The organism is Larsenimonas rhizosphaerae (assembly GCF_026240105.1).
Classification (GTDB): domain Bacteria; phylum Pseudomonadota; class Gammaproteobacteria; order Pseudomonadales; family Halomonadaceae; genus Larsenimonas; species Larsenimonas rhizosphaerae.
In genome coordinates, this window is the sequence record NZ_JAPIVE010000001.1 from 1,263,555 (window position 1) to 1,378,897 (window position 115,343).

The following is a 115,343-nucleotide window of genomic DNA, read 5'->3' on the forward strand; positions in this document are numbered from 1 at the left end:
GCGCAGGGGCAAATGCCGGGGCAACTGGTCGCCGCGCGCCTTGTCACGCATGAAGCGCTTGACGATCCGGTCTTCCAGCGAGTGAAAGCTGATCACCACCAGACGTCCGCCCACGGCCAGCGCCTCAAGCGCGCTGTCGAGCGCACGCTCAAGTTCCCCCAGCTCATCATTGATATAAATGCGAAAGGCCTGAAAGGCTCGCGTGGCAGGATGCTTGTGCTTTTCCCAGGCGGGGTGCGCATCCTTCAGAAGGCGCGCGAGGTGATGGGTGGTCTCGATCGGCCGTTCAAGCCGTTCGGTGGCAATTGCACGCGCCAGCCGCTTTGCATAGCGCTCTTCACCGTAGGTTTTCATCACCCAGGCCATGTCCTGCTCGGAGGCCGTCGCCAGCCAGGTGGCCACACTTTGACCGCTGTCCGGATCCATCCGCATGTCCAGCGGGCCATCACGCATGAAGCTGAAACCGCGCTCACCATCATCAAGTTGAGGCGAGGACACGCCAATATCCAGCAAAATGCCATCGAGACTGCCATGCAGGCCCTGCTCATGAGCCAGATCGCCCAGTGTCGAGAAGGTACCGCGGGTAATTGAAAAGCGGGGATCGGTGATTTCGGCTGCCGCCGCCAGCGCGTCAGGGTCACGGTCCATGGCCAGCAGCCGGCCGGCATCGTCCAACAGCCCCAGGATGGCGCGGGAATGGCCGCCTCGCCCGAAGGTGCCGTCGATATACGTACCGGAAGGGACCTGCACCAGCCGGTCCACCGCCCCGTCGAGCAGGACGCTTTTATGAATGAAGTCCTGAGACGGTGCGGGGCCTGATGACATTGAGGGGTACTCGAAGCTATAAATTGGCTTGCGGAAAGGAAATGGGAGGGAGTCGGCCTGTAAGCCGGGTTCTGTCGAGGACAGTCATTCCTCTAGGAGACGCGTCACCACGTCCCTCAAGCAACCTACCCGAACCCAGTGCGGGCCACACCTCAGGGTTCCTATTTGGTCTTGCTCCGAGTGGGGTTTACCATGCCACGAGCTGTTGCCAGTCGCGCGGTGCGCTCTTACCGCACCCTTTCACCCTTACCGGCAGTCAGACTGCTTTGGCGGTCTACTCTCTGCTGCACTTTCCGTCGGCTCGCGCCGCCCAGGCGTTACCTGGCACTCTGCCCTGTGGAGCCCGGACTTTCCTCCCCCGAAGACATGCTTCAGCGGCGACTGTCCGGCCGACTCCCAGGCGGAGAAGAATACCAGTGCCCCTGCCCCCCCTCAACTGCTGTTTTTGATCAGTGACATCTGGATGCACTTTTTCTACACGCCGTTACCTTTATCCAGAAGTCGTTGATACCACTGCTTTTTGCGTCCACCCAGCAACCTGGCCGCAATGGCCGCCGATTGTTTGACCCCCACACCCTCGGCTTGCAGGGCCTCGAGCAGCGCCTCGGCTTCAATATCAACATGCTCCTGCTGGCCTTCCAGCGCCGGCGCTCCTTCCACCAGCACCACAAACTCGCCCCGCGCCTGATTGGGATCTTCCTCGATGCGAGCCAGCAGTTCAGGCGGCGTGCCATCCAGAAAGGTTTCGAAGGTCTTGGTCAGTTCACGCGCCAGGACGACACGACGCTCGGGCACGAGCGATTCAAGCGCCTCGAGAAAGGCACGAATCCGATGGGGAGATTCATAAAAGATCTGGGTTCCCACGCTTCGCACGCTGCGCTCAAGCTCTTCCAGGCGAGCCTGCGCCTTCGCCGAAACAAACCCGCGGAAGGTGAATGGCTGCGAAGGCAGTCCGGCTGCACTCAACGCCGTGACCAGGGCGCAGGGACCGGGGACCGGCACCACGCGACTGCCACGTTCACGGAGTGCCTGCACCAGACGATACCCCGGGTCGGAAATAAGCGGCGTACCGGCATCGCTGATCAGTGCAATGTTCTGCCCCTGCTCGATACGCGCGACCATCGTATCGATCCGCGACGCTTCATTGTGCTCATGGAGTGACATCAAAGGCCCGCGAATACCGAAATGATCCAGCAGCCGCGCACTGTGACGGGTATCTTCCGCAGCAATCAGGTCAGCCTCGCCCAATAGCCGCAGGGCACGCGCGGAAATGTCTTCGAGGTTACCAATCGGTGTGGCAACCACGTACAATGCCCCTTCGTGATTTTGAGTCATTCGCTGTCCACATTCTGTACAGATCACTGTCTCAGTACCGCCTCCAGGCGGACACATGGAGAAGGCGCCAGACGCCCCGATCAAGGTTGATTAAAGAGGCAAGACTACATGCGTACCTCATGGCGATCCGCCGCTGCCATAGCGGCCATCACCCTTACACTGGGCGGGTGTGCGGGCTCATCGATTTCTCGCCCCTTTGGTGGTGGCGAGCCATCGGCTCAGGCACTGATTACCCAGGCACGGCAGCAACAGGGCGCTGAAGCGGCCACTACCCGGCTTCAGGCCGCCGGTATCCTAGCACGGCAGGACAGGACGGCGCAGGCGCTGGATCTGCTGAAAAACATGAACGACACCCTGCTACCGGCCGATGGTCGTGTGCAGTGGGCACTGCTGACCAGCCAGACGGCCATTACCCAGCACGATGGAAAATCAGCCCTGACGGCCATCGAGTCGGTAGAATCCATCCCCACCTCCGACAGCAATCGTCAGACACTGGCACAGCGCAAGGGCGAAGCACTTGGCCTGCTGAATCAGCCCCTCAAGGCCGCCATCACGCTGATTACACTGCAGAATGAAACCGATGATACCAGCCTGAATGATGCCATCTGGCGTCAGGTAGCACGGCTGGATGAAACGCAACTGAACACCCTTTCCGACACTGGCGGCTGGTCTGCAGGCTGGATCAGCCTGGCCCAGGTCGCCAGAGACCAGGGCGGCGACCTGCAGCAATTGTTCGATGCAGTATCACGCTGGCAACAGTCACGCCCATCGCACCCTGCATCCAGACGCCTGCCCAGTGACCTGGCCGCGCTGGGTGATGCCAAAGGCCGTCAGATCAGCCGCATCGCTGTATTCCTGCCGGAATCCGGCCCGCTCAAGACCATTGCAGACTCGATTCGCGAAGGCATCAGGACACGTAACTCAACGGCCGCGTCTGCCGGCGAACAGATGCCTCAGATCACCTTTCATGATTCCAGTGGCCAGGACATCAAACGCCTTTACGCACAGGCCATGATGGAGGGTGCCCAGCTGGTTATCGGGCCCCTGGACAAGGACAAGGTCACCTCGCTTGAGAAGATGGGCAATGTACCCGTTACCACCCTGGCCCTGAATTACGGCACCAGTGACACCAACAAGGCCGACAATCTTTACGAATACGGCCTGTCTGCCGAGGATGAAGCGCGTGAAGCCGCACATCGCGCCTGGGTGGACGGTCACCGCAACCCGGCTGTCATGGTCCCTGACAATGACTGGGGGCAGCGTGTCATGGAGGCCTTCCAGCAGCGGTGGCAGCAGGAAGGGGGCCAGCTGGCCAGCAGCGTAAGCTATGACCCGAAAGGATCTGTTGCCTCCGCCGTCAGCAAGGCCCTGCGCAGCGGAAGAACTCCCGACGCCCTCTTTCTGCTGGCACTGCCAGGCTATGCTCGTCAGATTCCGCCCACATTGAACTATTACTACGCCAACAATCTGCCGGTCTACGGCACATCCCACCTCTACCAGGGCACCCCACAACCTCACCTCGACCATGACATGAATGGCGTGCTGTTCTGTGATATTCCCTGGCAGATCCCCGACCCTGCAGCAGGCGGCAAGGAGGCATTGCCCTTTGCCGATGACTACCGCCAACTGGCGCAGGGCGATTCGCCATCGCTGCTCAAACTCAAGGCCATGGGCGTTGATGCACTGGAACTTGGCCGACGCCTGCCGCTGATTCAGCAGGTACCTGCCAGCGAAATGCGGGGCGCAACCGGTACACTGCACCTGGGCCCACAGCATCGCTTTCAGCGCATACTGCCCTGGGCGCAGTTCAAGAACGGCATTCCTTCGCTGCCTACCCTGACCTCATCGAGCAGCGTCAATGTGGACGAAAGCCTCTAACACCCGTGCTCGTGGCGGCCGAATGGAAACCCTGGCCGCGCGCTGGCTGCAGGCCCGGGGCCTGCAGCTTGTTGCACGCAACCTGACCTTTCCCGGTGGGGAACTGGACCTGATCATGCGCGAGGATGATACCCTCGTGTTTGTCGAGGTGCGGTACCGCAAGTCAAGCGCCCACGGATCAGCGCTTGAAAGCATCACGCCGGCAAAGCAACAGCGCCTTATCCGGGCCGCCACTCGCTACCTGCAGAAATTCCCGCAACCGGCATCGCGCTTTGATGTCGTGGCTCTGGACGGTGATGAAGCCGCGCCCGACATCCAGTGGATACGCCACGCCTTTGACGCCTTTTGAGCCACACTGGCATCGCCAGGGCTGGACTGGCATCATCGCCGCAATACCCTTGTTATCAGACCCGGTTTTTACACCCCTGTCACCCGAAAGCGACCGAGACCGCCATGGACCTTCAATCCCGCATTCTTGACCACTTCAATGCCAGCATTGACGCCAAAACCTATGCCAGCGAAGTACTTCCACCCTTTATTGAAGCTGCCAGCGCCATGATGGTTCAGACGCTGATCAATGATGGCAAGATTCTGGCCTGTGGCAACGGCGGCAGTGCCGGCGACAGTCAGCACTTCTCGTCCGAGTTGCTGAATCGCTTTGAGCGCGAGCGTCCCAGCCTTCCAGCACTGGCCTTGACGACCGACACCTCAACACTTACTTCGATTGCCAACGATTACAGCTACAACGAGGTATTCTCCAAGCAGATTCGCGCGCTGGGCCAGCCCGGCGACATCCTGCTGGCAATCTCGACCAGCGGTAATTCAGCCAACATCATACAGGCCATCCAAGCTGCACATGATCGTGAAATGAATGTCGTCGCCCTGACCGGACGGGATGGTGGCAACATGGCCTCCCTGCTCGGCCATGAAGACTGCGAAATTCGCGTACCTGCCACCTCCACGGCACGCATCCAGGAAGTGCATTTGCTTGCCATCCACTGCCTGTGCGACCTTATCGATCACCAGCTTTTTGGCAGCAACGAGTAACAACGCCATGAAAAAAACCGGATACCTTACCGCCGCTCTTCTGGTCGCCTCTCTGGGGCTGACCGGCTGCAGCGTATTCAGCACCAACGCCAATCCCAATGACTACACCACACGCACTCAGACCGAGATTCAGGGCGACAAGCAATTGCAGCATGCCCTGCTGAACCTCTACCTGCAGGGCGACAGCCGCTATGGTGAAAGCCATGTGAATGTGGATGCCTATAACGGCTATGTACTACTGACAGGACAGGTTCCCTCTCAGGACCTGAAGGATCTGGCAGGCGAGGCCGCCAAACGCCATCGTGGCGTCAGCGGCGTACGCAATGAACTTACCGTGGGCGAAAACACGTCACGAACGCAGCGCATCAAGGACAGCTGGATTACCACGCGCATCACCTCAAAGCTGTGGACGAATAACCGCATCAACGGTGACAGCGTGCATGTTATTACCGAGAACGGCAGCGTTTATCTAATGGGACATGTCAGCCATCGCCAGGCAGACACCATTACCGCAACGGCTACTCCGATCGATGGCGTGAAACGCGTTGTCAAGGTCTTCCACTACATCGACTGATGTACGTTCGACGACGTCTTGAAAGGCCATAAAAAAAGGCAAGCCCGAGGGCTTGCCTTTTTAGTGCGACACATGCAGTGGATCACATGTGCTATTTGATCACTCGCAGCGAAGGTCGCTTCGATGAAGGGCGTGACGCCTTGTCATCATCTCCGCCAGCACCATCTTCGGAGCCCGCATCAGATGCTGATTCCTCGGACGCTTCAACGCTACGCAGGGACGGTCCGGCCGAAGAAGATGCCTTGTCGTCACCCTCATCCTCCTCGCCCTCGGGAATCACGGGCTCGTGACCAAAGACCATACCTACGCCGTTTTCACGTGCGTACAGGGCCACCAGCGCTTCAATCGGAATCTCGATGCGCATCGGCTGACCACCGAATCGGGCACTGAAGGCAATCATGGCATTTTCCATTACCAGATCACGCACGGCACCAGGCGCGGCATTAAGAACAATTTGTCCATTCTGGACAAACTGACGCGGCACAATGACACCGTACATCTCGGCATCCACCACCATATACGGCGTCAATTCGTTATCAAGCAGCCACTCATAGAGCGCGCGTGCCAGATAAGGACGACTACTGGAAGACATGTTTTCCTCCTGCAACAGGGAAGCAGCCACGCCTCCCTTCCATTTAGACCCTGATTTCGCGCTCGGCTTCAAGCAGGGAAGCCTTGAAGGACTCCCTCGCAAAGAGCCGCTCCATGTAGTCCATCAACGGCTTGACCTGACGCTCGGGCAACTCGATACCAAGACTTGGCAGACGCCAGAGAATCGGCGCAATGCAGCAATCTGCCAGCGAGAATTCCTCGCTCATGAAATACGGCAGATCTTCAAAGATCGGGCTGACACCGACGAGGCTTTCACGAAGCTCCTTGCGCGCGGCTTCCTGCTCCTTCTTGGTACCTTCACCGGAAAGCAGCAGCTTCACCTTCGGGCACCATTCACGCTCGATCCGGTGCATCCAGAGACGCGTTTGCGCCCGCGCAACCGGATATACCGGTAACAGCGGCGGATGCGGGAAACGCTCATCCAGATACTCCATCATGACCTGCGATTCATAAAGCACCAGATCACGGTCCAGTAGCGTTGGTACGCTGTTGTACGGATTCAGATCTGCAAGCTCTGCCGGCGGGTTGGTCTCGGATACTTCCAGGATATCAACGGACACCCCTTTTTCGGCCAACACAATACGCACACGATGGCTGTAATGATCATCATGGCCGGTATAAAACGTCATCGACGAGCGCTTGGCTACGACACCCATGTAACAATCCTCGCTTCAATTCAAGCCCAATGATACCACGAGCGATGCCCTGCGTGGGCGAGTTGAACCGATGCCCGCCCCGATTGCATCGGCAAGACACAAAAACGCCCAGGCCATTGGCCCAGGCGCTTTCCGTACAACAGTACTGCTTAACGCTTGGAGAACTGAGGACGACGACGCGCCTTGCGCAGACCGACCTTCTTACGTTCAACCTTACGTGCATCACGCGTAACATAACCCGCGTCACGAAGCGCCTTGCGGAATTCTTCGTTGTAATCAAGCAGTGCACGGGTAATACCGTGACGAATGGCGCCGGCCTGTGAGGAACCACCACCACCCTGAACAGTGACATTGATGTCGAACTGGCCATTGGTTTCAGTCAGCTCGAGCGGCTGACGAACAACCATCTGCGCCGTAACACGACCGAAGTATTCGTTCAGTTCACGGTTGTTGACCGTGATCTTGCCTGTACCAGGCTTGACGAAGACGCGGGCGGTAGATGTCTTGCGGCGACCTGTACCGTAATATTGTTGAGACATATCAGACCTTCCTTCAGATGTTCAGAGCTTGGGGCTGCTGCGCAGCATGCGGATGCTCGGCACCAGCATAAACCTTGAGCTTGGAGTGCATCACGCGGCCAAGCGGACCCTTGGGCAGCATGCCCTTGACGGCGAACTCGATAACACGCTGAGGCGCATGATCGATCATCTGTTCGAAGGTCATGGAGCGCAGACCACCGGGATAACCGGTGTGGCGGTAATAATTCTTGTCGGTTGCCTTGTTGCCCGTAACACGGACCTTTTCGGCATTGATGACGACAATGTAGTCACCAGTATCGACATGAGGAGTATATTCCGGCTTGTGCTTGCCTCGCAGACGACGTGCGATTTCTGTGGCAAGACGGCCCAGAGTCTTGTCCGTAGCGTCGACGACATACCAGTCGCGCTGGACGGACTGCGGTTTAGCGCTGAACGTCTTCATGAAAAATTACCTCTTTCGGGTCAGGCCGCAAGGCGTTGACCAATCCCTATTTTTCTTGGTTACCCTCACATTCTGCCGGGGTAACTATGAGCGAGCGCGCATTATACATACCTCAATGCGCGCTGATAAGCCCTATATACCAAATCAGGGCTTGTGGGGAAGCGCCAGATAGTCTCTGGACTGCATTTCCTGAAGCCGGGACAGGGTACGGTCAAATTCAAAGGCCAGTGCACCACCTTCATAAAGCCTTTCGGGTACAGCTTCGGCACTCATCAACAGCTTCACCCCCCGGTCGTAGAACTCATCGACAAGATTGATGAACCGTCGCATCTGATTGTCCGACCCGCGATCCATGACCGGTACATGAGACAGGAAGACCGTGTGATACTCGCGTGACAGTTCGATATAGTCGTTCTGGCTACGCGGCCCATCACACAACTCGGCAAACGTGAACCACACTGTACCTTCATGAAGACGTTCCGCCGTCAGCGTACGATGGTTGATGTCGATGGCCTGGTTGCGTCTTGCCTCGCCCCCGGCGATTCGGGAAAAGCTATCCTCAAGCGCCTTCTGTGCAGCACTGTCATCCGGCGAGTGAAAAATCTGCACCTGCTCGAGTGTTCGCAAACGGTAATCAACGCCTGAATCGACGTTGACGACCTCACAGTGGCGATTAAGCAGATCAATGGCCGGGATGAAACGAGCACGTTGCAAGCCGTCCTTGTAGAGATCATTCGGCACAATGTTCGACGTCGCCACCAGCACGACCCCCTGTGCAAACAAGGCCTCCAGCAGATTGGCCAGAATCATGGCATCGGTAATGTCCTTGACAAAGAACTCGTCGAAACAGATAACCCGCGCTTCGCTGGCAAAGGTGGCAGCAATTTGGGTCAGAGGGTTTTTTTCGCCCTTGTGCTGCTCGAGCTCTCGATGAACGCGCTGCATGAAGCGGTGGAAATGGGTCCGCATCTTGCGCTCGAACGGCAGGCTGTCGTGAAAGGTATCCACAAGATACGTCTTTCCACGACCCACCCCTCCCCAGAAGTAAAGCCCCTTGATACCGGGCACCTCGGGGGCCTGAGGCACGGCGGCCTTGCGCCCGAACAGCCCGGCCATCCTTCCCTTGAGGCCACTTCCTTCGGATTCCGTGGTACGCGGTGTCGGCGCAGGCGTAGCGATCAGCTCATCATAGAGACGCTGAAGGTGCTTGACCGCACGCTCCTGGGCCTCATCGTACTGAAAGTCGTCGCGCTCCAGGTCCTGCTTGTACTTCTGCAATGGGGTCGGTTTTGAACTCATGAAGGGGTATCAATCAACGTTGGGAGTGAATAAAGGCCACTCAGTATAGCCAAACCGATCGTCAGGGTGGCATCCCCGTTTGACTGGATTGTGCTTAAGCTCTTTAATGGCTCGATAAAGTGGTGCGCTTTACAGCAGTGTACCAATGTTCGGCAGCAAGGAGAGATGGTGTGAACGAAGGCAACATCGACTGGATTCTGGGACTGGCCTGCCTGTTGGTCGGCATGGGGATCGGGGCACTCGGATATCATCTGATGAATGCCAATGCACGGCGTAATCGGCAGGCACAGCAGAAGCTGAAGGATACCGAACGCGAACTGAATCAGGTTCGTGAGACGCTCAACGGCCACTTCAGCCAGACTGCTGACCTGGTGGCTCAGCTTCAACGTACCGGCCAGGAGCTTCAACAGCAGTTTGCTGCAGATGCCGAACGCCTGTGCAGCGATGAGCAGGTCAAGCGTCGGCTGCGCCCACAGGACGAAACAGCGGAACGTGAAGAGGAATCCTCGCTTCACATCCCCCGGGATTATGCTGAAAGCGCACGCGGCACCCTGTCGGAAAATTACGGCATCCGCCGCGGGCCGGCTGAGGAAGACCCCCAGCCTCCACGCTACTGAAGCGGGCTGCAGTACACGTCAGCGCCACCTGGCGCTGACCCTGCCTGTCATACCGGGTTATCGATATCGGCAAATCGAAACGCGATACCCGCATTTTCTGCCAGCCAGCTCCCCAATGCCTGAACGCCACCTCGCTCGGTCGCGTGATGCCCCGCCGCGAAGTAACTGATGCCCTCTTCACGAGCAATGTGCGTTGTGCGCTCGGACACTTCTCCGGAGACAAAGGCATCCACACCAGCAGCGAGCGCCTCCTGAATCATGTCCTGCGCCCCGCCGGTACACCAGGCAATACGAGAAATCGGTCGGTCATGGCCGGCAAGTACCAGCGGCGCCCGCCCGAGTTCCCGTGTCATTGCATCCGCCAGTGCCTCATGAGTCATCGGTACTGCAGTACGCCCCGCGTATAAAAGCCCCTGCCCCACAGGCCCATCCAGCACCCGATCCATGGTCCATCCCAGCTGATGAGCCAGCTGGATGTTATTGCCGAGCTCGGGATGTGCGTCGAGAGGCAGGTGATAAGCCAGCACATTGATATCGTGCGCCAGCAGTTTGGCCAGACGCCGCCTCTTCATGCCAGTGACCTGAGCGGGCTCGTTTTTCCAGAAATACCCATGATGCACCAGCAGCGTGTCAGCCTGCCAGGCAATGGCTTCATCGATCAGTGCCTCACTGGCCGTCACTCCCCCCATGACACGCGCAATGTGCTCGGCGCCTTCCACCTGAAGCCCGTTGATGGTGTAGTCCCGAAAACGCCAGGGTTCCAGCACGCCATCGAGCATTTCAAGCACCTGTTGACGCTCGGCCATGATCCCTCCTGATAATCAAAGATGTTACACTCGCTGCATTGTAGCGGGCCGACGAATGCCCGACGAGCCTGCGACACAAGGAACACTATTTAAATGCGTCAGTACCTTGCCGCACTGTTCTGGCCAATTATCAGTGGCATCCTGCTTGCGCTGGTAATTCTGAACTATATGCCCGGAAGCACTTCCTCCCCTGCACCCAGAACAACCGTATCGCCATCAACCGTGCCCGAGCCCGACCCGGACGTCCCACCGCCTTCCGAGCGGGCTGCGCCGGACACCCAGACCGGCACGCCCCTGGAACGTACCAGCGGACACAGTGGCTATTCCACGGCCGTCGAACGCGCCGCGCCCTCGGTCGTCAATATCTACTCGTCACGCATTGTTGAAAAATCAGATGCCAGTGCCATGGATACACCGATCATCGAGCGATTTTTCAGCAAGGGCACGCCAGCGCGCCAGCGCATGCTTTCAAGTCTGGGCTCAGGCGTTATTGTCAGCGACCAGGGGTATGTACTGACCAACAATCATGTCATTCAGGGTGCGGATGAAATTCAGGTCGCGCTGCGCGACGGCCGTGAAACCATCGCGCACCTGATCGGAGCCGACCCGGATACGGATCTGGCCGTACTCAAGATCGACATGAATGACCTGCCGGTTGCCACTCTGGCGGTCGCTCATGATACACGCGTCGGAGACATCGCTCTTGCCATCGGTAATCCCTATGGCGTTGGCCAGACAGTGACCATGGGCATTGTCAGCGCACTGGGGCGCAACCACCTGGGCCTGAATGCCTACGAGGACTTCATTCAGACCGATGCAGCCATCAATCCGGGGAATTCAGGCGGCGCCTTGATCAATACAGATGGCGCAGTCATCGGCATCAATACAGCCATCTTTTCCCGCACCGGCGGCTCGCAGGGCATCGGCTTTGCCATTCCGATCAACGCGGCGCAGCGCATTCTGGATGACCTGGTCACTCAGGGTCGTGTCATACGGGGCTGGCTGGGTATCGAAGCACAGGAAATATCCCCGGCACTGGCCAACTCGTTCAATCTGCATGCCCCGCGTGCCATTATCGTGTCACGCCTGATCGCAGGCGGCCCCGCAGACAAGGCTGGCGTCAGGCAGGGGGATATCCTGCTGTCGATAGATGGCAAGGCGCTGCTGGATGCCCAGGCAGCCCTTGTGGATATCGCCAACGTCGACCCGGGCCGCAGAATCCCCCTGACCCTCTATCGTGATGGCAAGGAAATGAAAGTATCAATCAAGGTAGCAGAACGCCCCGTCAACCAGCCCGCGATTCAAAAGACAGAGCTGCCAAAAGGCAAGAGCAGCTCCTGAATCGATAACAGGCAATAAAAAAGCGACCCGAAGGTCGCTTTTTTATTGCGGTAATATCACGGCTGAATTACCGGTCACCATCCGGGTTCAAACGATTTTCCGCAGCCCGGGCATGAGCTGTCAGGGATTCGCCACGCGCAAGCACCGAAGCGATCCGGCCCAGCCGATCGGCCCCCTCGGCGGAGCAGTGAATCAGGGAAGACCGTTTCTGGAAGTCATATACGCCCAGCGGCGACGAAAACCGTGCGGTACCCGAGGTAGGCAGGACATGGTTCGGCCCGGCACAATAATCTCCCAGCACCTCGGCCGTGTAGGACCCCATGAAGATGGCACCAGCATGCCGCACCTGATCAACCCACGATTCCGGAGAGGCAACCGACAACTCCAGGTGCTCCGGCGCAATGCGATTGATCAATTCAACGGCCTGCTCCGGACCATCAACCCGAACCAGAGCTCCCCGACCTGCCAGTGAGGCGCGAATGATGGATTCTCGCTCCATGGTCGGCAACAGACGCTCGATGCTGGCCTGAACCTCATCCAGATGAGCGGCGTCCCAGCTGACCAGAATGGCCTGGGCATCTTCATCATGCTCTGCCTGGGAAAACAGATCCATGGCAAGCCAGTCCGCAGGGGTACTGCCATCGGATACAACCAGTATTTCGGAAGGCCCGGCAATCATGTCAATGCCGACCTGACCAAATACTGCGCGTTTGGCTGTCGCTACATAAATATTGCCCGGCCCGACAATCTTGTCGACCCGCGGAACCGTTTCTGTACCGTAGGCCAGTGCAGCTACCGCCTGAGCCCCCCCGATGGTAAACACCTGCTGCACGCCGGCCACGAAGGCGGCCGCCAGCACCAGCTCATTGATAACACCATCCGGAGTCGGCACCACCATAATGATATCGGCCACTCCAGCCACATGGGCAGGCACTACATTCATCAATACCGAGGAGGGATAGGCCGCCTTGCCACCCGGGACATATACCCCGACGCGGTCAAGCGGCGTTACCTTCTGACCGAGCATGGTGCCGTCGGCCTCCTCGTACTGCCACGATGATGGCTTCTGCCGCTCGTGATAGCTACGGATGCGCTCTGCCGCCTGATCCAGCGCATTACGCTGCGCCGGATCAATCGCCTCATAGGCCTGAGCCAGGCGCGCCTGATCAAGGGTCAATGACGTCATGTCCGCCACATCTACCCGGTCAAAGCGGTTGGTCAGCTCGACCAGCGCTGCATCACCCTGACGCCGCACGGCCTGGATGATGTCACTGACGCGGGTCTGAACCTCCGCATCGGAAACGCCTTCCCAGTCAAGCAGCGCATCAAGTGCTATTGAAAAATCATCATCCCGGGCATCAAGGCGGGCCAGAACGGCAGCCTGTGTCGTACTCATGACTCCACCTCCTGCAACCGGGCTTCACTACGAGCCTGAACGGCGTCACGCAACCGGTCGATCAAGGGCTTCAAGCGTTCGTGCTGCATGGTCATTGAAGCCTTGTTGACTACCAGACGCGTACTGATGTCGGCAATCAATTCACGAGGCGCCATGCCATTGGCACGCAGCGTATTGCCGGTATCCACGATATCGACGATTTCATCGGCCAGATTCATCAATGGCGCCAGCTCCATCGCGCCATACAGTTTGATGACTTCCGCCTGGATTCCTTGAGAGGCGTAGTAACGACGCGCCACATTGACAAACTTGGTCGCGACGCGCCGGCGCGCCCGGCTGGGCGTATTGCCGACAACACCCGCCGTCATCAGCCGACAGCGTGCAATATCCAGATCGAGAGGCTCGTACAGACCGTCACCACCATGCTCCATAAGCACATCCCTGCCTGCCACACCCAGATCCGCCGCGCCCAGCTGGACGTAGGTCGGCACATCTGTCGCGCGAATCACCACCAGACGCACATCCGGGTGATGAGTTTCAAACAGAAGCTTTCGGCTCCGACTGATATCCTCGACCGGCTCGATACCTGCACTGGCCAGCAGTGGCAGGGTTTCTTCCAGAATGCGCCCCTTGGAGAGCGCGATCGTCAACGGTGTGCTCATAACCTCACTATCGCGATATCACTTCATCGCCCATCAGTCGTGTCAGCGAGGCACACGTCGAATACGTGCACCCAGTAATTGCAGTTTTTCTTCAATGCATTCGTAACCGCGATCAATATGATAGATCCGGTCAACCACGGTTTCGCCTTCGGCCAGCATGGCTGCAATCACCAGACTGGCAGAAGCCCGGAGATCCGTCGCCATGACCGGCGCCCCGGAGAGAGACTCTACCCCGGTGACAATCGCGGTATTGCCTTCCAGCGCAATATCCGCCCCCATGCGAACCAGTTCCTGCACGTGCATGAACCGATTTTCAAAAATGGTTTCAGTCACATGCCCGACCCCTTCGGCCACCGCATTCAGGGCCACGAACTGAGCCTGCATGTCGGTCGGAAAGGCAGGATACGGCGCCGTGCGAATATTCACTGCCTTTGGCCGACGTCCCTGCATGTCCAGGGTAATCCAGCCTTCGCCGGTCTCGATTACTGCCCCGGCCTCTTCAAGCTTGGCCAGTACGGATTCGAGGATATCTGCCCGAGTATCACGTACCTTGACCCGGCCGCGTGACGCCGCCGCCGCGACCAGAAAGGTGCCGGTCTCGATACGGTCTGGCATGACGTCATAATGACAGCCATGCAGTGCCGGCTGACCTTCAATCGTGATGGTACTGGTACCATGACCGGAGATTCGGGCTCCCATGGCAATCAGGCACTCGGCCAGATCCACCACTTCCGGCTCTCGGGCAGCATTTTCGAGCACGGTTTGCCCATCTGCCAGTGACGCCGCCATCAAAAGGTTTTCCGTTCCGGTCACCGTCACGGTATCCATGATGATATGGGCACCTTTCAACCGGCCATCGGTACGGGCACGAATATAGCCCTTCTCGACCCGAATATCTGCGCCCATGGCCTGCAGGCCACGGATATGAAGGTCAACCGGCCGAGAACCAATGGCACAGCCACCAGGCAGTGATACGTCAGCTTCACCGTAATGAGCCAGCAAGGGACCGAGCACCAGAATGGAAGCGCGCATCTTCTTGACCAGATCATAGGGCGCGTGACAGTCGCGGACACGACCACCCAGCTGGATGGACATCTTTTCGCCCATGACAGGCTCAATGCCCATTCGCCCGAGGAGCTCAAGCGTCGTGGTAATATCCTGCAGATGTGGCAGGTTACCGATGGTTATATGTTCTGCGGTCAACAGTGTGGCGGCAAGAATCGGCAAGGCCGAGTTCTTGGCTCCGGAGGTCCACACTTCGCCCTCCAGCGGCACGCCACCATTGATAATCAATTTATCCATGCGTAAAAAACGCCCTTGTTTCGTCAGGGTTCAGGCCTTGCCGGCCTCTTCCCACTGCTGAGGGGTATAGGTTCGAATCGTAATGGCATGGAGAGCGCCACTGGCGATTTCATCAGCCAGTGCGGCGTAAATCAGCTGCTGACTCTTGAGGCGTGACAATCCTTCAAAGGGAGCACCAACGGCTTCTACCTGAAAATTGCACCCTTCGCCCTGAATATGAAAGTCACAGTCATCGATCCGTGATTCCAACAGCGCCTTGACTTCCTGTGGCTGCATGATTGCTCCCGTACTGGTTTAATGAATGGGCATATCATAAATGAAAAGATGGCCCGAGTGCGATGCACCCGGGCCATCTGATGAAACAATGATCAGTACGTATGAGTTATACGCTGTCAAAGACCTCATCCAGCGCTGTAACGGTTGCCAGCCCTCGCAGGGTGGGCGACAGCATTACTCCCGCCACTTCCAGTGACGCGGCATTGGCCGTTCGCAGCCACTCAAGCAGCACTGAAAGGGTCGCACTGCTGGCATTGGTCACGCCTTCGGCGTCCAGCGTCAACCGACTACCCTGTTCGAGCGTCTTCAGATATTCGACACCCTCATTGCGCAGGTCAGCGGCATGATCAAAATCTGGCGCGCCGGCAATACACAGCCGGCCATCACCGGCTGTCAGCTCGATGCCATCCCTTGAAAAGAGCGACTCAGCCATTGGCCTTCTGATCTCCCTTCTCGAGATCCACTTCCGGGGCCCAGCCGGCAATAACCGCATCGATATCCCGGTTGTTGTCACGCATGGCCTGATCGAACTGATTGCGGAAAGTCAGCCCCAGATTGATGCCGTTTACAACCACGTTGACGACCCGCCATTCGCCGCTACGCTGCTTGAGCGTATAGGACACCGGATAGACTTCGCCACTTTCGGCCACGACTTTCATGTCGACGTTGGCCTGGTTTTCATAACGCTGGGTATCCTGATTTTCCGGCACCTCAAGCGTCTTGTAATTGAACGTCACCAGCCCCTTGGCATAGGTATCAAGCAGGGTCTTCTTGAAGACACCGGCAAACTTCGAGCGCTGCTCCGGGGTGGCTGCGCGGAAGTACTTGCCCATCACGCTTGCACCGACATAGTTGAAATCAACGATCGGGCTGACGGTACTGTCAACCAGTTGCTTCAACTCATCCTCGTGCTGGCGATAATACTGCTGACGTCCTTCAAGCTTGCTCATCAATGCCTTGGCATTGTCGCGGATCAGGGTTTCAGGGCTATCCTGTGCGGCCTGTGCATTCATGGCCATCAATGCCGTCATGCACACCACACACCACGTCATGATCCGAGTCAGTATTGTCCGTTGCATCTATCTGATCTCCTTGTCGTCCGGCACATGCCGAAAATACGTTTTACACGTCAACTCTTGCTGAAGTTCGACACCAGTTGCTGGATAAGTTCTTCCAGCACCAGCGCCTGCTGGGTATCCTTGATCGTTCCACCATCCTGCAGCATGTCCGGCGAACCGCCCATTGTCAGACCGATGTACTGCTCGCCAAGAAGCCCGGAAGTCAGAATGGCCGCCGTTGTATCCTCGGACAGCTTGTCCTTCAGATCATCATCCACCGCCAGAGTCACGCGGGCGTCATACCACTTGGGGTCAAGCGAGATATCGGTGACATGGCCTACCGTAACGCCCGCCATGGTCACGCGAGAGCGCTCCTTCAAACCGCCGATATTGCTGAAGTTTGCATACAGGGTGTAGGTATCATTGGCCCGCGACAGGGACAGCCCGCTGACCTGCAGCCCCAGAAATACCAGCCCCAGAAAGCCCGCCACGACAAACACACCCACACCACATTCAAGCCATTTACTGCGCTTCATTAAATATCTCCAAACATCAAGGCAGTAAGGATAAAGTCCAGACCCAGCACTGCAAGAGAACCATAGACCACGGTGCGCGTTGTGGCCCGCGATATGCCTTCGGACGTCGGCTCGAGGTCATAGCCCTGAAAGACCGCAATCCAGGTAACCACCAGAGCAAACACCACACTTTTCAACATGCCGTTGAGAATATCGTCCGTGAACATGACACTGCTTTGCATGGTGCTCCAGAACGAACCGGAATACACACCCAGCCAGTCCACACCCACCAGGTAGCCGCCAAGGATGCCGACCACACTGAAAAACACCGTCAATACCGGCAGCGATATGAACCCGGCCCAGAGCCTGGGAGCAATAACGCGTTTCAGCGGATCCACACCAATCATTTCCATGCTGGTCAACTGCTCGGTCGCCTTCATCAGGCCAATCTCGGCCGTGAGCGCCGAACCGGCACGCCCGGCAAACAACAGCGCTGTCACGACAGGGGCCAGTTCACGCAGAAGCGACATTGCCACCATCTGCCCCAGTGCCTCCTCGGCACTGAACCCGACCAGCACCACATACCCCTGCAGTGCCAGCACCATGCCGATAAAGGTACCGGACACAACAACAATCGGGAGGGACAGCACGCCGATGAAATGGATCTGCGCCAACAGCAGCTTCAACCCGCCACGCACGGGAAGACGTAACCCCATCACCAGGAAAATAACCGAACGACCCAGCGATTCCAGCGTTTTAAGCGTCACTCCGCCAAGTCGTGATAATTGATGCATCATGACCTGCCCCTTTTACCGGTATCACTGCCCTTGAGCATGTCATTGCGAAAGCTGGTGTGGGTCGGATAATGAAACGGCACCGGCCCGTCAGGTTCACCATGAACAAACTGGCTGACTCGCGGGTCTTGCTCGGTGGCAAGCTCGTCTGGTGTGCCCTTGGCCATCACACGACCATCGGAAATAACGTACACATAGTCCGCAATGGTCAGTGTTTCCTTGATGTCATGAGAAACCACCACCGCTGTCATGTCGAACGCCTGATTCAACTGACGAATCAGCTTGACCAGCACTCCCATGGAAATTGGATCCTGGCCGACAAACGGCTCGTCATACATGATCAAATCCGGATCCAGCGCGATGGCACGCGCCAGTGCAACCCGTCGCGTCATCCCGCCGGAAAGCTCCGACGGCATCAGATGATTGGCACCCCGCAACCCTACTGCCTGCAGCTTGATCAGGGTCAGGTCGCGGATCATGGATTCAGGAAGATCGGTATGCACACGCAGGGGAAAGGCCACGTTTTCAAAGACGGACAGATCAGAGAAAAGCGCGCCGCTTTGAAACAGCATTCCCATGCGTCGGCGCATGCGAAAAAGCTCCGGGCGAGACAATCGGTGCACATTGCGCTCGGCAATATGTACCGTACCTGCGTCCGGCGTCAGCTGTCCGCCCATCAGCTTCAGCAGCGTGGTCTTGCCCGTACCGCTTGGGCCCATGATGGCGGTGATCTTCCCACGCGGGATCGACAAATTGACCCCGGAAAAGATTTGGCGACCGCTTCGCGAAAAGCTCAGGTCAGCCACCTCTACCAGATTCGAGTCGTTCATGGACTCCCACTATTACAAAGGATAATTATCGAACATCGTATCCTAACCCTGCACTACAGGGCCAGCCCCTACGACACACCGAGCATTACGGTAGCTTATGCCTGCCCTGGTCCAGGCAGGTAGGCACCGGCTGGAACGCTCGCGGTCATTGCGGATATGCGCGCCATCATCATCCGGTGGCCTGCCGAATGAAAAGGCTCATTGTCTGCTTCACATGGGCATACATTTCCGGACAGTTACCTGCACCCGGACCAGCCACATTCAATACTTCCACATTGAAGTCATTGATGAAATCGATCAACAGCGCTGCAGCCTGATCAGGCATGATCAAATGTATATCGATCAGTTTGTATGGCCTGCCCTGACGAATGCAGAATAAAACCGTTGCTTCCGTGCCACCACGTACGTACGAGGCATAGAAAACAACAGTTCCATCTGCATCGATGACATTGTGCTTCGTGCGCTGTCGGTAGCCTCCGCCTATCTCAGTCAGGGGGTATATGTCGGCAAGCGGCCCGTCCTCTGCCACTCGCCCTACCGGGCAACTCCCTCCGATCGGGAACCCTGCATCAAGACCGGCATCGAGCGCCGCTCGATCGGCCCCTGTCTGCCCACCGCTTATTACCTTTGAAAGCATGTCAGCACCTGATGAAAAAGGTGTCCACGGTCATCATCTCCAGGGCGTGTCATCCCGCTGACTGGTCAGTGACAGTGGGTCCTTGAACGTAAGCGTTCGGTACGGGAACGGAATCTCGACGCCCGCCTCGTCCAGCGCATACTTGATAGCCGTCACTACCCTGTCTCTGCTTTTATGCATATGAATCGGCTCTGACTCCGCCCACCACCGCACGGTAAAATCAAGCGATGATGAATTGAACTCACGCGCATAAACTTCGATACCGCGCTGCTGATCGATGCCCTCGACCTTTTCAAGGGCGCTGGCAATTACCTGACGCGCCCTGTCGACATCTTCACTGTAGGCCACACCCACTACCAGATCGAAACGGCGAACAGCCAGATCCGTCACGACATAGACAGGATTCTTGAAAAGAAAGCTGTTGGGGAGCAGCACCAGCTGACCATCGGTTTTACGAAGATAGGTTTCCCGCACCGTAATCTGCTCAACACGTCCGCTAACGCCTTCGCATTCCACGAAGTCATTAATGCGCATCGGCTTGCGCAGCATGATAAGAACACCGGCAAAAAAGTTTTCAAAGATATCCTTGAAGGCGAGCCCCACTGCAACCGACCCCAGCCCGAGAGCAGTCAGCATCTTGCCCGGTGTAAGGCTTGGAAAGATTATGGTTACCGCCACCAGCGACCCTATTATCCATACCGTCACCTTGCTCAGGCTGATAAACAGGTCACGTAGTGAGCGACGAATTCTGGCATTCTTCAAGGACCCTCGGATAACAACAGTCAGAATGGCTGACACGCACCAGGTAATCAAAAGGGCAACCAGCGCGACCACCAGCAGGGGAAGCATATCAATGAAACCAAGCCACATGCTTCGAGCCTGCTGATAAAGTGGTTCAACAAATCTCATTTTCATACTCCCCAAGTCATACCGGCCGGTTCCCGTACACGCCCTGGCACAACGATGAAATACGCTGCCCCCTGTCACGGTCTTCACCTCTTCACCGAGAGTGCATCCGTTGCAACATCCAATAGCCTGCGATGGCTGCCAGCCTGAAGACATCATCAAGGCCTGCACCGCGTAAAAGACAAAGGATAGTAGCAACCCGGGAAGAGAAAGCAGTCACCTCCATCCCGCAGGCACATACGGCATCAGTACCAGACGGGCTCGGCAACATGATACATCAACGATACCTGATTAAACCGGGATTGCGCGGCGACGCAAGAAGGCCGAAAGCGGGTCGGACTGACAGCCTGACAGTGCACCAGCCACGCACACACTGTTGACCTCATATGCTAAAAACGTGCAATGGTTGCACAACGGGGGCCGCACCCGTTTAATAAGTGCCCTGGTTTACTCGGCCTGATGAGGCCACTTCTCGTACCATGCCGCTGGATTTTTCATGTCAGATACCGATGCTTTACCCTTTATAGACAGTGGCCGGCGCACGCTGGCTACTGAACGGGACGCCATCAACGGACTCATCGACACCCTGGATCATCACTTTGCTTCAGCCTGTGCGCTGATGCTTGAGTGCAAGGGCCGAATCGTCGTCACCGGCATGGGCAAGTCAGGTCATGTCGCGCACAAGATTGCAGCCACACTTGCCAGTACCGGCACGCCGGCCTTTTTCATGCACCCGGGTGAAGCCAGCCATGGCGATCTGGGAATGCTGACCGCCAGCGATCTGCTACTGGCACTATCCAATTCAGGCGAAACGGCCGAAGTAACGGCGTTGCTGCCGGTACTGAAGCGACGGGGCCTGACCATGATCGCCATGACAGGCAGAAACGATTCCTCGCTGGCCCGCCACGCAGATATCCACCTGACCATCAGCATCGAAAAGGAAGCGTGTCCGCTCAATCTGGCGCCCACCTCATCAACCACTGCCGCACTGGCGATGGGAGATGCGTTGGCCATTGCACTGCTGGAGGCTCGGGGATTCAGTGTCGAGGATTTCGCCCTCTCCCACCCGGGTGGCAGTCTGGGCAAGCGGCTGCTGCTCAAGGTCAGCGACGTCATGCATCAGGGAGAACGGCTTCCAAGCGTCACGCTGGGTGCCAGCCTGAGTGATGCGCTGGAAGAGATTTCCAGAAAGGGGCTGGGATTTACCTGTGTCGTGGATGAACATGGCACATTGTGCGGGGTCTATACTGATGGCGACCTGCGACGCACCATTGATCATCATGACAACCTTCGTGCCCTGAGCATCGACGATGTCATGACCCGGGGAGGACACACGACCTCGCCTGATCTGCTGGCCGCGCGGGCACTCAATCTGATGGAAACCTGCCGCATCACCGCGTTGGCCGTTGTGGATGAGGCTCATCGTCCCGTGGGCGTATTGCATATGCACGACCTCCTGACCCATGGTGTTGTCTAGAAGGAAGGACGCCGCGCGCTTATTTCACGCTGTGCCCATCGGGCACGGCACGGTATACGGAATTGATATGTCACATTGGCTCGATACACCCGCCTGCAGCAAGGCGGCCAGGCTTCGTCTTCTGGCACTGGATGTGGATGGTGTACTCAGCGACGGCAGGCTCCTCTATACAAGTGATCACCAGGAAATCAAGGCGTTTCACGTTCATGACGGCGTGGGGATCAAGGCCCTGCAGCGACTCGGTATTCAGGTGGCCATCATTACCGGCCGTCGCTCGCCCATGGTTGAGCGGCGCTGCAACGAGCTGGGCATCGATCATCTGATCATGGGCCGGGACGACAAGTGGGCTGCCCTGCAGGAGTTGACTCGCCAATTGGGCATCGACATTACAGAGACAGGGTACTGCGGTGATGACCTGCCGGACCTGGAAGCCATCCATCGTGCAGGCCTGGGCGCAAGCGTGCCCAATGCACCGGACTACATCCAGCAGGCAGCGGATATGGTAACCACCCGACGCGGTGGCCAGGGAGCTGTCAGGGAGCTCTGCGAATTCATCATCAACGCCCAGGGACGCTGGAACGAGGTACTGACCCATTATCACGTGGAGGACGCCGCCTCAATACCACCCGGCACGACCTCCAGCCAGTACATGGGGGAATAATCATGCGCTCCCTGCTCTCACGGATCTCCCCACGGCTCTGGTTTATCCTGATCCTGCTGATTGCCGGCGGCGTCATGGCCTGGATCGAACAGCGCGACCGGGCAAACGACACCGACACCTCGCTCGGCAGCCAGCAGGAAGCCCCCGACTACTATGCAGAAGGGGCTACCTATACTCGCTATAATGATCAGGGGGAAATCTACCAGACCCTGGCCTCGCCACGGATAACTCACACGCCGAATGATGACATGACGCATGCAGAAACGCCGGAACTGACCTGGACAGCCTCCGGTGGCGACGTCTGGCACGGCCGCGGTGATACCGGCCAGGTGGAAGGAAACGGTGAGCACATCACCCTCTCCGGTCATGCACGCCTGCGACAGCCTGACAATGACTGGACGCTTTCCACCGACACCCTGCACTACACACAGCAGGACCAGCACGCCTGGAGCGATGTAACCTCAACGTTTACCCAGGAAAACCAGACCACGACATCGAACCGGTTTGACGCCTGGATTGATCAGGACAGGGCCGTACTGGAAGGCGACGTCAAGGGCAATTACCCGCCCTCCCGGTAACAGCATTACTGACAAGGACTATTCATGATATTGCGCACTCCCCTTCGGCTGGCCGGTGGCCTGACCCTGGCGCTACTGGCTCACCAGGCGCTGGCTCTCCCCTCTGACGCCAGCAAGCCCATCCACATCAGTGCCGACAAGCTGAACCTTGACGACAAGGCCGGCACGGCGGTGTATACCGGCAACGTCGACATGACGCAGGGTACCATGCTGCTCAAGGCCAACCGCGTTGACATACAGCGTGGCAACAATGGCAATGTCTCCCGGGTTACCGCCATCGGTCAGGGTGAGCGCGCCTACCTGGAACAGAAACCCAATCCGCAGGACAGCAAGGTGCAGGGATGGGGTGACAAGGTCATTTATCACGCCGACACCCGTCGCGTGGAATTGATAGGCAATGCCAAACTGATCCAGAGTCCGGACACCTTCAATGGCGCCTACGTCGAGTACTTCCTCGATCGCCGTCAGGTCAATGCGCGAGGCGGCAAGCCAAGCAGTTCGGACAGCAGCGACCAGCGCGTGGAAATGACACTGAACCCGCAAAACAGTCAGAGCCAGTAATTCGCCATGAAAACACTGTCAGTGGCCCACCTGGCCAAAAGCTTCAAGGGCCGTCGTGTCGTCCATGACATCAGCCTCACGATTCGTCAGGGCGAGATTGTCGGCCTGCTTGGTCCAAACGGTGCCGGCAAGACCACCTCGTTTTACATGATTGTAGGGCTGGTGCAGGCAGATGCCGGCACGATCATCATTGATGACCGTGACCTGTCCCGCCTGCCCATGCACCAGCGGGCCCGCGAAGGCATTGGTTACCTCCCGCAGGAAGCCTCCATCTTTCGCAAGCTGAGTGTTGCCGACAATATCATGGCGATTCTCGAAACCCGACGCGATCTTGACAAGGCAGGCCGGCGGGCAAGGCTTGAAGAACTCCTGCAGGAATTCAATGTCACGCACATCAGGGATAACCAGGGCATGGCACTATCGGGCGGAGAACGTCGACGCGTCGAAATTGCCCGCGCGCTGGCCACCGAGCCGGATTTCATCCTGCTGGATGAACCCTTTGCCGGCGTGGACCCGATCTCGGTCGGTGACATCAAAAGCATCATTCGCCAGCTGAAGGCGCGCGGCATTGGGGTGCTGATCACCGATCATAACGTACGCGAAACGCTGGATATCTGTGACAACGCCTACATCGTGGGCAGCGGTCAGATCATCGCAGAAGGCGATACGCCATCCATCCTGGCCAACCAGCATGTCCGCGACGTCTACCTTGGGCATGAATTCAGATTGTGATGTCAGTCAGGCCAAGGATCTCATACCCTGGCATGAAAATTGCTTCAAATAGTGTTTTTTGACTTGCACGTCCCGCCAGGTCTCGATAGCGTAATCACGGACTTGTGACGACCGGGATCGTATAACGATGAAACCATCCTTGCAGCTCAGGGTCGGCGCTCACCTCACCATGACGCCGCAACTGCAGCAGGCCATTCACCTGCTGCAACTCTCGACGCTGGACTTGCGTCAGGAAATACAGCAGGCACTGGACAGCAACCCCATGCTTGAGCAGGAAGACCTGTTCGATGAGTGCGCCAGCCCAGCCGACAATGATGATGACTGGCAGGAAAGCATTCCCGACGAACTGTCTCAGGACAGCAGCTGGGAAGACAGTTTTCAGGATGCTTCCCTTGGCAGTCTGAGCAGCAGCGTCGCGCCTGCCGGCGAGTCCGATATCGAGCGCAACACCTCGGAGGATACCCTTCAGCAGCATGTTGAATGGCAGGTCATGATGCTGGACCTGGATGACCAGCAACGCGCCATTGCCGAACGATTGATTGATGCACTGGACCCCAATGGCCTGATTGCCCAGCCTCTCGAGGACATCACGGAGGGCCTGCGCGCCCAGGGGTTCGAGTCCCTGAGCGTTGCCGACGTGGAACGTACTGCCATCATGCTCCAACAGTGTGAACCGGCCGGTCTGTTTGCCAGAGACCTGCGCGAGTGCCTGTTGCTTCAGCTTGATCAACTTCCTCAGGACACTCCCCTGCTGGCTCAGGCACGCCGGTTGATTCGCCAGTTCCTTGAAGCCCTGGGCAACGGTGATACAAGGCTTCTGAAACGCCGGCTGGGCATCGATGATGAGAGTCTTGAACGAATCACATGCCTGATCAAGGCACTGGATCCACATCCCGGCCGTCAGTTCGACAGTACCAGCCACCAGTACGTTATTCCTGATCTGACTCTGCGCCACAGCACACGCCATGGCTGGCAGGTCGAGCTCAATGAAGATGCGCTACCGCGTCTTCGGCTGAATCCGGACTACAGCAGCCTGGTACGCCGTGCCGATAAAAGTGATGACAATACCTTTTTCAAGCAGCACCTCCAGGAAGCGCGCTGGTTCATCAAGAGCATCGCCAGTCGCAATGACACCCTTCTTCGAGTGGGTCGCGAGATCATGGCCCGCCAGCATCGGTATATCGACATGGGGGAAGAAGGCCTGAAACCGCTGACCCTGTCCGACATTGCAGGCGCTGTCGACATGCACGAATCCACCATCTCGCGGGTGACGACACAAAAATTCATCCATACTCCCCGCGGAGTGGTCGAACTCAAGCTATTCTTTTCAAGTCAGGTAGGGGGAAGTGGGGAAGGAGACGCCCACTCCGGCGCCGCCATTCGCGCCAGGATTCGCAAATACGTCAGTGAAGAGCCCACAAGGCGCCCCCTGTCCGATGCCCGGCTGGTTGAATTGCTCGATGACCAGGGCATCAAGGTGGCACGTCGCACTGTCGCCAAGTACCGTGAAGCGCTGGGTATACCATCTTCCAGCGAACGTCGGAAAATGGCCTGAATGACGCCGGAAAGACAAGGCTTTGCCTGACAGTAAAAAAGGTTACAATCCAGTATTCATCCGTGGGAAAAGGAGTACGCCATGCAGGTCAATATCACTGGTCATCACGTCGAACTGACAGACGCACTCAGAGAATACATCAACCAGAAACTTTCTCGACTGGAACGCCATTACGACAACATCACCAATGTCCAGGTGACCCTTTCCGTCGAAAAGGAACGCAAGCTTGCTGCCTGCACCCTGCACGCCAGCGGCGCCGACCTGCACGGCGACGCTTCCCACGAAGACATGTATGCCGCCATTGATGCGCTGGCCGACAAGCTGGACCGCCAGCTGGTCAAGCACAAGGAAAAGGCACAGGCACGCGCCCAGGGCGCTCGTTGAGATCCTGGTACTATGAAGCTTGATCAACTCCTTCCGCCCGAACGCACGCTGTTTGATGTTCAGGGCGGAAGCAAAAAAAGGGTGCTGGAATTTTTCAGCACCTTTATCGCTCAGAATATTCCCAGTCTGGATGATCAGGAGGTCTTTTCACGCCTGATCGGTCGCGAGCGGCTGGGCAGTACCGGTGTGGGCAACGGGGTAGCCATACCCCATGCCCGCAACCCGCACTGCAAGTCGCCACTGGCCAGTTTTATCCGGCTGGCAGACCCCATCGACTTTGATGCCATCGACAACGAGCCCGTGGACCTGGTGTTTGTGCTGCTCGTGCCTGAAGAAGCCGAGGATACGCACCTGACGCTTCTGGGCCAGATTGCCGAGCTGCTCAACGACAGCGAAAACCGCAGTCGTCTTCGCCATGCAACCAGTCAACGCGAACTCCATGACACCCTGACCGATCTCATACAGCAACAACACCAATAGGGTACTCATCATGCAGCTGGTCATTATCAGTGGACGTTCCGGCTCAGGAAAGTCCATTGCCCTGCAAGCGCTCGAGGACCTGGGCTTTTATGCCATCGACAACCTGCCGGCCACCCTGCTGGCACCGTTGATCGATGAGCTGGATGCAGGCAGCGTTGGACAGCGACGCATTGCCGTCAGCATTGATGCACGCAACCTTCCGGAAGCGCTGGAGCGCTTCCCCGCGCTTCTGGCGGATCTGTCCAAACGAGTAGACAGCCAGGTGGTTTACCTGACCACGGACACAAAGGCCCTGCTGGAGCGCTATGCTGCCACCCGCCGTCGACACCCGCTGACCCGCGGCAGCCAGATGACACTGGCCGAGGCCATCGAATCCGAACAGACCTATCTTGCTGCCATTCGCAACGCCGCCGACCTGATTATCGACACGACCAGTCAGTCAGTGCACGAACTGCGTAGCCAGATTGCCACGCAGGTAGCAGACCACACCAGCCGCCAGATGACGCTGACCATCGAGTCCTTCGGATTCAAGCACGGGGTACCTCTGGATGCCGATACGGTATTTGACGTGCGCTGCCTGCCTAATCCCTACTGGATACCCGCCCTGCGCAGCCATACCGGTCAGGAAAAGGAGGTTGCTGCGTTTCTCGAAGACTATGGCGATGTTACCGACATGTATAACGACATCGTCAAATGGCTGGAACGCTGGCTTCCCTCCTACACGGCAAGCAATCGAAGTTATTTTACCGTTGCCATTGGCTGCACAGGCGGCCAGCACCGCTCAGTCTACCTGGCAGAGCGTCTGGCCAGTCAGTTTGCCGGTCAGTATCCCTCCCTCAGGCTCCGCCATCGGGAGTTAAGCGTCCAGAAAGTTTTGAACGAGACTCCGAATGCTTCGCCGTGAACTGACGCTGACGAACAAGCGTGGCCTGCACGCCCGCGCAGCAACCCGCCTTGTTCAGTGCTGCCAGCCCTATCAGAGTTCCATTATCGTGTACCGTGGCCAGCACAGCGCCACGGCCAATAACGTGATGGCTCTCCTGATGCTAGCCGCCCCCTGTGGTACCCCGCTGACCATTGAAGTGGACGGCGATGATGAACAGGCGGCGCTCGACGCGATTGTGGCCCTGTTTGATGCCCGCTTTGACGAAGATGCCTGAACATCTCGTCCATGAATGACAAGGATCTGTCATGAGCAATGACCCGGTCGATACTGAAGACCACATGGACAGGCTGCACCGCGCCATTGACCGTCAGGCGACGGACCAGATATGGCGCCTGCTGAACAACACCATGGTTCCGGCCGAAGTGGCACATGCGCTGGAATCCAGCCCGCCACGTGAGCGCGAGGAACTCTGGACACAGGTGGGCCCGGAAACCCAGGGCGAGGTACTGCTGTATCTTAGCGAGGAAGTCCAGGACGAGTTTCTCGATAGGATGGACGCCGCCGAGCTGCTGACGGCGACGGAAAACCTGGACACTGATGACCTGGCCGATCTACTGCAGCGCCTGCCCACGTCGTCCATCCAGCAGGTGCTGGATTCGATGGAGGCCCAGGAGCGTGAACGGGTCGAGACCGTCCTGTCCTATCCGGAGGACACGGCGGGCGGGTTGATGGATACCGATACCATCACCATCCGCCCCAACATCACGCTCGACGTGGTACTGCGCTACATTCGTCGCCACGAAGAACTCCCCCAGTCTACCGATGTGCTGTGGGTCGTAACCCGTCGTGACGAACTGATCGGACGCCTGTCCATCAACAAGCTGCTGGTATGCGACCCATCCATGTCCGTGCGTGAAATCATGGATACGGACTTCATTCGACTGGATGCCCTGGCCTCACAAAATGACGTCGCCCAGCTCTTCGAGCGCCATGACCTGATTTCAGCTCCGGTACTGAATGAACGTGGCCAGCTGGTCGGTCGAATTACCATCGACGACGTGGTCGATGTCATCCGAGACAGCGCCGAACACACCGTCATGAGCATGGCCGGCCTTGACGAGGAAGACGATACCTTCGCGCCGGCCCTGCGCACCACGCGCCGGCGGGCCATATGGCTCGGCATCAATCTGCTGACGGCCTTTCTTGCCTCCTCGGTCATCGGCATGTTCGAGGGCACCATCCAGAAGATTACAGCACTGGCTGTTTTGATGCCGATCGTGGCCAGCATGGGTGGCATCGCCGGGTCTCAGACACTGACAGTCCTCATCCGTGGTATCGCACTGGGTCATGTAAAGACCAACAATGTACGCTGGCTGCTGGGGCGCGAGATGATCGCCGGTATGCTCAACGGCGTGCTGTGGGCAGCGGTGGTGGCCGCGCTGGCCATTGTCTGGTTTGATGACTGGATGCTGGGAGGTGTTATTGCACTGGCCATCGTGATCAACCTGGTCGTGGCTTCTTTGACCGGCACTCTCCTGCCGGTGCTGCTCAAGCGCTTGTCGATTGACCCGGCGTTGTCTGGCAGTGTGATTCTGACCACGGTCACCGATGTTGTCGGCTTTCTCTCCTTCCTTGGGCTGGCCAGCGTCATCTATCTATAGTCGTGCCTCCCACTGCAAGAGGGCCTGCGAATGCAGGCCCTCTTGCGTCATGGCACGTATCTCACCCTTCAGCCTGCGACGGTCATTCCATCGATCAGCCAACTGCCGGTATGAATGCTGCCACGGGTATCGACATCATCTCCAAGAGCCGTCAGCGCACTGAACATGCCACGCAGGTTACCTGCAATGGTGAACTCCTCGATCGGGCCTGTAATCTGCCCGTTCTCGACCAGAAACCCGGATGCCCCCCGAGAGTAATCACCGGTCACCGTATTGATGCCCTGCCCCATCAGTTCAGTCACGATTACGCCTTTATCGATGCCACTGATCAGTGATGAATATGCAGTCAGCGGCGCATCGATGCGTACATTGCGAGCGCCGCCGGCATTGCCAGTCGTGACCATATTCAGTCGGCGTGCACTGTAGGCAGACAGCATGTAGCTTGCCAGGTGGCCATCCCTGATGAAGTCATTATCCCGTGTAAACACACCATCGCCATCAAAGGCAGCGCTTGACGACTCACCCGGTAACTGCGGTCGCTCTCCGAGGCTGAACCAGTCCGGAAACAGGCGATCGCCAAGTGCATCACACAAAAAGGACGCCTCACGATAGAGTGCCCCTCCGGCAATACTGTTCAAAAAATGCCCGACCAGACCGCTGGCAACCTCGGGAGCAAACACAACCGGGAAAGTACCGGACGGGGCGCGTTTGGCACCAAGCCGGCTCAGCACACGTTCCGCTGCCCGATGGCCAATATCTTCCGGAGCACGCAACAGAAACGGGTGCCGACTGGAGCTGAAATCGTAATCACGCTGCATGCCATTGTCGTCACGTGCAATCAGCACGCAGGACAGGCTGTGCCGACTCCCCCGCTGCACCCCGAGAAACCCGTGACTGTTGGCATACAGGCTGACACCCTCGCCGGTGGCGAGGCTGGCCCCTTCCGAGTTGGAGATGCCTTCGACATCAAGCCCGGCCTGCTCGCAACGTGTCGCCATGTCGATGGCTTCCTCCACGCTCAATGCCCAGGGGTGGTGTACGTCCAGATTCGGCAGGGAGGTGGCCATCAGATCAGGGTCTGCCAGCCCGGCCATGGAGTCCTCGCCGGTAAAGCGAGCAATATCCACCGCCTTCTCAACCGTTTCTCTAATCGAGCGCTCGCTGGCATCGCTGGTAGAGGCATTCCCCTTGCGCTGCCCGACATAGACGGTAATGCCAAATCCCTGATCACGTGCCAGTTCCAGCGTATCCACCTGCCCCATGCGCACATTGATATCCGTGCCCTGGCTGATGGCGGCACTCAGTTCGCAGGCCGTGGCGCCACACTGTCTGGCGTGCGCCAGGGCAAGCTCCGCCTGGCGGGTAATTGCGTCCTGCTGCGCGGCGATATCGAATGCCTGACTCATGAACGAACTCCTGATACCTGGTGCATATCGCCTGTTATACTGGCGGCACCCTGATTGACTGGATGCATCATGTCGAGCAAATTTTCTCCCGATCACGACGAATATCAAAGCAAGACCCAACGCAAGCATGCCATGGAGGCCATGCAGGCTCTGGGTCAGCGTATTCTTGACCTGCCCCGGGACCAGCAGCGGCTGGTTCCCCTGTCCGATGACATGCTGGCCGCCATTGAAGAAATGGACCGCATCTCGTCGCGCGAAGCACGACGGCGCCACATGCAGTACATCGGCAAGGTCATGCGCAACGAGGACCTGCCTGCCATCGAAGCCTGTTTTGCTGAATTCGACCGCCAGCGGCTGGCACGTGACCGGGGCTTTCACCGGCTGGAAGAATGGCGGGACCGGCTGATAGCAGAAGGCGCACCGGCCATTACTGTCTTTATCGAGCAGCACCCGAACATTGATGTGCAGCAGTTGCGACAGCTGACCCGCAATGCGCAGCGCGAGAAGGAAGCCGGCCGATCAACGGCCAGTGCCCGTAAACTGTTTCGCCTGCTGCGCGATGCCGAACTGAACTGATTGCCCCGAGCCTAACCGGCCTGGGTGCCGCCCACGGTGATCTCATCGAGCTTCAACGTGGGCTGGCCCACACCAACCGGCAGTGACTGCCCTTCCTTCCCGCAGACACCTACACCGGTATCCAGCGCCATGTCGTTGCCAATCATCGAGATGCGGCTCATGCTTTCCGGCCCGTTACCGATAAGCGTCGCCCCCTTGACGGGATAACTCACCTTGCCATCCTCGATCATGTAGGCTTCGCTGGCAGAAAAAACGAACTTGCCCGACGTGATATCAACCTGACCACCGCCGAAACTGACGGCATAAAGACCATGCCTGACGCTTTTGATGATCTCTTCGGGATCATGCTGGCCGTCAAGCATATAGGTATTGGTCATGCGTGGCATCGGCAGGTGCGCGTAGGATTCACGCCGCCCATTACCGGTTGGAGCATGGCCCATCAGGCGAGCATTGAGCTTGTCCTGCATGTAGCCGGTGAGAATGCCATCTTCAATCAAAGGGGTACATGCACCCGGCGTGCCTTCATCGTCCACCGAGAGTGAGCCACGCAAATCACTCAGCGTGGCATCGTCGACGATGGTAACGCCACGGGCAGCCACCTGTTCTCCCATCCGACCGGCAAAGGCAGAACTGCCCTTGCGGTTGAAATCACCTTCCAGTCCGTGCCCTACCGCCTCGTGCAACAGCACGCCAGGCCAGCCATTGCCCAGCACCACTGGTAACTGCCCGGCAGGTGCATCACGGGCATCAAGATTGACCAGCGCCTGACGAACCGCCTCACGGGCGTAACGTTCGGCCACGTTGTTCTGCACGAACCGGTCAAGCCCGTACCGGCCACCACCGCCGGCGCTGCCGCGCTCGCGGCGGCCATCACGGGTAGCGATCACTGAAACGTTGAAGCGAACCAGCGGGCGCAGATCGGCCGCCAGCGTGCCATCACTGGCACGAATCATCACCACATCATATACCGCCGACAGGGACACACTGACCTGTCGAACAGCGCTGTCGAGACTTCGGGCAATGCGGTCTGCCTCACGCAGCAACGCCACCTTGTCCTCGGGAGCCATCCCGTCGAGCGGATTCCCACCGGCGTAGCGGGCAGGAGCCATTGTCCGGGCTTCTGCCTTCACCCCCAGGCTCTGCCCCTGACGAACAATGCTGCTGGCCGTTCGCCCCGTATCCATGAAGGCATCGGTACTGATTTGATCTGAATAGGCAAACCCGGTCTTCTCACCGGCCTGGGCACGAATGCCCATCCCGCCGTCGATATTGAATCCGGCTTCCTTGACCTCCCCATCCTCCAGAGACCAGGACTCACGCCAGCTTCGCTGCAGATAAACATCGGCAAAATCGACCCCGGGCCCCATGGCATGGGAAAGCCCGGCATCCAGCGCCTCCAGTGACAGGCCGTACGGGTCAAGCAACAGTGCGGTAGCCTGTGAAAACGTATCGTGGTTCATTGAGCATTTTCCAGCCGCAGGTGCGGAGCGCCCCAGGGGCCCTTCACACGGTAGTGAATTTGAGAGACGTCATTAAGCCACCCCTCGAAAATTTCGTGGAACAACCATAACACGCCACCGACCTGCGGCGCGCCTACAGCCAGTGCCGCCAGTGGCAGGTTCTGGGAAACAGGCACCGTCACGCTTAATCGGGCATCCAGCATCTGCTGAATGAAGTCCACCTGCCCGTCAATGGCAAACGGGGTTGAGGTACCGTCGATCCTGACCGGGCCATCCGTGACAAGGCGCCCTTCATAAAGACTTGCGGCCCCCTTGATACTCTTGAAGGCCACCCCTTCCTGAGTCAGATCGGAAAAATTGAACATCAGTCGCCGTACCAGATTATCCAGATTGACAGCGCCGACCAGCTTCGCCAGATTCGAATCCACAAACAGCAGCCGACCACTGCCGGTCGAGAAATCAAGATGACCATTGATGCGCTCGAGCGCCACCTGCCACGGGGCACCAGGCCAGGCCAGACGCAGCGCCGAGTCGGCCGACTGGGTGTGAACACTCGGCTTGGGCGTAACAAGTGCCACGGTATCGGCCAGATCACCACTCTTGAGATGACCATTGAGCCGCGTGAGGCTACGCTCACCAGCCTTTTCCCAGATCAGCTCCCCCTTGAACCGGCTGCCCGGCACCGAAAGCGTCAGGGGTGACAACTGCAGTGAACGCGCACTCGACTGCCAGGTGCTGTTCAGCGGCCCCAGCTGGTGACCTTCATAATTGATGCGATCGATGGAGATCTGGCCCGGCGGCAGGCTGCCCATTCCGGACGGAAAAGGGTTAACGTCAAAGGGCATCTGCACCCGTTCACCGGCTGCCAGCAGCGGATATACCACATCGGCGGGCCGCGTGGCCGTTTCCGTCATGGAGGTATCGTTGATTCGTATCAGACGGGACAGATCCAGCCGATCAAGATGAACATCGATGGGCGTGGGAAGGGCCTGAGGCGCCCATCGCAGAAGGCCAGAGGCAAGCGCGGAACGCAAGCGAACCTGCCACTGACCGTCATGGGGTTCAGCATACAATGTCAGCGGCCCCTGACAGTGGCCGGCAATATCCAGACAGCCCGCATTGAGTCCCACACGCGCCAGCAACTGATTGATCGGCCGCACACTGCTGCCAAAGGCGTCTTCTCCCGCCTGGGCAGAAGCGGCTGCACGGGGTGTCAGGGAAAGCTCCGCCAGCGGATCAATCCATTCCCGCGGCGCCAGCCGGTCGGTATCCCAATGCACGTACCAGTGATCGCTGTCAGGCCAGTCCGGAGTGTCCGGCCAGCGCTGAAGCCAGATCTGACCCTGCGCATCACTGTGGCGCCACCGGGCACGCACCCGATCCTCAAAGGTCAGCTCACCGGTTCCCTGCCCAAAGTTCATTTCAAGCGATAACGGTGCCGAGCGATCCACGAGCTTGGCGAAAGGCTCCGGCAGATTGACGGCCAACCCCTTCATGGGCGACTCAAGGGTCAGCACCGGCCCGGAATCCTTCAGATGCAGTGCCGCATGATAGTCAAATGCCCCATGAATGCTGTTGGTCAACCCATCGATACCCAGCCAGCCTGTGACTCCCTGAGCATGTGCCCGACCATCAAAGGTCACCAGATTTCTGGCCAGATCGACGCGCGTTCTGACAACGTCCTCGAAGACGCGACCGGTAAAGTCGCCAGTCAGGTCATCCGTATTCCCATGATGGCGATAATCGAACGTACCGGCGATGTCGGTCGTGGTGATATCGGCCGGCAAAAACAGAGCGCGCCCCTTGTCGATTCGACCACTGGCACGAATATCGGCCTGGCCCTTCTCGGTCATGGGCACGCGAACATTGACCATGCCTGTCAGTGGCCCACTGACACGCCATTGCGCCAGGCTCTGGGACAGTGAGGCATCCAGCGGGGCCTGTTGAAGGAAGGCCAGCGCACGGGAAGCATTGCCACTGACCGGCGCCGAGGCCTCCAGCACGTCGTTTTGATAGCTGACCCGCCCCTCATGGGTCACCATGCCATTCTGGCTGGCATGATCAATACGTGCGTCGAACGTGTCGTCCCGCAGGGAAACATGACCATCGATATCGGTCAGCGCCGGCCAGCCGTCGACGTAGCGCATGGCCCCCTCCTTAACGTCCATGTCCAGCCGCACCCGATCCTTGTCAGGGCCTGGGCCATTGAACACCAGATTCAGGGCCAGCGAGCCGTCGGGAATATGGCCCGAGATAATATTGGTACCAAGCCAGGTACTGATTTCAGGGCTTAATGCGTTGAGCGGCAACCACTCCTTCGGCCTTTTGGCATTGACATTCTTCATCGATAGCCGCACGGCCATCGTCTCGTCCCCGTCGACCGGCAGAACGATGCGAAGGCTACCGGTAGCGCTGGCACCGCGGCGCGTGGCGTCCAGCGTAGAGCTTCCAAATACCCAGCCTGACTCATCATGCGTCCAGTAAAAACCGCCGGTAACGCTGTCCAGATCCCAGGGGGTTGCCAGCACGCGGGGCATTTTCAGAACGGCATCGCGCCCCGTTGCCTTGATCACGCCTTCACGCGAGGTACCATCGACCCAGATATCCAGCGGCCCACCGGCAGGGGCATGCTCCCAGGGCGATGTTTCAATACCCTTGCCGGCCAGCTGAAGCGTCCAGCCATCCTTCCAGCCCAGAGCTGCACCTGTCACCTCTCCACGAGGCGACATGGCAGTCAACGCCTTCGTCATCATGGTGGGCAACGGCAAGGCCGGCCACCACGCCTGAAGTGGGTCCAGAGCCAGCGCGGGAACATGCAGCGTGAAGGCATCCAGTGTGGACGAGGCGGTCAGGCTCAATCGCTCGGGAAGCACCGACGCCTTCTGTCCCGGCGCCAGAGCCGACAGGTTATTCACCAGCCCGACCCAGCCATCCTCACGTCGCTCAAGCCAAAAGCGGGCGCCAATCCCCTTGATGACATGCGCATCCCCAGGCGCCAGATCCAGTTCGGGTACCGAAAGCCGGCCCGATACATCGGTCAACTGACCCTGTTGCCACCTGGCATGTACTGTCGCCTGCCCCTCGTCAGCCGCAGGTGTCACAGCCCCGGGCGGCGCGACTACACTCCAGAGGGAAAGCGCCTGATGTGCAGCCACATCCAGCTGCAGGCGCGCATCAAGGGATGAACCGGTCTGGGGCAGTACGGCAACTATCTGCAACCCGCGAGCATGCCCCTGACCTACATGCCCCCAGGCTTCCAGTTGATAGTCATTGCCATTATCAAACAGCGCTACCCGGGGCAGGCTAATGCGCAGGGTGTCTTGCTGGCCGTGAAGTACAGCCTCGGCATCAGAGATATGAAATCGCTGGCGAGACAACAGCGCCGCCCAGGCATCGAGCCGTTCAAGCGTCATGCCCTGGCGTGAAGAAGAGGAAGAAGACTGATCCCAGGGCCACTGACCCTGGCCATTCTGGTAGAAATGCACGACCGGACGGCTGATATCGAGCCGGCTCATGACAAGGGCGCCGGCACGCAACGATGCCAGCCCGTCAATGCGGGCCGAAAAGCTGTCGATACTGAGCATCGGCCGTGGCGCGCTGCCGGCGGTGCCCTTTCTTTCAGGCATATCAAGGCGGAGGTGATCAAACTTCAGGCGCGGATCAAACCCGACAAAACGCAGCGACACATCGCTGGCCGCCAATCCGGCGTCATCAGGAATTCCCATCATGTTGAGGACCATCGGTTGCACGGACGGCAATGACAGCACCCCCATGCGCAGGGCGCTCAATGCGATGGCCACCACCACCAGAAGTGCTGCCCCGGTCATGACTGCCAGGCGAAGCAATGCACGCACAAGTCTCATCCCTTTACATCAGTACGATGTCGTACTGCTCCTGGGTGTAATGGTGCTCCACCTGAAACCGTATCGGCTTGCCTATAAAGGACTCAAGGTCAGCAACGGCCGTCGATTCCTCATCCAGTAAACGGTCCACTACATTCTGTGCTGCCAGCACCATATAGGTATCCGGCCCGTAGGCCCGCTCTTCCCGCAGGATTTCACGGAAGATTTCATAGCATACCGTTTCCGCCGTTTTCAGAGTGCCTCGGTTATGGCACACGGGGCAGGACTCGCACAGCACCTGCTCGAGGCTTTCCCGGGTACGCTTGCGCGTCAGCTGAACCAGTCCAAGCTCGGTTACGCCGGTCAGCTTGGTCTTGGCACGGTCACGCTCCATCGCCCGTTCAAGCACGCGCATGACCTGGCGGCGATGCTCGGCGTCTTCCATGTCGATGAAATCGATGATGATAATGCCACCGAGGTTGCGCAACCGAAGTTGGCGAGCAATGGCGGTGGCTGCTTCAAGGTTGGTCTTGAAAATGGTTTCTTCAAGATTGCGATGACCGACAAAGGCACCGGTATTGATATCAATGGTGGTCATGGCTTCGGTCTGATCCACCACAAGATAGCCACCGGATTTCAATTGAACCTTGCGCTCAAGCGCTCGCTGAAGCTCATCTTCGACAGAGAACAGATCGAAGATGGGGCGCTCGCCCGGATAATATTCGACCTTGTCGAGCATGTCGGGCATGAACTCCCGGGCAAACTCCATCAACCGGGCATGATTTTCCCGCGAATCGATACGTACCCGCTCGATATCATCACGCATCACATCACGTAAAATGCGCATGAAAAGCGGCAGGTCACCATAGATCAGACTGACGGCAGGCGACGCCGGGCGCGCACGCCGTGCATCAATCTTGTTCCAGAGCCGGTGAAGAAACCGGATATCGTTGCAAAGCTCGTCGCTGGAGGCGCCTTCAGCGGCAGTACGAATGATGAACCCGGGGGGATGGCTGCCCTCATGGCTTGTCTGCGCCTGCTCCTGCTCGACAATGGCCCTGAGCCGCTCCCGCTCTTCGGCATCCTCGATACGCTGAGACACGCCAATGTGTGCCGAGTCCGGCATATACACCAGATAACGCGATGGCACCGACAGATGCGTGGTCAGTCGTGCGCCCTTGGTGCCGATCGGATCCTTGGTGACCTGGACCACCAGAGACCGCCCTTCCTGAAGCAGTTGATTGATGGATAGCTGTTCACTGGCGGGCGTATTGGCCGGCATGACTTCATGGGCATGAATGAAGGCGGCCCGCTCAAGCCCGATATCAATAAAGGCGGCCTGCATGCCCGGCAGCACACGCACCACCTTGCCCTTGTAGATATTGCCGACAATTCCGAGGCGACGGCTGCGCTCGACAAAGGCTTCCTGAAGGACGCCGTTTTCGACTACAGCCACCCGGGTCTCCATCGGGGTCAGATTGATCAGCACCTCGCCACTCATGCAGCCATCTCCTGTTCGTTGGACCGGCCTTCCCGGCGAGCCAGCCACGGGTCAGCGATCGGCATCCGTTGCCGCTGCCTGCCACGCGTTAATTCCCTGCCGAGCCAGCAGAGCAGCACTTTCCGCCAGCGGCAGACCTACCACTGCTGAATAGCTGCCCTCCAGCCGGGTCACGAACACCGCGCCCAACCCCTGAACAGCGTACCCTCCCGCCTTGTCCTGCGGCTCGCCGGTTTCCCAGTAGGCAGCAGGCTCATCAGGGGCCAGGGTACGAAACTGTACCTCGGTCACCACGGTATCGGTCAGCACCCCGGCCGGACCGATGACGCAGACACCGGTCATCACCTGATGCCGCCGGCCCGAAAGCCGTTGCATGGTGGCAATGAAATCATCACGATCAGCGGGCTTGCCCAGAATGGTGTTATCCACCACTACCACGGTATCCGATCCGAGCACGACACGCTCGGGATGGCCGGCATGCCCAGCGCGGGCCTTTTCCTCGGCCAGCCGAGCAACCAGCGCCAAAGGCGCCTCGTCAGGCCGAGGTGTTTCATCAATATCAACACCCTGGCCTTCCGCCATGATGCCGATGGAAGCAAGCAGTTCACGCCGGCGCGGCGACGCCGATGCCAGCCATAGTCGGGTAGAGGTTGTCACACCGCGTCCTTATACCAGTGTCAGTTGGCGTCGAATGACATTTATCAGGGTAAACCACCAGGGCCAGAGCACACCGACCACGATGGCTGAATATACAAATTCGATGTGCAGCACCGAGGCGCCGAACATCAGTCGCAACCACTGATCCAGCAACTGGATCAGGCCGAATATGACAATAAGCAGACCCGCCTGCTGCCACAGGGAATAAATGCGAAGGCGCTGGTAGAGCAATAGAACAAGATAGGCCATCAGCGACAGCAACAAGGCATTATGCCCGAATGTGACCCCTTCCAGCAGATCAAGAAACAATCCGAAGATAAAGCCGTAAAAGACGCCTACGCGCGAAGGCGTCACAATACACCAGTACGCCAGCATCATGCCGAGCCAGTTGGGGCGCCAGATCAACCACGCATCCGGCATCGGCATGACCTGCAGCCCCAGTGCCAGCAGCAAGGTCGCCCAGGTAAAGAGCCTAAGGGGCATCACTGACCTCCTGACGATCCTTCAGGGGCTCGAGCCCCTGAAGGTGACGCGATACCGTAATGGCCTCATCGCTGACATCGGGGATATCCTTCAGGGCCTCGCGGGCAAACAGCATCAAAAAATGCCGGCTTCGCTCCAGTCGGGCTACTGGTGCGGCTTCCACCGTGGCAAAGGGGCCACCGTCGTCAGGTTGTATTCGGGTTACTCGCGCTACGGGATACCCTTCAGGAAAACGACTTGCCAGTCCGGAGGTAACCAGCAAATCCCCTTCCCTGACATCTGCATTGTTGGGCACATGCAGCAGCTCCAGACTCACGTTTTGCCCGTTACCCTGAATAATGAACCGAAGCCCGGTGCGATTATCCTGCACCGGTACGGCACTGTTGGCATCGGTAATCAGCAATACACGGCTTGTAAAGCGGGAAACGGCAATGACCTGACCGGTCAGGCCGGAAGCATCCACAACGGGCTGCCCTTCGTAGATGCCGTCATCATGCCCTCGATCAACGATCATCTGCTGCACAAAGGGGTCGTTGTCCAGCATCATGAGCTCGGAGGCAACCCAGGAAATATGGCCACGTGGCGTGGCATTGAGCAGGTCACGCAACCGGCTGTTTTCTTCTACCAGGCTGGCCATGCGCTGATTGCGCTGGGAGAGAATCAGTAACTGATTGCGCAGCGCCTGATTGTCATCAATCAGGTCGTTTTTGCTGCTGAGAACGGTCGACAACCAGGTCAGGCCCCGGGAGGGCTGACTGACAAACCATTGAACAGGCGCTACCAGCGTCGCTGACTGCTGGCGAACCTGGCTCATCCACTGAAAGCGATGATCGGCGAACATCAGTACCAGTGCCAGGACCGCGCACAACATCATGCGGTACCCTGGCACGGGTCCTTCGAGAAAAAGCGGCTTGATAAGTCCATGCTCCTGCAGGCCGGTGACAGCACAGGGGCACTGTCACAAGACGGGCTCAGTCGGACGCCAGCAGTTCAAAGGCATGCTGATCAATCATTTCCAGTGCCTTGCCACCACCGCGAGCGACACAGGTCAGTGGGTCTTCGGCAATGATGACCGGCAGACCGGTTTCTTCCGCCAGCAGCTTGTCGATATCACGCAACAGGGCACCACCACCGGTGAGGACCAGCCCCCGGTCCGCAATATCCGAGGCCAGTTCCGGAGGTGATTGTTCCAGTGCACTCTTCACGGCCGCAACAATCGACATCAGCGGTTCCTGAAGGGCATCCAGAATTTCGTGCGAATTGAGCGTAAAGCTTCGCGGTACGCCCTCGGCCAGATTACGGCCACGCACGTCGATTTCAAGCAACTCGCCTTCCGGCCAGGCACTGCCGATCTCTTCCTTGATCCGCTCGGCAGTTGCCTCACCGATCAGGCTGCCATAATGGCGGCGCACATAGGAGGTAATCGCTTCATCAAAGCGGTCACCACCCACACGCACGGATTCGGAGTACACCACACCGGACAGGGAAATGATGGCTATCTCGGTTGTGCCACCTCCTATATCGACCACCATCGACCCCTGAGCCTCCTCGACGGGCAGCCCCGCTCCGATCGCTGCCGCCATGGGCTCCTCGATCAGAAAGACTTCCCGAGCACCGGCACCTTCGGCCGATTCCTTGATCGCGCGGCGCTCTACCTGCGTCGACATGCAGGGCACACAGACCAGTACGCGTGGGCTGGGTGTCAGAAAGGTGCTCTGATGGACCTTCCGAATGAAGTGCTGCAGCATTTGTTCGGTCACGGTGAAGTCGGCAATAACGCCATCCTTCATCGGTCGGATTGCCGTAATGTTGCCGGGGGTACGCCCAAGCATTCGCTTGGCGTCCAGCCCGACAGCGGCCACACTGCGCATATTCCCGGACTGGCGAATTGCCACGACCGAGGGCTCGTCGAGCACGATACCGCGACCGCGCACGTAAATCAGTGTATTAGCCGTTCCCAGGTCGATGGAAAGATCGCTGGAAAATAGTCCGCGTAAACGTTTAAACATGTAAGTCTTTCACCTAGTCCAGACCTAAACCCTGTGCAGATGCGAACGGTATCATCGCCACCCTGATGCGGCAAGCAAGCACGCCTGCCTTCCTGATACGAGTTATGATACCTTTTTTAGTCAGCCATTCTTACTGGCAGATACATTTTTTCGCATTATTCTTGCTAACCGCCGGAACCACTTCAGGAGTTTCCATGGCGATTGAACATGCCGATGTCCTTCGTGCCGCGCATCTGGCCCGTCTGGGCATCGATAATACCGATGCCGAACGTTACGTGGGCGACCTCTCTCGTATCCTCGATATGGTAGACGCTCTATCGGGTATTGATACCGATGGCGTCAAGCCGCTGGCTCATCCCCTTGATGCGACCCAGCCGCTCAGGGCCGATGAAGCCATTGAACCCAACCGACGCGATACCTATCAGGAAAGTGCCCCGGCCGTAGCCGACGGTTATTACCTGGTACCCCGCGTGGTCGAATGAGCCTGATTCCTTCAATGCCGGATTATTTGACCCTTTTCATGATCTGCCGAACACGCCAAGGAGTTCGCTCCCCCCATGCATGACCTGACGCTTGCCGATATCGCCAAGGGACTCGCCAGAGGCGACTATTCAAGCCGCGAACTGACACAGCATTACCTGTCGCGCATCGAATCCCTGGACCGCCGGTTGAACAGTTTCATCACTGTGACAGGCGAACACGCCCTTGCCGCCGCCGATGCTGCCGACGCTGCTCGTCAGAGCGGCCAGGCCGGCATCCTGGCCGGCATACCACTGGCCTATAAGGATATCTTCTGCACCGAAGGCGTACGCACCAGCTGCGGATCAAGGATGCTCGACAGCTTCAAGGCACCCTATGACGCCACCGTTGTCGAGAAGCTGAAGCTGGCCGGAACCGTCAGTCTGGGCAAGACCAACATGGACGAATTTGCCATGGGCTCGTCCAATGAAACCAGCTTCTACGGTCCGGTACGCAACCCGTGGAATACGGATCTGGTGCCCGGTGGTTCCTCTGGTGGTTCTGCCGCCGCCGTAGCCGCAGGGCTGACCCCAGCGGCCCTGGGCACTGACACCGGCGGCTCCATTCGCCAGCCTGCTGCCTTTTGCGGCATTACCGGCCTGAAACCGACCTATGGTCGTGTCTCGCGCTATGGCATGGTGGCTTACGCCTCGAGCCTTGATCAGGGCGGCCCCATGGCACGTACGGCTGAAGACTGCGCGCTACTGCTCAATGCCATGGCCGGCCATGACCCTCGCGACTCCACAAGCGTTGCCCGCGCGGTACCGGATTACACCCAGTCGCTGGCCGAACCCCTGAAGGGCCTGAAAATCGGCCTGCCCCGTGAATATTTCGGCGAGGGCCTGGACGGTGGCGTCGAAACCGCCGTGCGTGATGCCATCAAGGTGTATGAAGCCCTCGGCGCACAGGTCATCGATGTCAGCCTGCCACATACCCGTCTGGCCATCCCGACCTATTACGTCATTGCCCCGGCCGAGGCCTCATCGAACCTGTCACGTTATGACGGTGTACGGTTCGGCCATCGTTGCGATGCTCCGACGGATCTGATGGATCTGTACAAGCGGTCGCGGGTTGAAGGGTTTGGTGAAGAGGTCAAGCGCCGCATCCTGATCGGCACTCACACCCTGTCCGAAGGGTTCTTTGATGCCTATTACAAGAAAGCCCAACAGGTACGTCGCCTGATTCGCCAGGACTTTCTGGACGCCTTCGACAAGGTTGATGTCCTGATGGGACCTGCTGCGCCTACCCCGGCCTTCGAGCTTGGCAACCAGGCCGATCCGGTACAGATGTACCTGCAGGACATCTACACCATTGCCATCAACCTGGCCGGCATTCCCGGTATCAGCGTACCCGCAGGCTTTGCCGGTGACCGCCCGGTCGGCCTTCAGATTCTGGCACCGCATTTCAGTGAAGCCCACCTGCTGAACGTGGCCCATGCCTTCCAGATGCAGACAGACTGGCATACCCGCCGCCCTGCGCTGACCGCCGACGAGTGACAAGGAGAAGAAACCGATCATGCAATGGGAAACTGTAATCGGGCTTGAAGTGCACGTTCAGCTGGCCACGCAGTCCAAGATTTTTTCCGGGGCCTCTACCGCCTATGGCGCCGAGCCTAACACCCAGGCCTGTGCCGTGGACCTGGGCATGCCGGGAGTGCTCCCGGTCGTCAACGAAAATGCGGTGGCCATGGCCGTAAGGTTCGGACTGGCCATTGGCGCCGAGATTCCGGAAGTATCGATTTTCGAGCGCAAGAATTATTTTTACCCCGATCTCCCAAAGGGATATCAGACCAGCCAGATGGCCCAGCCGATTGTCGGGCCGGGGACGATTGACATCACGCTTGACGATGGCACCGTCAACGCCGTGCGCATCCACCACGCCCATCTGGAAGAGGATGCCGGCAAATCCATGCATGAGAGCTTTCATGGCATGACCGGCATCGACCTGAATCGGGCCGGTACGCCGCTGCTGGAGATTGTATCCGAGCCGGACATGCGCTCGGCCAGGGAAGCCTCTGCCTATGTGCGTGCCCTGCACGCAATTGTCACCTACATGGGCATTTCCGACGGCAACATGGCGGAAGGCTCCATGCGATGTGATGTTAATGTCTCCGTACGCCCCAAGGGCCAGGAAGCATTCGGCACCCGCGCCGAGATCAAGAACGTCAACTCGTTCAGGTTCATCGAACAGGCCATCGAATGCGAGGTGGAACGTCAGATCGATCTGATCGAGGACGGCGGAAAGGTTGTGCAGGAAACGCGTCTCTTTGACCCGGACCTCAACGAAACCCGCAGTATGCGCACCAAGGAAGAAGCCAACGACTACCGCTACTTCCCCTGCCCTGACCTGTTACCAATGATGCTGGACGACGCCTATATCGAGCATCAGCGGTCCCTGCTGCCCGAACTGCCTTCGGAAAAGCGGCAGCGGTTTGAAACCGCTCTGGGTCTGTCTGCCTATGATGCCAGCGTGCTGGCCAGCTCAAGGGCGATGGCAGACTACTTCGAGCAGGCCATGCAGTCCTGTGGCGATGCCAAGCTGGCTGCCAACTGGGTTCAGGGCGATCTGTCTGCTCGACTGAACAAGGCCGGTCTGGACATCAGCGAAAGCCCGGTCAGTGCGACGCAGCTGGGTGAGCTGCTGGCGCGCATCAAGGACGACACCATCAATGGCAAGGCCGCCAAGCAGGTATTCGCTGACCTCTGGGACTGCAAGGGGGAAACTGCCGACCAGATCATCGAGGCACGCGGTCTGAAGCAGGTTACCGATACGGCAGCGATCGAAGCCATCGTGGACCAGGTCATTACCGACAACCCGGTTCAGGTAACCCAGTATCGGGAAGCCGAACCGGACAAGCGCGGCAAGATGATCGGATTCTTCGTGGGCCAGGCCATGAAGGCCTCTCGCGGCACGGCCAACCCGCAACAGGTCAATGCCCTGATCAAGAGCAAGCTGGACGCCCTGTTGTAGTTCGGCATCCGGGCCCCCCAGGGGCCCGGCATTCTGTTCCGTGACCATCTATACTCTTGCATCGTATTGATAATAAATACCAGGGACGGGAACTCGTTGACATGCCTTCGCCGCAGTCTGCCTATCGGTGTGAAACACCGGAACCATCTTGCTTATCGTCGGACACCCTGCACAACGCGTTGCAAACTGCGCTGCTGGGAGACAACGCAGCCAGTGATGACATCATCACTCGTGCCTGTCGGCATCACCTCAAGACCACTGGCGGATTGCTCCGGGCACGACTGGCCTTCAGCACGGCACGCGCTCTGGAGATCCCCTCAACCACAGCCCTGACCCTTGCACTGATTCCCGAGCTCTTGCATAACGCATCGCTGATCCACGATGACGTGCAGGACCGGGATGAAACCCGTCGTGGTCATCCGAGCCTCTGGAAGGCCTTTTCTTCCGAAGTTGCCCTGTGTGTGGGTGACCTGCATATATCTGCCGCCTACGGCTGCGCAGGAGCGCTGCAGAACTACCCGAATATCCTTGCCGAACTGATCACCTGCACTCATGCAGGCGTAACCCGGACCATACACGGCCAGGCACAGGATCTGGCCGGGTCGGCTGGATGCGAGCTGACAACCTACCTGTCGATGGCACGTGACAAGACGGCCCCGTTGATCGGACTGTCGCTTGAACTTCCCCTGCGTACCGGTGGCCATCATGCCGCCCTGCCATGGGCCGCAAAAGCCGTGGATGCCTTTGCCATTGCCTACCAGATTGCCGACGACATCGATGACATCGAGCGGGATGCCCTACGCCCCGGCAGTGACAACCTGGTCCACCGACTGGCTGCTGATCATCCGGATGATGCCCTCGACAGGGCTGTTCAGATGGCCATGCACTACCTCGATCAGGCCGAAACAATGGCTCGCCAACTGCCTGGCGACAGTGGCCTGCCACTACGCCATGAGACACACCGACTCGGACAGCGTCTGAGTACGTCAAGGGACACCCAATGAGCCACACCATCGTTATCGGCGGCGGTTTCGGCGGCATCGCCGCCGCCCTTCGCGCCCGCAAACTGGGGCACGATGTGACCCTGCTGGAGCGCAACGATTCGCTGGGCGGACGGGCTCAGGTCTTCGAGGACCAGGGTTATCGCTTTGATGCCGGCCCGACCGTTATTACCGCGCCCTTTCTGTTCGAAGAGCTGTTTGGCCTGTTCGGCAAGAAAATGTCGGACTATCTCACCATGCTGCCACTGGACGTGTGGTACCGCTTCCACTTTTCCGATGGACGTAGTTTCGATTACGGCAGTGACATGGACAGGACACTGGCCGACATTGCGCGTTTCAATCCAGAGGATGTCGACGGTTATAAAAAACTGCTGGCTCGTTCGGAAGCGATCTACAAGGTCGGCTTCGAGCAGCTGGCCGACCAGCCGTTTCATCGTGTCTCCACCATGCTCAAGCAGGTTCCAGCGCTGCTCCGACTGGGCAGCTATCGGTCGGTGTGGGGAATGGTCAGCCATTACCTCAAGGACCCTATGCTGAGGCGCGCCTTCTCCATTCCCCCGCTGCTTGTCGGCGGCAACCCCTTTCGAACCACCAGCATCTATGCGCTGATTCCGTGGCTTGAACGCAAATGGGGTGTTCATTTTCCAAAGGGTGGTACCGGCGCCCTGGTACAGGGGCTGACTCGCCTGATGCGCGAAGAAGGCATTCAGATCCGTACCCAGTGCACCGTGGATCACATTACCTGCGAAGGCCGTCGCGCCACCGGCGTCCGGCTGGCCAGCGGTGAAACCCTGACTGCGGATCGAGTCATTGCCAACGCAGATGCCGCCTACCTGTATCGTCACATGGTACGCGAACTGCCCAGGGCAGCCCGTTTCAAGCTCGATCATGCAAGATACTCGATGGGGCTGTTTGTTCTTTACCTGGGCGTCAACCGCACCTATGACGATGTAGCCCACCACACCATCTGGCTGGGAGAACAGTACAGGGAACTGCTGGAAGACATCTTCGAACACAAGGTCATGAAGGATGACTTCTCGCTTTACGTGCATCGACCCACCGCCACGGACGACAGCTTTGCTCCGCCAGGCTGTGACTCCTTCTATATTCTGGCACCTGTTCCCAATCTGCAGGGCGATATCGACTGGTCAGAGCGTGCCGGCACGCTGGGTGATGCGATCATCAAGGCCCTGTCGGCCACCATATTGCCTGACGTCGAAAAGCACATTGACACGCGGTTTCACATGACACCGGAAGATTTCAAAAATCGCTATCTCAGCGAGCACGGCACCGGCTTTTCAATCGCGCCCCTGTTTCAACAGTCCGCCTGGTTCCGGTTTCACAACAAAAGTGAGGTGCTCGACCGATTGTATCTGGTAGGAGCTGGCACTCATCCGGGAGCCGGACTGCCTGGCGTGGTATCCAGTGCCAAGGTTGTCGAGCGACTTTTGAAAGAAGAAACCCCATGAATGAAGCACGTGCCCTGCTTGCCCGACACGGCAAGTCATTCTGGTTTGCCAGCCGGTTCATGGAAAAAGGCGATGCCGATGATGCCGCACAGCTCTACGCTGCCTGCCGTATTCTGGATGATCTTGCCGATGAAGACATGCCCAGCGCCGAAGAAAATGTACGGGCACGGCAGCGCCTTCAATGCATTCGCGAAGAACTTTTTACCCCGGCCGCCGCCGGTGATGACCCTGTCACGAAAGCACTCAAGGACCTGCATGTACGCCGTGGGGTTAACCTTGACGCTGCTGCTGCACTGATTACGGCATTGACCCGCGACGCCGACACCAGCCTCCAGCTTGATAACCAGGCCGAACTGCTGCGGTACTGCTATGGCGCAGCCGGCACCGTGGGTGTCATGATGGCGCCACTGATCGGTGCACCCTCCGATGCCTGGCCCCACGCCATCGATCTGGGCATCGCCATGCAATTGACCAACATTGCCCGGGATATTCAGGAAGATGCGCGATTGGGCCGACGTTATGTGCCTGGCGACTGGGTCGACCAGGCCCCGCCAGCGGCGCTCGATAATCCGGCTGGCTCGCTGGCCGTCAAGGCAGCCGCGGCCAACCTTGCCCTGCTGGAACTGGCCGACACCTACTATCAAAGCGGTGCCGATGGCTTTCAACGTATCCCGATCAAAAATCGACGCGCGATCGCCGTCGCAGCAGAAGTCTATCGCGGTATCGGCCTTCAACTTCGTACGCGTCAGGGGCGCTACTGGGAAGGCCGTGCCATGGTGTCACTGCCAGGTAAAGTGAGGCTCGCCGCCAGACGACTGACAGGACATGGGCATATCAGGCCCGCCGGTCGCCCTGGGCATGACAGCACCCTGCATGCGGCGCTGGCCGGGCTCCCCGGCACCCATCCGCCCTCATCATGAGCGCCCGCTGTGATATCGCGATTCTGGGAGGTGGCTGCGCCGGCCTGAGTCTGGCATGGCACCTCTGTCAGCAGCCATCAACGCAGCGCATCATCATCATAGAACCTCGCAGGGAGTATGAGGAGGACCGCACCTGGTGCGGCTGGCCGCTCGCGCCTCACCCCTTTGATCACTGCGTTGTCGCGCGCTGGCATCAGTGGACACTGACCACGACACAGGGCCACACCCGAGTCAGGTCGCCCCTGGGCTACGAAATGATCAGCGCGCAACTATTTTACGACACGACTCGGGCCGCCATTGACGCCGCACCGCACGTCACGCTGTGGACCGGTGTCCGGGCCGGCCCGCTCGAAGAGCGCGATGATGAGGTGATAATCACGCTGGATAATGGCCAGACCCTTGCTGCACGGCAGGTTATCGACACCCGCCCCAGAGCAACCAGGCTGGCACCCCCCTGGCGCTGGCAGGATTTTGCCGGGCGCCTCATCGAATCCCCCCAGCTTGGGGAGGATGCCACGGCGGAGTTGATGAATTTCGCTGCAGCGCCCCCGCCGGACGGGGAAGCGCTGGATTTCGTGTACCTGCTGCCGACGGGAGATCACACGGCACTGGTAGAGTGGACCCGGTTTGGACGTGCCCCCACTCCACCCGGCGAACTTGATGCCCGGCTGATGCAGTACATAGACCAACGCTTTGGCAAGGTTCACTGCCTGCGTCAGGAAGCCGGGACACTGCCCATGGCACCGGCTGACGGCCATCACCAGGGTCGCATTCTCCATGCAGGCACCGCCGGAGGCGCCATGCGGCCGGCAACCGGCTACGCCTTTCACGCCATTCAGCGCTGGGCACTCGACTGTAGCACCGCGATGATCGCAGGCAAGGCTCCGACAGCGCACACTACACCATGCTGGCTGCTGGAACTTGACCGCATCTACATGACCGCCCTGTCGCGCTATCCGGACCAGGCTCCTGAATTCTATCGTCAGCTGTTTGCACGATTACCGGCCGAGCGTGTGATCCGGTTTCTGGCAGGGCAGCCAACGTTCACGGATGTATGGCGCGTCATGTCAGCCCTTCCTCCCCGCCCGTTTCTATCAAGTGCGGCGCACCTTTATCTTCCCCTTCAGAGCAAATGATCCTTCGTACCATGAAGTGCTAACACAAAGTATTATTTCGCCAGACGCACCTCCGTTCTAATCTACGTGAGCACGACGTAACAATATGTAATAAGACACGTCTTCTTACGCACTACAGGGAGTACTGCTCATGGCACTTAACGCCTCCAGGTCACTGGCACTGGCTGCGGGTCTCGCCGCGCTTCTCGGGATCACGCAGGCCCAGGCCGAGCAAATCGTGATCAAGTTTTCACACGTAGTGGCTGACTCGACCCCCAAGGGTCAGGGCGCCCTCATGTTTCAGAAACTGGTCAAGGAAAGGCTGGGGGACAAGGTGAGGGTTGAGGTCTATCCCAACTCCTCCCTGTATGGCGATGGCAAGGAAATGGAAGCGCTGCTGCTGGGCGATGTACAGATGCTGGCCCCTTCGCTGGCCAAGTTCGACAAGTACAACAAGCAGCTGCAGATTTATGACCTGCCATTCCTGTTCAAGGATATTAATGCCGTTGACCGCTTTCAGCACAGCCCGGAAGGCAAGCAGCTGCTGACCTCCATGCAGGACAAGGGCGTTCTGGGGCTGGGCTACTGGCATAACGGAATGAAACAGCTGTCAGCCAACAAGAAACTGCAGGATCCACGCGATGCCCGTGGCCTGAAGTTCCGTGTCCAGTCGTCCAATGTGCTTGAGGAACAGTTCAAGGCTGTCAGGGCCATCCCACGCAAGATGAGTTTCTCGGAAGTATACCAGGGCCTCCAGACCGGCGTGGTCAACGGGGCAGAAAACCCTTGGTCCAATATCTACAGCCAGAAGTTCTATGAGGTACAGGATTACATCACCGAATCCAATCATGGTCTCCTGGACTACATGCTGATTACCAATGCCAAGTTCTGGAACGGCCTGCCGGACGATGTACGGTCCGAACTTGATGACATCGTTGAAGAAGTCACCACGGCAGTAAACGAAGAGGCCAAGCAGATCAATGACAGCGATCGTCAGAAGATCATTGATGCCGGCACCACGACGGTCATCCAGCTGACACCAGAGCAGCGCAATGAATGGCGCGAAGCCATGAAGCCGGTCTGGAAGGAGTTTGAAGGTGATATCGGCAAGGATCTGATCGATGCCGCTGACAAGTCCAACCAAAGCTGAAATTACCGGGCTACGGCCCGGTTTTTTTGATACCAAGGAGTAAGCCGATGCGCGGACTTGTCCGACTCTGGAACAATCTGGAGGAAGGTCTGGTGGCTTTCCTTCTGGCGGCCATGACGCTGGTCACGTTCACCTATGTCATGGCCAATAACCTCTATGCGGTCTTTTATGCCGCAGCAGATGCCATGCCCTCCATGGAGGATTTCTGGTTCGCCATTGGTGACTACCTGCTGGAAATGGCACAGGAAATGACCTGGAGTTCGGCGCTCACCAAGGCCATGTTTGGCTGGCTTATCTTCCTGGGTATTTCCTATGGCGTACGTGTCGGGGCCCATATCGGCGTCGACCTGCTGACTCGAACCTTTCCGATGCCGCTTCGTAAACTGTGCGGCATTCTCGTTATTCTGATCGCCATGGGGTACGCATTGCTGTTCATGATATCCAGCTACGACTGGGTCATGGCACTGTTCAATGCACAGCTCGGTGCCGAGGATCTGGATGAATTTCATGTCATGCAATGGCATATCGCCCTGATTGTTCCCGTGGGCTTTGGACTGGTGCTGCTTCGCCTGGTGGAAGCCCTGATCAATGTGGCCCGCGGACGCCAGATCGGGCTCGAGATGGGAGACGAGGCCGCCGATGCCATGAAACTGATGAACAAGGATGATGCCGCCGAGGAGAATCGCCCATGACAATCGCCTTCTTGTTCGTGGCGCTGTTTGCCCTGCTGTTTCTGGGCATGCCCATCGCCATCTCCCTCGGGCTGTCCGGCGCCCTGACCATCCTGCTGTTCAGTGAGGACTCCGTTCGCTCTCTGGCCATCAAGCTGTTTGAAACCTCGGAACACTATACACTGCTGGCCATTCCCTTCTTTCTGCTGTCCGGCGCCTTCATGACCAGTGGTGGCGTGGCCAAGCGTCTGATTGACTTTGCCAATGCCTGTGTTGGCCACTTCCGGGGGGGCCTGCCGATTGCCTCCGTCATGGCCTGCGTGCTGTTTGCAGCGCTGTCCGGCTCGTCACCGGCCACAGTGGCCGCCGTGGGATCCGTGGTTATTGCCGGGATGGTGCGTTCGGGCTACACCAAGACCTTTGCTACCGGCATTGTCTGCAACGCCGGTACGCTGGGCATTCTGATTCCGCCCTCCATCGTCATGGTGGTGTATGGCGCGGCGACGGAAACCTCGGTAGGCAAACTGTTCATGGCAGGGGTGGTACCGGGCCTGATGCTCGGTCTGCTGTTGATGGTGGCCATCTATGTCATTGCTCGCATCAAGAACATGCCAGCCATGCCCAGGGTTCCTTTCCGGGAAGCATTGCGGCTGGGACGCAAGTCCTTCTGGGGGCTGATGCTGATCGTCATCATTCTGGGCGGCATCTATTCCGGGATGTTCACCCCAACCGAAGCAGCAGCGGTAGCGGCCGTATATGCGGCGTTCATTGCACTGGTTGTCTATCGCGATATCAGCTGGCGTGAATGCCCGCGGGTGATCCTTGACGCCGCGAAACTGACCATTGTGCTGATGTTCATCATTGCCAATGCCATGCTGTTTGCGCACGTACTGACCACCGAGCAGATTCCGCAGGCCATCACTGCCTGGGTTGTCGCACAGGGCTTCTCGCCGGTGACCTTCCTGCTGGTTGTGAACGTTATCCTGCTGGTAGCCGGCAGCTTCATGGAGCCCTCGGCGATCATCCTGATTCTGGCTCCGATCCTGTTCCCGATTGCCATGCAACTCGGCATTGACCCGGTTCATCTGGGGGTCATCATGGTTGTGAACATGGAAATCGGTATGTTGACGCCCCCCACCGGTCTCAACCTCTTCGTGGCCTCTGCCGTCACCGGGCAACCGCTGACTCAGGTCATTCGGGCTTCCAGCCCCTGGTTGATTCTGCTGATCGGCTTCCTGTTGCTGATTACGTATGTCCCCTTCATTTCGCTCGGATTACCCAATTTAATGGGCATGCCCTAGCGGGGAATCGTAATGAAAAACGCCGGGCATCTGCCCGGCGTTTTTCATTCACACTGATCCGTTTATCAACGAGACCGCAACTCCGTCCACAGCTGCTGCACGAATTGAAGTTGCTGGCCGTCCAGTGACGGTGTGTAGGCCAGTCGTTTGCGTTGCTGCTCGTCTGGAGTGGCCACCGAATCACGCAACGCAGGCTTTAACAGCGGCACGGCATCAGCCACCGGTGTACTGTAGAAATTGGCATTACTGACGCGAGCGGCCACTTCCGGGGTCAGCAAGTAATTCATGAAGGCCGCGGCCAGCTCGGGATGCGGTGCATGTGCCGGTATCACCATGGCATCTACCCAGCGCTGACTCCCCTCACGCGGGATAAAGAACCGAATATTTCTGAAACTTTCCGGATCTTCGACCTGTTTGCGTGCAAAATCCCCGTTGTAAACCACACCGACATCGATAACCCCCCGCGCCAGTTGATCCAGTGCGGCAGTCGCACCGACAAAGCCCACATAGTTGGCGCGCTTCAGGGTCGGCCCAACGACCTTGGCTGCGGCCAGCCAGTCTTCACGGCCGATACAGTCATATCCCTTGTTCAGATAGGCACAGGCGGTAGAGAGGGTAAACTGACCATCGCCCTTGAGCAGCGCAAAGGGATGTGTCGGGTTGGCTTTCGGATCGAACAATGCATGCCAGTCCGGCGGCAGGTCCGGCAAGGCGTCGGCATTATAGGCAATACCTGTCGCCCCCCACTGATAGGGCACGCTGTAGGATTCGTCCGGGTCGTAGGAAGGATTTCTGAAATCAGCCAGCAGATGAGACCGGTTGGTCAGCCTTGCTCCATCCAGAGGCTGTACCAGCCCGGCCTTGATCAGCCGCGGAACGAAGTAATCCGACGGGAACGCCAGGTCGTACTGGTGATCACCACCCGACTGAAGCTTGGCCAGCATTTCCGCATTGGAGTTGTAGTAGTTCTGCACTACCCGAACGTGATGTTTTGCCTCGAACTCATCCACTACATCCTGAGGCAGATAATCTGCCCAGTTGAAAATGGTGAGGGTAGGCTCATCTGCGGCGGCAACCGACATGCTGCCCAGCGCCGAGCCCATGACGGCCATGCCGAACATGGCCGCAATCATTGGTCGTGTCATTACTGTTTCCCTGCCTGTTTATTGTGGCAATCCTGGTCTCGATCCTAGACCCTGAGTAACAAGTGTTCACGTTCCCAGGAGCTGATCACCCGGAAATACGCCTGATGTTCAGCCCGCTTGACTGCCAGGTAGTTCTTGACGAACCGGTCACCCAGCACTTCCGACAGCACATCGCATGCTTCCAGCATTTCAAGCGCCGGACCAATGTCGTTGGGCAGGCCGACCGAGCTGCTGCCCCAGCCGGAGCCACTCAGCGGCGGACGCGGGTCCAGCTGGGTCATCATCCCCAGATACCCACAGGCCAGTGATGCCGCCATGGCCAGGTAGGGGTTGGCATCGGCACCGGGCAGCCGGTTCTCCACCCGCATGCTGCTTGGCCCCCCCACGGGAACACGCAACCCGGCTGTACGATTATCGAGGCCCCACTCCACATTGGTTGGCGCAGAGCCGCTGGTTGCGCCAGGCGTGAAGCGCCGATAGGAATTGATGTTGGGTGCCAGCAGGGCAAGCCCATGTGGCAGGTACTGCTGCAGGCCGCCGATGTGGTTCAAAAACAGCTTGCTGGGCTCGCCATGCTCATCCGAAAACAGGTTTCTGCGCCCTTCCAGATCCCACAGGCTCTGATGCAGGTGCATCGCACTACCAGGCTCATTGGCCATCGGCTTGGCCATGAAGGTGGCATACATGCCGTGCCGCAGCGCCGTTTCGCGCAGGGTGCGCTTGAAGATGACCACCTGGTCGGCCAGTTTCAGCGGGTCACCATGCTGAAAGTTGACCTCCATCTGGCCGGCCCCTTCCTCATGGATCAGCGTGTCGATATCCAGCCCTTCCGCTTCGCAGAAGTCGTACATGTCCTCAAACAGCGGATCGAATTCATTGACGGCGTCAATGCTGTAGGACTGCCGTCCGGTTTCCTGGCGACCGGATCGACCGACAGGCGGTTCAAGCGGGTAATCGGAATCCGTATTGGTCTTGACCAGATAAAACTCGACCTCCGGTGCCACGACAGGTTTCCAGCCCCGGGCCCGATACAGTGACAGCACGCGCTTCAGCACATGACGCGGCGCAATCTCGACAGGCTCACCGTTCAGGTAATAGCAGTCATGAATGATCTGGGCGGTAGGGTCGCTGGCCCACGGGACCAGAAAGACAGCCCCGGGATCGGCAATCAACTGCATATCCAGCTCGGCCGCGTTCCAGTACCTCAACTCGTCATCATCGGGGTACCCCCCGGTTACCGTCTGAATGAAGATGGAGTCAGGCAGCCGGGGCAACCCGCCATTGAGGTACTTGCCTGCCGGCATGATCTTGCCCTTGAGCACACCGGTCATGTCACTGACCAGACACTCCACCTCCGTAATGCCATGCCGGGCAAACCATTCGCTCAAGTCTGTCTTGTGTTGTTCTGTTGACATACCGTTTCTGCCTTGCCTTCAAGGCGGGGCCTGAAGGCCCCGCAGGAACCGTTACCGGGATTTAACATCACTCCAGATCTGCTGGAACATCTGCAGCTCCTGTCCATCCAGACTGGGCGTGAAGAAAAGGTGTTTCATCTGCTCGTCGGTCGGCAGGGCCGGCGGTTGCTGCAATTCGGGCTCAAGGTACTGCACTGCAGCCTGATTGGGAGTGGAGTAAAAGTTATAATTGGACAGCTGTGCCCCGATTTTGGCATCCAGAATGAAGTTGATGAACTGGTGTGCCAGTTTCGGATGAGGTGCCTTGCTCGGAATCATCATGGTGTCCACCCAAAGCTCCGAGCCCTCTTTCGGCAGCATGAAGTTCAGATGCTTGTAGCCTTCCGGGTTTTCGGACTTGTCGAGCAGGTAATCGCCGTTATAGGTCAACCCGAGCTGAGTGACCCCCCTGGCGACCTGCGGCAGTACCGGCGTACCGTCGACAAAGCCTGTAAAATTACTGCGATGCTTGGTCTTCAGCACCAGTTTGGCTGCATCAACCCACGCGTCCTGCCCCTTGCAGCCATACCCCTTGCCCTGGTAGGCGCAGGCAGCGCCGAACATGACCTGACCATCGGTCATCATCGAAAAGGGCTGTCCCTTGTTGACCTCGGGATCAAACAGCAGAGACCAGCTTTCAGCAGCGTTGGGAAACACCTTTTCATTATAGATAATACCGGTCGTGCCCCACTGATAAGGCACGGTGTACTTCTCTCCCGGGTCGTAGGCGGTGTTTCTGAACTTTTCCATGACATTGGGCAGGTTCGGCAACTGTGACTTGTCCAGCGGCTGTACCAGACCGGCATGGATCAGGCGAGGCACGTAGTAGTTGCTTGGTACTACCACATCGTACTGGGAGGTGCCTCCGGCCTGCAGCTTGGCGTACATCTCATCGAGTGAGCCAAAATAGCTCTCGACCACATCGACGTTGAACTGCTTTTCAAATGCCGTAATGATCGCCGGGTCCATGTACTCGGTCCAGTTGAACAGATAAAGCTTCTGTTCGGCACCATAAGCCGTCTGGGACAGTAGCAGTGCACCGGCAGCGGCGGCCAGCAACCCCTTTTTCTGTTTTTTGGTCATTATATGGTTTCCCTGATCATTAAAGCCCCGGATCCTTGATTCAGCGTCCTTCCGGGGGAGTTTGAGGCCGGCGACGCGTCACCAGCAGACTGATGATGGCTGCGACAATAACAGCGGCAATCATCAGGGTAGCGATAGCATTGATTTCCGGTGTTACCCCTTTTCGAATGGCACCCCAGATGTAGATCGGCAGCGTGGAACTCTCCGGTCCCGAAGTAAAAAAGCTGATCACGAAATCATCGATCGAGAGAGTGAACGACAGGAAAAAGGCCGAGATCAACGCAGGCTTGATGGCAGGCACAATAAAGTGCCATGCCCGTTTTACCGGTGAGGCATAAAGATCCTTGGCGGCATCGAACAGGGTGGGATCAAGGCCTACAAAACGGGAATAGACGATCAGGGCCACAAAGGGAATTTCAAAGGTCACATGCGACAGGATCATCGGACCAAGGCCCGGCGCCAGCCAGCCGGTCAATGCGTTGATGCGTACAAAGAACGTCATGTCAGCGATGCCGAATACGATGTCGGGCATCACGATCGGCAGATAGATCAGGACAATCAACCAGCCCAGCCCGCGGCGACGATGCCGATAAAGGCCATAGCCGATAAGGGTACCCAGCAGCACCGCGATCACCGAGGAACTCATGGCCAGCACGATACTGTGCCACAGCGCGCTCATGATCTGGTCATTGGCCAGAAGCCGGTAATACCAGCGCAGCGAAAAGGACTCGAAAATGGCCGCGCTATTGATCGAGTTGAAGGAAAACAGAACGACAACCGCCAGCGGCAGGTACAGGAAAAACAGCAGTACCCACCAGTAGATGCCCAGCGCCCGCTTCAAGGCTCCACGTTTCATATGACGACCTCCTCTCCGCCACCGGCACGCTTGCCGAGCCGCCGCAACAGAAAGATGCCGATCAGCGTAGCCGCCAGCATCAGCAACGCCGCCGCCGCGCCATAAGGCCAGTTGGACGCGCCGGTAAACTGTCCGGCCACCAGGTTGCCGATCATCATGGACCGCCCGCCACCCAGCAATTCCGGCACCACATACATCCCGAAGGCAGGCACCGCCACCAGCACCACACCCGCCAGAAGACCTGGCAGGGTCTGCGGGAATACGGCGGCCCAGAAGGCACGCATCGGCGACGCATAAAGATCGATCGCCGCCTCGATCAGGGTGGTATCGAGCTTTTCAAAGGCAGCGTACAGCGGTAGCACCATAAAGGGCAGAAAGTTGTAGACAAGCCCCAGGGTCACGGCAAAACTCGAGGGAAAAAGTCCCATGTGCTCGGGAATCAGGCCAAGAAACTGCGCCGCATCCGACAGGGGAGTTTCCGGAGCCAGCAGATTCATCCAGCCAAAGGTACGAATCACCTGGTTCGTCCATGAAGGCACCACCACAGCCAGCAGCATGATCGGCCTCAGGGAGGCGCGACAGGTAGTGATGTAATAGGCAATCGGATAGGACAACACCACCACCAGCCCGGTGGCGACGATCGTCTGCCATATCGAACGAAGCAACGTATACAGATTGCCCGGGCTCCAGCCCAGAAACCCGAAACCGGCCAGCTGACGGAAGGCATCCAGGCTCAGGGGCATTCCCGGCTGGCCATAGGGGCCATTGGTCATGAAGGCCATGCTGACCAGATAAAGACTGGGTAATACCAGAAAAATGACGATCCACAGTGCGCCCGGGGCGGTCGTCAGCAGAAGATGGCGCGTTTCACGCCATTTCAGGCTGCGCCGGGAAACTTCAAAGGATGGCGGCATGATGATTATTCCCCGTCGGTCACGGTGACAATGTCTTCGGGGCAGATGCTGATAGGCACACGTTCGCCGTTCTTGTGCAGCTTCTGCCCCTGATTGCTGCTGAGCGCCCTCAGGGATACCTCCCCGACATCAAGGCGGTATTCGATATAGCTGCCTCGATAAAAGCTCTCACGTACCACCGCCGTAAAGTAATTGGCATCCGTTTCGGCATCCTCACCCAGCTCAATGGTTTCAGGCCGAATCAACACCTTGTCACCGTGGGTCCGGGTGTCCACCGTCAGACGGCCCAGCGGCGTATCAAGAAGGTCACCCTCCCGAGAAGTAATATCAAACAGGTTGTCATGCCCCATGAAGCGAGCCACAAAGGTGTTTGCCGGACGCTCGAAGATTTCACGCGGCGTGCCCAGATGCTGAATCTTGCCGTTATTGAGAACAGCGATGCGATCGGACATGACCATGGCTTCCTGCTGATCGTGCGTCACGAACACAAACGTCATGCCCAGACGACGCTGAATTCGCTGCAATTCGACCTGCAACTGACCACGAAGGCCGGCGTCCAGCGCCGACAGGGGCTCATCAAGCAGCAGCACATTGGGTTCACATACCAGAGCCCGTGCCAGCGCGATACGCTGACGCTGCCCACCGGAAAGCTGATCGATGCGCCGGCCCAGCAGGGGCGTAAGCTTGATGAATTCTGCCATCTCACGTACGCGCCGCTGACGGTCATCCTTTTCCACGCCCTGCATCTTGAGGCCGAAGGCAATGTTGTCTTCGACGTTCAGATGAGGAAACAGCGCATAGGACTGAAATACGGTATTGACGCTGCGCTTGTGAGGCGGAACTTCAGTGACATCATGGCCACCAATCCGAACAACCCCCTTGTTGGCGGTATCCAGACCAGCCAGAATCCGCAGCAGCGTGGTTTTCCCGCACCCGGAAGGGCCGAGCAGTGTAAAGAATTCACCGGCACGGATGGTGAGATCCACGCCATCCAGCGCTATCACATCCCGGCTGAAGGATTTCTCTAGCCCTTCCAGAGTGATGGAAGGCGCCGGTCGGCCGGCGTCGTCGGTTGCCAATGCATTTGTCATCAATTTGCCTACAGAAAAAGTGTCACAACATCCGGCCGAATGCTCGCTTCGACCGCTGCCCCTACAGCCGATCCTTCAACTTGAAAAACGAGGTCGCCAGCACCAGCAGAGGGGTTCGTAACCGCTGACCACCAGGAAAGCTCCGGTGTTTCAATGCGGCAAAGTGATCAAACCGCCGTGGTTTGCCGGCAATGGCTTCACACAGGAGCTTGCCGGCCAGACCGGCCAGCGCCAGACCATGGCCCGAATACCCGTCGGCATAATAAAGGTGCTCTCCATGACGCCCCAGATGAGGCGCCCGGTTGCGTGTAATGGCCACGTCACCTCCCCAGCGGTAATCGATCGAGATACCTTCCAGTACCGGAAACAGCCAGGTCATCTTGTCCTGCATTCGCTGCAGCAGCCCGGGCGGCTCACGCCCGTTATAGCTGACCTGACCGCCATACAGCAGGCGCTGATCGCCGGAAAGCCGATAATAATCCAGCACGAAGTTGGCATCCGAGACGGCCTCATTGAACGGCAGTACCCGGGCGACCTGTTCATCGCTGAGCGGTTCGGTAGCAATAATGTAATTGGCTACCGGCATCAGCTTTGATGCCAGTGGCGGCACCAGCCCCTGATGATAGGCGTTGGTTGTCAATACGACCTTTTGGGCGCGGATAGTGCCTGATGGGGTTGTCACTCGGCAAGGCTCACCCTGCGTTATTGCGGTAGCAGGTGAATGTTCGAAGATATCGACCCCGGCGTCACTGGCTGCCCTCGCCAGCCCCAGGGTGTAATTAAGCGGATGAAGATGGCCGGCCCCCGGCTCGGAAAGCCCACCGAGGTAGGCATCCGTAACAACCCGCTCCCTCAGTGCGGAGGCATCCAGCCACTCAAGGCCTTCATAGCCATAACGGGAGGCCATCGTAGCCTGCCAGCCTTTCAATTCTTCCACGTGACGCGCCTTGAGCGCCACATGCAGGTAACCGGATCGGAAATCACAGGGGATGGAATATTGCCGGATCAGTGACTGCACCAGCTCGACGGCCTCAAGGCTCATGGTCCAGATCGCACGTGCAGCGTCCAGCCCCAGCTGACGCTCTATCACGGCAAGATCAGTGCCAAGTCCGGGCAGGATCTGCCCGCCACTCCGCCCTGATGCACCATAACCAATGGTTTTACCTTCCAGCAGCGCAACACGATACCCTTCGTGGGCAAGATGCAACGCCGCCGAGCAGCCACTGATGCCGCCACCAATGACACAGACATCCACCTCCCGGTCTTCGGAAAGCGAGGGGCACGGTACCCAGGGTACCGTCACACTGTCTTCGTAGTACGAATTGACCGCGACCGACATAAGGGCTCCAGACCATGAAGACGAGCATTTCATCTCGCGTTGTTATTGATATCTCAAGGTCGCTCTTTTTCCAACGCCCCGGTAAAGGCTGTCAATGATAATTCAACTCACGGCTTCAACGCCGCTGTCATGAACCAGACGACAGCATCAATGAAACCATACCGCTCATTTCATGCCGAGTCATTGCTCATGACCTGGGCGAGAGTTGCCATGAAGCCTTCACGCAGCCGATGGGGGCGCTGCTCGCGGCGATAGATGGCCAGCATCGCGGTGCTGAACTGCCAGGTCGGCAGGGCGACGGACACGAGCCGCCCCTGGGCCACCCAGGGCGTCGCCATGTGTACGGGCAGGAATCCGACATAGCGTCCGGTCAGAATCAAAAACGCCATGCCTTCCCGATTGGAGGCTGTCGCGGTACTGCGCAACTGCCGCTGCAGTGCATGGCCGGCAGGAGGAAGGGCATACTCGGGCGATACGGCCTCACAATCAGGCAACGCCTCCTCCAACCCGGCCTGCGGCATGATGGCCAACGGGTGGTCCGGCGTGACATACAAGGCCGAGGTCTCTTCGTAAAGCGACTGGTATATCAAACCCTCCAGCCGATGACGTGCCGGCACAACTCCGACCTGAAGCTGACCGTCCAGCACCCCCTGCTCGACCTGTTCCGGTGTCAGCATGTGCAAATGAACATGCACCGCCGGAAAGTCCGCGCTGAACCGGGCCAGTGCATGCGTGATCGACATCTCCGGCAGAGACACCAGCGCATCCGCCAGCCCCAGCGCCAGACTGCCGCGCGGTGTCTGATGGACGCTATCGATGTCATCGAGAAATCCATCGACGGCCCTGAACAGTCGCGTGGCAGCCTCGAAGACCTGCTCACCTTCCGAGGTCATCTGAAAGCCGGCCCGCCCGCGATGGCACAGCCGAAGGCCCAGGCGTGTTTCAAGATCCGCCATGTACGTGCTGATGGAAGACCGTCCCACACCCAGCACCGGCTCAGCAGCACTGAACCCGCCACTGTTCACCACGGCCATGAAAACACGCAACAATCTGAGATCGACATCACTGACCTGCCCCAGCGCCCGACCTCGTCCCACGAAGGGCAGATCCATGCTCGACAATGCCTGATGATTATCCATGCCGCCCTGCCCTCGAAACACTATCCCTATAGTCAACACTAATCAGGCGCCTGCTTGAATAGCGATGGATTGCTAATCGCCAACGTAAACGTCTTGATCCTTCTATTGCTTCCAGGGACCTCCTTTGGACATCATTGGCTGATCAACGCTCGCCTGCCTGGAGAACACTCATGTCCCATACCGATGTTTCCGACTCGGCATACTGGCTGCCCTTTTCCGGCAACCGCGCCTTTCATGATACTCCACGCATCATTACACGCGCTGAAGGCCGTTATCTGTTTGATGACAGGGACGCACGCAAGTTTGACTCGCTCTCCGGATTATGGTGCTGCGGGGCCGGCCACAATCGCCGCGAGATTCAACAGGCCGTGGCCCGGCAGCTGGAAACGCTGGACTATTCACCCGCCTTTCAGTATGCCCACCCCCAGGCCTTCACACTGGCAAAACGCCTTGCCAGCATGGCACCGGAAGGCCTTGATCATGTCTTCTTTACCAATAGCGGCTCGGATGCAGCAGATACGGCCATCAAGATGGCCAGAGCCTACTGGCGTCTGCGGGGGCGTCCGGAAAAGATACGGCTGATCGGCCGTGCCAAGGGCTATCATGGCGTCAATGTCGGTGGTACCAGTGTCGGTGGCATCGGCCCCAACCGCATGGCCTATGGCCCGCTGCTGGAAACCAGCCACCTGCCTCACACCCTGCAGCCGGAGCTGTCATTTACCCGCGGTCAGGCAGACACCGGCGCCGAGCTGGCTGATGCCCTGCTGGATCATATCGCCCTGCAGGGCGCGGACAACATCGCTGCCGTTATCGTGGAGCCCATGTCCGGCTCCGCAGGAGTCATCGTGCCGCCAAGGGGGTATCTGGAACGCCTTCGTGCCCTGTGCACCGAGCACGAGATCCTGCTGATATTCGATGAAGTCATTACAGGATTTGGACGTGTAGGCGCCGCCTTCGGGGCCCAGGCATTTGGCGTCACGCCGGATATCCTGACTCTTGCCAAACAGGTCACCAACGGCGCTATCCCGATGGGCGCTGTCATTGCTGACCGCACCATTCACGACGCCTTCATGAACCAGAGCAGCGCCCGACATGCCATCGAGTTTACGCACGGGTATACCTATTCGGCGCACCCGGTAGCCTGTGCCGCCGCGCTGGCCGCACTGGATTTATATGAGCAGGAGGATTTTCCGGGTCAGACACGACGGCTTGCACCGCATTTCGAAGAAGGGCTGCACTCACTCAAGGGGGTGCCGGGCATAACCGACCTGCGCAATTACGGCCTTGCTGGCGCAATTCAGCTCGCACCGCGAGACGCGGACCCGACCCTGCAGCCCACGAACATCGCCAAAACCCTGTGGGAGCAGGGCTTTTATGTTCGTCACGGCGGCGATACCCTGCAGTTTGCTCCCCCCTTCTCGACCACTCCCGAGGAACTGAGCGCGCTGTTCAATGCGGTGGGCGAAGCGATAGAGCATCACGGGCAGGGCTAACCGCCCGCCCGGTCTCGGCAGGTCGAACAGGCAGGGTCACGCGGCACATCAAACTGCCGCCACTCTCCTGACAGACCATCCAGCGTCGACAGGCCGCCTGCCCGCGCCCCCGCCCCACTCAGCAGCTTCACCGCCTCAAGGGCCTGGAAGGCGCCAATGATGCCCACCAGCGGTGCGACTACACCGCTTTCGGCGCAGGTCAGCTCATCGTCTTCAGTGGAATCACCGTACAGACAGGCGTAACAGGGAGAGGCCTCATCGCGCGGATCGAATACCGCCAACTGCCCGGAAAAACGAATGGCGGCACCGGAAACCAGCGGCGTGCCCGCAGCCATGCAGGCACGATTGATCTGATAGCGGCTTGTGAAACGATCCGTGCAGTCCAGTACCACATCGGCCTCCACCGCCAGCGCACGCATATGCGTCTCATCCGGACGAGACGTCAACGCATCGATATGACAGGAGGGGTTGAGTGCCAGCGCCTGGCGTCGGGCAGACTCTGCCTTTGACTGGCCAAGTGATGAAGTGGTGTGCGAGATCTGACGCTGGAGGTTGGTGACGTCCACTACATCGTCATCCACCAGCGTCAGATGACCAATGCCGCTGGCCGCCAGATACAGGGCCGCAGGAGACCCAAGACCACCGACGCCCATGATGACAACGTGAGCGGCCAGCAGGCGCTCCTGACCGACGATATCCATCTGGGGAAGCATGATGTGCCGGCTGTAACGCAGCAGGGCCGAGTCATCCATTTCGAAATCCTTTTGGGGTTACGTCAGACGTGCAAGGGTCACGCGATCACGTCGCCCGATATCCTGCACGGTATCAATATGGCCGAACCCGGCCTGGTGCATGGCACATCGAACCGCCTCGCCCTGCCCGTGCCCATGCTCCAGCAGCAGCCAGCCGCCGGGGAACAGCCATGTACGGGCTTCATTCACCAGATGAGCAAGATCATCGAGCCCCTCACCGGTGGCAACCAGCGCAGAGCGCGGCTCGAAGCGCACATCGCCCTGATCCAGGTGCTCATCATGGTCGGCAATATAGGGCGGGTTCGAGACAATCACATCAAAGTGCATCGGAGGCAGGCCATCGAACCAGTTGCCTTGCCGGCAACGGATATCAAGGTTCAGACGCTGCGCGTTGCGCCGGGCAAGCGCCACCGCCTCATCAAACAGGTCGACCGCCGTAACGTCCCAGCCGGGGCGCTCGCTTTTAAGAGCCAGTGCGATGGCACCGGTGCCTGTTCCAAGGTCCAGCAGCTGCCCCGTTTTACCCGGCATGCGCATCAGTGCCTGTTCAACCAGACACTCGGTATCAGGGCGGGGAATCAGCGTGGCCGGCGAGGTGTAAAGAGGCAGCCCCCAGAACTCCCGCTCGCCGACAAGATAAGCCACGGGCTCACCCTCGGCTCGGCGGCTGACAAGTGCCTGATAAGCCGCCAGATCAGACGAATCCACGAGCCGATCATTCCACGTATAAAGCCAGGTGCGGGACCGCTCAAGGACATGCGCCAGCAGAACATCAGCATCGAGTCGCGCCGTGTCCGATATATTGCCGAGCTGTTCCGCAGCCTCCGCCAGAACAGCATCAATACGCGCCGCTGACATCAGGAGGCCTGCATGGCTGACAACTGATCTGCCTGATGTTCCTGCACCAGGCTATCGATGATGTCGCCCAGCTCATTGCCAAGAATGATTTCGTTCAGCTTGTAAAGCGTCAGATTGATACGGTGATCGGTAACCCGCCCCTGAGGAAAGTTATAGGTGCGAATGCGCTCACTGCGATCGCCCGATCCAACCAGCGAACGACGCTCATCAGCCTGCTGCTGCTGAAGCGAACTTTCCGCAGCCTGCTTGATTCTTGCCGCCAGCAGTGACATCGCCTTGGCACGGTTCTTGTGCTGTGAACGTTCATCCTGACACTCGACGACCGTACCGGTTGGCAGGTGGGTGATACGGATGGCCGAATCCGTGGTATTGACGTGCTGACCGCCTGCGCCACTGGCACGGAAGGTATCCACGCGCAGATCCGAGGCGCTGAGCTCGACGTCATCCACGCTGTCTGCTTCCGGCATGATGGCCACGGTACAGGCCGAGGTATGGATGCGGCCCTGGGATTCCGTCGCCGGCACCCGTTGCACCCGGTGCGCACCGGATTCGAACTTGAGTCGGCCATACACTCCCTGACCGGACAGACGCGCGATGACTTCCTTGTAGCCGCCGTGTTCGCCCGGACTCTGGCTGATGATCTCTGTCCGCCAGCCCTGCAGCTCACCGTACCGGGAATACATGCGAAACAGATCCCCGGCAAAGATGGCGGCTTCATCTCCGCCTGTGCCGGCACGAACCTCAAGAAAGACGCTGCGTTCGTCATTCGGGTCCTTTGGCACCAGCAGTTTCTTGAGCTGACCTTCCTGTACCTCGAGCTGATCGGTCAGCAAATACCACTCCTGCTCACCCATGTCGCGCATGTCAGCGTCGTCATCTTCTCGAAGGGTCGCCGCTTCCTCGCGGTCGGCTTCCAGACGGCGATAACTCGCCCATGCCTCGACCAGAGGTTCGAGATCGGCATATTCACGGGAATAGTCACGGAAACGACGCTGATCCCCGATGACCTCGGGGTCGGACAAGAGAGCGGCCAGTTCCTCGAAGCGTTCGGAAAAACCATCGAGACGTTGACGCAGTGATGCTTTCATGAAGGGTCCTGTTCTGCCTCTGAAGGGTCCAGCAATAATTCTTCGGCGGCCTGCAGCAGGTCAAGCCGCTCGGCGCCCGAGGCTTCGCGCAGGCGCCGGGTGGTGCCATGCAACAGCCGGTTGTTGAGTTGATGGGTCAGCCGGCGAATGACCTCCTCCGCCGATTGCCCCTGGGCGAGCTGGGCAAGCGCCTGGGCCTCCGCATCGCGACGCAGTCGTTCGGCCTGCTGGCGATACTGACGGATGACCTGGCCGCCCCCTCTGATCCGGCGCTCGTGCTGCCAGGCATCGATACCCGCCGTAATGATCAGTTCGGCCTGATCGGCCGCGGCCTGGCGCTGACGACGGTTTTCTTCGATCACATCGTGAAGGTCATCGACGGTATAGAGAAAAACGTCGTCCAGCTCACCGACCTGGGTTTCAATATCCCGGGGTACCGCGATATCCACCATGAACATGGGACGAAATCGCCGCGTCTTGAGCGCCGCCTCCACCATGCCCTTGCCCAGGATCGGCAGCGGACTAGCGGTGGATGAAATAACGATATCGGCACAGGTCAGTGCAGACGGAATTTCTTCAAGCCCGATTGCCGCCCCGCCTACTTCATCAGCCAGCGTCTGAGCACGCTCCTGAGTGCGGTTGGCCACGATAATACCCTGAATACCGGCTTCCCGGAGATGACGCGCCACCAGTTCGATGGTTTCTCCGGCACCGATCAGCAGCGCCCGCGAGCGAGAAAAGTCATCGAAGATGCGGCTGGCCAGGTTTACGGCAGCAAAGGCCACGGAGACCGGGTTTTCACCGATTCCCGTATCGGTACGTACCTGCTTGGCAACCGAAAAGGTATGCTGAAAGAGCCGATCCAGCTCGCCCTTTACCGTTTTCTGATATTGCGCCTTTTGATAGGCATCCTTGAGCTGCCCCAGGATCTGGGGCTCGCCCAGCACCATGGAATCCAGACCACAGGCTACGCGCATCAGATGGCGTGCGGCCTCGGGGCCGGTGTGGCAGTAGCTGCACGCCCTGATTTCCTCGATAGACACGCCATGATAACGGCTGAACCACTCCACCACGGCCTGCTCGTCACCCGCCGTTTCAAGTGCGCAATACAGCTCGGTACGGTTGCAGGTAGACAGCACGACCGATCCTCTGACGCCCGGGATGGCCGTCATGTCGATCAGCGCATCATTGAGCTCGACCGGCGAGAACGCGATTTTTTCGCGCACATCGACAGCAGCGGTGCGGTGATTGATACCCAGTGCGAGAAGCGTCATATTACGGTGTCGTTCAGAGAGCTTGGCGGCGCAGACCTCACTGGCGTCCTCCGGCGCAGCGCTCTCCTTGCCAGGCGAACGATACGTCTCGGGTTCCATGGTCCTCGTCAGGTTTATCATCGTCGGTAGATCAGAGAGACTGATAGCCCCCTGCTCCTTGATAAACGGGCATTCTACCATAGCGTTGGCGTCCTTGGGATGGCGTGAATACGCAGGAATGCACTCATCGCCTGCACTGAACAAACACCTAATATACGAGGGCTGGATGGGCATTCGCACATTGTTCTTTCCTATAGTTGCCATTGGTCTGGGCACCTTGAACGGCTGCGCCGCACCGGCCACGCCCTCCGCCTTTTCCGATCGTCAGCTCATGTATACGCCGAATGATTCCGACCGAAGCGCTGATCTGGAAAGGCTGTTGACCGCCGAACTGGCGGCCTCCCGCGGCCAGTTTGAAACGGCCACCAGGGAGTACCTGAGCCATGGCGAGCGCATGACTACACCCGCCATGGCGGAGCGGGCCACGCGACTGGCCGGGCAGACCAATGATGAGCTGCTGCTGCGCCAGACCGCCAGCCTGTGGGCTGAAGTCGCCCCTGCCAACCCTCTTCCACGACATATACTGGCGGAGCTGGCAGGAAGTAACAGGGACTGGCCAGAAGCACTGACGCTGTTGCTGACATTACCCCCGGATGAGCGCCCTACCCTGGCTGGTTTCATTGATAACGCCATTCATCATGGGGCCGATGCCAAAGGCTTCATACCGCCTCTCCAGCGACACATCGCCGCACACCCGACGGATCAGGAAGCTCGTCTGGCGCTGATTCTGGCCGACATTCATGCTGACAGACTGGACGTGGCCCGACAGCGTTATCAGCAAGAGCGTCCGGAGAGCATCCGGTCAACAGGCGTCAACTACTGGCTGGTAGGGCAGCAACTCTGGCTCGCCGACCGGCAGCCGGATCGGGCCATTGCCTCGGCCCGCGCGGGCCTTGCGGTGCATCCGAATGATTACCGACTGACAGTGGCACTGATTCAGGCACGTCTCGCCGCCGGAGAGCCTGAACGCACCCGCCCACTGACGGCGCAACTGCTGGCCCGAACAGATGACGATACAAGCCTGCGCCTGTCACTGGCCCGGCTTCACCTGGGATACAAGGCCCCCGAACAGGCCATGGCACTGCTATCCCCCCTGCTGGACACGGATCAACCGGAGGGCCTGCTGCTGGCCGCCTCGGCAGCCACCCAGCAGAACAATCCTTCACAGGCACTGGTCTATTATGAGCGCATCCCTGAAGGTAGTGCATTCATGGCAGCCCAACGGCAGGCCGTAGCCCTGTTGCTGGACATCAATCAGCCTGATGACGCCGTGGCATGGCTGCAGGCGCAACGGGATCGTCATCCACACTACCTTGCCGAACTGGCAGCCAGCCAGGTAGCCCTGCTGGATCGCCTCGACGCACCCGGGCAGGGCGATCAGCTGCTGAACGACCTGATAGACAATCACCCCGATCACAATGACGACCTTCTTTACCTTCGCGCCATGCGTCGCCTGAACCAGCAAAAAACAGGTCCGGCCCTTGACGATCTTCGTCTTCTGGTCGAGCGCCACCCCGACCAGCCTCACCTTCTCAACGCCTACGGATACACTCTGGCCGACCTTACTGACCGGTCCAGGGAGGCCATCGCACTCCTTGAAAAGGCACACCGGCTCGCCCCGGATGACCCGGCCATTCAGGACAGCCTGGGCTGGGCTTATACCCGTGCGGGTCGTTATCGAGAGGGAATCCTGTTGCTCAAACAGGCCTACAACGACATGCCGGACGAAGAACTTGCCGCCCATCTGGCCGAAGCCCTGTGGCTGGACAGGCATCGCCCGCAGGCACTTGCCGTCATCAACGATGCCCTTGAGCGTTTTGAAGAACACCCTACACTGGACGACCTGTTGTCACGTCACCCGAGCCTGAGGCCGGAACAGGGCACATCCTCCACCCAGATACACGAGTAGCTGCATGACACGTTCATTACCGCTGATAACCCTTGTTGCCCTGCTGGCCGGCTGCGCCACTCAGGCTCCTGGCCCCAACGGCACGCGCCATGTCGGGGACTGGAAAAACCAGCAGACCACGCTGGATGAGCTGGATACGTGGAAGCTCGCAGGCAAGGTAGGCCTGCGTGCGCCTGACACCCATCAGAGTGCCAACCTGGACTGGACACAACAGGCCAGCCATTATCGCCTGCTGCTGACCGGCCCCTTCGGCGCGGGTCGCACCGTGCTGGATGGCCAGCCCGGCCAGGTCACGCTGACCAATGGCGATGGAGAGTTCAGCGCCCCGACGCCGGAAGCCCTGATGCAGGAGCGTCTTGGCTGGTCGCTACCGGTCTCATCGCTGGATCACTGGATCAAGGCGCGCCCCGCCCCGGGCAGCGAATCGCATATCGAAAGAGATGATCTGGGCTTTCCGGCCACATTGAGTCAGGCCGGATGGGTCATTACCTACAAGCGCTGGACTCTGGTTGACGGCCTGTGGCTACCGGGCCGAATCACCATGACCCAGGGCGACATCCGTGCCGTACTGGTCGTAACCAACTGGCAGCCGGGAGCCTCGCCGTGAGCACGTTGTCCCTGCCCTGCCCGGCGAAACTGAACCTGATGCTAAATATCACCGGGCGGCGCTCCGATGGATACCACCTGCTGCAGACCCTTTTTCAGCTGCTTGATTACGGTGACACGCTGCACTTTCGCGACTCGGCCACCCCCGGCATACAGCTCGCCTCATCGATCGAGGGCGTAGCCCATGAGGACAATCTGATCGTTAGAGCGGCCAATGCCCTGATCGACTACACGGGAACCTCCCGGGGCGCCCTGCTTGATCTGGAAAAGCATCTGCCCATGGGCGGTGGGCTCGGCGGCGGCAGCTCCGATGCAGCAACCACTCTGGTCGGGCTTAACCAGCTCTGGTCACTGGGGCTTTCCCTCGACGTGCTGGCCCGACTTGCAGAGCCTCTGGGCGCGGATGTACCGGTATTTGTTCGCGGGTACAGCGCCTGGGCAGAGGGCATTGGCGAGCGACTGGAGCCAGTCACCCTGCCAGAGCAATGGTTTGTGGTCCTTCACCCCGGGCCACACGTATCGACTGCCTCCCTGTTTTCAACGCCGGACCTGCCCAGAAATACGCCACCAATCTCGCGCGACCAGGCCCTCACCCTGACCCATAACGACTGCGAGCAAGTCGCCCGACGCCTCTATCCTGAAATCGATGATGCCCTGACGTGGCTTGCGCCCTTCGGGCCTGCCCGACTGACAGGCACAGGCGCCTGTGTATTCTGCCCCTTGACGTCGGAGCAAGAGGCCGCTAACATTCTGCGCCGTATTCAGCAGGAGCGTGACACCCACGATGGTCGCCGGCAATGGCAGGCATTTGTGGCGAAAGGCTGTAATACTTCTCCCCTTCACATTACCGTGGACAGCCCCGGATAATGTGACTGGCAGACGACGTGTTGGGGTATAGCCAAGTGGTAAGGCACCGGTTTCTGGTATCGGCATTCCCAGGTTCGAATCCTGGTACCCCAGCCATTTACTTGATAACGTCTGGCTCAGTCTCGTTCTACCTGTTTCCTTATACGACTCCATTAGCGTCCAAAGGTGGCTGCGCGTGTCTAAATTGATGGTTTTCGCGGGGAACGCCAACCCCGAACTCGCCCGTAAAGTTGCAGAATGTCTCGATAACAGACTCGGCCATGCAACAGTTGGTCAGTTCAGTGATGGGGAAATCGCCGTTGAAATCAATGAAAATGTTCGCGGCAAGGACGTGTTCATTCTTCAATCTACCTGCTCCCCTACCAATGACAACCTGATGGAACTGATCCTGATGGTGGATGCGCTGCGTCGTGCATCGGCCACACGGATCACGGCCGTCGTACCCTACTTCGGGTATGCACGCCAGGACCGGCGCGTACGCTCAGCCCGCGTCCCCATCTCTGCCAAGCTGGTTGCCGACATGATGGTCAAGGCCGGTGTTGACCGTGTCATGACCATGGATCTTCACGCCGATCAGATTCAGGGCTTTTTCGACGTGCCCGTCGACAACGTCTACGGCTCTCCGATCCTTCTGGATGACATCGAACGCCAGAACTATGACGACATCGTCATCGTTTCGCCCGATGTCGGCGGCGTGGTACGTGCCCGAGCAATCGCCAAGCAGCTCAATACCGATCTTGCCATCATCGACAAGCGTCGCCCTCAGGCCAACCAGGCTCAGGTAATGCACATCATCGGCGAGATCAAGGATCGTACCTGTATTCTTGTCGACGACATGGTCGATACTGCCGGCACCCTGTGCAAGGCTGCCGAGGCACTCAAGGCCCACCAGGCTCGTCGTGTGGTGGCCTACGCCACTCACCCGATCCTGTCCGGCCCGGCCGTGGACAACATCAGCCAGTCCAAGCTCGATGAACTGGTCGTTGGTGACACTATTCCACTGTCGGAACATGCCCGCAGAAGCGGCAGAATCCGGCAGCTAAGCATGGCGGGACTGATCGCGGAAGCGATACGTCGCGTCAGCAATGAAGAATCCGTCAGCGCCATGTTCCACTAGGCACTGAGGTACTGGCGCCGCGCCATCGCGGCGCCTTTTTGGCGGAAACGGACAGTCTGGTCGCGGACAGCCGTTTTCGCCTTCATCATTTAAAGTGAGTAAATAAACCATGTCACAGCAATTCATTCTGAACTCTCACGTTCGCAGCGAGCTGGGGAAAGGTGCGAGCCGCCGCCTGCGTCGCAAGAACGATTTCGTTGCCGCTATCGTCTACGGCGGTGAAGCTGCACCGCAGCCGATCGCCATCGACAAGCCCGCCTTCTACAAGGCCATCGAAAGCGAATCCTTCTTCTCCTCCATCATTACGCTGGACATTGAAGGCAAGAAGGAAAGCGTGGTTGTACGCGACCTGCAGCGTCACCCGTACAAGCCGCTGATTACGCATGCCGACTTCCTGCGCGTTGATGCTACTCACGAACTGACCACGACGGTTCCGCTGCACTTCACCAACGACACCACCTGCAAGGGCGTGAAGGACGAAGGCGGTGTACTGCACGTTCTGAACAACGACGTTGAAATCAGCTGCCTGCCGAAGGACCTTCCGGAATATCTGGAAGTGGACGTGGCCGACCTGAGCATGGGCGACACCCTGCACCTGTCCGACATCAAACTGCCTTCCGGCGTATCTCTGGTTGCACTGAGCCACGGCGACGAAGACGCTGACTACGGCATCGTCAGTGTAACGCACGCAAGCCCGGGTACCGAGAGTGACGACGACGGTACCGGCGAAGCTGCCGATAGCGACGCCAGCGAAAGCTGAGTATAAGGACGCCTGCATGACGGACATTCGTGTATTGGTTGGTCTGGGAAACCCCGGCCAGCAGTATGAACTGACCCGACATAACGCAGGCGTCTGGTTTATCGAAGCCCTGGCAGGGCACTGCGGCACATCACTGCGCCCGGAAAAGAAATTTTTCGGCCAGTATGCCAAGGTCTCCTTTCAGGGCATCGAACTTCACCTCCTGGTCCCCACGACCTACATGAATCGCAGCGGTCAGGCCGTTGCCGCCCTTGCCAATTTCTTCAAGCTGCCCCCGGAAGCCTTTCTCGTCGCCCACGATGAGCTGGACATTCCCACGGGCCAGGCCCGCCTCAAGCAGGGTGGTGGCCATGGCGGACACAACGGACTTCGCGACATTATCAGTGCTACGGGCAATAACGCCGGCTTCATGCGCCTCCGCCTTGGCATAGATCACCCCGGCCAGGCAAAACTGGTCACCAATTACGTATTGAGCGCTCCCGGCAAGGCAGAGCGCCAGGCCATCGATGCCGCCATTGACGCTGCCATCGACTCCCTCCCCGCATTATTAAGCGGCGACAAGGCTCGCGCCATGAACCATCTTCATAGCGTAAAGTAACGCCCTGTCCGGTCAGCAGCCTTCCTTTTTACCCGTTTCAACACGACATACAGGATGACAGCATGGGTTTTAACTGCGGCATTGTCGGTCTCCCCAACGTCGGCAAATCGACACTGTTCAATGCATTGACCAAATCAGGCATCGACGCCGAAAACTTTCCCTTCTGCACCATCGAGCCCAACACCGGCATCGTACCGGTACCGGATCCACGCCAGGAAACCCTGGCAGGAATCGTCAAGCCGGAACGCACAATCCCGACCACCATGGAGTTCGTGGATATTGCAGGCCTCGTGGCAGGCGCATCCAAGGGCGAAGGTCTGGGCAACCAGTTTCTGGCCAACATCCGCGAAACCGACGCCATTGCTCACGTGGTGCGCTGCTTCGATAACGATAACGTTATCCATGTAGCCAACCAGGTGGACCCGACGGCCGATATCGAGACAATCAATATCGAGCTGGCTCTGGCAGACCTGGACAGCGTTGAGCGCGCCATTACCCGTCTGGCGCGGGCCGCCAAGGGGGGCGACAAGGATGCTGTTACGACAAAGGCCATTCTTGAACGCATCCAGCCGCACCTCGCCGAAGGCCAGCCACTGAGAAGCTTCGCACTCGACAGCGATGAGCTTTCACAGCTCAAGGGGTTCGGCTTCCTGACCCTCAAGCCGACCATGTACATTGCCAACGTCAATGAAGATGGCTTTGACAACAACCCCTACCTCGATATCGTGCGCGCCATTGCAGAACAGGAAGGCGCAGTAGTAGTTCCGGTCTGCAACAAGCTGGAATCCGAAATTGCCGAGCTGGATGACGAAGAACGTGGCATGTTTCTGGAAGAGCTCGGCATGAGCGAACCCGGGCTTGATCGGGTCATTCGTGCAGGCTATGACCTGTTGGGCCTTCAGACCTACTTCACGGCCGGCGTCAAGGAAGTACGCGCCTGGACCGTCAAGTGTGGCGCCACGGCCCCTCAGGCCGCCGGGGTCATCCACACCGATTTCCAGAAGGGCTTTATCCGCGCCGAAGTAGTTGCCTACGACGATTTCGTGGCAAACAACGGTGAACAGGGGGCGAAGGAAGCCGGAAAATGGCGCCTGGAAGGCAAGGACTACATCGTGAAGGACGGGGACGTCATTCACTTCCGGTTTAACGTCTAAAATCCTTGACTTGGCGGGGGCTGATCCGTATTATCCACCCCCGTTCGACGGCTACGTAGCTCAGCTGGTTAGAGCACATCACTCATAATGATGGGGTCCCCTGTTCGAATCAGGGCGTAGCCACCAGAATTTAAAAACCCGCCTTTTGGCGGGTTTTTTCGTTACTGACTGCTCAGCGATCATTGACGGCAGCAAAAAAGGCCACCAGGGCCCGAATGAGATATTCGGGGTCATGCGCGCCTGCCGTTTCACGAATTGAATGCATGGCCCACTGGGGCAATCCGACATCGATAACCGGGATTCCGAGGGCCGTGGCCGTAATCGGACCGATGGTGCTGCCACACCCCATATCAGCTCGCGTCACAAATTCCTGCACCGGTACCTCGGCCATGGCGCAGGCAGTCCGAAACAGGGCCTGCGTTTGACTGTTGGTCGCATATCGCTGATTGGCATTGACCTTGATTACCGGGCCCCCGTTGATTTTTGGTCCATGATTACCGTCATGCTTCTCCGGGTAATTGGGGTGAAGCGCGTGAGCGTTATCACAGGACACCATGAACGAGCGCTGAATCATGCGCACCCATCCCTCACTTCCCCCTTCGCCAACAGCAGATTCATTGATCCGGGACAGTACGTCACGAAGAAAGCTGCCTTCAGCCCCGCTGGCCGACCCACTGCCCACCTCCTCATGATCGTTTGCTACCAGCAATACGGCCTGATCCGGAGACGCCTCACACAGCGCCTGCGTTGCACAAAAGCACGACAACAGATTATCCAGCCGCGCACTGGCAACAAGCTCACCGTCCCAGCCGATACAAGCTGCAGGCTGAGTATCATAAAGGCACAGCTCATGACCCAACACACACTCTATATCCCCTTCGCCCTGCACCCTCAATAGCTCACGAATCAGATCATCCAGCGTACGGCCTTCACCAACCTGCCACAGCACCGGCGACATCTGGGTCTGTGCATTGAAGGTCCGATTCTTGTTGGCTTCTCGATCCATGTGAATGGCCAACGAAGGTATGACAGCAATTGGCTTCCTGGTATTAATTAATATACCTTCAATTGTCTGATCCGAGCGTCGCACATGCACGCGACCCGCCAGCCCGAGATCACGGTCGAACCAGGGCGCCAGCAAGGCCCCTCCGTACACTTCAACGCCAAGCTGCAACCAGTCATCTGACTGAATCAGAGGATTGGCCTTCAGCCGAAGACAAGGACTGTCGGTATGCGCCCCCATCATGGAAAATCCTTCCAGTGGCTTTTCAGGCAATTGAAATGCAATCAGCGCCGTATCATTGCGGGTAACCATGTATCGGCCCCCCGGTGACAGCGTCCATGCTGACCGCTCATCCAATGCCTGATACCCTGCCTGTGACAATTGATCGGTCATGGTGCTGGTTGCGTGCCACGCCGTCGGAGATGCATCGAGAAACCGACACAAGTGGTCCTGTACCCGGGAAGCTGAAACCATAAAAAAAGCCTCGTGATATGCCTGTTGAATGTTTTGGAAGGCGTCATGAATAAAGCCTGCGCCACGCGCAGACAAGTGCAAGGAATTCAGGAACAAGTGTACATGAAACAGGGAGAGCTTCATTGATGAGCCCACGCGTCGTGGCAAGCCAACTGGCCATTACCCTTCTATGGCTGGCCTTCAGCCTGCCGGCTTCTGCCGCCCCCATCACGTCTACCAGTGAACAACAGCAGGCTTCCAGAGAAGTCAGCGAAGCACTGCGCTATGGCCACTATGACGATGTCACTATGGACCAGGCGTGGTCCAAACGCGCCTTTGAGCGCCTTCTGAAGCTGCTTGACCCTCAACATGTCTACCTGCTGGAAAGCGACATCAATGAATTCAGCGGCCTGGAAGACAGTTTTGGTGATGACATCAAGGAAGGCAACCTGGACCCCATCTACGCCTTTTATGACCGCTTCCAGGACCGCCTTGAAGCCCGACTGAATTACGCCATCAACCAGCTAAGGCAAAAGCCTGTCTTTGACTTTTCAGGCAACGAGCGCATGGTACTGGACCGTGAGGACAGCGACTGGGCAGCCAGCAGCGAGGAACTCGATGCCCTCTGGGACAAGCGCATCAAGAACTCCGCACTGACCATGTCACTGTCAAATACCGCAGATGACGACATCGTCAAACAGCTATTGACCCGCTATGAAAATCAGCTTAACCGTATTCGTCAAACCAAGTCCGAAGACGTGATGAGCGTCATCATGAGCGCCGTTACTGGCTCGATCGACCCTCATACTGAATACCTGTCTCCCAGCCAGGGCGAATCCTTTGATATTCAGATGAAATTGTCACTGGAGGGGATCGGCGCCCTGCTGCAAAGCGAAAACGAATACGTCAAGGTGGCAAGCCTGGTACCCGGCGGCCCGGCCGACAAGGGAGGCGCACTGAAACCCGCCGACCGCATCGTTGCGGTGGGCCAGGGGGAAGACGGCGAAATGACCAATGTGATCGGAATGCGGCTTGATGATGTGGTTGACCTGATTCGAGGCGCAAAAGGCTCTATCGTGCGACTTGAAATCATACCTGCCAAGGCCGTTGATGTGACGCAAACCCACGTCATCAAGATCAAGCGAGATACCGTCAAGCTTGAGGATCAGGCCGCCAAGAGCCAGATTGTCACGCTCGAGCGTGACGGTAGACCGGTCAAGGTAGGCGTTATCACCGTACCCGCCTTCTACGTCGATTTCGAAGCCTGGCAGGCAGGCCGCCAGGACTACCGCAGCACAACCCGTGATGTACGCAAGCTGATCGAGAAGCTCAAGGACCAGGACGTGGAAGGCATTGTGCTCGACTTGCGCAATGATGGCGGTGGCGCCCTTCAGGAAGCCAACTCCATGATCGGCCTGTTCATCGACCGTGGGCCCACGGTACAGGTTCGTGATGCCCGTGGTCGCATCAGCCTCTACGGAGACACCGACCGAGGTGTTGCCTACGACGGGCCACTGGCCGTACTGGTCAACCGACTGTCGGCTTCAGCATCCGAGATTTTTGCAGGCGCCATCCAGGATTACGGACGCGGCATCATCGTAGGCACCCGCACCTTCGGCAAGGGAACCGTTCAGACAATGTCGGATTTGAGCCATGGCGAGCTCAAGATGACACGGGCCAAGTTTTACCGAATCACCGGAAAAAGCACCCAGATGAAAGGCGTCACGCCGGACATCAGCTTCCCGAGCATGCTCGACAGCGAGGAAATCGGTGAAAGCGCACTGGACAACGCCCTGCCCTGGGATACCGTCCGCCCGGTCAACTACCGCCGTTACGGCAATCCGGCACGCTGGATGAGTGAACTTGAAAAACGCCACGAACAGCGCGCATCCAACGATCCCAACTTCCGATACCTCGAGCAGGAAGCACGTCTGGCCAGAAAACTGCGGGAACAGACCAGCTCGGTCAGCCTGAACAAGCGTCAGCGCAAAAACGAAATGGATGCCCAGGAGGCGGAGCAACTCTCGCTCGAGAACCAACGCCGGCGCGCACTGAAATTACCCGAGATAAAGGACTGGACTGACAGCCGTGACGATAAGGACAGCGCCACCCCAATTGACGAGGCTGAACTCAATGAAAGTGCTGCCATCCTTTATGATTACCACCAGCTGATGCAGGACCAGTAATCGATCACTCCATCCTGAAAAAAAGCCGCTGATAGGTATCAGCGGCTTTTTTATTTATTCAATAACATTAGCGGTCCAGCCACACCAGCACGTCCATCATGGTTTGATGATCAATGTCGTACTGAGCCATCAGGGCATCAAGCCGCTTCTTGAACTGCTCATCCACATCGTTGCGAGTATCCAGCCCGCGCAGCAACTCACCCAGTTGCGCATCCAGCGCCCACTTCTCCTTTACGGACAAGACGTTTTCACGAGACATGCGAATCCTTTAACACTACTGTCAGCAATAAAAATCAATACATCAGGGAAACCCGTCAGGAAAGCACAGGCAGTATAAATACCTGCAGGCCCGACCGCGATCTACGCGCCATTGACACGAACGCAGGCCAAACACCAGCGGCCACGGGCAGCTGGTGCTGTTCTTTTAGCAAAGCATACGCTTAAAGGCAAATAAATACAGAAAGGTCAAGCATTATCTACATCAGATAAAACCAGGATCGATGAACGACACTAATAGATATGACAATGAAATTCTTGCAGAACCACAAAAAGGAGATTTACCGGCAGGATTTACAAAATGGCTCCCCGAACAGGACTCGAACCTGTGACCCAATGATTAACAGTCATTTGCTCTACCAACTGAGCTATCGGGGAACATACATATTGTAAATTGTAACTCGGACATCAGGGATAATGGCTCCCCGAACAGGACTCGAACCTGTGACCCAATGATTAACAGTCATTTGCTCTACCAACTGAGCTATCGGGGAATGACGTCCTGAGTACGCGGCGTAGTATAAGGATTTTAAATCGCTCGTCAACACCTGTGGCAATGACGCTCCTTATTTTCTACTACACCCATGGCTTACGCCATTTCAAGTGGTGGCTACGCCCTGATTCGAACAGGGGACCCCATCATTATGAGTGATGTGCTCTAACCAGCTGAGCTACGTAGCCAACAACGGCAAGTATCTTACACCATGGAAATTTACATGCAAGTACTTATTTTTACAGGCCTAACTGTCAAAGCGGGAAAACGCGGAAAACAGGTGCGATCAATGCCCTTTTCTTCTCTGGCGTTTACAGGCCGGCACCGTTCAATGTCTGACCCGATGCGCCGATTTCAGTAAAACAATCCTGCAATGAACACTCGAAACGCCGAACTTCTTTTATTGATTGAACGTTCAATAAAAAATGATACACTGACTGTATTAACGGTAATCCCATTATCGCGATACCCGGGAGCAAGCGCATGCCTAAAGTAGGAATGGAGCCCATCCGCCGCCATCAGTTGATCAAGGCCACCATGGAGGCCATCGATGATGTCGGTCTTGCAGATGCCACCATCGCACGCATTGCATCGCGCGCTGGCGTATCGACCGGCATCATCAGCCATTATTTTGGTGGCAAGGGCGGGCTGCTGGAAGCCACCATGCGCCACATTCTTGCTGATCTGGGCGATGCCGTAAGCCAGCGCCAAAGGATGCTGGGCACCAGTGATCCGCGCGCGCACCTCCGGGCTATCGTTGAAGCCAACTTCGATCGCAGTCAGATCAGCCGCAGCGTCATGAAAACCTGGCTGGCCTTCTGGACCACCAGCATGCACCGGGACGATCTGATGCGGCTGCAGCGCGTCAATGACCGCCGCCTCTACTCCAATCTGTGCTTTCAGTTTCGCAAGAAAATGCCTCGTGACGAGGCCCAGAACGCTGCCCGCGGCCTAGCGGCCCTGATCGACGGATTATGGCTTCGCGGTGCACTGGCACCGGAGGGCCTCAATATCCCCAGGGCGATCTGTATCGCGTTTGATTTCATCGATGAACAATTCAACAAGACAGCCGACCACGCCGGCAACCTGGAACAGGCGTGCCGGTAGTTACCTTTTCAATGACACCTCCATTCAACTCAGGGAGCGATGGTATGAGCGTTTTCGAGACCCAGAAGCTTTACATCAACGGTCAGCACGTAGAAGCGACCTCCGGCGAAACCTTCGACACGATCAACCCGGCAACCGGTGAGGTACTTGCCACTGTGCAGCAGGCATCTCAGGCAGATGTCGACAAGGCTGTCGACGCCGCACGTCAGGGGCAGAAGGTCTGGGCGGCAATGACCGGGATGGAGCGTTCACGTATCCTTCGCCGTGCCGTCACCCTGTTGCGCGAGCGCAATGATGAACTGGCTCGTCTGGAAACCCTTGATACCGGCAAGGCCATGAGCGAAACCACGGCGGTGGATATCGTGACCGGTGCCGATGCCCTTGAATACTACGCAGGCCTGGCTACCGCAGTGGAAGGTCAGCAGATCCCGCTGCGCGAGGATTCCTTCGTATATACCCGCCGCGAGCCGCTCGGTGTCTGTGCCGGCATCGGGGCATGGAACTACCCGATTCAGATTGCCTGCTGGAAGTCTGCTCCGGCTCTGGCAACCGGCAACGCCATGGTATTCAAACCCAGCGAAGTCACGCCGCTGACGGCCATGAAACTGGCTGAAATCCTTACCGAAGCCGGCCTGCCGGACGGTGTATTCAACGTGGTTCACGGCGATGGCCGTGTTGGCGCCATGCTGACCGAGCATATGGGCATCGACAAGATTTCCTTTACCGGTGAAGTCGGTACCGGCAAGAAGGTCATGGCAGCCTCTGCAGCCTCTTCCCTTAAGGAAGTAACCGTGGAACTGGGTGGCAAGTCACCCCTGATCGTCTTTGCCGACGCCGACATTGATCGCGCCGTTGACGGTGCCATGATGGCCAACTTCTACTCTACCGGTCAGGTCTGCACCAACGGCACACGCGTGTTTGTCGAACGCAGCATCAAGGATGACTTTGAAGCACGTCTTCTTGAGCGCCTCAAGAACATCAGGGCCGGTGACCCACTGAAGGAAGACACCAACTTTGGCCCACTGGTCAGCTTCGAGCATATGGAAAAGGTCATCTCCTATCTGGAGCTTGGCCAGCAGGAAGGCGCACGCCTTCTGGCCGGTGGTCACCGCATGACGGAAGGTGAATTTGCAAAGGGTGCCTACGTTGAAGCCACTGTCTTCACCGATTGCACCGATGACATGCGCATCGTCAGGGAAGAAATCTTCGGGCCGGTCATGTCCATACTCGCCTTCGATGACGAAGAAGAAGTCATTCGCCGCGCCAATGATACCGAATACGGCCTGGCCGCCGGGGTCTTCACTGAAAGCCTGAACCGTGCACATCGAGTCATCCACCGGATGGAAGCCGGCATCTGCTGGGTCAACACCTGGGGTGATTCACCTTCTGAAATGCCGGTCGGTGGGTACAAGCAGTCCGGTGTCGGCCGCGAAAACGGAGTGATCACGCTGGGGCACTATACCCGCGTCAAATCAGTGCAGATCGAAATGGGCCCGTTTGAATCCGCCTTCTGAAATCGGCGGGGCCGGCCTGCCGGCCCCCTTCCCTGCGGTGACGCAACCCACGACGACCTGACACGAGGAATACACCATGGCAGATCGCCAGGAATTTGATTACGTCATTATTGGTGCCGGCTCTGCCGGTAATGTACTGGCCACACGTCTGACCGAGGATCGTGATGTAACGGTACTGCTGCTTGAAGCGGGCGGTCCGGACTATCGACTCGACTTCCGGACCCAGATGCCGGCAGCGCTGGCCTTTCCGCTACAGGGAAAAAGGTACAACTGGGCCTTTGAGACCGACCCCGAACCCCATATGGACAACCGCCGGATGGAGTGTGGTCGTGGCAAGGGGCTGGGCGGCTCATCGCTGATCAATGGCATGTGCTATATCCGGGGTAACGCCATGGATCTCGACAGATGGGCCGAACGGCCAGGCCTGTCGGACTGGACCTATGCAGACTGTCTTCCGTATTACCGCAAGGCAGAGAGCCGTGACATCGGCCCCAACGATTACCACGGCGGCACAGGCCCGGTCAGTGTTGCCACACCCAAACAGGATACCAATCCGCTGAATCTCGCCTTCATTCAGGCCGGTGTCGATGCCGGATATCCGCGCACCGATGACCTGAACGGCTATCAGCAGGAAGGCTTCGGCCCGATGGATCGTACGACAACGCCCAACGGACGCCGTGCCTCTACCGCGAGAGGTTATCTTGATACCGCAAGACAGCGCGATAATCTGACCATTGAAGTACACGCCACCACGGACCGCATTCTGTTCGAGGGCAAGCGGGCGGTAGGCGTTACGTATGATCAGAAAGGCACCCGCAAGGAAGTGCACGCTCGCAAGGAAGTACTGCTGTGTGGTGGAGCCATCGCCTCGCCACAGATTCTGCAGCGCTCGGGAGTAGGCGATCCGGAGTGGCTGAGCGAATTGAACATCGATGTGGTTCATGAACTGCCAGGTGTCGGCAAGAACCTGCAGGATCACCTCGAGATGTACATTCAATATGAATGCAAGAAGCCGATTTCGCTCTACCCGTCGCTGAAAATCCATAACCAGCCCAAAATCGGGCTTGAGTGGATGATGTTCGGCAAGGGCATCGGTGCGAGCAATCAGTTCGAGGCAGGCGCCTTTATCCGCTCGGACGACAACGAAGAATGGCCCAACCTGCAGTACCACTTCCTGCCGATTGCCATCAGCTACAACGGCAAGAGTGCAGTCGAAGCACACGGTTTCCAGGCTCACGTCGGATCCATGCGCTCCAACAGCCGTGGCCGCATCAAGCTGCGCTCCACTGACCCGCATGATGCCCCCAGCATTCTATTCAACTACATGGCCGAAGAGCGCGACTGGGAAGAGTTCCGTGCCGGTATCAGGCTCACACGAAACATCATCAATCAGCCGGCCATGGATGAATTCCGGGGCGAGGAAATTGCGCCTGGAGCGCATGTTCAAAGTGATGAAGAGCTTGATGCCTTCGTACGCGAGCATGCCGAAACGGCCTACCACCCCTGCGGCTCCTGCAGAATGGGTGATGATGACATGGCCGTGGTCGATGGCGAAGGACGAGTACACGGCATGGAAGGGCTTCGCGTGATCGATGCGTCACTGATGCCTGTCATTGTTACCGGCAACCTGAATGCCACCACCATCATGATGGCTGAAAAGCTGGCCGACAAGGTACGGGGACGCGCCCCACTGCCGAAATCCGATGCCGACTATTTCAAGGCAGAAGGCCGGCCGGCCCATGAGGCGCCCAAACGCGCCTGATCCCACCGTCGATCAGACCACTGCCTCATGTCATCAAGGCCCGCCACTGGCGGGCCTTTCCGTTTGATATTGACTGAAGAAATCAGCAGCATCTTCTACACCTTTAGCAGGGCTTGGCAGTACAGTGGTTTCTCCTCTACAGTGATTCAAACGACCGTTTAAATATACCGGGAGCCCGCCATGATAACCTTGCTCATCCTAGTGATCACCGCAGGAGCCACCCTGTGGTTACTGGCTCGAGAAGCGGGTGCCAAACCCGTAATGAGCCTTTTCCTCGTGCTGGGAACCGTGGCCCTGTTCCTGCATTCCTGGGTCATAGGAGTGCTCTGGTGGTTGATCGGTATTACCCTGGCCGTCTGCGGCCTTAAAAACGTTCGCCGCCACTGGCTGACGCCCAGACTGTTCAATCTGTTCAAACAGGTGGCCCCCCGGGTTTCGGAAACCGAGCGTATTGCCCTGGAAGCCGGCACGGTATTCTGGGATGGCGAGCTGTTCAGCGGTCGCCCCCAGTGGAACCGGCTGTTCGATCAACGCTGTGACGACTTTACGGAAGAGGAACAGGCTTTCATCGATCATCAGTGCAGCGTGGCTGCCAGCATGTGTAATGCCTGGGAAATTTCAAGAGAGAGAGCCGACCTGCCTGAAGAGCTCTGGGCCTACCTCAAGCGCGAACGTTTCTTCGGCATGATCATTCCGAAACAGTACGGCGGCCTGGGCTTTTCAGCCAGGGCGCAATCTGCCGTACTGCAAAAGCTGTCGATCGATGAAACCCTGATGGTGACGGTCGGCGTGCCCAACTCACTCGGGCCTGGCGAGCTACTGATGAAATACGGCACCGAGGAGCAGAAGAATCACTACCTGCCCCGGCTGGCCGACGGCCGTGAAATTCCCTGTTTCGGGCTGACCGGACCGCGTGCCGGCAGTGATGCGACCTCCATTCCTGATATCGGCCAGGTGTGCCGTCGAATGTTCAGAGGCAAGGAAACCCTGGGCATTGCACTGACCTTTGAAAAGCGCTGGATTACTCTGGCCCCCATCGCCACCGTGGTCGGGCTGGCCTTCCGCCTTTTCGACCCGGAAAAACTGCTGAGTGACATTGAAGATCGGGGCATTACCTGCGCCCTGGTCCCCCGTGACACCGACGGCCTGTCCATCGGCCGCCGCCATCACCCGATCGGCAGCCCGTTCATGAACGGTCCGATTCGCGGCAAGGACGTTTTCATTCCACTGGACTGGGTCATTGGCGGACCGGACATGGTCGGTCAGGGCTGGCGGATGCTGGTCGAGTGCCTGTCCATCGGACGCTGTATCACCCTGCCGTCAGGATCCAGTGGTGAGGGCCGCTATCTGGTGGGACATGCCGGTGGCTACACCCGCATTCGCCGTCAGTTCAACCAACCGGTGGCCGATATGGAAGGTGTACAGGAAGCCCTCGCTCGACTGGCCAGCCGAGCCTACATTGCACAGGCGGCCGTGATGCATACGGCCAACATGATCGACCACGGCATCAAGCCGGCGGTGCCCTCCGTGATCATCAAGACGCATCTGACCGAGATGGCACGCCAGATGATGATTGATGCGATGGATGTCCATGGCGGCAGGGCCGTAACGCTTGGACCGCGTAACTACATCGGTCTGGCCTTTGCAGCCACGCCGGTATTGATCACGGTAGAAGGGGCCAACATCATGGGGCGCAGCCTGATGATCTTCGGTCAGGGCGCCATTCGCTGCCATCCTTACGTGCTCAAGGAGCTGGCGGCCAAGGATCAGGATGACCTGATTGCCTTTGATGGTGCCGTGTTCAGTCACATCGGATTTGTGGCCGGCAACGGGGCTCGAAGCCTGCTGCATGGTCTGGGACTGACCAGACCCGCTTCCAGCATAGACGCTACCCTTGCATCGCATGCGCGGGCCATCGACCGACTGAGCAGTGGCTTTGCCCTGTGTGCCGATGCTGCCATGGGATCACTGGGCAGCCAGCTCAAGCGGCGTGAGATGCTCTCGGCTCGACTCGGTGACACCCTGTCCAACCTTTATCTGGCCTCGATGGTCATCAAGCAGGCCAATGAGCGCGCTCTGGTGGAAGAAGAACACGGCCTATTGAATTTCAGCCTCGACCGGCTGCTCTACAATGCCGAAAAGGGATTGATCGACTTTCTCGCCAACCTGCCCAACCGAGCACTGGCCACAATATTGAAACCGCTGATCTTCCCCCTTGGGCGGCGTCACCAGATCCCCTCGGACCAGGTTGCCCGGCGCATTGCTCAGGCTATTTCGACCGACACACCACTTCGTCATCGCCTGACCGAACTGACCTGGGACACATGGCAGGAAGGCGATCGCGAAAATCCGCTGTATCGTTACAACTGCCTGCTCAGGGATCAGGCTCGGGCAGAACCGCTTTATAAAAAGCTTCAGAAGGCTCAATCCCGGGGTGATATACCGGCCCACAAGCTGCACCCCGAGCAACGGATTGAAGCCGGTATCGCCAGCGGTCTGCTCAGTGCCGAAGAAGGCGAATTCATGATTGCCTTCGAAACCGAGGTACTGGACATGCTGACCGTCGATGACTTCGACTTTGATGCCTTTGCACTGGATAAACATCACAGCAGCGCTCATCACTTCGAGTGATCCCACCGCGGCAGGATGCCTTGTCATCCTGCCGTTTGTTTATGGCATTTCCTTCAGGTTTGTTTTCCTACCTGCCCGCTTTTCTTTATGCTGTAGACACTTCCTTTTCAAATATCAGGTCAATTCAGCACGGTAAGCCTGCCTGCCGACCTGCCCCAGTAGATTTGATTTCAACCGGATGTCACTGATGACCTCACCCAAGGCCCCAGCCCGCCCACTCGTGCGGCGTCCCCTGTTCTGGGTTGTATTGATTGCGGCCCTGCTCTTGATCGCACTGACCGTATCAAGATTCAACCACACCCCTGATGACAAGACAGGCCAGCCAGCGGCCCCGACCACGGCTGTTTCAACACAACAGGCGATCGAGGCCGATTTCCCGGTAGAAGTCACCGCACTGGGTACCGTCAAGTCTCTGAAAGGCATCGAGGTCCGCCCCCGCGTCGAAGGTGAATTACTGTCGGTAGATGTCAGAGAAGGCCAGCAGGTAAAAAAAGGCGATGTCATTGCCCGGATAGATCCCCGCAGCTACCAGGCACAGCTTGATCAGGCCCGAGGGCAACTGGCCCAGGACCAGGCACAGCTGTCCACGGCCCGGGATGATCTGGCACGCTATCAAAAGCTGATCAAAACCAATTCCATCTCGCGACAGGATCTTGAAACCCAGCAGCAGCTGGTCAGGCAATATACCGGCACGGTCGCTTCGGACAAGGCCAGCGTTGAGGATGCAAAAGTACAACTCGATTACACGACACTGACCGCGCCGATCGATGGCCGCATCGGTATCCGCAACGTGGACCCCGGCAATATTGTCCAGCTCGGGGACGAAGACCCGCTGATGACCCTGACAGACCTTTCCGCCATGAGCGTGGTCTTTTCCCTGCCATCTCGCTACCGCAATGATATTCTGCCACGCTTCGATGCTGGCCAGCCCCTGAAGGTCACGGTGCTCGATGATGCTGATGCTCCCCTGGCAACAGGTAGCGTTACCGGTGTGGACAGCATGATCAATACCGCTACCGGCACGCTCAGGCTGCGCGCTCGTGTCGACAATGATGAAGCCTCGCTCTACCCCAATCAGTTCGTCAATGTCCAGCTGGTGCTGCATACTCTGAAAGGGGCTGTCGTTCTGCCGCGCTCTGCCATTCAGACCAGTGACGACAAAAGCTTTGTCTACCACGTCGAGGGCGACAAAGTATCACGCCGCCCTGTCACTCTGGCCGCTGACAGTGATACGCGGGTAGCCGTGGCAGAGGGAGTATCGGCAGGAGATGACATCGTTGTCGACGGCGTTGATCGGCTGAGCGATGGTGCCAGAGTCAAGGTGGTGAGCCACGCCCTGCCAGGTGACCCGGCTTCCGAGGCCAAGGGCAGTCCCACCGGCCCAGCAGATGCCGAGCCGGACGCATGAACCCGTCTCGCCTGTTCATACAACGCCCCATTGCTACCACGCTGGTGATGGTCGCCATACTGATCACCGGCATCCTTGCCTACCGGTTACTGAGCATTGCCTCCCTCCCGCAGGTGGATTATCCGACGATCCAGGTCAAGACCCTGTATCCCGGCGCAGGACCGGACATCATGCTGTCCCACATTACTGCTCCACTGGAAGACGAGCTGGGCGAGATTTCCGGACTGGATACCATGAGTTCCACCAGCACGGGGGGCGCCTCGCTGATCACCCTGCGCTTCGGCCTGGATATCGATATCGGCACCGCAGAACAGGACGTTCAGGCTGCCATCAATCAGGCCAACAGCCTGCTGCCGAAGGATTTGCCCCAGCCACCGAGCTATAGCAAGGTCAATCCGGCCGATACGCCGGTACTGACGCTGGCCGTTACCTCGAGCACGCTGCCGCTGACCAGGGTCCACGACCTGGTGGATACCCGTGTAGCTCAGAAAATTTCCCAGATTACCGGCGTAGGCGAAGTATCGGTCATCGGTGGTCACAAACCGGCCGTACGCGTACGCGTTGATACCCGCAAGCTGGCCGCCCGCGGGCTGGATATGGAAGACGTTCGTACAGCCATCAGCAATGCCAACGTCAACCTTGCCAAGGGCAGCCTGTATGGCCGCTACCGTACCCTTACCCTGGATGCCAACGATCAACTGACCTCGGCTGATCAGTATCGTCGCCTGATTCTGACGCACGACAACGGCGCCGTACTGCGTCTGGCCGATGTGGCCGAGGTCTCCGATGGCAGTGAGAATGCCTACCTTTCGGCCACGGCAGACGGGACGCCGGCCATCATTCTCAATGTCCGACGACAGCCGGGCGCCAACGTTATTCAGGTGGTGGATAACATCAAGCGGCTACTGCCATCCCTGGAACGCACCCTGCCCGGCAATCTGTCAGTCAACGTCATGAATGATCGCACCACGACCATTCGCTCTTCCATTGACGATGTACAGTTCGAACTGGTGCTGGCAGTCGCGCTGGTCGTCATGGTGACCTTTCTGTTTCTGCGCAATATTCCTGCCACCATCATCCCGAGCCTGGCCGTGCCCCTTTCACTGGTAGGCACCTTCGGCGTGATGTACCTGCTCGGCTTCAGCCTGAATAACCTGTCATTGATGGCCCTGACCATCGCAACCGGGTTCGTGATCGATGATGCTATCGTGGTGCTGGAAAACATCATGCGGCATATCGAAAATGGCGACCGCCCCTACAAGGCTGCCCTCAAGGGATCGCGGGAAATCGGCTTTACAATCGTATCGCTGACAGTCTCGCTGCTGGCGGTATTGATCCCACTGCTGTTCATGGGTGATGTCGTGGGCCGACTGTTTCGGGAATTTGCCATGACACTGGCCATCTCGATCGTCATCTCCGCATTTGTGTCGCTGACGCTGACCCCGATGCTGTGCTCGAAGATGCTGAAGGCACGCCCTGAAAAGGCAGGAAACGATGCCCGTCGCCGGACCCTGTTCGAGCGACTAGGCAGTAGCTACGCTCGAGCCCTTTCCAGAGTGATGCACCATCAGCGCCTGACCCTGCTTGTGGCACTGGGCACATTTGGCGTGACCGCAGTCCTGTATCTCTCCATCGCCAAGGGGTTGTTCCCAACCCAGGATACCGGCCTGATCCAGGGGATCTCCGTGGCAAGCCAGGACACTTCCTACCAGGCCATGACGGCCCGCCAACAGGCACTGGTCAAGGCGCTGATCAAGGATCCGGCCGTGGAGAGCATTACCTCCTTCATCGGTATTGATGGCACCAACACCACCCTCAATACCGGGCGCCTGCAGTTGAGGCTGTCCCCGATCGGTGGTCGTGACGACAGCCGCGAAGTCATTACCCGATTGCAACATCGCGTAGCCGATCTGCCGGGGATAACCCTGTACCTGCAACCGGTGCAGGATCTGACACTCGAAGACAGCGTCAGCCGCAATCAGTATCAGTTCACGCTCACCAATACCGACCGGAAAAGACTGGATCAGGAAGTCCCGCGCCTGATTGATCAGCTGGCGCGCTCACCGGTGCTGTCCAGTGTATCGACCGACCTTCAAAACAACGGGCGCAAGCTCATGGTGACCATCGATCGAGACCGGGCCAGCCGGCTGGGCGTATCCGTGGCCGATATCGACAATGCCCTGTATAACGCCTTTGGTCAGCGCCTGATTTCCACCATCTTCACCCAGTCAAACCAGTACCGTGTCGTCCTGAGTGTTGACCAACAGCATCAACAGGGACCATCCGCACTGTCGAGGCTTTATGTGGTGGATGACAATGACAACCGCATTCCGCTATCAACACTGACAAATATCAGCGAAACCACCACGGCGCTGTCCATTCAGCGACGAGATCAGTTCCCGTCGGCACTGATCTCGTTTGATGTTGCCGAAGGCTACTCTCTTTCCCAGGCCTTTGATGCCATTGATGATGCCAGACAGGCCAGCCGGCTTGATGCCGGTACCGAGCTTGCCTATCGCGGAGCGGCACTGTCATTCTCGTCATCAACAAGCAATACGCTCTGGCTGGTACTTGGTGCCATCGTCACGATGTACATCGTGCTGGGGGTACTTTATGAAAGCTTCATTCACCCACTGACGATTCTATCGACCCTGCCGTCGGCGGCCATTGGGGCCCTGCTGGCACTGATGGCAAGTGGCAATAACCTGGGGATGGTCGGCATCATCGGCATCATCCTGCTGATCGGTATCGTCAAGAAAAACGCCATCATGATGATCGACTTCGCCCTTGATGCCGAACGCCATCAGGGCCTGGCGCCTGAGGATGCCATCTATCAGGCTGCCTGCCTGCGCTTCAGGCCCATCATGATGACGACCTTTGCGGCCCTGCTCGGCGCCCTGCCACTGATGTTCGCCAGCGGATATGGTGCCGAGCTCCGCCAGCCCCTCGGGCTGGCCATGGTCGGAGGCCTGATGGTCAGCCAGCTGCTCACCCTGTTTACCACGCCGGTGATCTATTTGTTCTTTGACCGACTGGCCGGCCGATGGCGCCGCACGTCGAACACCGGCGGCCCGGAGACCGAGCCTGCAGATCCCGACCATGGAGCGCACCCGTGAGCCTGTCATCGCCCTTCATTCGGCGACCGATTGCCACGGTACTGCTGTCGCTGGCCATTATCATGGCCGGTACGCTGTCCTACTTTCGGCTGCCGGTGGCCCCGCTGCCGGATGTGTCGTTTCCGGTCATCATGGTCAGCGCCAACCTGGCCGGCGCCAGCCCTGAAACGATGGCATCGACGGTTGCCACTCCCATTGAGCGGTCGCTGGGCAGCATTGCCGGTATCAGTCAGATGACGTCGTCCAGTTCGACTGGCTCAACGCGCGTCATCATTCAATTCGACATGGACAAGGACATCAACGATGCGGCCCGGGAAGTGCAGGCGGCCCTGAATTCGGCCCAGGCCCTGCTGCCCAGCGCCATGAAAAGCCGCCCGACCTACCGCAAGTTCAATCCGGCGGATTCGCCGATCATGATCCTGAGTCTGACCTCGAGCACCCTGAGCCAGGGAGCGCTGTACTCCATGGCAGATGAGCAGGTCTCACCCAGGGTAGCGCAGGCAAAGGGAGTCGGTAACGTGTCAGTGGCCGGCAGCTCATCCCCGGCCATACGCATCAACCTGAACCCGGTCAGGCTGGACCATGCCGGCATTGCGCTCGATCAGGTCAGCGCAGCCATCAGCAATACCAACAGCAACGCCCCCAAGGGCTTTGTTCACAGCGGGCTGTATCGCTGGGAAGTGGACAGCAACAGCCAGTTGTTTGATGTCGATAGCTACCGTCAGCTGGTATTGAGCGATGATGGCAAGGGCAACATCATACGACTGGGTGATGTGGCACGGATCGGCCGGGGCGTTGAAGATATCTACCGGGTCGGTTTTCTGAACGAGACGCCAGCAGTGCTGATGGTCGTGACGGCCGCCAGCGGGGCCAACGTCATCGAGACCATCGACGGTATCAAGGCCCGAATGACAGATATCGCCCGTAGCCTGCCTGCCAGCGCGCAGCTGACTACGGTCATGGATCGCTCTCCAGGCATACGGGGGTCACTGCACGAAACCCAGCTTACCCTGCTGCTGGCCGTAGCTCTGGTGGTAATGGTGGTCTTCGTCTTTCTGCGCAGCGGACGGGCGACGCTGATTCCCAGTGCCACCATTCCAGTGTCAGTGCTGGGAACGTTCGGCATGATGTATCTGCTGGGCTACTCCCTCGACAGCCTGTCACTGATGGCCCTGATCGTAGCCATCGGGTTTCTGGTCGATGACGCCATCGTGGTCACCGAAAACATCGCACGTCATATCGAGCGCGGCCTGCCCCCCATGCGCGCCGCCCTTGAAGGTGCACGAGAAGTCGGCTTTACAGTGATGTCGATGAGCCTGTCACTGGTGGCTGTCTTTATACCCCTGCTGCTGCTCGGCGGGATAGCGGGTCGGCTTTTCCATGAATTTGCCATGACCCTGTCCATTACCGTACTGGTATCACTGGTCGTATCATTGACCCTGACACCCATGCTGTGCGCCCGCTGGCTGAAGCCGCATCATGCCTCCGAACCCGGCCGAATGACTCGGTGGGTCAATCACCTGGGCGAGATGTTCAACCGCGGCTACGCCCGCAGCCTGGATATGGCCCTGCGTCACCGGCGGCTGACCCTTTTGTCACTGGTCGCGGTCATTGTTCTGAATGGCTACCTTTATGCCGCCATCGACAAGGGCTTTATCCCTGACCAGGATACCGGCCGACTGATGGGTACGGCCAAGGCCGACCAGGGCATCTCGTTCAATGCCATGACAGCCAAGCTCGACACCCTGCGGGCGCGGCTGCTGGCCAATCCGAACGTGCACCAGGTGCTCGGGTTTGTTGGCGGCAGTGGCCCGGGCGGCGGAGGCAGCAATTCAGCAACGCTTTTCATCACCCTGAAAAACGAGCGCACCCAGGACACCCGGACCATTGCCAATGAGCTGACAGCCAGCACCAGCGACATGGCAGGCATGAGCGTCTACATGCGCGCTCTGCAGGATCTTCAGTTTGGTGGCCGGGAAAGCAATGGGCAGTATGAGGTCACACTGAAAAGCGACAACCTGTCCCTGCTCAATGAATGGGCACCCAGGGTGCAGGAAAAACTGAGAAGCGTGGATGCCATTACCAGCGTCAGCTCCGACAGCCAGAGTCAGGGGCTGTCACTGACACTTCAGGTAGATCGAGACAAGGCGTCTCGGCTGGGAGTCGACATGACCACGATCGATACCCTGTTGCAGGGGGCCTTCAGCCAGAAGCAGGTCGCCAGTGTCTATCAGGGAGCCCACCAGTACTACGTCATCATGGCACTGGATGCCCGCTATCGGCGCTCGGCAGATATTCTGTCGCGCCTCCATGTGTTCAACAGGGACGGCGACCGGATTCCCCTGTCGGCCTTCAGCCATGTCGAGCGCACCAACACGCCGGTCAGCGTCAGCCATCAGAACCAGTTTGCTGCTACCACGGTATCCTTCAACCTGGCCGATGGGGCCACTCTGGACGCTGCCACGACGCGTATCAACGAGGCGCTGGATCAGCTCGGCCTGCCTACCGCCATTCAGGCTGGCTTTGAAGGCGGGGCGGCCAGATACCAGGAAGGTGCCTCTGCCATGCCGCTGATCATTCTAGGCGCACTGGTGACGGTCTACCTGGTGCTGGGCATTCTATATGAAAGTTATATTCATCCATTGACCATACTGTCCACCCTGCCCTCCGCCGGTATCGGTGCACTGCTGCTGCTCATGCTATTGGGTAAGCCCTTTACCCTGATTGCCGCCATCGGCATCATCCTGCTGATCGGTGTGGTCAAGAAAAATGCCATCATGCTGGTAGATTTTGCGCTCGACGCAGAACGCAATCGCAAACTGCCACCGCTTGAAGCGATCCGTGAAGCCGCACTGGTGCGTTTTCGCCCCATCATGATGACGACACTGGCCGCCATTCTGGGCGCGCTGCCATTGATGTTCGGCACCGATGAAAATGCAGACATTCGCGCACCGCTGGGTATTTCAATCGTCGGGGGGCTGATTGTCAGTCAACTGCTGACCCTCTATACCACGCCGGTGGTATATCTGTATCTGGACAAGTTGCGGCGAGGCAGAAAAGCTACTGACGAGTAAGGGCGGGATACCACCCCCTGCAGGATCAGGGGGTGGGGCATGTCAGCCGGCGCTGAGGGATGGCGCTTCGGCAAGGGCCGTGGTGAAGCGGTTTTTCCATTCTTCAAACAGCTCCGACTTGTGCTTGAAGCTTCGAAGAATGACGTCTTCATCAAAGCTGACGGTTTCCGGTGCCTCATGAAGGGAGGTCACTCGCGCCAGCTGGTTGAACCCGACCCGGCTGCCGGTATCCGCGTAAAACCACTTGTTGAACCCCAGCGCATGGAAAAACTGCTCCAGACGTGGGTCGCGGGTTTCCACCCGAAGACTGGTCGTGGCCGTCAGCCGCTCCACCAGCTCACGCCCATATCCCTGTCCGCGCACGTGTTCAGGGGTTACCATCAGCTTCAGCTCCAACCCTTCGCCTTCGATATCCAGTACCAGAAGCGCAGTACTCAAGACCTTCTGACGGGCATCAAGCAGGGCCACCACTCGGGCCGCATCGTTATCTATCAGGGCAGCCAGGGCCCCGGTAAATACAACCAGCGGCTTGAGGCCGGCCTGCTTGCCATATACTTCGGCGCACATCAGCGCCACGCAGCTGTCACGCTGCGCCTTGTCCTTGATTTCGGCCACTCTCATGCGGAGACTCTTTATTACTGAACACGCCCGTATTTGATGCATACGATTTCACCGCGGAGCCTAGCACAGCCAGCGTCGATCGCGCAGTAAAACAGCATGCACCGCTGGCAGGTACCTGCAACACGCTATACTTTTTACCCGGTGAGCTTCACCGCTATTTTCTACCGCAGGACAGATTCAACATGGCACTTCCACAATTTATCGGCCATCGGGGATACAGCGCCCGAGCACCTGAAAACACTCTGTCTGCACTGCATGCAGCCGCGGATGCAGGCATTGCCTGGGTCGAACTCGATGTACAGTGCCTGGGCGATGGCACGCCGGTCATCTGGCATGACACCCACGTCCGACGGTGCAGTGATGGCAAGGGCCGGCTCAAGGAGCTGACCCTTGCCGAGGCCAGACAACTTGATGTAGGACGCTGGTTCGATCCGCGCTTTGAAGGCGAGCGCATGGCCACGCTCAAGGAAGCGCTGGATGTCATTGCCGAGCGCGGACTGGGACTCAATCTGGAGTTCAAACTGGATCATCGGGACGAGCCGTCCCCACTGATTGATGCGGTGCTTCCGATTCTGAACGGCGGGTTACCGCGAGAGCGCCTGCTGCTGTCGAGCTTTTCAAACGACGTGCTTGATGAGATACGCCAGCGGGATAAAAAGGCCCCCCTGGGGATTCTGTTTAGCGAGGAAATACCCAGAGACTGGCTCTGGGACGCGGAACGGCTGGAACCGGAGAGCATCCACGTCGACTGGCGCTACATGAACGAAGCGAGGGCGCGGGAAATCATCGAAGGCGGCATGGCACTGGTCTGCTACACCGTGAACGACCCCGACAGGTTCAATGACTGGTGGGACATTGGTGTCACCAGCGTCATCAGTGATGACCCATTGCGTTTTGATCGCTTCACCCGGGCACTCGAGAACTGATGGGGCGGTGGCCGTTCCATGACGGCCACCGACATCTCCCGGGGCAGGATATCAGAAGAAGAGTCGACGCAGCGCAGCGCCCGCATCCGGATCACGCATGAAGCTTTCACCAACCAGAAAGCCATTGACGTCATGCGCCTGCATACGGTGCACATCGTCGCGGGTGGCAATGCCTGATTCCGTGATGACGGTCACACCATCGGGAATCATCGGCAATAGACTGAACGTGGTATCAAGCGATGTTTCAAACGTATGCAGGTCACGGTTGTTGATTCCCACGAGAGTCAGATCCAGCGCCAGTGCACGATTGAGTTCGAGGGCATCATGCACTTCCACCAGCACATCCATATCCAGGTTGCGGGCCTGATCATGAAGGGCCTTGAGCGCGTCATCATCCAGAGCAGCCGCAATCAGCAGAATACAATCCGCGCCCAGTGCCCGGGCCTCGAGCACCTGATAGGGATCAATCACAAAGTCCTTGCGAAGCACCGGCAGTGCACAGGCATCGCGGGCTGCCATCAGGTATTCATCACAGCCCTGAAAAAAGTCGACATCGGTCAATACCGACAGGCAGCTGGCACCGGCCTCTTCATATTCCCGTGCAATATCAGCCGGCCTGAAATCCTCGCGAATAACACCTCTGGACGGAGAAGCCTTCTTGACTTCGGCAATCACCGCCGGGTCCCCGGCCAGCATGGTACGCTCAAGTGCCTTGATGAATCCGCGGGGCATCGGAGCCTGCTTGACCCGGGCCTTGAGGGCGTTCAGTGGTGCAATGGCCTGACGCTCGATGACTTCTTCGCGCTTGCGCGCGATGATACGGGCCAGAATGGTGGGCAACTCACTCATCTGCCACTCCTGCAAAAACAGACGTGAAATGGGACAACTCGCGCAAACGCTCTGCTGCCAGGCCGGTATACAGGGCATCCTGGGCCATGGCCACGCCCTCCTTGATCGAGGAGGCAATACCTGACACGTAAATGGCAGCCCCTGCATTATAGGCCACCATATCTGCAGCAGGACCATCACCTTTCAACGCCGTCTTCACCATCGCCAGACTTTCTTCGGCATTGGACACCTTGAGCGTCTCCAGTGAGCTGCGCGACAGCCCGACGTCTTCCGGTGTCAGGGTATAGGTCGTGATCTCCCCGTCCTTCAGCTCCGCGACATGGGTTACTCCGGCAATCGACAACTCATCCAGCCCATCCTCGGCATGAACGACCAGGGCATGGGTACTGCCGATGCGACGAAGCACCTCTGCAAAGGGCTCGATCAGCGAGGCATCATAAACACCGATCACCTGTTGCTGTGCACCGCTTGGATTGGTCAATGGCCCGAGAATATTGAACATCGTCCGGACCCCGAGCGACTGGCGCACCGGCACCGCGTGACGCATGGCCGTATGGTGATTCGGCGCAAACATGAACCCGACACCAACATCTTCGATACAGCGACCGATCTGCGCCGGAGTCAGATCCAGCGTGACGCCGGCCCGCACCAGCAGGTCAGCGCTGCCGGAGCTGCTGGAAACGCTGCGCCCGCCATGCTTGGCCACATGCGCGCCTGCTGCTGCGGCTGCAAAGCACGAGGCTGTAGACACATTGAACAACCCCGCACCGTCGCCGCCGGTCCCTACGATATCGACCACATTGTCAGCCTGAACCCGGACGGGCGTCATCAGCTCACGCATGACCTCAACAGCCGCCGTGATTTCGTCGACGGTCTCCCCCTTCATGGCAAGACCGATCAAGAACCCGCCCATTTGAACCGGGTCGGCCTGGCCACTCATCATTTGATGCATGACCTCACGCATTTCCTTTAGCGCAAGGTGCTCGCCCCGTGTGACACGAGTGATGGCTTCTTTCAGTTCCACGACAATCCTTCCTGTAGTTGTTTCAACCTGAGTGAGGCGTGTGCGCCGGCGGCTCAGGCGACTGCCCGCGTGGTGATCGGACATTCGCCTCGTTCGAGAAAGTTCGCCAGTAGCTGATGGCCCTGACGCGTCAGGATGGATTCCGGGTGAAACTGGACTCCTTCGATATCAAGGGTCCGATGGCGCAGCCCCATGACGAGCCCGGGCGTGACATCATCATCACCGGTAAGGGCCGTGATCTCCAGGCAGTCCGGCAGGCTGTCACGATCGACTACCAGCGAATGATACCGGGTCACCTCCAGCGGGTTTTCAAGCCCCTGGAAGACCCCCACGCCTTCATGATGCACCAGCGAGGTCTTGCCATGCATGACCTGCGGTGCACGCACGACCTGACCGCCATAAACCTGACCAATGGCCTGATGGCCCAGGCAAACACCCAGTATGGGCAACCGGCCGGCATATTCGCGTATCAATGCCATGGAAATGCCCGCCTCGTTCGGCGTGCACGGGCCCGGCGACACGATCAGGTGCGTAAATGATTTTCCGGCAATGTCTTCAAGCGTGACGGCATCGTTGCGGAGGGTTTCGACTTCGGCACCCAGCTCCCCCAGATACTGCACGATGTTGTAGGTAAAGCTGTCGTAATTATCGATCATCAGTACAGACATGATGTACTACTCCTTGCGTATCAAACCATCCGCCGACCGCGCCAGGGGAAGACACAAAAATGCCGCCCTAGCGGCGGCATCGTCGATCACACAAACACACGCTGGCCGCCTGTCTTCTAGCGAGGCCACCAGGCGCCGAGGCGCGAAACGAGTGTAGTTGTCGTGATCATCATACAATGCATAGTGTGTTGCCCGCAGAACCATGTCAAGGCCCGCATCATGCGGCGGGCCTTATAAGATCAGTCCAGATTATCGAGCCCTTTTTCAGCCATTGCGACCGCCTTGAACATGGCACGCCGCTTATTGAGGGTTTCCTGCCATTCGTCGTCCGGGTCGGAATCAGCCACGATGCCACCGCCCGCCTGCACGTGCAGTTCGCCCCGCTTGATGACGGCAGTACGGATGGCAATCGACATGTCCATGTTGCCGGACCAGGACAGATACCCTACCGCCCCCGAATAGATTCCCCGCTTGACCGGCTCGATTTCGTCAATGACCTCCAGCGCCCGGATCTTGGGCGCGCCGGACAGGGTGCCTGCCGGGAAGGTGGCTCGCAGAACATCCATCGGCCCCAGCGACGGCTTTATGCGCCCCACCACATTGGACACGATATGCATGACATGCGAATACCGCTCGATGCTCATGTTATCGGTCAACTCGACGGTTCCCGGCTGACTGATCCGGCCAACATCGTTACGGCCCAGATCGATCAGCATCAAGTGCTCGGCACGCTCCTTCGGATCGGCCAGCAGTTCAGCTTCAAGGGCCAGGTCTTCTTCCGCGGTGGCGCCACGATGACGCGTTCCGGCGATGGGGCGAAGCGTAATCTCGTCACCCTCGAGCCGCGCAAGGATCTCGGGCGATGCGCCCACGACGTGGTGATCGTCCAGGTTGAAGAAAAACATGTAGGGGGACGGGTTCAGGTAACGCAACGCCCGGTACAAATCCAGCGGCGGAGCCGAAAAGGGAATCGACATGCGCTGGGAAGGTACACACTGCATGACATCGCCGGCCAGGGTGTATTCCTTGATGCGACGAACGGCGTCCTTGTAGCCCTCTTCCGAGAAGCTCGCAAAGAAATCATTCTCGCCAATATCGTCGCGACCGGAGCCCGGACTGGATGCCGACAGCATGGTGGCCCGCAGTTGGGCTTCCAGCACATCAAGACGCTGATAAGCGCCGCGCAGGGCCTCCTCTCGAGATGGATCCGCATGCACAACCAGTGTCAGCTGGCCTGAAAGGTTGTCGAATACCACGACTTCCTCGGCCACCATCAGCAGAATATCCGGCACATCGATGGGGTCCGGCTTCTCAACGCCCTGCAGGCGTGGCTCGATATAACGAATGGTGTCGTAACCGAAGTACCCGACCAGTCCACCGGTAAAGCGCAACGTATCTTCTTCCGGCACCTTGAATCGCTGCCGGTACTGATCGATCCAGGCCAGCGGGTCCGTTACCTGTGTAGCACCGGCATCCTCACCATCCATGAAATGACGGATGGTAAAGCCACGAACTTCAATTCGCTCGCGGCAAGGCAGCCCGATAATAGAGTAGCGGCCCCACTTTTCACCCCCCTGTACGGATTCGAGTAAAAAGCTCCATGGCGCGTTGGCCAGCTTGAGATAGGTAGACAGCGGCGTATCAAGGTCGGCCAGAATACGACGTGAAACAGGAATACGGGTATAACCGGCATCAGCCAGTTCATTAAAGCGTTCAGGTGTCATGGGGGGTCTCGGCAAGCGCGTCAGGCGCATGAATAACAGGAAGCGAAGGCCCGGGAATCAGGCCGAAAACAGGGCGCTCGTTATCCTCGCCAGCCCGCCGCATTGCATCTGCAGGCGTCCGGCGTTTCGAATATGGGCATGGCAATATCCTGATCTTCATTGAAAAAAGGCCCCGGCGCGGGGAAATTTACCCTAAACGAGTTCAATCAGTGATTCAACAATCACATCCGGGCCGGCGTCAGCGATCGGCTGGCCGTGATTATAGCCATAGGGCACGCCCAGTGTACGGCACCCTGCTGACTGCCCGGCACGAACGTCATGCACTGAATCCCCGACCATCAGGGTCTGACCCGGCCGTGCCCCGACCTGCTCCATCACATGTAAAAGCGGTAGCGGATCGGGCTTTTTGCGAAGCAGGGAGTCTCCCCCGATCAACAGGGTAAAGTAGCCGCCCAGCTGCAGCCCTTCGAGCAGCGGCGCAATGAAGCGCGATGGCTTGTTGGTCACCAGCACCTGCGTCAGGTTACGAGCCTTCTGGGCAGCAAGGCACTCATGTACCCCCGGATAGACCCGGGTAGCACGGCAGGCGTAACGGCCATAATGATGCAGAAACCGCTCATGGAGTGCATCGACCAGCGCCTTGTCCGGTGGTGCCATCAACCCTTGATCACTGGCCGCCCCCAACGCACGCTCGACCAGTACCAGCGATCCGTTGCCAACCCACTGACGCACGGCCTCTTCCCGGGGGACCGGCAGGTGGCGTTCGCTCATGGTCTCCTGAAGCGCAAACGTCAGATCCGGGACAGAATCGATCAGCGTGCCGTCCAGGTCATAGGCAATCAACGTAATGCCCTCCAGTACCTCGTGCATGTGCTACTCCCCTGTCTGTATGTTCATGTACTGGCTGATTGTGCCATCAGCCTGCTTCGGTATGTCATGGCGCCATCAGTAAGAGTATTCTTGGAACTCCATTTTTTCCATTGCTGACAGCAACTTGAATTCACAAGGGCTAATTGAAGCAGGGTAAGGTACTCCCTCGAGGCCCCTGACAGGAAAACATCATGAATGCTCCTCGTATTGTAATTGTAGGCGGCGGTGCCGGCGGCCTTGAGCTGGTCACACGTCTGGGCAAGAAACTTGGCAAGAAAAAGAAAGCCGATATCGTGCTGGTCGACCGGGATCAGACGCACGTCTGGAAACCATTACTGCACGAAGTGGCTACCGGAAAACTGGACTCCGGGCTTGATGAAGTGTCCTATCAGGGCCACTCCCGCCACAATGGCTATCGGTTTCAGCGTGGCACCATGACCGGCCTTGATCGGGAAGCCCGCCGCATCCATCTGGCCGCCATCGCAGATGAAGACGGCCATGAAATCCTGCCACAGCGTACGCTGGATTATGACTACCTGGTACTTTCCCTGGGCAGCGTCTCGAACGATTTCGGCACCCCCGGTGTCAGCGACAACTGCTACTTTCTGGACAGTACCCTGCAGGCCGAACAGTTTCGCAAGGCGCTGCTGAACACGTTCCTGCGCCATAATCATCAAAACGATGACCAACAGACACCACTTACGCTGGCCATCGTGGGGGCCGGGGCAACCGGCGTGGAACTCTCGGCCGAACTGCTTGATGCCACCGACATGCTCAACAGCTATGGCGTCACCCGCGTGGACCGGCACAAGCTCAAGATTCATTTGATTGAAGCTGCCCCACGCGTGCTGCCGGCCCTGCCCGAGCGCATAAGCCAGCCAGTGCATCGTCAGCTTGACCGACTCGGCGTTCAGCTGCACGTGGATACCCGGGTAACCCAGGCCGATGAACATGGTTTTGAAACCGGAGACGGCAAGCGCATCGAGGCAGACCTTTCCGTCTGGGCAGCAGGAGTCAGGGCCCCGGCCTTTCTATCCGAGCTGGGGCTGAGTACCCGACCGAATCATCAGGTGCTGGTACATCAGAATATGCAAAGCGTGGATGACGCCAACATCTTTGCCTTTGGTGACTGCGCAGCCTGCCCCCAGCCAGGAGACAAGTTTGTTCCACCTCGAGCCCAGGCGGCCCATCAGCAGGCCAACCTGCTGTTCAGGAACATCCTGGCCGCAATGGAGAACAAGCCCCTCAAGGACTTCAACTATCGGGATCTTGGCTCATTGATATCACTGGCTCATTTCGATGCTGTCGGCAATCTGATGCGCAGCTCTTCTTCCAGGGGCCTGTTTGTGGAAGGGAAACTGGCGAAACTGTTTTATGTCTCGCTTTATCGCATGCACCAGCGCGCAGTGCACGGCACGGCCAGAGCAGGCCTGACCATGCTGGTTGATGCCCTCAACAGCTGGATTCGACCGCGCATGAAACTGCACTGATCAAGGCACCTCAATCGCCTTGGTCAACGTATAAAGCGTCGTATTGACGGGGGTGGGCACCTGATGCTCACGCCCTTTTTGCATGATGAACCCATTGAATTCCTCGATTTCAGTCACCCGCCCTCGCGCAATATCCTGCGCCGTGGAGGAATACTGTTCAGGCATGGTGCGTACAATATGCAGAATATCGTCCCTTAGCCCCGGGTCGATGGCCACCTCACAGGCGGCTGCCACGGCAGCGCACTCATAGAACAGGGCGTCCATCACATCCATCATCGACGGCACCTGCATCAACTCGCCATAGGATTTTTGCGCCACGGCAGATAACGCATTCAGCACACAGTTGACGATGAGCTTGCGCCAGCGCGCAGCGGTCATGTCATCGCTGTGATCCAGGGCGATCAGCTCACCAACCAGTGACGGATGCCAGGATGTGGCCCGCGCTCGCTGATCAAGACACAGGGTATGCCCCCCCCGGTGTGCCACGATACCGGCCGCCTTCATCCCGATGGCTGCGTAAACAAGTACCGGCCATACTTGATGATCAGGTAACCGGTTCGCCAGATGGTCTGCACTGGTCAGGCCATTTTGAAGAGCCAGTACCGGCACGCCGTGATGGGTATACGTCCTGATTGCCTCGGCCGCCTGAACGACCTGATCGGCTTTCACGCAGCACAGCACCAACCCGGCGTCCGCCAGAGCCGAACTGTCTGTAGTAGCCTTCACGGCATGAATGAAGCGGGTGCGCTCTCCTTCATGAATACCAAGCCCCTGTGACGTGATGGCCTCAGCGTGCGCCGGCCGGGTAATCAAGATAACGGACTGTCCCTGCTCGGCCAGCAGTCCGCCAAAAAAACAGCCCACGGCACCTGCTCCCAGTACTGCAATCTTCATCCGCCCTCCCGTCTGTTTCTTCAAAAAAAACGCCACTCGGGATATCCCGTGTGGCGTCCTCATCAAGTACTCTACGGCACTTTATCTACTTTTGGCGCTACGCGATTCAGGCACGCAGCGCAGGGCAGATAATACCATGCAGGTCGACGATCGTCAGCTCATCTGCCGGCATCATGCCCGGTTTCAGCTTCCCTTCCAGGGCTCAGGGCCTGGTCGTTGAGCCGCTCCGCCAGCCACGCTCGCTTGGCACTGGGAGACAGTTTCTTGATCCGGGCTTCAAGCCTGAGCGCCTCGCCCTGGCTGCCAACCACTTCCTGATATGCCAGCGTCAACGGCCCCTTTCCGCGTAATGATCTTGCACCGCGTCCGCTGACGTGCTGCCGAAATCGACGTGCAACATCAGTACTGATACCGGTATACAGGGCACCACGGCCTGTCCACAGCATGTAAAGATGCCAGACCGGTTGCTCAGTTTCGGCGTGCATTGCGCTTCAGTGTATCGATCACGCTGTCGTAACCGTGGGGGTCTTCATCACGACGATGCTTGAAGATGGCAGAACCGGCCACGAAGGTATCCGCTCCGGCCGCCGCGATATCGGCAATGTTGTCGGCCTTGACGCCACCATCAACCTCAAGCCAGATATCACGGCCACTTTCATCGATGCGTCGGCGGGCATCGCGAATCTTGTCCAGTGTCCCCGGTATGAAGGACTGGCCACCAAAGCCTGGATTGACACTCATCAGCAGCACCATATCAACCTTGTCCATCACGTAATCCAGCCAGTGCAAGGGAGTGGCCGGATTGAACACCAGACCCGCTTTGGCACCACCATCACGAATCAGTTGCAGGGAGCGGTCGATGTGCTCACTGGCCTCGGGGTGGAAGGTAATCATGTTGGCACCCGCATCCAGAAAATCACCGATCAAGCGGTCAACCGGTGACACCATCAAATGCACGTCGATGAAGGCATCGATTCCGTAATGACGCAATGCATGACAAATGGGAGCGCCAAAACTCAGGTTCGGAACATAGTGATTATCCATCACATCGAAGTGGATCATGTCGGCCCCACTGGCCAGCACATCCTCGACATCCTGGCCAAGCCGCGCAAAATCGGCGGACAGAATGGATGGCGCGATACGGCATGCAGACACAGGCGTCTCCTTGCGGGTTCAAAAACGAAGATATCCAGTATAACAAAGCCGCCCCGAAGGACGGCAATGCAATAAAACGCAGATCACTGCAGGGCAGCGGGCACTTCGTGCCTATTGCTCTTCGCTTTCGTAGCGACGCTTGGCATCAAGTGCTTCGGCTTCACTTTCATGTTCACTCAATAAAAGCCCTTCTTCGGGTACCACCCCGCGCAACTCATACATGTAGACCGCTTCGCCTTCCGGCGTTTCACCGCGCTGGTCCCTGACAATTTCGGCCTTGCGAGGCCATGGTGCTTGATCCGGCATGTTTCTCGTCCTTGAAAGGGGAAGTACACCTTCGACTATAGCTGGTTTTGAGCCGGGCAAGGCCCCCCGGTGATACGAAAGTGCTACTCTGAAAATTCACCCTCGGCCCCCCGGGTACGCGGGATTTCAATAACAGGACGTCAAGGAACCTGCTCATGCCAACATGGCTATCCACTTACGGCGTGCACACTGCGGCAATGGCCCTGGCATGCACATTATCCTTTCCGGCCACGGCAGCTCAGAACGATTCAGCCCCTATCATCGAAGGTGAGCGTTTTCATCCTGCTGAAGGTACTCATGGCATGGTTGCGACCAGCCATTATCTGGCCAGCCGTATCGGGCGGGATGTACTGGACAATGGTGGCAACGCGGTCGATGCCGCCGTGACAGCCGGCTTTGCTCTGGCGGTCACTCAGCCACGCTCCGGAAATATTGGTGGCGGCGGGTTCATGCTGATATCGGATGAAAAAAGCGGCCGGGTCATCGCCATCGACTACCGTGAAAAGGCACCTGGCGGTGCGTATCGCACCATGTTTCAGGATGAAGACGGCAATGTAGTGCAGGAGCGTTCCCGCTTCTCGGCCAATGCTTCCGGCGTACCTGGCACCGTGGCAGGCCTTGCAATGGCACTGGATACCTACGGCACGCTCACCCTGGCGCAGGCCCTCGCCCCGGCCATTGCCCTGGCCGAGGATGGCTTCATTGTGCCCGAGCGATTCGAAAAGGGAGTAACCGATGCGCGTGAGCGCCTCGAGAAATGGCCGTCCAGCCGCAAGGTGTTTTTCAAACCGGATGGAAGTACCTATCAGGCCGGCGAACGCTTCAAACAGCCAGAACTGGCCGCCACGCTGAAACGCATTGCCGCCCATGGGCCACAGGAATTTTATACCGGCAAAACGGCACAGTTGATCATTGATCAGATCAAACGCCACGGCGGTATCATGACACTGAAGGACCTGGCTGCCTATCAGCCGGCACTACGGGAGCCGGCACACGGTACCTATCGCGGATACGACATTTATTCAATGTCGCCCCCCTCTTCCGGGGGCGTGCATATCGTCGAAATCCTCAACATGCTGGAAGGGGATGACATTCACGCGCTGGGCCCCAATTCCGCCGCAACGATCCACTTGATGAGCGAAGCCATGAAACGGGCCTACGCTGACAGGTCTCAGTACCTGGGGGACAGTGACTTTGTCGATGTGCCGGTGGCTGCCCTGACATCAAAAGCCTATGCAAGCGCCCTTCGCAAGACCTTCAACATGGATCATGCCACCCCCTCCAGCGACATTGGCCCGGGGCCTGTCAGCCGTTATGAATCCAATGAAACCACGCATTTTTCCGTGGCTGATGACCAGGGGCTGGCCGTCTCAAACACCTATACCCTCAACTTCAGCTATGGATCCGGCATGGTCGTTGATGGCGCAGGGTTTCTGCTCAACAATGAAATGGATGACTTTTCATCAAAACCAGGCGTACCGAACGCCTATGGCCTGATCGGCGGCGAAGCCAATGCCATCGCCCCGAACAAGCGGATGCTGTCATCCATGTCTCCCACCATCGTCAAGCATGAAGGCAACAACTTCCTGATTACAGGCAGTCCGGGCGGTTCACGTATCATTACCACCACGCTGCAGGTGATCATGAATGTCATTGATCATGGCATGAATATTCAATCCGCCGTCAGCGCTCCACGTATTCACGATCAGTGGCTGCCGGAGGAGCTTCGCATCGAAGCCGGCATCAGCCCGGATACGATCCGACTGCTCGAACAGATGGGTCACACGGTCAAGGTGAAACCCGCCATGGGGGCGAGTCAGTCGATTGTCATCGACAATGACCATTTTTACGGAGGTGCCGATCCCCGCCGGGAAACGTCCTCGGCGCTCGGGCTTTAGGCCGGAAAGAAAACAGGCCCGTGGCACGGGGCCCCAAGGCCCCGCGCCATCACGCAGGTGACAGCTCGCCACACAGGTTTGTCTCCATCAACTGACGACGACGGGTCTCGTCAAGGGAAGCCTGGTGAAGCAGGAAGTGAAGCTTTGCCAACGCCGTCTCGCGGGTCATGTCACCACCGGAGATCACGCCGGCAGCTCTCAGCTGCTGACCGGCTTCATAAATATCCAGCATGATTCCGCCTTCCAGACACTGACTGACCGCCACCAGCAATATACCCGCCTGACGGGCACGTTCGAGTGCGGCCATGAACGCGGGGTCGTCCCCGGGGCCCGTGCCGCTGCCAAAACACTCCAGCACCACTCCCCCATAGCGGCCACTATCAATCAGTGCCGTCAGGATACTGGCGTCAAATCCCGGGTAAAGCGGCACGATACCCACTTGTTGCGCCTTGTCGGGCATATCGAAGTTGAAGCGATCTGCCGGCGCAGTGGCGGGCCCACTGTCACCCGCCACTGCCTGGAAGGCATGACGGCCATGGCTACGCACCTTGCGGGTGCGCGTGGCGGGCAGCAGCGTCCCATGGAAGTAAAGCCCCACGCCAGGGGCAGCATCGGCAATCGCCGTCAGGCTACCGAAGAAGTTCTCCCAGGCATCACTGTCTGGTGCCCCGGCAGGCAACATGGCCCCGGTAATGATGACCGGCACGCTCACATCCATCAGCCAGAAGCGAAGTGCTGCTGCCGAAAAGGCCAGCGTATCGGTACCGTGAAGAATCACGACCCCGGAAGCGCCTTTTTCCACGGCCTCTCTGGTTGCCCTGGCAATATTGATCCACTGCAACGGTGTCATGTTGGCGCTGTCGATCAAGGGCGAAAGCGAAGTGAACTCCCACTCTGGCACCTCCTTCAGCGCTGGCGATTGCTGCTGGACATCCCGGGCCAGCAAATCAAGCCCGGCGGCCGGGGCCAATCCTCGCGGACCGGGCTGCATGCCGATGGTGCCGCCGGTATACAGCACATGAACGGGCTGGGTCATGATATCTCCGATGTCAGCCTCTCAGCGGTTTCAACCGCGGGGCAATCATGTTGGCAGGACGCAGGATGTCGGTCAGGGTATCGTCATCCAGCAGTTTTTCCTCTCGAACCAGTTCCAGTACGCCACGGCCGCTGGTCAGAGCTTCGCGGGCAATGCGCGTGGCGTTGTCATAGCCGATCCAGGGATTCAGGGCGGTAATCAGCCCGATCGAGTTTTCGACCAGTTCCAGGCAGCGCTCTTCATTGGCGGTGATGCCTTTGATGCAGTGCTCTTCCAGCATGGTCATGGCACGCGTCAGCAGACGTACGGAGTCAAAGGTCCGGTAGGCAATCAGCGGCTCCATGACGTTAAGCTGCAACTGGCCTCCTTCGGCTGCCATGGTCACGGCCAGATCATTGCCGATGATATCAAAGGCTACCTGATTGACAGCTTCGGGAATGACTGGATTCACCTTGCCCGGCATGATGGAACTGCCCGGCTGTCGTGGTGGAAGATTGATTTCGTTGAAGCCGGTACGTGGCCCGCTGGACAGCAGCCGAAGGTCATTACAGATCTTGGAGAGCTTGACCGCCAGCCGCTTGAGCATGCCGGAGATCAGTACAAAGGCGCCCATGTCGGAAGTGGCCTCGACCAGATCAAGCGCCGGACGCAGCGGCATGCCGCTGATTTCCGCAAGCCGGGCAACGGCAATGCGCTGATACTCGGGATCGGAATTGATACCGGTACCAATTGCGGTGCCGCCAAGATTGACCTCGACCAGCAGTTCCGGGGCCATGCGATTCAGGTGCTGAAGGTCTTCCTTCAGGGTATTGGCAAACGCATGAAATTCCTGGCCCAGTGTCATGGGCACCGCATCCTGCAGCTGGGTCCGCCCCATCTTGAGCACATGGGAGAACTCATTGCCCTTGTCAGTGAGGGCACCAGCCAGGTTATCAAGGCTGTCCAGCAGGTAGTGATGTCCCAGCAGCAGCCCCACGCGAATGGCCGTAGGATAGGCGTCGTTGGTGGACTGGGCCATATTGACGTCATTGTTGGGGTGCAGGTAGTGGTATTCACCGCGAGCGTGCCCCATCAGTTCCAGACCGATATTGGCGATGACCTCATTGGCGTTCATGTTGGTCGACGTACCGGCGCCGCCCTGAATCATGTCCACTACAAACTGATCATGAAACTCGCCATCAATGACCTTGCGGCAGGCGCCGGTAATGGCCTGATGCTTTTCATCGTTCAGGTAGCCCAGCTGATGGTTGGCATCGGCGGCGGCCTGCTTGACCATGGCCAGTGCGATCACGAATTTTGGATAATGTGACAGGGGCACGCCGGTCAGGCGAAAATTATCTACCGCCCGCAGTGTCTGTATACCGTAATAGGCATCCCCGGGAACCTCCAGACTGCCCAGTAGATCCTTCTCGCAACGAAAGGCAACGCTCATGTCAGATAACCACTCGAATTCAGGGAAAACGCCACCTTACGGTGCCCCCCTTCATTCGTCTAATGCCGGTATGCTCTGGAGTATGTCGGTCGCGTATAGCGCTGTTGTCACCGCTGCACCCTGACCTCTTCTTCCAGGGGGCCCTTGCGGACCAGCATCCAGACCGATTCGCGCTCATCTTCCGCCGGTTCGAACTCCTCAAGCAGGGTACGCTCGAAGTTGCCGTCAAACAGAGCACCCACCTCTTCAGGCGTCACATGATAAGGCGGGCCTGAAAGCTGTGTTGCGGGTGGCTTTTCAAGGGTGATCAGCAGCCCGGCTGCACCGGGAGGCAACAGCTGGGCCAGATGAAAGGCATATCGCTGGCGCCTGGCCGGCGGCAGGGCAATCAGCGCCGCCCGATCATAGAATGCCCGTGCCACATCGCTGTGCCCGCGATGAAAATGAAAGAAGTCGCCACACAGCAACTCGATACAGCCCTGGCGCAGCCCCTTGAAGCCGTCACGCTGAATGCGTTCGACGCCTTCGGCACTATCGGCAGTGAATTGCTCCAGCGCCTGATAGGCCAGCTCCACACCGGTCACCGGGTGACCATGTCTTGCCAGCCAGCGCATATCCACGCTTTTACCGCACAGCGGAACCAGCACTCTGGTACGCGGAGGCAACGCCAGTGTTGCCCAGTGCTCCACAAGCCCGGGATGAGGGCGGGACTGGTTGAAACCGATCCGCCCGTTTTGCCACCTGGCCAGCCAGGCTTCATTCGCCACCAGCGTTCTCCTTCACTCAATGCGCATTCATGGATGCTAGAACCAGCGGTCGCGCTTTTTGCGCCGTCTTGGCAGGTGTGGAACGATCAACCCCAGCAGCAGGCCGGCCCCTGCCACACTGCCGCCATATACAAAATAGCGCATCAGCAGGTCGTCCTTTTCACTGTCAAGGCGAGCCTTGTAGGTCCGGGACTGCGATTGCGCCTGACTCAGCTGCTTGTTGAGGCTGGCGGTGTGCTGCTCAAGTTCGGCAATGCGCTGCTGACGGGCATTGAGCAGCTCCGTCGAGCCGGCCACCTTTTTTTCCCAGGTTTCATTGATGGACGACAGGCGTGATTGCAGCTCATCGGCCCTGGCCTTGAGCGCAGGCACCTGCTCGGCCACGCTTTCCTGCTCCTGAAGATCGGCGCTCTTTATCCACACCGTATCGCCGCCCTGGCTACGAATACGACTGTAGTCTCCATCGGTCGCCAGCAGCGTGACCCTGTCGCCGGATGCCACGGTACCCACGATCCGATACTCATCCGTGGGCCCGCTGCGCACATAGGTTGATAAATGATCACTGACCCAGCGGGTCTGGTCGGCCTGAGCAACTCCTGCCACGGTGCAGGCCAGCGCACCGATCACCAAGTATTTGATTCTGGACATATTCACATCATCTTGTGGCTATGAGGATACTGCCATCCAATCGCGGCTCAGCATCCCGGTGAAACATCAGTGCGTTCCTGCGCTGTTATCAAACGCCCCAGGAACCGGCGTTTCATCCACACAATCTGTGGATAACATTTTGGACAACAGCCAACCCTGCATCGGCGGAGGGCCGAATGACCTGCCGCGAGCACAGATTGATCAATTTTTAACCAGACTGACATCAAAACGTCATTTATCAGTCTTCCCTCCCTCCCCAGTGAGGAGGCGTTGGAAAGGGAGACACATTTCCTGTTGCCTTGACGGCTCGCGCCTCGCCCTCGCGCTCTACTTCGTCAATGCGGACAACCATGTTCAAGGGAATATAACTGCGTTGCACGCCTTCGAAGGCCTTGCGCAGCTTCTCGACGGCCGGGTCGACCACCACCGAGGATGCTTCCCCGAACACGATGCCTTCAACTTCCAGAAAGCCCCATAGCTCGCTTTGATAAATTTCGCGGGCATACAGCTCCCAGACTTCACCCTGCTGATGAAAAATCACCCGATACATTGCTTTGACTGGCATGCGAGCCTGCTTCCTCCACGAAAAAAATCCGGGTTAATGATACAATTTTGCGAGTCTACCACAGAGCCCTGGCCCTGCACCTGCCCCACTGGTCGAGCGCACTCACGCGCCGTATAATGCTGCCCAAACGACCAGAACGCATCATCATGGCCGCATCGGCCCGCTCACACCCGACCGTGCACTGCCCACCTCTCTGCCACCGCGCGGATGTTGACATCACCGCAGCGATGCTTCGACGTTACTGGTTCATCACTCATGACAGGCCCTGGTGCCTGCGATAAAACGGCTTTTGACATGACGAAGAAACTCTTCATCAAGACCCACGGCTGCCAGATGAACGAGTACGACTCTGCCCGTATGGCAGATCTGCTCGGTGAATCGCACCAGATGGAACTGACCCACGATGAAAACGAAGCCGACGTGGTGCTGCTTAACACCTGCTCGATTCGTGAAAAGGCACAGGACAAGGTATTTCATCAGCTGGGCCGGTGGAAAAAGCTCAAGGCCAAAAACCCTGACCTGGTAATTGGCGTAGGCGGCTGTGTCGCCAGCCAGGAAGGCAGCAACATTCAACAGCGCGCCCCTCATGTCGACATGGTGTTCGGTCCGCAAACGCTGCACCGCATCCCCGACATGCTCAATAGCCAGGAAGGCAAGCGCATCTCGGTCGTTGACGTGACCTTCCCCGAGATTGAAAAGTTCGATCACCTGCCCAAACCCAGTTCCGATGGGGCCACGGCCTTTCTATCCATCATGGAGGGCTGTTCAAAATACTGCAGTTTCTGCGTGGTGCCCTATACCCGGGGCGAGGAAATCTCGCGGCCGTTTGAAAGTGTCATGAAGGATGTCATTCATCTGGCAGACCAGGGTGTACGTGAAATCAACCTGCTGGGGCAAAATGTCAACGCCTATCGCGGGCTGAACCAGCAGGACGAGGAAATCGACCTGGCCGAGCTGATTGCCTGTGTGGCTGCGGTCGAGGGAATTGACCGCATTCGCTTTACCACCTCACATCCGGTCGAATTTTCCGACAGCCTGATCGAGGCCTATGGCGAGATTCCTGAACTGGTCAGCCACCTTCACCTGCCGGTGCAATCCGGGGCCGACCCGATTCTGAAAGCCATGAAGCGCGGCCACACCCGTGAGGAATACATTGCCAAGATGGAACGTATTCGTGCCCTGCGCCCGGACATCAGCTTTTCGTCGGATTTCATCATCGGTTTTCCCGGTGAAACCGAGCAGGACTTTCAGGACACCATGGCACTGATCGAACAGATCGGATTCGACATGTCCTTCAGCTTTGTGTACTCGAAACGCCCCGGCACACCCGCATCGGACCTCGAGGACACGACCCCTGAAGACGTGAAGAAGCAGCGTCTGGCGCTGCTGCAGGCACGGATCAACGAGCAATCCATGCAGATCTCACGCCGAATGGTCGGCAGGGTCGAACGCATTCTGGTCACCGGATTTTCGCCCAAGGACCCGAGTGAGCTGTCAGGACGCACCGAGAACAATCGAGTCGTCAACTTCAAGGCTGCCAACCCGATCGACATGATCGGCTACTTTGTGGATGTCACCATCACCACGGCCTATCCCAACTCCCTGCGTGGCGAGCTGGTTTCCGAGCAGCGCTACTGATTCGATCCCGCATCTCACCGGTCAGGCCTGGAAACGGGCCTGACTCGCCCTGTGTTATTGCCCCCTGCTGCCTTCACACAGTAAGCTGCCCTTATACATCCAACAACCTGCATGGACATCCAACTTGAGCCAGAACGCCAGCAACGCACATCGCATTCTTCAGCTGTCGCTGGAACCCAACGACCCGATGAGACTGGCCAACCTGTGTGGTCAGCAGGACGAGCACCTGAAGCTCATTGAGGGCCGCCTTGACGTCACGGTCAGAAACCGTGGCAACGCCTTTCAGATTGCCGGCCCTCAGGTCAAGACCCGGGCAGCAGCCAATGTCATCGAACACCTGTATCGCGAAACGGCTACCGAAGAATTGTCACCGGACACGGTACACCTTTATCTTCAGGAATCAGGCATAGAGGCGCTGGAGGAAGAGGATGCCAGCGACGAGTCGGCCGGCGGTGTAGTGATCCGCACGCCACGGGTCATGATCAAGCCTCGCGGTCTCAATCAGCAAAGCTACGTTCAGTCCATTCACGACAACGACATCAATTTCGGGATCGGCCCCGCCGGTACGGGCAAGACCTATCTGGCCGTGGCAGCGGCAGTTGAAGCACTCAACCTGCAGCAGGTACGTCGTATCCTGCTGGTACGCCCAGCCGTTGAAGCCGGTGAAAAACTGGGCTTTCTGCCCGGCGATCTGGCTCAGAAGATCGACCCCTATCTTCGCCCCCTGTATGACGCCCTGTATGAAATGCTCGGGTTCGAGCAGGTAGGCAAACTGATCGAGCGCCAGGTCATCGAGATCGCCCCACTGGCCTATATGCGTGGACGAACGCTCAATAACGCCTTCATCATTCTGGATGAAAGCCAGAACACTACACGTGAACAGATGAAGATGTTTCTGACCCGGATCGGCTTTGGCTCCACGGCAGTCATTACCGGAGATGCGACGCAGGTCGATCTCCCCAAGGGGCAGGCGTCGGGCCTTATTCACGTCATGAAGATCCTGTCGGACGTTCCCGGCATCAGCCTGACCCACTTCGCCGCCAAGGATGTAGTGCGTCACCCGCTGGTTCAGCGCATCATCGAAGCGTATGAACGGTTTGAAGCCGGCCAGGAGGATCATTCACACGAATGAACACCACCGCCTTGATTGACCGGCAGATTGCCACGGCATTTACACCACTGCCGGACGAGGACCAGCTGACTCGATGGGTCGGCCTGGTTCTTGATACCGTCGGCATCGAAGATGAGCGGGAACTCACCCTGCGCTTTGTTGATGACGATGAAATGCGTGACCTCAATGCCACCTACCGCGGCAAGGATAAAAGCACCAATGTGCTGTCCTTTCCGTTCGAGGCCCCGGCCGGCATCGAGCTTCCCCTGCTGGGCGACCTGGTACTGAGCCCCCACGTGATTGACCGTGAGGCCCGCGAACAGGGCAAGACGCTGCAGGATCACTTTACACACATGGTTATTCACGGCACCTTGCACCTATTGGGTTATGATCATATCGAGGATGCCGAGGCCGAGGAGATGGAAGCCATGGAGCGACGTCTTTTATCAGAACTCGGTATCAGCGACCCCTACCTGCCATCCAAAGAGGACGAGAGACCCCCCGAATGAGCGATGATCGATCGAGTAGCCAGGGCAGCAGATCCTGGCTCGACAAGTTGCTCGGTGCATTTTCCAGCGACAGCGAAGAACCCAGCTCGGTTGACGAGCTGAAACTTTTTCTTCGCGACGTCGGCACCCGCCTGAGCCTGGACCAGGACGGCATGGCCATCATCGAAGGCGCGTTCGAAATCAGCGATCAACAGGCACGGGAAGCCATGATTCCCCGCTCCCAGATCGTTGCCATACGCGCCGACCAGTCCCCAGAGGACTTTCTCCCGATCATCATGGACAGCGCACATTCGCGTTATCCGGTGGTTGACGAGAATCTCGATGAGATCATTGGCCTGTTGCTCGTCAAGGACCTGCTGCCCCTGATCATGCAAAGCCCGGAGGAGCGTGAAAGCCTTGATATACGCACCCTGCTGCGCCCGGCCATGTTCATCCCCGAATCCAAACGGCTGAATAACCTGCTCAAGGAGTTCAGGGATACCCGCAATCACATGGCGGTCGTGGTGGACGAGTACGGCGGCACCGCCGGTCTGGTCACCATCGAGGACATTCTCGAGCAAATCGTGGGTGATATCGAAGACGAGCACGATACGGATGAAGAAGACGATATTCGTGATCTCGGTGACGGGAGCTTTGCCGTCAAGGCCCTGACCCCGATCGAGGACTTCAATGACCGCTTTGAAACGGAATTTTCCGACGAGGAATTCGATACCGTAGGCGGTCTTGTAATGCAGCGACTCGGTCATCTGCCTCGCCGGCTTGAATCGACCGACCTTAATCAGTGGCGCTTTACCGTGCTCAATGCCGATAATCGCCGGATTCGCCTGTTGAAGGCCACCCATATCGGGACCCAGGCCGCCGGGGCACCCAATGAATCCTCAACCGATTCACGAGATGACCACTGAATCGAGAGCCGCCTGCGGGCGGCTTCCGATCCCCCGATCAGCGCACTAAAAGCCCGCTTCTCCACAGACACTCGTCTTCCCTTCCTGATATTCTCACCGTCTGTATGCACCGCCTGTCGGCGAGTAGCGCCCTGTATTGACCATCCAAAAGGCCATGTATGGTATTTTCCGACCCGCTTGCCAGACGTACCTGGCTGGGCGATTTAACGGCGCTGGCCGCCGGCGCCCTGATGACCCTGACATTTGCTCCCTTTGATGCCTGGTGGCTGGCGCCGGTGCTGATGGCACTGGTCTATGCCAGCCTGCAACAGATTGCGCTGGGTCGCACCCTGTGGCGAGGCTGGCTGTTCGGGTTTGGCCTGTTTGGCGCCGGCACCTCATGGGTCTATGTCTCGATCCATGATTACGGCTATACCGGAGTACCTCTGGCCATCCTGCTGACGGCACTGTTTGCCGCCACTCTGGCCCTGTTTTATCTGATCACCTTCGGCCTGTATCGATATTGTCGACCACGCGGTGCAGTAAACCCGTGGGCCTTTGCCGGCATCTGGGTACTGGGGGAAATGTTTCGAAGCTGGGCCTTTACCGGGTTTCCCTGGCTCTACCTCGGCAGTGCTCAGGTCGAGGCGCCCATTCGCAGCCTGGCACCACTGGGGGGCGTTTATCTGCTGAGCCTGACCGTCGCGCTTTCCGGTGGCCTGCTGTATCGCCTGGTAATTCGCAGGGCCTGGTTCAATGCCATACCGCTGCTGGTTATCTGGCTCGCGCCACTGGCACTGCCCACCCTGTGGGCGACGCCTACCGGCGCGCCCCATCAGGTAGCTCTGGTACAGGGCAATCTTCCCCAGCTGGAAAAATGGACACCCGATGGGCAACGCACGGCGGCGAACACCTACGCCACCCTGACACGCGAGCAGGCCGGCGATGCCGATATTGTGATCTGGCCTGAAACCGCTCTTCCCATGCTGGATACCCAGGCCATGCCGTTTCTTGAACGCATTCAGGCGACTCTTGCGCCCGAGGCAGCACTTGTTACAGGCGTGGTACAGCGTGATGTTGAAGGCCATTACTTCAATAGCGTGATGGCCCTGGGCAACGGAGATGGTACCTATCGCAAGGCTCATCTTGTTCCCTTTGGCGAGTACCTGCCGCTGGATTCAATGCTTCGCGGCGTGATTGATTTCTTCAACCTGCCCATGTCGAATTTCAAGGCCGGACCCGCGGCACCCGCGCCCCTCATGGCAGATGGCCTGAAACTGGGGGTAGCCATCTGCTACGAGATTGTCTACCCGGACCTCGTTCGACAGCGGGCGGCC

The 115,343-nt window shown here is 58.3% G+C and carries 108 protein-coding genes, 5 tRNA genes and 1 other RNA gene (2 of these 114 cut by a window edge); 54 read left to right on the plus strand and 60 right to left on the minus strand.

The genetic code is table 11. From position 1 onward, the window contains the following. The 3 genes from rsmH to rsmI form a co-directional block, all read right to left on the minus strand. Positions 1-825, minus strand: partial view of a 16S rRNA (cytosine(1402)-N(4))-methyltransferase RsmH gene (gene rsmH / locus OQ287_RS05850; RefSeq protein ID WP_250937621.1) — the 5' portion only. It extends 123 nt beyond the left edge of the window; the window shows 825 of its 948 coding nt (coding positions 1-825); it begins with the start codon at positions 823-825; its stop codon lies beyond the left edge, outside the window. Positions 826-869: 44 nt separating this feature from the next. Beyond that, positions 870-1,222: RNase P RNA component class A (rnpB, locus tag OQ287_RS05855), an RNA gene on the minus strand. A gap of 77 nt (positions 1,223-1,299) precedes the next feature. Next, a complete protein-coding gene (gene rsmI, locus OQ287_RS05860) occupies positions 1,300-2,160 on the minus strand; it encodes a 16S rRNA (cytidine(1402)-2'-O)-methyltransferase (RefSeq protein WP_265895818.1) in 861 nt (286 codons plus the stop codon). A gap of 108 nt (positions 2,161-2,268) precedes the next feature. Here rsmI and OQ287_RS05865 point away from each other — a divergent pair, with 108 nt between their 5' ends. The 4 genes from OQ287_RS05865 (at position 2,269) to OQ287_RS05880 (ending at position 5,659) form a co-directional block, all read left to right on the plus strand. Next, complete coding sequence (locus tag OQ287_RS05865; RefSeq protein WP_265895819.1) at positions 2,269-4,038, plus strand: penicillin-binding protein activator; 1,770 nt, start codon at positions 2,269-2,271, stop codon at positions 4,036-4,038. Continuing rightward, positions 4,019-4,387, plus strand: a complete 369-nt coding sequence (locus tag OQ287_RS05870; protein WP_265895820.1) for a YraN family protein — start codon at positions 4,019-4,021, stop codon at positions 4,385-4,387. Before OQ287_RS05865 ends, OQ287_RS05870 begins: the two co-directional genes overlap by 20 nt. Before the next feature lie 104 nt (positions 4,388-4,491). Continuing rightward, positions 4,492-5,085 carry a phosphoheptose isomerase gene (locus OQ287_RS05875; protein WP_250937631.1) on the plus strand — a complete coding sequence of 198 codons (594 nt, stop codon included), beginning with the start codon at positions 4,492-4,494 and terminating at the stop codon, positions 5,083-5,085. 7 nt (positions 5,086-5,092) lie between these two features. Then, complete coding sequence (locus OQ287_RS05880) at positions 5,093-5,659, plus strand: BON domain-containing protein (RefSeq protein ID WP_265895821.1); 567 nt, start codon at positions 5,093-5,095, stop codon at positions 5,657-5,659. A gap of 91 nt (positions 5,660-5,750) precedes the next feature. Here the strand turns inward: OQ287_RS05880 and OQ287_RS05885 are convergent, their stop codons facing one another. The 5 genes from OQ287_RS05885 to zapE form a co-directional block, all read right to left on the minus strand. Beyond that, positions 5,751-6,251, minus strand: a complete 501-nt coding sequence (locus OQ287_RS05885; protein WP_265895822.1) for a ClpXP protease specificity-enhancing factor — start codon at positions 6,249-6,251, stop codon at positions 5,751-5,753. Between the two features lie 43 nt (positions 6,252-6,294). Beyond that, positions 6,295-6,927: a glutathione S-transferase N-terminal domain-containing protein gene (locus OQ287_RS05890; protein ID WP_250937637.1), complete on the minus strand. Its 633-nt coding sequence runs from the start codon at positions 6,925-6,927 to the stop codon at positions 6,295-6,297. Positions 6,928-7,076: 149 nt separating this feature from the next. Then, complete coding sequence (gene rpsI / locus OQ287_RS05895; protein WP_250937638.1) at positions 7,077-7,466, minus strand: 30S ribosomal protein S9; 390 nt, start codon at positions 7,464-7,466, stop codon at positions 7,077-7,079. A 13-nt stretch (positions 7,467-7,479) separates the two neighbouring features. Next, a complete protein-coding gene (gene rplM, locus OQ287_RS05900) occupies positions 7,480-7,908 on the minus strand; it encodes a 50S ribosomal protein L13 (RefSeq protein ID WP_250937640.1) in 429 nt (142 codons plus the stop codon). A 144-nt stretch (positions 7,909-8,052) separates the two neighbouring features. Then, on the minus strand, positions 8,053-9,207 hold the full coding sequence (zapE, locus tag OQ287_RS05905) for a cell division protein ZapE (RefSeq protein ID WP_250937641.1): 1,155 nt from the start codon (positions 9,205-9,207) through the stop codon (positions 8,053-8,055). Between the two features lie 170 nt (positions 9,208-9,377). Here zapE and OQ287_RS05910 point away from each other — a divergent pair, with 170 nt between their 5' ends. Next, on the plus strand, positions 9,378-9,824 hold the full coding sequence (locus OQ287_RS05910) for a YhcB family protein (protein ID WP_265895823.1): 447 nt from the start codon (positions 9,378-9,380) through the stop codon (positions 9,822-9,824). A 47-nt stretch (positions 9,825-9,871) separates the two neighbouring features. Here OQ287_RS05910 and OQ287_RS05915 read toward each other — a convergent pair whose 3' ends face one another. Next, positions 9,872-10,630 carry a Nif3-like dinuclear metal center hexameric protein gene (locus OQ287_RS05915; protein WP_265895824.1) on the minus strand — a complete coding sequence of 253 codons (759 nt, stop codon included), beginning with the start codon at positions 10,628-10,630 and terminating at the stop codon, positions 9,872-9,874. A gap of 93 nt (positions 10,631-10,723) precedes the next feature. Between OQ287_RS05915 and OQ287_RS05920 the strand changes: the two genes are divergently transcribed. Continuing rightward, positions 10,724-11,971 carry a S1C family serine protease gene (locus OQ287_RS05920; protein WP_250937646.1) on the plus strand — a complete coding sequence of 416 codons (1,248 nt, stop codon included), beginning with the start codon at positions 10,724-10,726 and terminating at the stop codon, positions 11,969-11,971. A 67-nt stretch (positions 11,972-12,038) separates the two neighbouring features. Here the strand turns inward: OQ287_RS05920 and hisD are convergent, their stop codons facing one another. From hisD to OQ287_RS05975, 11 genes are all read right to left on the minus strand, one after another. After that, a complete protein-coding gene (gene hisD / locus OQ287_RS05925) occupies positions 12,039-13,367 on the minus strand; it encodes a histidinol dehydrogenase (protein WP_265895825.1) in 1,329 nt (442 codons plus the stop codon). Then, a complete protein-coding gene (gene hisG / locus OQ287_RS05930; protein WP_250937649.1) occupies positions 13,364-14,029 on the minus strand; it encodes an ATP phosphoribosyltransferase in 666 nt (221 codons plus the stop codon). Before hisG ends, hisD begins: the two co-directional genes overlap by 4 nt. A gap of 42 nt (positions 14,030-14,071) precedes the next feature. Continuing rightward, the gene (murA, locus tag OQ287_RS05935; protein ID WP_250937650.1) at positions 14,072-15,331 is read right to left on the minus strand and encodes a UDP-N-acetylglucosamine 1-carboxyvinyltransferase; all 1,260 of its coding nucleotides are present in this window, start codon (positions 15,329-15,331) and stop codon (positions 14,072-14,074) included. A gap of 30 nt (positions 15,332-15,361) precedes the next feature. Beyond that, positions 15,362-15,607, minus strand: coding sequence for a BolA family protein (locus tag OQ287_RS05940; RefSeq protein WP_250937652.1), 246 nt, complete (start codon positions 15,605-15,607; stop codon positions 15,362-15,364). A 106-nt stretch (positions 15,608-15,713) separates the two neighbouring features. After that, positions 15,714-16,040 carry an STAS domain-containing protein gene (locus OQ287_RS05945; RefSeq protein WP_265895826.1) on the minus strand — a complete coding sequence of 109 codons (327 nt, stop codon included), beginning with the start codon at positions 16,038-16,040 and terminating at the stop codon, positions 15,714-15,716. Then, the gene (locus OQ287_RS05950) at positions 16,033-16,686 is read right to left on the minus strand and encodes an MlaC/ttg2D family ABC transporter substrate-binding protein (RefSeq protein WP_265895827.1); all 654 of its coding nucleotides are present in this window, start codon (positions 16,684-16,686) and stop codon (positions 16,033-16,035) included. The genes OQ287_RS05945 and OQ287_RS05950 overlap by 8 nt, the downstream gene beginning before the upstream one ends. Before the next feature lie 50 nt (positions 16,687-16,736). Further along, a complete protein-coding gene (gene mlaD / locus OQ287_RS05955; RefSeq protein ID WP_250937663.1) occupies positions 16,737-17,201 on the minus strand; it encodes an outer membrane lipid asymmetry maintenance protein MlaD in 465 nt (154 codons plus the stop codon). Further along, positions 17,201-17,977, minus strand: a complete 777-nt coding sequence (gene mlaE, locus OQ287_RS05960) for a lipid asymmetry maintenance ABC transporter permease subunit MlaE (protein ID WP_250937665.1) — start codon at positions 17,975-17,977, stop codon at positions 17,201-17,203. Before mlaE ends, mlaD begins: the two co-directional genes overlap by 1 nt. After that, positions 17,974-18,804, minus strand: coding sequence for an ABC transporter ATP-binding protein (locus OQ287_RS05965; protein WP_250937667.1), 831 nt, complete (start codon positions 18,802-18,804; stop codon positions 17,974-17,976). The genes mlaE and OQ287_RS05965 overlap by 4 nt, the downstream gene beginning before the upstream one ends. Positions 18,805-18,973: 169 nt before the next feature. Further along, the gene (locus OQ287_RS05970) at positions 18,974-19,441 is read right to left on the minus strand and encodes a putative molybdenum carrier protein (protein ID WP_265895828.1); all 468 of its coding nucleotides are present in this window, start codon (positions 19,439-19,441) and stop codon (positions 18,974-18,976) included. Between the two features lie 33 nt (positions 19,442-19,474). Continuing rightward, entirely contained in the window at positions 19,475-20,350 is an 876-nt protein-coding gene (locus OQ287_RS05975) for a mechanosensitive ion channel family protein (RefSeq protein ID WP_265895829.1), read from the minus strand. Positions 20,351-20,843: 493 nt separating this feature from the next. Between OQ287_RS05975 and OQ287_RS05980 the strand changes: the two genes are divergently transcribed. The 11 genes from OQ287_RS05980 to mgtE all read left to right on the plus strand — a co-directional run bounded on the left by OQ287_RS05980 (position 20,844) and on the right by mgtE (position 29,322). Next, positions 20,844-21,824 (plus strand): KpsF/GutQ family sugar-phosphate isomerase, encoded by a 981-nt coding sequence (locus OQ287_RS05980; RefSeq protein WP_250937670.1) that lies wholly within the window; start codon positions 20,844-20,846, stop codon positions 21,822-21,824. A 67-nt stretch (positions 21,825-21,891) separates the two neighbouring features. Next, on the plus strand, positions 21,892-22,485 hold the full coding sequence (locus OQ287_RS05985; RefSeq protein WP_265895830.1) for a KdsC family phosphatase: 594 nt from the start codon (positions 21,892-21,894) through the stop codon (positions 22,483-22,485). Between the two features lie 2 nt (positions 22,486-22,487). Next, positions 22,488-23,063 (plus strand): LPS export ABC transporter periplasmic protein LptC, encoded by a 576-nt coding sequence (gene lptC / locus OQ287_RS05990; RefSeq protein ID WP_250937672.1) that lies wholly within the window; start codon positions 22,488-22,490, stop codon positions 23,061-23,063. 24 nt (positions 23,064-23,087) lie between these two features. After that, positions 23,088-23,624 carry a lipopolysaccharide transport periplasmic protein LptA gene (gene lptA / locus OQ287_RS05995; protein WP_250937675.1) on the plus strand — a complete coding sequence of 179 codons (537 nt, stop codon included), beginning with the start codon at positions 23,088-23,090 and terminating at the stop codon, positions 23,622-23,624. Between the two features lie 6 nt (positions 23,625-23,630). Then, positions 23,631-24,356 carry an LPS export ABC transporter ATP-binding protein gene (gene lptB, locus OQ287_RS06000; RefSeq protein ID WP_250937681.1) on the plus strand — a complete coding sequence of 242 codons (726 nt, stop codon included), beginning with the start codon at positions 23,631-23,633 and terminating at the stop codon, positions 24,354-24,356. Between the two features lie 121 nt (positions 24,357-24,477). Then, on the plus strand, positions 24,478-25,911 hold the full coding sequence (locus OQ287_RS06005) for an RNA polymerase factor sigma-54 (protein WP_265895909.1): 1,434 nt from the start codon (positions 24,478-24,480) through the stop codon (positions 25,909-25,911). Positions 25,912-25,992: 81 nt separating this feature from the next. Next, positions 25,993-26,295: a ribosome hibernation-promoting factor, HPF/YfiA family gene (gene hpf / locus OQ287_RS06010; RefSeq protein WP_250937696.1), complete on the plus strand. Its 303-nt coding sequence runs from the start codon at positions 25,993-25,995 to the stop codon at positions 26,293-26,295. Between the two features lie 12 nt (positions 26,296-26,307). Continuing rightward, positions 26,308-26,775, plus strand: a complete 468-nt coding sequence (gene ptsN / locus OQ287_RS06015) for a PTS IIA-like nitrogen regulatory protein PtsN (protein ID WP_250937697.1) — start codon at positions 26,308-26,310, stop codon at positions 26,773-26,775. Positions 26,776-26,785: 10 nt separating this feature from the next. Beyond that, positions 26,786-27,679, plus strand: a complete 894-nt coding sequence (gene rapZ / locus OQ287_RS06020; protein WP_265895831.1) for an RNase adapter RapZ — start codon at positions 26,786-26,788, stop codon at positions 27,677-27,679. After that, positions 27,666-27,935, plus strand: coding sequence for an HPr family phosphocarrier protein (locus OQ287_RS06025; protein WP_250937699.1), 270 nt, complete (start codon positions 27,666-27,668; stop codon positions 27,933-27,935). The genes rapZ and OQ287_RS06025 overlap by 14 nt, the downstream gene beginning before the upstream one ends. A 31-nt stretch (positions 27,936-27,966) precedes the next feature. Next, on the plus strand, positions 27,967-29,322 hold the full coding sequence (mgtE, locus tag OQ287_RS06030; protein ID WP_250937702.1) for a magnesium transporter: 1,356 nt from the start codon (positions 27,967-27,969) through the stop codon (positions 29,320-29,322). A gap of 68 nt (positions 29,323-29,390) precedes the next feature. Here mgtE and pmbA read toward each other — a convergent pair whose 3' ends face one another. Further along, positions 29,391-30,728, minus strand: a complete 1,338-nt coding sequence (pmbA, locus tag OQ287_RS06035) for a metalloprotease PmbA (RefSeq protein ID WP_265895832.1) — start codon at positions 30,726-30,728, stop codon at positions 29,391-29,393. Between the two features lie 69 nt (positions 30,729-30,797). Here pmbA and yjgA point away from each other — a divergent pair, with 69 nt between their 5' ends. After that, on the plus strand, positions 30,798-31,304 hold the full coding sequence (gene yjgA, locus OQ287_RS06040) for a ribosome biogenesis factor YjgA (RefSeq protein ID WP_250937704.1): 507 nt from the start codon (positions 30,798-30,800) through the stop codon (positions 31,302-31,304). An 11-nt stretch (positions 31,305-31,315) separates the two neighbouring features. On the opposite strand, the gene tldD is transcribed toward yjgA, so the two are convergent. The 7 genes from tldD to OQ287_RS06075 are packed head-to-tail and all read right to left on the minus strand — an operon-like array spanning position 31,316 to position 41,256. Then, positions 31,316-32,764, minus strand: a complete 1,449-nt coding sequence (gene tldD, locus OQ287_RS06045; RefSeq protein ID WP_265895833.1) for a metalloprotease TldD — start codon at positions 32,762-32,764, stop codon at positions 31,316-31,318. Next, complete coding sequence (locus tag OQ287_RS06050; protein WP_265895834.1) at positions 32,761-36,618, minus strand: YhdP family phospholipid transporter; 3,858 nt, start codon at positions 36,616-36,618, stop codon at positions 32,761-32,763. The genes tldD and OQ287_RS06050 overlap by 4 nt, the downstream gene beginning before the upstream one ends. A 13-nt stretch (positions 36,619-36,631) precedes the next feature. Beyond that, positions 36,632-38,107, minus strand: a complete 1,476-nt coding sequence (gene rng, locus OQ287_RS06055) for a ribonuclease G (RefSeq protein ID WP_250937708.1) — start codon at positions 38,105-38,107, stop codon at positions 36,632-36,634. Positions 38,108-38,158: 51 nt separating this feature from the next. Continuing rightward, positions 38,159-38,764 (minus strand): Maf family protein, encoded by a 606-nt coding sequence (locus tag OQ287_RS06060; protein WP_265895835.1) that lies wholly within the window; start codon positions 38,762-38,764, stop codon positions 38,159-38,161. 9 nt (positions 38,765-38,773) lie between these two features. Then, positions 38,774-39,247, minus strand: coding sequence for a rod shape-determining protein MreD (gene mreD / locus OQ287_RS06065; protein WP_250937710.1), 474 nt, complete (start codon positions 39,245-39,247; stop codon positions 38,774-38,776). Further along, entirely contained in the window at positions 39,237-40,181 is a 945-nt protein-coding gene (gene mreC / locus OQ287_RS06070; RefSeq protein ID WP_284732759.1) for a rod shape-determining protein MreC, read from the minus strand. The genes mreD and mreC overlap by 11 nt, the downstream gene beginning before the upstream one ends. A 37-nt stretch (positions 40,182-40,218) precedes the next feature. Further along, complete coding sequence (locus tag OQ287_RS06075; RefSeq protein WP_250937712.1) at positions 40,219-41,256, minus strand: rod shape-determining protein; 1,038 nt, start codon at positions 41,254-41,256, stop codon at positions 40,219-40,221. A gap of 194 nt (positions 41,257-41,450) precedes the next feature. Between OQ287_RS06075 and gatC the strand changes: the two genes are divergently transcribed. The 10 genes from gatC to OQ287_RS06125 all read left to right on the plus strand — a co-directional run bounded on the left by gatC (position 41,451) and on the right by OQ287_RS06125 (position 52,372). Then, entirely contained in the window at positions 41,451-41,738 is a 288-nt protein-coding gene (gene gatC, locus OQ287_RS06080) for an Asp-tRNA(Asn)/Glu-tRNA(Gln) amidotransferase subunit GatC (protein WP_250937713.1), read from the plus strand. A 75-nt stretch (positions 41,739-41,813) separates the two neighbouring features. Beyond that, complete coding sequence (gatA, locus tag OQ287_RS06085; RefSeq protein ID WP_265895836.1) at positions 41,814-43,271, plus strand: Asp-tRNA(Asn)/Glu-tRNA(Gln) amidotransferase subunit GatA; 1,458 nt, start codon at positions 41,814-41,816, stop codon at positions 43,269-43,271. Between the two features lie 19 nt (positions 43,272-43,290). Beyond that, complete coding sequence (gene gatB / locus OQ287_RS06090; protein ID WP_250937715.1) at positions 43,291-44,745, plus strand: Asp-tRNA(Asn)/Glu-tRNA(Gln) amidotransferase subunit GatB; 1,455 nt, start codon at positions 43,291-43,293, stop codon at positions 44,743-44,745. Positions 44,746-44,846: 101 nt separating this feature from the next. Beyond that, positions 44,847-45,749, plus strand: a complete 903-nt coding sequence (locus OQ287_RS06095) for a polyprenyl synthetase family protein (RefSeq protein ID WP_265895837.1) — start codon at positions 44,847-44,849, stop codon at positions 45,747-45,749. Next, positions 45,746-47,215 (plus strand): phytoene desaturase family protein, encoded by a 1,470-nt coding sequence (crtI, locus tag OQ287_RS06100; protein WP_265895838.1) that lies wholly within the window; start codon positions 45,746-45,748, stop codon positions 47,213-47,215. Before OQ287_RS06095 ends, crtI begins: the two co-directional genes overlap by 4 nt. Further along, positions 47,212-48,135 carry a squalene/phytoene synthase family protein gene (locus OQ287_RS06105; RefSeq protein WP_265895839.1) on the plus strand — a complete coding sequence of 308 codons (924 nt, stop codon included), beginning with the start codon at positions 47,212-47,214 and terminating at the stop codon, positions 48,133-48,135. The genes crtI and OQ287_RS06105 overlap by 4 nt, the downstream gene beginning before the upstream one ends. Then, complete coding sequence (locus OQ287_RS06110; RefSeq protein WP_265895840.1) at positions 48,132-49,271, plus strand: lycopene cyclase family protein; 1,140 nt, start codon at positions 48,132-48,134, stop codon at positions 49,269-49,271. The genes OQ287_RS06105 and OQ287_RS06110 overlap by 4 nt, the downstream gene beginning before the upstream one ends. Before the next feature lie 130 nt (positions 49,272-49,401). Next, positions 49,402-50,400 (plus strand): TRAP transporter substrate-binding protein, encoded by a 999-nt coding sequence (locus OQ287_RS06115; protein ID WP_250937726.1) that lies wholly within the window; start codon positions 49,402-49,404, stop codon positions 50,398-50,400. 47 nt (positions 50,401-50,447) lie between these two features. Further along, a complete protein-coding gene (locus tag OQ287_RS06120; RefSeq protein ID WP_250937728.1) occupies positions 50,448-51,092 on the plus strand; it encodes a TRAP transporter small permease in 645 nt (214 codons plus the stop codon). Next, a complete protein-coding gene (locus OQ287_RS06125) occupies positions 51,089-52,372 on the plus strand; it encodes a TRAP transporter large permease (protein ID WP_265895841.1) in 1,284 nt (427 codons plus the stop codon). The genes OQ287_RS06120 and OQ287_RS06125 overlap by 4 nt, the downstream gene beginning before the upstream one ends. Positions 52,373-52,437: 65 nt before the next feature. Here OQ287_RS06125 and OQ287_RS06130 read toward each other — a convergent pair whose 3' ends face one another. The 8 genes from OQ287_RS06130 to OQ287_RS06165 form a co-directional block, all read right to left on the minus strand. Beyond that, a complete protein-coding gene (locus OQ287_RS06130; RefSeq protein WP_265895842.1) occupies positions 52,438-53,517 on the minus strand; it encodes an ABC transporter substrate-binding protein in 1,080 nt (359 codons plus the stop codon). Positions 53,518-53,561: 44 nt separating this feature from the next. After that, positions 53,562-54,932 (minus strand): glutamine synthetase family protein, encoded by a 1,371-nt coding sequence (locus OQ287_RS06135; RefSeq protein ID WP_250937737.1) that lies wholly within the window; start codon positions 54,930-54,932, stop codon positions 53,562-53,564. A gap of 51 nt (positions 54,933-54,983) precedes the next feature. Then, positions 54,984-56,054: an ABC transporter substrate-binding protein gene (locus OQ287_RS06140; RefSeq protein ID WP_250937740.1), complete on the minus strand. Its 1,071-nt coding sequence runs from the start codon at positions 56,052-56,054 to the stop codon at positions 54,984-54,986. A gap of 40 nt (positions 56,055-56,094) precedes the next feature. Next, the gene (locus OQ287_RS06145; protein WP_250937742.1) at positions 56,095-56,910 is read right to left on the minus strand and encodes an ABC transporter permease; all 816 of its coding nucleotides are present in this window, start codon (positions 56,908-56,910) and stop codon (positions 56,095-56,097) included. Beyond that, on the minus strand, positions 56,907-57,824 hold the full coding sequence (locus OQ287_RS06150; protein ID WP_250937743.1) for an ABC transporter permease: 918 nt from the start codon (positions 57,822-57,824) through the stop codon (positions 56,907-56,909). Before OQ287_RS06150 ends, OQ287_RS06145 begins: the two co-directional genes overlap by 4 nt. A 5-nt stretch (positions 57,825-57,829) precedes the next feature. After that, positions 57,830-58,915, minus strand: a complete 1,086-nt coding sequence (locus tag OQ287_RS06155; protein ID WP_250937747.1) for an ABC transporter ATP-binding protein — start codon at positions 58,913-58,915, stop codon at positions 57,830-57,832. Positions 58,916-58,976: 61 nt separating this feature from the next. Continuing rightward, positions 58,977-60,254: an NAD(P)/FAD-dependent oxidoreductase gene (locus OQ287_RS06160; RefSeq protein WP_265895843.1), complete on the minus strand. Its 1,278-nt coding sequence runs from the start codon at positions 60,252-60,254 to the stop codon at positions 58,977-58,979. Positions 60,255-60,424: 170 nt separating this feature from the next. Beyond that, complete coding sequence (locus OQ287_RS06165; RefSeq protein ID WP_265895844.1) at positions 60,425-61,393, minus strand: LysR family transcriptional regulator; 969 nt, start codon at positions 61,391-61,393, stop codon at positions 60,425-60,427. A 170-nt stretch (positions 61,394-61,563) separates the two neighbouring features. Here OQ287_RS06165 and OQ287_RS06170 point away from each other — a divergent pair, with 170 nt between their 5' ends. After that, positions 61,564-62,886, plus strand: a complete 1,323-nt coding sequence (locus tag OQ287_RS06170; protein ID WP_265895845.1) for an aminotransferase class III-fold pyridoxal phosphate-dependent enzyme — start codon at positions 61,564-61,566, stop codon at positions 62,884-62,886. On the opposite strand, the gene OQ287_RS06175 is transcribed toward OQ287_RS06170, so the two are convergent. Genes OQ287_RS06175 through hemA form a run of 4 tightly spaced genes read right to left on the minus strand, consistent with a single transcriptional unit; the run spans position 62,883 to position 66,858 of the window. After that, positions 62,883-63,638 (minus strand): HesA/MoeB/ThiF family protein, encoded by a 756-nt coding sequence (locus OQ287_RS06175; protein WP_265895846.1) that lies wholly within the window; start codon positions 63,636-63,638, stop codon positions 62,883-62,885. The genes OQ287_RS06170 and OQ287_RS06175 overlap by 4 nt on opposite strands. 18 nt (positions 63,639-63,656) lie before the next feature. Further along, positions 63,657-64,496 carry a peptide chain release factor N(5)-glutamine methyltransferase gene (gene prmC / locus OQ287_RS06180; protein ID WP_265895847.1) on the minus strand — a complete coding sequence of 280 codons (840 nt, stop codon included), beginning with the start codon at positions 64,494-64,496 and terminating at the stop codon, positions 63,657-63,659. Continuing rightward, positions 64,496-65,584: a peptide chain release factor 1 gene (gene prfA / locus OQ287_RS06185; protein ID WP_265895848.1), complete on the minus strand. Its 1,089-nt coding sequence runs from the start codon at positions 65,582-65,584 to the stop codon at positions 64,496-64,498. Before prfA ends, prmC begins: the two co-directional genes overlap by 1 nt. Then, the gene (hemA, locus tag OQ287_RS06190) at positions 65,581-66,858 is read right to left on the minus strand and encodes a glutamyl-tRNA reductase (protein ID WP_250938059.1); all 1,278 of its coding nucleotides are present in this window, start codon (positions 66,856-66,858) and stop codon (positions 65,581-65,583) included. The genes prfA and hemA overlap by 4 nt, the downstream gene beginning before the upstream one ends. Positions 66,859-67,123: 265 nt before the next feature. Between hemA and OQ287_RS06195 the strand changes: the two genes are divergently transcribed. From OQ287_RS06195 to OQ287_RS06235, 9 genes are all read left to right on the plus strand, one after another. Then, positions 67,124-68,866 (plus strand): tetratricopeptide repeat protein, encoded by a 1,743-nt coding sequence (locus OQ287_RS06195; protein WP_265895849.1) that lies wholly within the window; start codon positions 67,124-67,126, stop codon positions 68,864-68,866. A 4-nt stretch (positions 68,867-68,870) separates the two neighbouring features. Next, positions 68,871-69,473 carry a lipoprotein insertase outer membrane protein LolB gene (lolB, locus tag OQ287_RS06200; RefSeq protein ID WP_265895850.1) on the plus strand — a complete coding sequence of 201 codons (603 nt, stop codon included), beginning with the start codon at positions 68,871-68,873 and terminating at the stop codon, positions 69,471-69,473. Then, positions 69,470-70,339 carry a 4-(cytidine 5'-diphospho)-2-C-methyl-D-erythritol kinase gene (gene ispE / locus OQ287_RS06205; protein ID WP_265895851.1) on the plus strand — a complete coding sequence of 290 codons (870 nt, stop codon included), beginning with the start codon at positions 69,470-69,472 and terminating at the stop codon, positions 70,337-70,339. Before lolB ends, ispE begins: the two co-directional genes overlap by 4 nt. A 21-nt stretch (positions 70,340-70,360) precedes the next feature. After that, positions 70,361-70,435: transfer RNA gene (locus OQ287_RS06210), tRNA-Gln, on the plus strand. A gap of 79 nt (positions 70,436-70,514) precedes the next feature. Then, complete coding sequence (locus OQ287_RS06215) at positions 70,515-71,456, plus strand: ribose-phosphate pyrophosphokinase (RefSeq protein ID WP_250937799.1); 942 nt, start codon at positions 70,515-70,517, stop codon at positions 71,454-71,456. A gap of 109 nt (positions 71,457-71,565) precedes the next feature. Beyond that, positions 71,566-72,216 carry a 50S ribosomal protein L25/general stress protein Ctc gene (locus OQ287_RS06220; protein WP_265895852.1) on the plus strand — a complete coding sequence of 217 codons (651 nt, stop codon included), beginning with the start codon at positions 71,566-71,568 and terminating at the stop codon, positions 72,214-72,216. 16 nt (positions 72,217-72,232) lie between these two features. Next, positions 72,233-72,814, plus strand: coding sequence for an aminoacyl-tRNA hydrolase (pth, locus tag OQ287_RS06225; RefSeq protein ID WP_250937801.1), 582 nt, complete (start codon positions 72,233-72,235; stop codon positions 72,812-72,814). Positions 72,815-72,876: 62 nt separating this feature from the next. Next, positions 72,877-73,968 (plus strand): redox-regulated ATPase YchF, encoded by a 1,092-nt coding sequence (gene ychF / locus OQ287_RS06230; RefSeq protein WP_250937802.1) that lies wholly within the window; start codon positions 72,877-72,879, stop codon positions 73,966-73,968. Between the two features lie 49 nt (positions 73,969-74,017). Beyond that, positions 74,018-74,094 (plus strand) — tRNA-Met (locus OQ287_RS06235). A gap of 46 nt (positions 74,095-74,140) precedes the next feature. On the opposite strand, the gene OQ287_RS06240 is transcribed toward OQ287_RS06235, so the two are convergent. Next, complete coding sequence (locus OQ287_RS06240; protein WP_265895853.1) at positions 74,141-75,445, minus strand: M18 family aminopeptidase; 1,305 nt, start codon at positions 75,443-75,445, stop codon at positions 74,141-74,143. Positions 75,446-75,570: 125 nt separating this feature from the next. Between OQ287_RS06240 and OQ287_RS06245 the strand changes: the two genes are divergently transcribed. Beyond that, on the plus strand, positions 75,571-77,610 hold the full coding sequence (locus tag OQ287_RS06245; protein WP_250937806.1) for a carboxy terminal-processing peptidase: 2,040 nt from the start codon (positions 75,571-75,573) through the stop codon (positions 77,608-77,610). A 67-nt stretch (positions 77,611-77,677) separates the two neighbouring features. On the opposite strand, the gene OQ287_RS06250 is transcribed toward OQ287_RS06245, so the two are convergent. The 4 genes from OQ287_RS06250 to OQ287_RS06265 form a co-directional block, all read right to left on the minus strand. Beyond that, positions 77,678-77,869 carry a hypothetical protein gene (locus OQ287_RS06250; RefSeq protein WP_250937809.1) on the minus strand — a complete coding sequence of 64 codons (192 nt, stop codon included), beginning with the start codon at positions 77,867-77,869 and terminating at the stop codon, positions 77,678-77,680. A gap of 319 nt (positions 77,870-78,188) precedes the next feature. After that, positions 78,189-78,264 (minus strand) — tRNA-Asn (locus OQ287_RS06255). A 40-nt stretch (positions 78,265-78,304) separates the two neighbouring features. Next, positions 78,305-78,380 (minus strand) — tRNA-Asn (locus tag OQ287_RS06260). A gap of 110 nt (positions 78,381-78,490) precedes the next feature. Next, a tRNA-Met gene (locus OQ287_RS06265) sits at positions 78,491-78,567 on the minus strand. A gap of 295 nt (positions 78,568-78,862) precedes the next feature. On the opposite strand from OQ287_RS06265, the gene betI reads away from it, so the two are divergent. The 7 genes from betI (at position 78,863) to OQ287_RS06300 (ending at position 92,991) form a co-directional block, all read left to right on the plus strand. After that, positions 78,863-79,486, plus strand: a complete 624-nt coding sequence (gene betI / locus OQ287_RS06270; protein WP_250937812.1) for a transcriptional regulator BetI — start codon at positions 78,863-78,865, stop codon at positions 79,484-79,486. Between the two features lie 44 nt (positions 79,487-79,530). Continuing rightward, positions 79,531-81,000 (plus strand): betaine-aldehyde dehydrogenase, encoded by a 1,470-nt coding sequence (betB, locus tag OQ287_RS06275; RefSeq protein WP_250937815.1) that lies wholly within the window; start codon positions 79,531-79,533, stop codon positions 80,998-81,000. A gap of 76 nt (positions 81,001-81,076) precedes the next feature. Beyond that, positions 81,077-82,762 (plus strand): choline dehydrogenase, encoded by a 1,686-nt coding sequence (gene betA / locus OQ287_RS06280; RefSeq protein WP_250937817.1) that lies wholly within the window; start codon positions 81,077-81,079, stop codon positions 82,760-82,762. Between the two features lie 180 nt (positions 82,763-82,942). Continuing rightward, on the plus strand, positions 82,943-85,393 hold the full coding sequence (locus tag OQ287_RS06285; protein WP_265895854.1) for an acyl-CoA dehydrogenase: 2,451 nt from the start codon (positions 82,943-82,945) through the stop codon (positions 85,391-85,393). Positions 85,394-85,580: 187 nt separating this feature from the next. After that, on the plus strand, positions 85,581-86,801 hold the full coding sequence (locus tag OQ287_RS06290) for an efflux RND transporter periplasmic adaptor subunit (protein ID WP_265895855.1): 1,221 nt from the start codon (positions 85,581-85,583) through the stop codon (positions 86,799-86,801). Continuing rightward, complete coding sequence (locus OQ287_RS06295) at positions 86,798-89,917, plus strand: multidrug efflux RND transporter permease subunit (protein WP_265895856.1); 3,120 nt, start codon at positions 86,798-86,800, stop codon at positions 89,915-89,917. Before OQ287_RS06290 ends, OQ287_RS06295 begins: the two co-directional genes overlap by 4 nt. Then, positions 89,914-92,991: an efflux RND transporter permease subunit gene (locus OQ287_RS06300; RefSeq protein ID WP_265895857.1), complete on the plus strand. Its 3,078-nt coding sequence runs from the start codon at positions 89,914-89,916 to the stop codon at positions 92,989-92,991. The genes OQ287_RS06295 and OQ287_RS06300 overlap by 4 nt, the downstream gene beginning before the upstream one ends. A 42-nt stretch (positions 92,992-93,033) precedes the next feature. On the opposite strand, the gene OQ287_RS06305 is transcribed toward OQ287_RS06300, so the two are convergent. Continuing rightward, positions 93,034-93,612, minus strand: a complete 579-nt coding sequence (locus OQ287_RS06305) for a GNAT family N-acetyltransferase (protein WP_250937829.1) — start codon at positions 93,610-93,612, stop codon at positions 93,034-93,036. A gap of 182 nt (positions 93,613-93,794) precedes the next feature. Here OQ287_RS06305 and OQ287_RS06310 point away from each other — a divergent pair, with 182 nt between their 5' ends. Continuing rightward, positions 93,795-94,538 carry a glycerophosphodiester phosphodiesterase family protein gene (locus tag OQ287_RS06310; RefSeq protein WP_265895858.1) on the plus strand — a complete coding sequence of 248 codons (744 nt, stop codon included), beginning with the start codon at positions 93,795-93,797 and terminating at the stop codon, positions 94,536-94,538. Positions 94,539-94,589: 51 nt separating this feature from the next. On the opposite strand, the gene trpC is transcribed toward OQ287_RS06310, so the two are convergent. The 5 genes from trpC to OQ287_RS06335 form a co-directional block, all read right to left on the minus strand. Next, a complete protein-coding gene (gene trpC, locus OQ287_RS06315) occupies positions 94,590-95,387 on the minus strand; it encodes an indole-3-glycerol phosphate synthase TrpC (RefSeq protein ID WP_250937834.1) in 798 nt (265 codons plus the stop codon). Continuing rightward, positions 95,380-96,411: an anthranilate phosphoribosyltransferase gene (gene trpD / locus OQ287_RS06320; protein ID WP_265895859.1), complete on the minus strand. Its 1,032-nt coding sequence runs from the start codon at positions 96,409-96,411 to the stop codon at positions 95,380-95,382. Before trpD ends, trpC begins: the two co-directional genes overlap by 8 nt. A gap of 53 nt (positions 96,412-96,464) precedes the next feature. After that, entirely contained in the window at positions 96,465-97,079 is a 615-nt protein-coding gene (locus OQ287_RS06325) for an anthranilate synthase component II (protein ID WP_250937837.1), read from the minus strand. A 239-nt stretch (positions 97,080-97,318) separates the two neighbouring features. Beyond that, a complete protein-coding gene (trpE, locus tag OQ287_RS06330) occupies positions 97,319-98,803 on the minus strand; it encodes an anthranilate synthase component I (RefSeq protein WP_250937838.1) in 1,485 nt (494 codons plus the stop codon). A 192-nt stretch (positions 98,804-98,995) separates the two neighbouring features. After that, positions 98,996-99,673: a phosphoglycolate phosphatase gene (locus tag OQ287_RS06335; protein ID WP_265895860.1), complete on the minus strand. Its 678-nt coding sequence runs from the start codon at positions 99,671-99,673 to the stop codon at positions 98,996-98,998. 191 nt (positions 99,674-99,864) lie between these two features. On the opposite strand from OQ287_RS06335, the gene OQ287_RS06340 reads away from it, so the two are divergent. Continuing rightward, a complete protein-coding gene (locus OQ287_RS06340) occupies positions 99,865-101,163 on the plus strand; it encodes an NAD(P)/FAD-dependent oxidoreductase (RefSeq protein ID WP_250937840.1) in 1,299 nt (432 codons plus the stop codon). On the opposite strand, the gene OQ287_RS06345 is transcribed toward OQ287_RS06340, so the two are convergent. From OQ287_RS06345 to OQ287_RS06360, 4 genes are all read right to left on the minus strand, one after another. Beyond that, positions 101,164-102,057, minus strand: coding sequence for a ketopantoate reductase family protein (locus OQ287_RS06345; RefSeq protein WP_250937841.1), 894 nt, complete (start codon positions 102,055-102,057; stop codon positions 101,164-101,166). A gap of 158 nt (positions 102,058-102,215) precedes the next feature. After that, a complete protein-coding gene (locus tag OQ287_RS06350) occupies positions 102,216-102,542 on the minus strand; it encodes a GIY-YIG nuclease family protein (RefSeq protein ID WP_265895861.1) in 327 nt (108 codons plus the stop codon). Continuing rightward, the gene (gene rpe, locus OQ287_RS06355; RefSeq protein WP_250937846.1) at positions 102,526-103,212 is read right to left on the minus strand and encodes a ribulose-phosphate 3-epimerase; all 687 of its coding nucleotides are present in this window, start codon (positions 103,210-103,212) and stop codon (positions 102,526-102,528) included. Before rpe ends, OQ287_RS06350 begins: the two co-directional genes overlap by 17 nt. Positions 103,213-103,323: 111 nt before the next feature. Then, complete coding sequence (locus OQ287_RS06360; RefSeq protein WP_250937849.1) at positions 103,324-103,518, minus strand: hypothetical protein; 195 nt, start codon at positions 103,516-103,518, stop codon at positions 103,324-103,326. A 155-nt stretch (positions 103,519-103,673) separates the two neighbouring features. Here OQ287_RS06360 and ggt point away from each other — a divergent pair, with 155 nt between their 5' ends. Continuing rightward, positions 103,674-105,416, plus strand: a complete 1,743-nt coding sequence (ggt, locus tag OQ287_RS06365; RefSeq protein WP_407658234.1) for a gamma-glutamyltransferase — start codon at positions 103,674-103,676, stop codon at positions 105,414-105,416. Positions 105,417-105,465: 49 nt separating this feature from the next. On the opposite strand, the gene OQ287_RS06370 is transcribed toward ggt, so the two are convergent. The 5 genes from OQ287_RS06370 to OQ287_RS06390 form a co-directional block, all read right to left on the minus strand. After that, complete coding sequence (locus OQ287_RS06370) at positions 105,466-106,452, minus strand: asparaginase (RefSeq protein ID WP_265895862.1); 987 nt, start codon at positions 106,450-106,452, stop codon at positions 105,466-105,468. A gap of 13 nt (positions 106,453-106,465) precedes the next feature. Beyond that, entirely contained in the window at positions 106,466-107,884 is a 1,419-nt protein-coding gene (gene aspA, locus OQ287_RS06375) for an aspartate ammonia-lyase (protein ID WP_265895863.1), read from the minus strand. A gap of 107 nt (positions 107,885-107,991) precedes the next feature. Further along, entirely contained in the window at positions 107,992-108,651 is a 660-nt protein-coding gene (locus OQ287_RS06380; RefSeq protein ID WP_250937856.1) for a class I SAM-dependent methyltransferase, read from the minus strand. Positions 108,652-108,687: 36 nt separating this feature from the next. Then, a complete protein-coding gene (locus OQ287_RS06385; RefSeq protein WP_250937858.1) occupies positions 108,688-109,299 on the minus strand; it encodes a TIGR04211 family SH3 domain-containing protein in 612 nt (203 codons plus the stop codon). A gap of 238 nt (positions 109,300-109,537) precedes the next feature. Continuing rightward, entirely contained in the window at positions 109,538-109,864 is a 327-nt protein-coding gene (locus tag OQ287_RS06390; RefSeq protein WP_250937861.1) for a DUF1820 family protein, read from the minus strand. 294 nt (positions 109,865-110,158) lie between these two features. Between OQ287_RS06390 and miaB the strand changes: the two genes are divergently transcribed. The 5 genes from miaB to lnt all read left to right on the plus strand — a co-directional run. Beyond that, positions 110,159-111,502, plus strand: coding sequence for a tRNA (N6-isopentenyl adenosine(37)-C2)-methylthiotransferase MiaB (gene miaB / locus OQ287_RS06395; protein WP_250937864.1), 1,344 nt, complete (start codon positions 110,159-110,161; stop codon positions 111,500-111,502). A 124-nt stretch (positions 111,503-111,626) separates the two neighbouring features. Then, positions 111,627-112,634 carry a PhoH family protein gene (locus tag OQ287_RS06400; RefSeq protein ID WP_250937866.1) on the plus strand — a complete coding sequence of 336 codons (1,008 nt, stop codon included), beginning with the start codon at positions 111,627-111,629 and terminating at the stop codon, positions 112,632-112,634. Further along, a complete protein-coding gene (ybeY, locus tag OQ287_RS06405) occupies positions 112,631-113,122 on the plus strand; it encodes an rRNA maturation RNase YbeY (protein WP_265895864.1) in 492 nt (163 codons plus the stop codon). The genes OQ287_RS06400 and ybeY overlap by 4 nt, the downstream gene beginning before the upstream one ends. After that, a complete protein-coding gene (locus tag OQ287_RS06410) occupies positions 113,119-114,027 on the plus strand; it encodes an HlyC/CorC family transporter (RefSeq protein ID WP_250937870.1) in 909 nt (302 codons plus the stop codon). The genes ybeY and OQ287_RS06410 overlap by 4 nt, the downstream gene beginning before the upstream one ends. A gap of 158 nt (positions 114,028-114,185) precedes the next feature. After that, on the plus strand, positions 114,186-115,343 hold the 5' portion of the coding sequence (lnt, locus tag OQ287_RS06415) for an apolipoprotein N-acyltransferase (RefSeq protein ID WP_265895865.1). 378 nt of this gene lie beyond the right edge of the window; 1,158 of the gene's 1,536 nt are visible here — the first part of the coding sequence; its start codon is at positions 114,186-114,188; its stop codon lies beyond the right edge, outside the window.

Bases quoted from the DNA above. Each gene is read 5' to 3' on its own strand.
- trpC (WP_250937834.1), bottom strand. From the start codon at position 95,387: ATGAGTGAGTTGCCCACCATTCTGGCCCGTATCATCGCGCGCAAGCGC.
- trpE (WP_250937838.1), bottom strand. From the start codon at position 98,803: ATGACACCTGAACGCTTTAATGAACTGGCTGATGCCGGTTATACCCGT.
- OQ287_RS06285 (WP_265895854.1), top strand. From the start codon at position 82,943: ATGATAACCTTGCTCATCCTAGTGATCACCGCAGGAGCCACCCTGTGG.
- ggt (WP_407658234.1), top strand. From the start codon at position 103,674: ATGCCAACATGGCTATCCACTTACGGCGTGCACACTGCGGCAATGGCC.
- OQ287_RS06135 (WP_250937737.1), bottom strand. From the start codon at position 54,932: ATGTCAACAGAACAACACAAGACAGACTTGAGCGAATGGTTTGCCCGG.
- OQ287_RS06195 (WP_265895849.1), top strand. From the start codon at position 67,124: ATGGGCATTCGCACATTGTTCTTTCCTATAGTTGCCATTGGTCTGGGC.
- OQ287_RS06350 (WP_265895861.1), bottom strand. From the start codon at position 102,542: ATGCACGCCGAAACTGAGCAACCGGTCTGGCATCTTTACATGCTGTGG.
- OQ287_RS05985 (WP_265895830.1), top strand. From the start codon at position 21,892: ATGTCACATTGGCTCGATACACCCGCCTGCAGCAAGGCGGCCAGGCTT.
- OQ287_RS06325 (WP_250937837.1), bottom strand. From the start codon at position 97,079: ATGTCTGTACTGATGATCGATAATTACGACAGCTTTACCTACAACATC.
- OQ287_RS05965 (WP_250937667.1), bottom strand. From the start codon at position 18,804: ATGAACGACTCGAATCTGGTAGAGGTGGCTGACCTGAGCTTTTCGCGA.
- betI (WP_250937812.1), top strand. From the start codon at position 78,863: ATGCCTAAAGTAGGAATGGAGCCCATCCGCCGCCATCAGTTGATCAAG.
- OQ287_RS06295 (WP_265895856.1), top strand. From the start codon at position 86,798: ATGAACCCGTCTCGCCTGTTCATACAACGCCCCATTGCTACCACGCTG.
- gatC (WP_250937713.1), top strand. From the start codon at position 41,451: ATGGCGATTGAACATGCCGATGTCCTTCGTGCCGCGCATCTGGCCCGT.
- OQ287_RS05920 (WP_250937646.1), top strand. From the start codon at position 10,724: ATGCGTCAGTACCTTGCCGCACTGTTCTGGCCAATTATCAGTGGCATC.
- rsmI (WP_265895818.1), bottom strand. From the start codon at position 2,160: ATGACTCAAAATCACGAAGGGGCATTGTACGTGGTTGCCACACCGATT.
- OQ287_RS06175 (WP_265895846.1), bottom strand. From the start codon at position 63,638: ATGGATGACTCGGCCCTGCTGCGTTACAGCCGGCACATCATGCTTCCC.
- pmbA (WP_265895832.1), bottom strand. From the start codon at position 30,728: ATGAGTCAGGCATTCGATATCGCCGCGCAGCAGGACGCAATTACCCGC.
- betA (WP_250937817.1), top strand. From the start codon at position 81,077: ATGGCAGATCGCCAGGAATTTGATTACGTCATTATTGGTGCCGGCTCT.
- OQ287_RS06150 (WP_250937743.1), bottom strand. From the start codon at position 57,824: ATGCCGCCATCCTTTGAAGTTTCCCGGCGCAGCCTGAAATGGCGTGAA.
- mlaD (WP_250937663.1), bottom strand. From the start codon at position 17,201: ATGAAGCGCAGTAAATGGCTTGAATGTGGTGTGGGTGTGTTTGTCGTG.
- OQ287_RS05980 (WP_250937670.1), top strand. From the start codon at position 20,844: ATGTCAGATACCGATGCTTTACCCTTTATAGACAGTGGCCGGCGCACG.
- OQ287_RS06310 (WP_265895858.1), top strand. From the start codon at position 93,795: ATGGCACTTCCACAATTTATCGGCCATCGGGGATACAGCGCCCGAGCA.
- OQ287_RS06075 (WP_250937712.1), bottom strand. From the start codon at position 41,256: ATGTTTAAACGTTTACGCGGACTATTTTCCAGCGATCTTTCCATCGAC.
- OQ287_RS05970 (WP_265895828.1), bottom strand. From the start codon at position 19,441: ATGCTTTCAAAGGTAATAAGCGGTGGGCAGACAGGGGCCGATCGAGCG.
- ptsN (WP_250937697.1), top strand. From the start codon at position 26,308: ATGAAGCTTGATCAACTCCTTCCGCCCGAACGCACGCTGTTTGATGTT.
- mreD (WP_250937710.1), bottom strand. From the start codon at position 39,247: ATGCCCCTTAGGCTCTTTACCTGGGCGACCTTGCTGCTGGCACTGGGG.
- lolB (WP_265895850.1), top strand. From the start codon at position 68,871: ATGACACGTTCATTACCGCTGATAACCCTTGTTGCCCTGCTGGCCGGC.
- ychF (WP_250937802.1), top strand. From the start codon at position 72,877: ATGGGTTTTAACTGCGGCATTGTCGGTCTCCCCAACGTCGGCAAATCG.
- rng (WP_250937708.1), bottom strand. From the start codon at position 38,107: ATGAGTGGCGAGGTGCTGATCAATCTGACCCCGATGGAGACCCGGGTG.
- hemA (WP_250938059.1), bottom strand. From the start codon at position 66,858: ATGACGCTTCTCGCACTGGGTATCAATCACCGCACCGCTGCTGTCGAT.
- OQ287_RS06165 (WP_265895844.1), bottom strand. From the start codon at position 61,393: ATGGATAATCATCAGGCATTGTCGAGCATGGATCTGCCCTTCGTGGGA.
- OQ287_RS06110 (WP_265895840.1), top strand. From the start codon at position 48,132: ATGAGCGCCCGCTGTGATATCGCGATTCTGGGAGGTGGCTGCGCCGGC.
- OQ287_RS05940 (WP_250937652.1), bottom strand. From the start codon at position 15,607: ATGCAGCCACAGGAAGTCAAGGCGCTGTTGGAATCACGGATCGATGAC.
- tldD (WP_265895833.1), bottom strand. From the start codon at position 32,764: ATGAACCACGATACGTTTTCACAGGCTACCGCACTGTTGCTTGACCCG.
- OQ287_RS06290 (WP_265895855.1), top strand. From the start codon at position 85,581: ATGACCTCACCCAAGGCCCCAGCCCGCCCACTCGTGCGGCGTCCCCTG.
- OQ287_RS06345 (WP_250937841.1), bottom strand. From the start codon at position 102,057: ATGAAGATTGCAGTACTGGGAGCAGGTGCCGTGGGCTGTTTTTTTGGC.
- OQ287_RS06145 (WP_250937742.1), bottom strand. From the start codon at position 56,910: ATGAAACGTGGAGCCTTGAAGCGGGCGCTGGGCATCTACTGGTGGGTA.
- OQ287_RS05915 (WP_265895824.1), bottom strand. From the start codon at position 10,630: ATGGCCGAGCGTCAACAGGTGCTTGAAATGCTCGATGGCGTGCTGGAA.
- rapZ (WP_265895831.1), top strand. From the start codon at position 26,786: ATGCAGCTGGTCATTATCAGTGGACGTTCCGGCTCAGGAAAGTCCATT.
- OQ287_RS05870 (WP_265895820.1), top strand. From the start codon at position 4,019: ATGTGGACGAAAGCCTCTAACACCCGTGCTCGTGGCGGCCGAATGGAA.
- OQ287_RS06160 (WP_265895843.1), bottom strand. From the start codon at position 60,254: ATGTCGGTCGCGGTCAATTCGTACTACGAAGACAGTGTGACGGTACCC.
- OQ287_RS06335 (WP_265895860.1), bottom strand. From the start codon at position 99,673: ATGCACGAGGTACTGGAGGGCATTACGTTGATTGCCTATGACCTGGAC.
- gatB (WP_250937715.1), top strand. From the start codon at position 43,291: ATGCAATGGGAAACTGTAATCGGGCTTGAAGTGCACGTTCAGCTGGCC.
- OQ287_RS06390 (WP_250937861.1), bottom strand. From the start codon at position 109,864: ATGCCAGTCAAAGCAATGTATCGGGTGATTTTTCATCAGCAGGGTGAA.
- OQ287_RS06025 (WP_250937699.1), top strand. From the start codon at position 27,666: ATGCTTCGCCGTGAACTGACGCTGACGAACAAGCGTGGCCTGCACGCC.
- OQ287_RS06125 (WP_265895841.1), top strand. From the start codon at position 51,089: ATGACAATCGCCTTCTTGTTCGTGGCGCTGTTTGCCCTGCTGTTTCTG.
- OQ287_RS05880 (WP_265895821.1), top strand. From the start codon at position 5,093: ATGAAAAAAACCGGATACCTTACCGCCGCTCTTCTGGTCGCCTCTCTG.
- OQ287_RS06410 (WP_250937870.1), top strand. From the start codon at position 113,119: ATGAGCGATGATCGATCGAGTAGCCAGGGCAGCAGATCCTGGCTCGAC.
- ybeY (WP_265895864.1), top strand. From the start codon at position 112,631: ATGAACACCACCGCCTTGATTGACCGGCAGATTGCCACGGCATTTACA.
- OQ287_RS06120 (WP_250937728.1), top strand. From the start codon at position 50,448: ATGCGCGGACTTGTCCGACTCTGGAACAATCTGGAGGAAGGTCTGGTG.
- mlaE (WP_250937665.1), bottom strand. From the start codon at position 17,977: ATGATGCATCAATTATCACGACTTGGCGGAGTGACGCTTAAAACGCTG.
- gatA (WP_265895836.1), top strand. From the start codon at position 41,814: ATGCATGACCTGACGCTTGCCGATATCGCCAAGGGACTCGCCAGAGGC.
- OQ287_RS06240 (WP_265895853.1), bottom strand. From the start codon at position 75,445: ATGGTTTCAGCTTCCCGGGTACAGGACCACTTGTGTCGGTTTCTCGAT.
- betB (WP_250937815.1), top strand. From the start codon at position 79,531: ATGAGCGTTTTCGAGACCCAGAAGCTTTACATCAACGGTCAGCACGTA.
- yjgA (WP_250937704.1), top strand. From the start codon at position 30,798: ATGTCGAGCAAATTTTCTCCCGATCACGACGAATATCAAAGCAAGACC.
- OQ287_RS06305 (WP_250937829.1), bottom strand. From the start codon at position 93,612: ATGAGAGTGGCCGAAATCAAGGACAAGGCGCAGCGTGACAGCTGCGTG.
- OQ287_RS06170 (WP_265895845.1), top strand. From the start codon at position 61,564: ATGTCCCATACCGATGTTTCCGACTCGGCATACTGGCTGCCCTTTTCC.
- crtI (WP_265895838.1), top strand. From the start codon at position 45,746: ATGAGCCACACCATCGTTATCGGCGGCGGTTTCGGCGGCATCGCCGCC.
- prfA (WP_265895848.1), bottom strand. From the start codon at position 65,584: ATGAAAGCATCACTGCGTCAACGTCTCGATGGTTTTTCCGAACGCTTC.
- mgtE (WP_250937702.1), top strand. From the start codon at position 27,967: ATGAGCAATGACCCGGTCGATACTGAAGACCACATGGACAGGCTGCAC.
- aspA (WP_265895863.1), bottom strand. From the start codon at position 107,884: ATGAGCGTTGCCTTTCGTTGCGAGAAGGATCTACTGGGCAGTCTGGAG.
- rpsI (WP_250937638.1), bottom strand. From the start codon at position 7,466: ATGTCTCAACAATATTACGGTACAGGTCGCCGCAAGACATCTACCGCC.
- pth (WP_250937801.1), top strand. From the start codon at position 72,233: ATGACGGACATTCGTGTATTGGTTGGTCTGGGAAACCCCGGCCAGCAG.
- hpf (WP_250937696.1), top strand. From the start codon at position 25,993: ATGCAGGTCAATATCACTGGTCATCACGTCGAACTGACAGACGCACTC.
- OQ287_RS05945 (WP_265895826.1), bottom strand. From the start codon at position 16,040: ATGGCTGAGTCGCTCTTTTCAAGGGATGGCATCGAGCTGACAGCCGGT.
- OQ287_RS06095 (WP_265895837.1), top strand. From the start codon at position 44,847: ATGCCTTCGCCGCAGTCTGCCTATCGGTGTGAAACACCGGAACCATCT.
- OQ287_RS06220 (WP_265895852.1), top strand. From the start codon at position 71,566: ATGTCACAGCAATTCATTCTGAACTCTCACGTTCGCAGCGAGCTGGGG.
- OQ287_RS06140 (WP_250937740.1), bottom strand. From the start codon at position 56,054: ATGACCAAAAAACAGAAAAAGGGGTTGCTGGCCGCCGCTGCCGGTGCA.
- OQ287_RS06360 (WP_250937849.1), bottom strand. From the start codon at position 103,518: ATGCCGGATCAAGCACCATGGCCTCGCAAGGCCGAAATTGTCAGGGAC.
- OQ287_RS06250 (WP_250937809.1), bottom strand. From the start codon at position 77,869: ATGTCTCGTGAAAACGTCTTGTCCGTAAAGGAGAAGTGGGCGCTGGAT.
- OQ287_RS05885 (WP_265895822.1), bottom strand. From the start codon at position 6,251: ATGTCTTCCAGTAGTCGTCCTTATCTGGCACGCGCGCTCTATGAGTGG.
- murA (WP_250937650.1), bottom strand. From the start codon at position 15,331: ATGGATAAATTGATTATCAATGGTGGCGTGCCGCTGGAGGGCGAAGTG.
- OQ287_RS05975 (WP_265895829.1), bottom strand. From the start codon at position 20,350: ATGAGATTTGTTGAACCACTTTATCAGCAGGCTCGAAGCATGTGGCTT.
- OQ287_RS05890 (WP_250937637.1), bottom strand. From the start codon at position 6,927: ATGGGTGTCGTAGCCAAGCGCTCGTCGATGACGTTTTATACCGGCCAT.
- OQ287_RS05865 (WP_265895819.1), top strand. From the start codon at position 2,269: ATGCGTACCTCATGGCGATCCGCCGCTGCCATAGCGGCCATCACCCTT.
- hisG (WP_250937649.1), bottom strand. From the start codon at position 14,029: ATGAGCACACCGTTGACGATCGCGCTCTCCAAGGGGCGCATTCTGGAA.
- zapE (WP_250937641.1), bottom strand. From the start codon at position 9,207: ATGAGTTCAAAACCGACCCCATTGCAGAAGTACAAGCAGGACCTGGAG.
- OQ287_RS06340 (WP_250937840.1), top strand. From the start codon at position 99,865: ATGAATGCTCCTCGTATTGTAATTGTAGGCGGCGGTGCCGGCGGCCTT.
- lptC (WP_250937672.1), top strand. From the start codon at position 22,488: ATGCGCTCCCTGCTCTCACGGATCTCCCCACGGCTCTGGTTTATCCTG.
- OQ287_RS06385 (WP_250937858.1), bottom strand. From the start codon at position 109,299: ATGTCCAGAATCAAATACTTGGTGATCGGTGCGCTGGCCTGCACCGTG.
- lptB (WP_250937681.1), top strand. From the start codon at position 23,631: ATGAAAACACTGTCAGTGGCCCACCTGGCCAAAAGCTTCAAGGGCCGT.
- OQ287_RS06245 (WP_250937806.1), top strand. From the start codon at position 75,571: ATGAGCCCACGCGTCGTGGCAAGCCAACTGGCCATTACCCTTCTATGG.
- OQ287_RS06105 (WP_265895839.1), top strand. From the start codon at position 47,212: ATGAATGAAGCACGTGCCCTGCTTGCCCGACACGGCAAGTCATTCTGG.
- rplM (WP_250937640.1), bottom strand. From the start codon at position 7,908: ATGAAGACGTTCAGCGCTAAACCGCAGTCCGTCCAGCGCGACTGGTAT.
- lptA (WP_250937675.1), top strand. From the start codon at position 23,088: ATGATATTGCGCACTCCCCTTCGGCTGGCCGGTGGCCTGACCCTGGCG.
- OQ287_RS05950 (WP_265895827.1), bottom strand. From the start codon at position 16,686: ATGCAACGGACAATACTGACTCGGATCATGACGTGGTGTGTGGTGTGC.
- prmC (WP_265895847.1), bottom strand. From the start codon at position 64,496: ATGTCAGCGGCGCGTATTGATGCTGTTCTGGCGGAGGCTGCGGAACAG.
- miaB (WP_250937864.1), top strand. From the start codon at position 110,159: ATGACGAAGAAACTCTTCATCAAGACCCACGGCTGCCAGATGAACGAG.
- OQ287_RS06370 (WP_265895862.1), bottom strand. From the start codon at position 106,452: ATGACCCAGCCCGTTCATGTGCTGTATACCGGCGGCACCATCGGCATG.
- OQ287_RS06155 (WP_250937747.1), bottom strand. From the start codon at position 58,915: ATGACAAATGCATTGGCAACCGACGACGCCGGCCGACCGGCGCCTTCC.
- OQ287_RS05875 (WP_250937631.1), top strand. From the start codon at position 4,492: ATGGACCTTCAATCCCGCATTCTTGACCACTTCAATGCCAGCATTGAC.
- OQ287_RS06115 (WP_250937726.1), top strand. From the start codon at position 49,402: ATGGCACTTAACGCCTCCAGGTCACTGGCACTGGCTGCGGGTCTCGCC.
- OQ287_RS06130 (WP_265895842.1), bottom strand. From the start codon at position 53,517: ATGACACGACCAATGATTGCGGCCATGTTCGGCATGGCCGTCATGGGC.
- hisD (WP_265895825.1), bottom strand. From the start codon at position 13,367: ATGAGTACGACACAGGCTGCCGTTCTGGCCCGCCTTGATGCCCGGGAT.